Source organism: Mesobacillus sp. LC4, assembly GCF_053543455.1.
Genome location: NZ_JBGCUB010000006.1, coordinates 57,672 through 171,791 on the forward strand (window position 1 = coordinate 57,672; position 114,120 = coordinate 171,791).

The 114,120-nt window shown below is 41.9% G+C and carries 128 protein-coding genes, 2 pseudogenes and 1 riboswitch (2 of these 131 running past the window's edge); of the genes and pseudogenes, 49 read left to right on the top strand and 81 right to left on the bottom strand.

From position 1 onward, the window contains the following. The 11 genes from AB5I83_RS17995 to AB5I83_RS18045 all read right to left on the bottom strand — a co-directional run. Positions 1-1,512 carry the 5' portion of a beta-glucoside-specific PTS transporter subunit IIABC gene (locus AB5I83_RS17995; protein WP_448977264.1) on the bottom strand. The gene continues 366 nt to the left of window position 1, outside the view, so only the first 1,512 of its 1,878 coding nucleotides appear in the window; the start codon lies at positions 1,510-1,512; the stop codon falls past the left edge of the window. Positions 1,513-1,654: 142 nt separating this feature from the next. Next, positions 1,655-2,482 carry a BglG family transcription antiterminator LicT gene (gene licT, locus AB5I83_RS18000; protein ID WP_448977266.1) on the bottom strand — a complete coding sequence of 276 codons (828 nt, stop codon included), beginning with the start codon at positions 2,480-2,482 and terminating at the stop codon, positions 1,655-1,657. A gap of 325 nt (positions 2,483-2,807) precedes the next feature. Then, complete coding sequence (locus tag AB5I83_RS18005; protein ID WP_448977268.1) at positions 2,808-3,266, bottom strand: PH domain-containing protein; 459 nt, start codon at positions 3,264-3,266, stop codon at positions 2,808-2,810. Positions 3,267-3,457: 191 nt separating this feature from the next. Beyond that, positions 3,458-4,015 (bottom strand): thioredoxin family protein, encoded by a 558-nt coding sequence (locus AB5I83_RS18010; protein ID WP_448977270.1) that lies wholly within the window; start codon positions 4,013-4,015, stop codon positions 3,458-3,460. Between the two features lie 120 nt (positions 4,016-4,135). Beyond that, a complete protein-coding gene (locus AB5I83_RS18015; RefSeq protein ID WP_448977272.1) occupies positions 4,136-4,612 on the bottom strand; it encodes a GNAT family N-acetyltransferase in 477 nt (158 codons plus the stop codon). Between the two features lie 33 nt (positions 4,613-4,645). Beyond that, complete coding sequence (locus AB5I83_RS18020) at positions 4,646-5,017, bottom strand: hypothetical protein (protein WP_448977274.1); 372 nt, start codon at positions 5,015-5,017, stop codon at positions 4,646-4,648. Between the two features lie 392 nt (positions 5,018-5,409). Next, positions 5,410-5,892, bottom strand: a complete 483-nt coding sequence (locus tag AB5I83_RS18025; protein WP_448977276.1) for an NUDIX hydrolase — start codon at positions 5,890-5,892, stop codon at positions 5,410-5,412. 89 nt (positions 5,893-5,981) lie between these two features. Beyond that, on the bottom strand, positions 5,982-6,464 hold the full coding sequence (locus AB5I83_RS18030; RefSeq protein ID WP_448977278.1) for an AraC family transcriptional regulator: 483 nt from the start codon (positions 6,462-6,464) through the stop codon (positions 5,982-5,984). Between the two features lie 63 nt (positions 6,465-6,527). Next, positions 6,528-7,307, bottom strand: a complete 780-nt coding sequence (locus AB5I83_RS18035) for a nitroreductase family protein (protein WP_448977280.1) — start codon at positions 7,305-7,307, stop codon at positions 6,528-6,530. 74 nt (positions 7,308-7,381) lie between these two features. Further along, positions 7,382-8,035: an NAD(P)H-dependent oxidoreductase gene (locus AB5I83_RS18040; RefSeq protein ID WP_448977282.1), complete on the bottom strand. Its 654-nt coding sequence runs from the start codon at positions 8,033-8,035 to the stop codon at positions 7,382-7,384. A gap of 87 nt (positions 8,036-8,122) precedes the next feature. Beyond that, entirely contained in the window at positions 8,123-8,677 is a 555-nt protein-coding gene (locus AB5I83_RS18045; protein ID WP_448977284.1) for an acyl-CoA thioesterase, read from the bottom strand. A 122-nt stretch (positions 8,678-8,799) separates the two neighbouring features. Here AB5I83_RS18045 and AB5I83_RS18050 point away from each other — a divergent pair, with 122 nt between their 5' ends. The 5 genes from AB5I83_RS18050 (at position 8,800) to AB5I83_RS18070 (ending at position 11,953) form a co-directional block, all read left to right on the top strand. After that, a complete protein-coding gene (locus AB5I83_RS18050; protein ID WP_448977286.1) occupies positions 8,800-9,117 on the top strand; it encodes a PadR family transcriptional regulator in 318 nt (105 codons plus the stop codon). Beyond that, a complete protein-coding gene (locus tag AB5I83_RS18055) occupies positions 9,104-9,673 on the top strand; it encodes a DUF2812 domain-containing protein (RefSeq protein WP_448977288.1) in 570 nt (189 codons plus the stop codon). Before AB5I83_RS18050 ends, AB5I83_RS18055 begins: the two co-directional genes overlap by 14 nt. Positions 9,674-9,928: 255 nt before the next feature. After that, positions 9,929-10,471 (top strand): hypothetical protein, encoded by a 543-nt coding sequence (locus AB5I83_RS18060; protein ID WP_448977290.1) that lies wholly within the window; start codon positions 9,929-9,931, stop codon positions 10,469-10,471. Between the two features lie 152 nt (positions 10,472-10,623). After that, positions 10,624-11,301, top strand: coding sequence for an HAD family hydrolase (locus AB5I83_RS18065; RefSeq protein WP_448977292.1), 678 nt, complete (start codon positions 10,624-10,626; stop codon positions 11,299-11,301). Positions 11,302-11,503: 202 nt separating this feature from the next. Then, a complete protein-coding gene (locus AB5I83_RS18070) occupies positions 11,504-11,953 on the top strand; it encodes a hypothetical protein (RefSeq protein ID WP_448977294.1) in 450 nt (149 codons plus the stop codon). Between the two features lie 238 nt (positions 11,954-12,191). Here AB5I83_RS18070 and AB5I83_RS18075 read toward each other — a convergent pair whose 3' ends face one another. The 3 genes from AB5I83_RS18075 to AB5I83_RS18085 all read right to left on the bottom strand — a co-directional run bounded on the left by AB5I83_RS18075 (position 12,192) and on the right by AB5I83_RS18085 (position 15,102). Next, positions 12,192-13,463 (bottom strand): FtsW/RodA/SpoVE family cell cycle protein, encoded by a 1,272-nt coding sequence (locus AB5I83_RS18075; RefSeq protein WP_448977296.1) that lies wholly within the window; start codon positions 13,461-13,463, stop codon positions 12,192-12,194. Continuing rightward, positions 13,454-13,798, bottom strand: a complete 345-nt coding sequence (locus AB5I83_RS18080) for a PadR family transcriptional regulator (protein WP_448977298.1) — start codon at positions 13,796-13,798, stop codon at positions 13,454-13,456. The genes AB5I83_RS18075 and AB5I83_RS18080 overlap by 10 nt, the downstream gene beginning before the upstream one ends. A 329-nt stretch (positions 13,799-14,127) precedes the next feature. Then, complete coding sequence (locus AB5I83_RS18085; RefSeq protein WP_448977634.1) at positions 14,128-15,102, bottom strand: aromatic ring-hydroxylating dioxygenase subunit alpha; 975 nt, start codon at positions 15,100-15,102, stop codon at positions 14,128-14,130. Between the two features lie 190 nt (positions 15,103-15,292). Here AB5I83_RS18085 and AB5I83_RS18090 point away from each other — a divergent pair, with 190 nt between their 5' ends. Then, positions 15,293-16,645 (top strand): uracil-xanthine permease family protein, encoded by a 1,353-nt coding sequence (locus tag AB5I83_RS18090; protein ID WP_448977300.1) that lies wholly within the window; start codon positions 15,293-15,295, stop codon positions 16,643-16,645. Positions 16,646-16,830: 185 nt separating this feature from the next. Here the strand turns inward: AB5I83_RS18090 and AB5I83_RS18095 are convergent, their stop codons facing one another. Next, positions 16,831-17,553: an MOSC domain-containing protein gene (locus AB5I83_RS18095; protein WP_448977302.1), complete on the bottom strand. Its 723-nt coding sequence runs from the start codon at positions 17,551-17,553 to the stop codon at positions 16,831-16,833. Between the two features lie 245 nt (positions 17,554-17,798). Here AB5I83_RS18095 and AB5I83_RS18100 point away from each other — a divergent pair, with 245 nt between their 5' ends. Beyond that, entirely contained in the window at positions 17,799-18,596 is a 798-nt protein-coding gene (locus AB5I83_RS18100; RefSeq protein WP_448977304.1) for a hypothetical protein, read from the top strand. A gap of 135 nt (positions 18,597-18,731) precedes the next feature. Here AB5I83_RS18100 and AB5I83_RS18105 read toward each other — a convergent pair whose 3' ends face one another. After that, entirely contained in the window at positions 18,732-19,715 is a 984-nt protein-coding gene (locus AB5I83_RS18105) for a DUF4003 family protein (protein ID WP_448977306.1), read from the bottom strand. Positions 19,716-19,896: 181 nt separating this feature from the next. Between AB5I83_RS18105 and AB5I83_RS18110 the strand changes: the two genes are divergently transcribed. Then, complete coding sequence (locus AB5I83_RS18110; protein ID WP_448977308.1) at positions 19,897-20,793, top strand: carbohydrate kinase family protein; 897 nt, start codon at positions 19,897-19,899, stop codon at positions 20,791-20,793. Positions 20,794-21,853: 1,060 nt separating this feature from the next. Here AB5I83_RS18110 and AB5I83_RS18115 read toward each other — a convergent pair. The 7 genes and pseudogenes from AB5I83_RS18115 to AB5I83_RS18145 all read right to left on the bottom strand — a co-directional run bounded on the left by AB5I83_RS18115 (position 21,854) and on the right by AB5I83_RS18145 (position 26,280). Beyond that, positions 21,854-22,459, bottom strand: a complete 606-nt coding sequence (locus tag AB5I83_RS18115) for an alpha/beta hydrolase (RefSeq protein ID WP_448977310.1) — start codon at positions 22,457-22,459, stop codon at positions 21,854-21,856. Between the two features lie 3 nt (positions 22,460-22,462). Further along, entirely contained in the window at positions 22,463-23,404 is a 942-nt protein-coding gene (locus AB5I83_RS18120; RefSeq protein ID WP_448977312.1) for a ring-cleaving dioxygenase, read from the bottom strand. Positions 23,405-23,445: 41 nt separating this feature from the next. Beyond that, positions 23,446-24,384, bottom strand: a complete 939-nt coding sequence (locus AB5I83_RS18125; protein WP_448977314.1) for a ring-cleaving dioxygenase — start codon at positions 24,382-24,384, stop codon at positions 23,446-23,448. Positions 24,385-24,425: 41 nt separating this feature from the next. Next, positions 24,426-24,821, bottom strand: a pseudogene (locus AB5I83_RS18130) (DoxX family protein). A gap of 54 nt (positions 24,822-24,875) precedes the next feature. Continuing rightward, on the bottom strand, positions 24,876-25,310 hold the full coding sequence (locus AB5I83_RS18135; protein ID WP_448977316.1) for a MarR family winged helix-turn-helix transcriptional regulator: 435 nt from the start codon (positions 25,308-25,310) through the stop codon (positions 24,876-24,878). A gap of 71 nt (positions 25,311-25,381) precedes the next feature. Beyond that, positions 25,382-25,909 carry a YceI family protein gene (locus AB5I83_RS18140; RefSeq protein ID WP_448977317.1) on the bottom strand — a complete coding sequence of 176 codons (528 nt, stop codon included), beginning with the start codon at positions 25,907-25,909 and terminating at the stop codon, positions 25,382-25,384. 128 nt (positions 25,910-26,037) lie between these two features. Beyond that, positions 26,038-26,280 (bottom strand): DUF896 domain-containing protein, encoded by a 243-nt coding sequence (locus AB5I83_RS18145; protein ID WP_448977319.1) that lies wholly within the window; start codon positions 26,278-26,280, stop codon positions 26,038-26,040. A gap of 825 nt (positions 26,281-27,105) precedes the next feature. On the opposite strand from AB5I83_RS18145, the gene AB5I83_RS18150 reads away from it, so the two are divergent. Genes AB5I83_RS18150 through AB5I83_RS18160 form a run of 3 tightly spaced genes read left to right on the top strand, consistent with a single transcriptional unit; the run spans position 27,106 to position 28,352 of the window. Then, positions 27,106-27,405, top strand: coding sequence for a DUF2089 family protein (locus AB5I83_RS18150; protein WP_448977321.1), 300 nt, complete (start codon positions 27,106-27,108; stop codon positions 27,403-27,405). Further along, on the top strand, positions 27,405-27,689 hold the full coding sequence (locus AB5I83_RS18155) for a hypothetical protein (RefSeq protein WP_448977323.1): 285 nt from the start codon (positions 27,405-27,407) through the stop codon (positions 27,687-27,689). Before AB5I83_RS18150 ends, AB5I83_RS18155 begins: the two co-directional genes overlap by 1 nt. An 18-nt stretch (positions 27,690-27,707) precedes the next feature. Further along, complete coding sequence (locus AB5I83_RS18160) at positions 27,708-28,352, top strand: stage II sporulation protein M (RefSeq protein ID WP_448977325.1); 645 nt, start codon at positions 27,708-27,710, stop codon at positions 28,350-28,352. A 79-nt stretch (positions 28,353-28,431) separates the two neighbouring features. Here the strand turns inward: AB5I83_RS18160 and AB5I83_RS18165 are convergent, their stop codons facing one another. Next, on the bottom strand, positions 28,432-29,448 hold the full coding sequence (locus AB5I83_RS18165) for a DUF3231 family protein (RefSeq protein ID WP_448977327.1): 1,017 nt from the start codon (positions 29,446-29,448) through the stop codon (positions 28,432-28,434). Positions 29,449-29,651: 203 nt separating this feature from the next. Between AB5I83_RS18165 and AB5I83_RS18170 the strand changes: the two genes are divergently transcribed. Then, the gene (locus tag AB5I83_RS18170; RefSeq protein WP_448977328.1) at positions 29,652-30,161 is read left to right on the top strand and encodes a ferritin; all 510 of its coding nucleotides are present in this window, start codon (positions 29,652-29,654) and stop codon (positions 30,159-30,161) included. Positions 30,162-30,730: 569 nt separating this feature from the next. Here the strand turns inward: AB5I83_RS18170 and AB5I83_RS18175 are convergent. After that, the gene (locus AB5I83_RS18175; RefSeq protein WP_448977330.1) at positions 30,731-31,219 is read right to left on the bottom strand and encodes a hypothetical protein; all 489 of its coding nucleotides are present in this window, start codon (positions 31,217-31,219) and stop codon (positions 30,731-30,733) included. A 678-nt stretch (positions 31,220-31,897) separates the two neighbouring features. Between AB5I83_RS18175 and AB5I83_RS18180 the strand changes: the two genes are divergently transcribed. Then, positions 31,898-32,530 carry a flavodoxin family protein gene (locus AB5I83_RS18180; protein ID WP_448977332.1) on the top strand — a complete coding sequence of 211 codons (633 nt, stop codon included), beginning with the start codon at positions 31,898-31,900 and terminating at the stop codon, positions 32,528-32,530. A 231-nt stretch (positions 32,531-32,761) separates the two neighbouring features. Here the strand turns inward: AB5I83_RS18180 and AB5I83_RS18185 are convergent, their stop codons facing one another. Continuing rightward, entirely contained in the window at positions 32,762-33,088 is a 327-nt protein-coding gene (locus AB5I83_RS18185) for a hypothetical protein (protein WP_448977334.1), read from the bottom strand. A 67-nt stretch (positions 33,089-33,155) separates the two neighbouring features. Continuing rightward, positions 33,156-33,503, bottom strand: coding sequence for a hypothetical protein (locus AB5I83_RS18190; RefSeq protein ID WP_448977336.1), 348 nt, complete (start codon positions 33,501-33,503; stop codon positions 33,156-33,158). Between the two features lie 289 nt (positions 33,504-33,792). On the opposite strand from AB5I83_RS18190, the gene AB5I83_RS18195 reads away from it, so the two are divergent. The 3 genes from AB5I83_RS18195 to AB5I83_RS18205 all read left to right on the top strand — a co-directional run bounded on the left by AB5I83_RS18195 (position 33,793) and on the right by AB5I83_RS18205 (position 35,802). Then, positions 33,793-34,341 carry a CBO0543 family protein gene (locus AB5I83_RS18195; RefSeq protein WP_448977338.1) on the top strand — a complete coding sequence of 183 codons (549 nt, stop codon included), beginning with the start codon at positions 33,793-33,795 and terminating at the stop codon, positions 34,339-34,341. 345 nt (positions 34,342-34,686) lie between these two features. Then, positions 34,687-35,454, top strand: coding sequence for an SDR family NAD(P)-dependent oxidoreductase (locus AB5I83_RS18200; RefSeq protein ID WP_448977340.1), 768 nt, complete (start codon positions 34,687-34,689; stop codon positions 35,452-35,454). Between the two features lie 48 nt (positions 35,455-35,502). Then, a complete protein-coding gene (locus AB5I83_RS18205; protein ID WP_226086598.1) occupies positions 35,503-35,802 on the top strand; it encodes an ArsR/SmtB family transcription factor in 300 nt (99 codons plus the stop codon). Positions 35,803-35,844: 42 nt separating this feature from the next. Here AB5I83_RS18205 and AB5I83_RS18210 read toward each other — a convergent pair whose 3' ends face one another. Further along, the gene (locus AB5I83_RS18210; RefSeq protein ID WP_448977342.1) at positions 35,845-36,654 is read right to left on the bottom strand and encodes a cupin domain-containing protein; all 810 of its coding nucleotides are present in this window, start codon (positions 36,652-36,654) and stop codon (positions 35,845-35,847) included. 178 nt (positions 36,655-36,832) lie between these two features. Between AB5I83_RS18210 and AB5I83_RS18215 the strand changes: the two genes are divergently transcribed. The 4 genes from AB5I83_RS18215 (at position 36,833) to AB5I83_RS18230 (ending at position 42,450) form a co-directional block, all read left to right on the top strand. Continuing rightward, the gene (locus tag AB5I83_RS18215; RefSeq protein ID WP_448977344.1) at positions 36,833-37,444 is read left to right on the top strand and encodes a DUF421 domain-containing protein; all 612 of its coding nucleotides are present in this window, start codon (positions 36,833-36,835) and stop codon (positions 37,442-37,444) included. A 13-nt stretch (positions 37,445-37,457) separates the two neighbouring features. Then, on the top strand, positions 37,458-38,753 hold the full coding sequence (locus AB5I83_RS18220) for a chloride channel protein (protein ID WP_448977346.1): 1,296 nt from the start codon (positions 37,458-37,460) through the stop codon (positions 38,751-38,753). Positions 38,754-38,986: 233 nt separating this feature from the next. Continuing rightward, positions 38,987-40,870 carry a M48 family metallopeptidase gene (locus AB5I83_RS18225; protein WP_448977348.1) on the top strand — a complete coding sequence of 628 codons (1,884 nt, stop codon included), beginning with the start codon at positions 38,987-38,989 and terminating at the stop codon, positions 40,868-40,870. 347 nt (positions 40,871-41,217) lie between these two features. Continuing rightward, positions 41,218-42,450: an MFS transporter gene (locus AB5I83_RS18230; protein ID WP_448977350.1), complete on the top strand. Its 1,233-nt coding sequence runs from the start codon at positions 41,218-41,220 to the stop codon at positions 42,448-42,450. Positions 42,451-42,452: 2 nt separating this feature from the next. On the opposite strand, the gene AB5I83_RS18235 is transcribed toward AB5I83_RS18230, so the two are convergent. Both AB5I83_RS18235 and AB5I83_RS18240 read right to left on the bottom strand, forming a co-directional pair. Beyond that, positions 42,453-43,358: an AraC family transcriptional regulator gene (locus tag AB5I83_RS18235; protein WP_448977352.1), complete on the bottom strand. Its 906-nt coding sequence runs from the start codon at positions 43,356-43,358 to the stop codon at positions 42,453-42,455. A 620-nt stretch (positions 43,359-43,978) separates the two neighbouring features. After that, the gene (locus AB5I83_RS18240; protein ID WP_448977354.1) at positions 43,979-44,815 is read right to left on the bottom strand and encodes an STAS domain-containing protein; all 837 of its coding nucleotides are present in this window, start codon (positions 44,813-44,815) and stop codon (positions 43,979-43,981) included. Positions 44,816-45,160: 345 nt separating this feature from the next. On the opposite strand from AB5I83_RS18240, the gene AB5I83_RS18245 reads away from it, so the two are divergent. Continuing rightward, on the top strand, positions 45,161-45,616 hold the full coding sequence (locus tag AB5I83_RS18245) for a GNAT family N-acetyltransferase (RefSeq protein ID WP_448977356.1): 456 nt from the start codon (positions 45,161-45,163) through the stop codon (positions 45,614-45,616). Positions 45,617-45,915: 299 nt separating this feature from the next. Here the strand turns inward: AB5I83_RS18245 and AB5I83_RS18250 are convergent, their stop codons facing one another. Continuing rightward, a complete protein-coding gene (locus AB5I83_RS18250; RefSeq protein WP_226647297.1) occupies positions 45,916-46,218 on the bottom strand; it encodes an EthD family reductase in 303 nt (100 codons plus the stop codon). A 201-nt stretch (positions 46,219-46,419) separates the two neighbouring features. Between AB5I83_RS18250 and AB5I83_RS18255 the strand changes: the two genes are divergently transcribed. The 3 genes from AB5I83_RS18255 to AB5I83_RS18265 all read left to right on the top strand — a co-directional run bounded on the left by AB5I83_RS18255 (position 46,420) and on the right by AB5I83_RS18265 (position 48,339). Further along, entirely contained in the window at positions 46,420-47,031 is a 612-nt protein-coding gene (locus AB5I83_RS18255) for a TetR/AcrR family transcriptional regulator (protein WP_448977358.1), read from the top strand. Positions 47,032-47,068: 37 nt separating this feature from the next. Then, complete coding sequence (locus AB5I83_RS18260) at positions 47,069-47,479, top strand: Spx/MgsR family RNA polymerase-binding regulatory protein (protein ID WP_448977360.1); 411 nt, start codon at positions 47,069-47,071, stop codon at positions 47,477-47,479. 95 nt (positions 47,480-47,574) lie between these two features. Further along, positions 47,575-48,339 carry a GTP pyrophosphokinase gene (locus AB5I83_RS18265; RefSeq protein ID WP_448977361.1) on the top strand — a complete coding sequence of 255 codons (765 nt, stop codon included), beginning with the start codon at positions 47,575-47,577 and terminating at the stop codon, positions 48,337-48,339. A gap of 174 nt (positions 48,340-48,513) precedes the next feature. On the opposite strand, the gene AB5I83_RS18270 is transcribed toward AB5I83_RS18265, so the two are convergent. From AB5I83_RS18270 to proB, 3 genes and pseudogenes are all read right to left on the bottom strand, one after another. Continuing rightward, a complete protein-coding gene (locus tag AB5I83_RS18270; protein ID WP_448977363.1) occupies positions 48,514-49,218 on the bottom strand; it encodes a hypothetical protein in 705 nt (234 codons plus the stop codon). 582 nt (positions 49,219-49,800) lie between these two features. After that, positions 49,801-51,072: pseudogene (locus AB5I83_RS18275) on the bottom strand (glutamate-5-semialdehyde dehydrogenase); the annotation flags it as partial. 15 nt (positions 51,073-51,087) lie between these two features. Further along, positions 51,088-52,212, bottom strand: a complete 1,125-nt coding sequence (gene proB / locus AB5I83_RS18280) for a glutamate 5-kinase (RefSeq protein WP_448977365.1) — start codon at positions 52,210-52,212, stop codon at positions 51,088-51,090. A gap of 482 nt (positions 52,213-52,694) precedes the next feature. Here proB and AB5I83_RS18285 point away from each other — a divergent pair, with 482 nt between their 5' ends. Together AB5I83_RS18285 and AB5I83_RS18290 are read left to right on the top strand one after the other, a co-directional pair. Next, positions 52,695-54,389 (top strand): methyl-accepting chemotaxis protein, encoded by a 1,695-nt coding sequence (locus AB5I83_RS18285; protein ID WP_448977367.1) that lies wholly within the window; start codon positions 52,695-52,697, stop codon positions 54,387-54,389. 153 nt (positions 54,390-54,542) lie between these two features. Next, positions 54,543-54,722, top strand: a complete 180-nt coding sequence (locus AB5I83_RS18290; protein ID WP_448977369.1) for a hypothetical protein — start codon at positions 54,543-54,545, stop codon at positions 54,720-54,722. Between the two features lie 129 nt (positions 54,723-54,851). On the opposite strand, the gene AB5I83_RS18295 is transcribed toward AB5I83_RS18290, so the two are convergent. The 8 genes from AB5I83_RS18295 to AB5I83_RS18330 all read right to left on the bottom strand — a co-directional run bounded on the left by AB5I83_RS18295 (position 54,852) and on the right by AB5I83_RS18330 (position 60,471). Beyond that, positions 54,852-55,010, bottom strand: coding sequence for a hypothetical protein (locus AB5I83_RS18295; protein ID WP_448977371.1), 159 nt, complete (start codon positions 55,008-55,010; stop codon positions 54,852-54,854). 248 nt (positions 55,011-55,258) lie between these two features. Continuing rightward, positions 55,259-55,957, bottom strand: a complete 699-nt coding sequence (locus AB5I83_RS18300; RefSeq protein ID WP_448977373.1) for a SurA N-terminal domain-containing protein — start codon at positions 55,955-55,957, stop codon at positions 55,259-55,261. Between the two features lie 108 nt (positions 55,958-56,065). Continuing rightward, positions 56,066-56,569 carry an N-acetyltransferase family protein gene (locus AB5I83_RS18305; RefSeq protein ID WP_448977374.1) on the bottom strand — a complete coding sequence of 168 codons (504 nt, stop codon included), beginning with the start codon at positions 56,567-56,569 and terminating at the stop codon, positions 56,066-56,068. A 570-nt stretch (positions 56,570-57,139) separates the two neighbouring features. Next, positions 57,140-57,445: a hypothetical protein gene (locus AB5I83_RS18310; protein ID WP_448977376.1), complete on the bottom strand. Its 306-nt coding sequence runs from the start codon at positions 57,443-57,445 to the stop codon at positions 57,140-57,142. Between the two features lie 88 nt (positions 57,446-57,533). Further along, positions 57,534-58,490, bottom strand: coding sequence for an SDR family NAD(P)-dependent oxidoreductase (locus AB5I83_RS18315; protein WP_448977378.1), 957 nt, complete (start codon positions 58,488-58,490; stop codon positions 57,534-57,536). Between the two features lie 129 nt (positions 58,491-58,619). Continuing rightward, entirely contained in the window at positions 58,620-59,627 is a 1,008-nt protein-coding gene (locus tag AB5I83_RS18320; protein WP_448977380.1) for an HAAS signaling domain-containing protein, read from the bottom strand. Then, positions 59,614-59,973, bottom strand: coding sequence for a PadR family transcriptional regulator (locus AB5I83_RS18325; RefSeq protein ID WP_448977382.1), 360 nt, complete (start codon positions 59,971-59,973; stop codon positions 59,614-59,616). The genes AB5I83_RS18320 and AB5I83_RS18325 overlap by 14 nt, the downstream gene beginning before the upstream one ends. A gap of 219 nt (positions 59,974-60,192) precedes the next feature. Continuing rightward, complete coding sequence (locus AB5I83_RS18330) at positions 60,193-60,471, bottom strand: hypothetical protein (RefSeq protein WP_448977384.1); 279 nt, start codon at positions 60,469-60,471, stop codon at positions 60,193-60,195. 192 nt (positions 60,472-60,663) lie between these two features. Between AB5I83_RS18330 and AB5I83_RS18335 the strand changes: the two genes are divergently transcribed. Next, a complete protein-coding gene (locus AB5I83_RS18335; RefSeq protein WP_448977386.1) occupies positions 60,664-61,386 on the top strand; it encodes a TspO/MBR family protein in 723 nt (240 codons plus the stop codon). Positions 61,387-61,527: 141 nt separating this feature from the next. On the opposite strand, the gene AB5I83_RS18340 is transcribed toward AB5I83_RS18335, so the two are convergent. Continuing rightward, on the bottom strand, positions 61,528-61,779 hold the full coding sequence (locus AB5I83_RS18340) for a hypothetical protein (protein WP_448977388.1): 252 nt from the start codon (positions 61,777-61,779) through the stop codon (positions 61,528-61,530). A gap of 121 nt (positions 61,780-61,900) precedes the next feature. Beyond that, complete coding sequence (locus AB5I83_RS18345; RefSeq protein ID WP_448977390.1) at positions 61,901-62,146, bottom strand: YuzF family protein; 246 nt, start codon at positions 62,144-62,146, stop codon at positions 61,901-61,903. Between the two features lie 143 nt (positions 62,147-62,289). Here AB5I83_RS18345 and AB5I83_RS18350 point away from each other — a divergent pair, with 143 nt between their 5' ends. After that, positions 62,290-62,514: a hypothetical protein gene (locus AB5I83_RS18350; protein ID WP_448977392.1), complete on the top strand. Its 225-nt coding sequence runs from the start codon at positions 62,290-62,292 to the stop codon at positions 62,512-62,514. Between the two features lie 61 nt (positions 62,515-62,575). Here the strand turns inward: AB5I83_RS18350 and AB5I83_RS18355 are convergent, their stop codons facing one another. The 5 genes from AB5I83_RS18355 to AB5I83_RS18375 all read right to left on the bottom strand — a co-directional run bounded on the left by AB5I83_RS18355 (position 62,576) and on the right by AB5I83_RS18375 (position 65,096). Next, positions 62,576-62,779 (bottom strand): hypothetical protein, encoded by a 204-nt coding sequence (locus AB5I83_RS18355; RefSeq protein WP_448977394.1) that lies wholly within the window; start codon positions 62,777-62,779, stop codon positions 62,576-62,578. A 49-nt stretch (positions 62,780-62,828) separates the two neighbouring features. Then, complete coding sequence (locus AB5I83_RS18360; protein WP_448977396.1) at positions 62,829-63,683, bottom strand: hypothetical protein; 855 nt, start codon at positions 63,681-63,683, stop codon at positions 62,829-62,831. Positions 63,684-63,720: 37 nt separating this feature from the next. Further along, on the bottom strand, positions 63,721-64,008 hold the full coding sequence (locus AB5I83_RS18365) for a transporter suffix domain-containing protein (protein WP_448977398.1): 288 nt from the start codon (positions 64,006-64,008) through the stop codon (positions 63,721-63,723). A 572-nt stretch (positions 64,009-64,580) separates the two neighbouring features. Then, positions 64,581-64,706: a hypothetical protein gene (locus tag AB5I83_RS18370; protein WP_448977400.1), complete on the bottom strand. Its 126-nt coding sequence runs from the start codon at positions 64,704-64,706 to the stop codon at positions 64,581-64,583. A gap of 171 nt (positions 64,707-64,877) precedes the next feature. Next, positions 64,878-65,096 (bottom strand): hypothetical protein, encoded by a 219-nt coding sequence (locus tag AB5I83_RS18375; protein WP_167832277.1) that lies wholly within the window; start codon positions 65,094-65,096, stop codon positions 64,878-64,880. Positions 65,097-65,255: 159 nt separating this feature from the next. Here AB5I83_RS18375 and AB5I83_RS18380 point away from each other — a divergent pair, with 159 nt between their 5' ends. Then, complete coding sequence (locus tag AB5I83_RS18380; protein ID WP_448977402.1) at positions 65,256-65,786, top strand: GNAT family N-acetyltransferase; 531 nt, start codon at positions 65,256-65,258, stop codon at positions 65,784-65,786. Positions 65,787-65,884: 98 nt separating this feature from the next. On the opposite strand, the gene AB5I83_RS18385 is transcribed toward AB5I83_RS18380, so the two are convergent. Beyond that, a complete protein-coding gene (locus AB5I83_RS18385; protein WP_448977403.1) occupies positions 65,885-66,598 on the bottom strand; it encodes a toast rack family protein in 714 nt (237 codons plus the stop codon). 550 nt (positions 66,599-67,148) lie between these two features. Between AB5I83_RS18385 and AB5I83_RS18390 the strand changes: the two genes are divergently transcribed. Together AB5I83_RS18390 and AB5I83_RS18395 are read left to right on the top strand one after the other, a co-directional pair. Next, positions 67,149-67,544 (top strand): VOC family protein, encoded by a 396-nt coding sequence (locus AB5I83_RS18390; protein ID WP_448977405.1) that lies wholly within the window; start codon positions 67,149-67,151, stop codon positions 67,542-67,544. Between the two features lie 130 nt (positions 67,545-67,674). Continuing rightward, the gene (locus AB5I83_RS18395) at positions 67,675-68,160 is read left to right on the top strand and encodes a CBO0543 family protein (RefSeq protein WP_448977407.1); all 486 of its coding nucleotides are present in this window, start codon (positions 67,675-67,677) and stop codon (positions 68,158-68,160) included. A gap of 105 nt (positions 68,161-68,265) precedes the next feature. Here the strand turns inward: AB5I83_RS18395 and AB5I83_RS18400 are convergent, their stop codons facing one another. The 3 genes from AB5I83_RS18400 to AB5I83_RS18410 form a co-directional block, all read right to left on the bottom strand. After that, positions 68,266-68,817, bottom strand: a complete 552-nt coding sequence (locus tag AB5I83_RS18400; RefSeq protein ID WP_448977409.1) for a hypothetical protein — start codon at positions 68,815-68,817, stop codon at positions 68,266-68,268. 79 nt (positions 68,818-68,896) lie between these two features. Continuing rightward, positions 68,897-69,247, bottom strand: coding sequence for a hypothetical protein (locus tag AB5I83_RS18405; RefSeq protein ID WP_448977410.1), 351 nt, complete (start codon positions 69,245-69,247; stop codon positions 68,897-68,899). A 179-nt stretch (positions 69,248-69,426) separates the two neighbouring features. Beyond that, positions 69,427-71,493 carry a DUF4179 domain-containing protein gene (locus AB5I83_RS18410; protein ID WP_448977412.1) on the bottom strand — a complete coding sequence of 689 codons (2,067 nt, stop codon included), beginning with the start codon at positions 71,491-71,493 and terminating at the stop codon, positions 69,427-69,429. 789 nt (positions 71,494-72,282) lie between these two features. Between AB5I83_RS18410 and AB5I83_RS18415 the strand changes: the two genes are divergently transcribed. Together AB5I83_RS18415 and AB5I83_RS18420 are read left to right on the top strand one after the other, a co-directional pair. Continuing rightward, a complete protein-coding gene (locus tag AB5I83_RS18415; protein WP_448977414.1) occupies positions 72,283-72,627 on the top strand; it encodes a PadR family transcriptional regulator in 345 nt (114 codons plus the stop codon). A 55-nt stretch (positions 72,628-72,682) separates the two neighbouring features. Beyond that, the gene (locus AB5I83_RS18420; RefSeq protein WP_448977416.1) at positions 72,683-73,453 is read left to right on the top strand and encodes a DUF1129 family protein; all 771 of its coding nucleotides are present in this window, start codon (positions 72,683-72,685) and stop codon (positions 73,451-73,453) included. A 43-nt stretch (positions 73,454-73,496) separates the two neighbouring features. Here AB5I83_RS18420 and AB5I83_RS18425 read toward each other — a convergent pair whose 3' ends face one another. Continuing rightward, positions 73,497-73,763 (bottom strand): hypothetical protein, encoded by a 267-nt coding sequence (locus tag AB5I83_RS18425; RefSeq protein ID WP_448977418.1) that lies wholly within the window; start codon positions 73,761-73,763, stop codon positions 73,497-73,499. Positions 73,764-74,175: 412 nt separating this feature from the next. On the opposite strand from AB5I83_RS18425, the gene AB5I83_RS18430 reads away from it, so the two are divergent. Further along, the gene (locus AB5I83_RS18430) at positions 74,176-75,402 is read left to right on the top strand and encodes an NAD(P)/FAD-dependent oxidoreductase (protein WP_448977420.1); all 1,227 of its coding nucleotides are present in this window, start codon (positions 74,176-74,178) and stop codon (positions 75,400-75,402) included. A 54-nt stretch (positions 75,403-75,456) separates the two neighbouring features. Here the strand turns inward: AB5I83_RS18430 and AB5I83_RS18435 are convergent, their stop codons facing one another. From AB5I83_RS18435 to AB5I83_RS18450, 4 genes are all read right to left on the bottom strand, one after another. Next, on the bottom strand, positions 75,457-76,218 hold the full coding sequence (locus AB5I83_RS18435) for an SDR family oxidoreductase (protein ID WP_448977422.1): 762 nt from the start codon (positions 76,216-76,218) through the stop codon (positions 75,457-75,459). Between the two features lie 160 nt (positions 76,219-76,378). Then, a complete protein-coding gene (locus AB5I83_RS18440) occupies positions 76,379-77,728 on the bottom strand; it encodes a TrkH family potassium uptake protein (protein WP_167832286.1) in 1,350 nt (449 codons plus the stop codon). Between the two features lie 86 nt (positions 77,729-77,814). After that, positions 77,815-77,963: riboswitch (cyclic di-AMP (ydaO/yuaA leader) on the bottom strand. A gap of 348 nt (positions 77,964-78,311) precedes the next feature. Continuing rightward, positions 78,312-79,583 (bottom strand): DUF4179 domain-containing protein, encoded by a 1,272-nt coding sequence (locus AB5I83_RS18445; RefSeq protein ID WP_448977424.1) that lies wholly within the window; start codon positions 79,581-79,583, stop codon positions 78,312-78,314. Next, entirely contained in the window at positions 79,555-80,103 is a 549-nt protein-coding gene (locus AB5I83_RS18450; protein WP_448977426.1) for an RNA polymerase sigma factor, read from the bottom strand. Before AB5I83_RS18450 ends, AB5I83_RS18445 begins: the two co-directional genes overlap by 29 nt. Positions 80,104-80,266: 163 nt before the next feature. Between AB5I83_RS18450 and AB5I83_RS18455 the strand changes: the two genes are divergently transcribed. Then, entirely contained in the window at positions 80,267-81,271 is a 1,005-nt protein-coding gene (locus tag AB5I83_RS18455) for a DUF3231 family protein (protein WP_448977428.1), read from the top strand. Here the strand turns inward: AB5I83_RS18455 and AB5I83_RS18460 are convergent. The 9 genes from AB5I83_RS18460 to AB5I83_RS18500 all read right to left on the bottom strand — a co-directional run bounded on the left by AB5I83_RS18460 (position 81,268) and on the right by AB5I83_RS18500 (position 88,338). Then, positions 81,268-81,531: a hypothetical protein gene (locus tag AB5I83_RS18460; protein ID WP_448977430.1), complete on the bottom strand. Its 264-nt coding sequence runs from the start codon at positions 81,529-81,531 to the stop codon at positions 81,268-81,270. The two genes, AB5I83_RS18455 and AB5I83_RS18460, sit on opposite strands and share 4 nt — an antisense overlap. A gap of 148 nt (positions 81,532-81,679) precedes the next feature. Then, the gene (locus AB5I83_RS18465) at positions 81,680-81,814 is read right to left on the bottom strand and encodes a hypothetical protein (protein ID WP_448977432.1); all 135 of its coding nucleotides are present in this window, start codon (positions 81,812-81,814) and stop codon (positions 81,680-81,682) included. A 132-nt stretch (positions 81,815-81,946) separates the two neighbouring features. Next, positions 81,947-82,294 carry a hypothetical protein gene (locus AB5I83_RS18470; protein ID WP_448977434.1) on the bottom strand — a complete coding sequence of 116 codons (348 nt, stop codon included), beginning with the start codon at positions 82,292-82,294 and terminating at the stop codon, positions 81,947-81,949. Between the two features lie 102 nt (positions 82,295-82,396). Then, positions 82,397-83,500 (bottom strand): AI-2E family transporter, encoded by a 1,104-nt coding sequence (locus tag AB5I83_RS18475; RefSeq protein ID WP_448977435.1) that lies wholly within the window; start codon positions 83,498-83,500, stop codon positions 82,397-82,399. Between the two features lie 54 nt (positions 83,501-83,554). Continuing rightward, positions 83,555-84,754: an MFS transporter gene (locus AB5I83_RS18480; protein ID WP_448977436.1), complete on the bottom strand. Its 1,200-nt coding sequence runs from the start codon at positions 84,752-84,754 to the stop codon at positions 83,555-83,557. 717 nt (positions 84,755-85,471) lie between these two features. Beyond that, positions 85,472-85,999: a YceI family protein gene (locus tag AB5I83_RS18485; RefSeq protein WP_226086537.1), complete on the bottom strand. Its 528-nt coding sequence runs from the start codon at positions 85,997-85,999 to the stop codon at positions 85,472-85,474. A 144-nt stretch (positions 86,000-86,143) separates the two neighbouring features. Continuing rightward, entirely contained in the window at positions 86,144-86,515 is a 372-nt protein-coding gene (locus AB5I83_RS18490) for a hypothetical protein (RefSeq protein ID WP_448977437.1), read from the bottom strand. A gap of 56 nt (positions 86,516-86,571) precedes the next feature. Further along, a complete protein-coding gene (locus AB5I83_RS18495; protein ID WP_448977438.1) occupies positions 86,572-87,207 on the bottom strand; it encodes a hypothetical protein in 636 nt (211 codons plus the stop codon). A 114-nt stretch (positions 87,208-87,321) separates the two neighbouring features. Beyond that, positions 87,322-88,338 carry a GNAT family N-acetyltransferase gene (locus tag AB5I83_RS18500; RefSeq protein ID WP_448977440.1) on the bottom strand — a complete coding sequence of 339 codons (1,017 nt, stop codon included), beginning with the start codon at positions 88,336-88,338 and terminating at the stop codon, positions 87,322-87,324. A gap of 349 nt (positions 88,339-88,687) precedes the next feature. Here AB5I83_RS18500 and AB5I83_RS18505 point away from each other — a divergent pair, with 349 nt between their 5' ends. From AB5I83_RS18505 to AB5I83_RS18530, 6 genes are all read left to right on the top strand, one after another. Next, positions 88,688-89,341: an ABC transporter permease gene (locus AB5I83_RS18505; RefSeq protein WP_448977442.1), complete on the top strand. Its 654-nt coding sequence runs from the start codon at positions 88,688-88,690 to the stop codon at positions 89,339-89,341. 56 nt (positions 89,342-89,397) lie between these two features. After that, entirely contained in the window at positions 89,398-90,363 is a 966-nt protein-coding gene (locus AB5I83_RS18510) for an ABC transporter ATP-binding protein (RefSeq protein WP_448977444.1), read from the top strand. Positions 90,364-90,379: 16 nt separating this feature from the next. Further along, positions 90,380-91,123 (top strand): ABC transporter permease, encoded by a 744-nt coding sequence (locus AB5I83_RS18515; protein ID WP_226086531.1) that lies wholly within the window; start codon positions 90,380-90,382, stop codon positions 91,121-91,123. A 32-nt stretch (positions 91,124-91,155) separates the two neighbouring features. Beyond that, a complete protein-coding gene (locus AB5I83_RS18520) occupies positions 91,156-92,076 on the top strand; it encodes an ABC transporter substrate-binding protein (protein ID WP_448977446.1) in 921 nt (306 codons plus the stop codon). Between the two features lie 260 nt (positions 92,077-92,336). Further along, entirely contained in the window at positions 92,337-94,490 is a 2,154-nt protein-coding gene (locus AB5I83_RS18525) for an ATP-binding protein (protein ID WP_448977448.1), read from the top strand. After that, positions 94,465-95,859, top strand: coding sequence for a sigma-54-dependent transcriptional regulator (locus AB5I83_RS18530; RefSeq protein ID WP_448977450.1), 1,395 nt, complete (start codon positions 94,465-94,467; stop codon positions 95,857-95,859). The genes AB5I83_RS18525 and AB5I83_RS18530 overlap by 26 nt, the downstream gene beginning before the upstream one ends. A 57-nt stretch (positions 95,860-95,916) precedes the next feature. Here AB5I83_RS18530 and AB5I83_RS18535 read toward each other — a convergent pair whose 3' ends face one another. After that, positions 95,917-96,432: a DoxX family membrane protein gene (locus AB5I83_RS18535; RefSeq protein ID WP_448977452.1), complete on the bottom strand. Its 516-nt coding sequence runs from the start codon at positions 96,430-96,432 to the stop codon at positions 95,917-95,919. 256 nt (positions 96,433-96,688) lie between these two features. Between AB5I83_RS18535 and AB5I83_RS18540 the strand changes: the two genes are divergently transcribed. Then, a complete protein-coding gene (locus tag AB5I83_RS18540; protein WP_448977454.1) occupies positions 96,689-97,429 on the top strand; it encodes a YhcN/YlaJ family sporulation lipoprotein in 741 nt (246 codons plus the stop codon). Positions 97,430-97,558: 129 nt separating this feature from the next. Here the strand turns inward: AB5I83_RS18540 and AB5I83_RS18545 are convergent, their stop codons facing one another. Next, a complete protein-coding gene (locus AB5I83_RS18545; RefSeq protein ID WP_448977456.1) occupies positions 97,559-98,071 on the bottom strand; it encodes a DoxX family membrane protein in 513 nt (170 codons plus the stop codon). A gap of 238 nt (positions 98,072-98,309) precedes the next feature. Between AB5I83_RS18545 and AB5I83_RS18550 the strand changes: the two genes are divergently transcribed. The 4 genes from AB5I83_RS18550 to AB5I83_RS18565 all read left to right on the top strand — a co-directional run bounded on the left by AB5I83_RS18550 (position 98,310) and on the right by AB5I83_RS18565 (position 100,052). Next, positions 98,310-98,681 (top strand): VOC family protein, encoded by a 372-nt coding sequence (locus tag AB5I83_RS18550; protein WP_226647197.1) that lies wholly within the window; start codon positions 98,310-98,312, stop codon positions 98,679-98,681. Between the two features lie 29 nt (positions 98,682-98,710). Continuing rightward, entirely contained in the window at positions 98,711-99,133 is a 423-nt protein-coding gene (locus AB5I83_RS18555) for a DUF1801 domain-containing protein (RefSeq protein ID WP_448977458.1), read from the top strand. 12 nt (positions 99,134-99,145) lie between these two features. Beyond that, complete coding sequence (locus AB5I83_RS18560) at positions 99,146-99,610, top strand: SRPBCC family protein (RefSeq protein ID WP_448977460.1); 465 nt, start codon at positions 99,146-99,148, stop codon at positions 99,608-99,610. A gap of 118 nt (positions 99,611-99,728) precedes the next feature. Then, entirely contained in the window at positions 99,729-100,052 is a 324-nt protein-coding gene (locus AB5I83_RS18565) for a hypothetical protein (RefSeq protein WP_448977462.1), read from the top strand. Between the two features lie 506 nt (positions 100,053-100,558). On the opposite strand, the gene AB5I83_RS18570 is transcribed toward AB5I83_RS18565, so the two are convergent. Both AB5I83_RS18570 and AB5I83_RS18575 read right to left on the bottom strand, forming a co-directional pair. Then, positions 100,559-101,743 carry an MFS transporter gene (locus AB5I83_RS18570; protein WP_448977464.1) on the bottom strand — a complete coding sequence of 395 codons (1,185 nt, stop codon included), beginning with the start codon at positions 101,741-101,743 and terminating at the stop codon, positions 100,559-100,561. Between the two features lie 135 nt (positions 101,744-101,878). Continuing rightward, the gene (locus tag AB5I83_RS18575; protein WP_448977466.1) at positions 101,879-102,373 is read right to left on the bottom strand and encodes a fasciclin domain-containing protein; all 495 of its coding nucleotides are present in this window, start codon (positions 102,371-102,373) and stop codon (positions 101,879-101,881) included. 412 nt (positions 102,374-102,785) lie between these two features. On the opposite strand from AB5I83_RS18575, the gene AB5I83_RS18580 reads away from it, so the two are divergent. After that, entirely contained in the window at positions 102,786-102,974 is a 189-nt protein-coding gene (locus AB5I83_RS18580; RefSeq protein ID WP_448977468.1) for a transcription initiation factor TFIIIB, read from the top strand. A 43-nt stretch (positions 102,975-103,017) separates the two neighbouring features. Here the strand turns inward: AB5I83_RS18580 and putP are convergent, their stop codons facing one another. Both putP and AB5I83_RS18590 read right to left on the bottom strand, forming a co-directional pair. Further along, positions 103,018-104,487 (bottom strand): sodium/proline symporter PutP, encoded by a 1,470-nt coding sequence (gene putP / locus AB5I83_RS18585; protein ID WP_448977470.1) that lies wholly within the window; start codon positions 104,485-104,487, stop codon positions 103,018-103,020. 759 nt (positions 104,488-105,246) lie between these two features. Next, the gene (locus tag AB5I83_RS18590) at positions 105,247-105,564 is read right to left on the bottom strand and encodes a hypothetical protein (RefSeq protein ID WP_448977472.1); all 318 of its coding nucleotides are present in this window, start codon (positions 105,562-105,564) and stop codon (positions 105,247-105,249) included. Between the two features lie 156 nt (positions 105,565-105,720). Between AB5I83_RS18590 and AB5I83_RS18595 the strand changes: the two genes are divergently transcribed. Further along, positions 105,721-106,533, top strand: a complete 813-nt coding sequence (locus AB5I83_RS18595; RefSeq protein ID WP_448977474.1) for an N-acetylmuramoyl-L-alanine amidase — start codon at positions 105,721-105,723, stop codon at positions 106,531-106,533. 54 nt (positions 106,534-106,587) lie between these two features. Here the strand turns inward: AB5I83_RS18595 and pepF are convergent, their stop codons facing one another. Together pepF and AB5I83_RS18605 are read right to left on the bottom strand one after the other, a co-directional pair. Then, on the bottom strand, positions 106,588-108,405 hold the full coding sequence (gene pepF / locus AB5I83_RS18600; protein WP_448977476.1) for an oligoendopeptidase F: 1,818 nt from the start codon (positions 108,403-108,405) through the stop codon (positions 106,588-106,590). Positions 108,406-108,536: 131 nt separating this feature from the next. Beyond that, positions 108,537-109,322 carry an SDR family oxidoreductase gene (locus AB5I83_RS18605; RefSeq protein WP_448977478.1) on the bottom strand — a complete coding sequence of 262 codons (786 nt, stop codon included), beginning with the start codon at positions 109,320-109,322 and terminating at the stop codon, positions 108,537-108,539. A 238-nt stretch (positions 109,323-109,560) separates the two neighbouring features. Here AB5I83_RS18605 and AB5I83_RS18610 point away from each other — a divergent pair, with 238 nt between their 5' ends. Beyond that, positions 109,561-110,568, top strand: a complete 1,008-nt coding sequence (locus tag AB5I83_RS18610; RefSeq protein WP_448977636.1) for an NADP-dependent oxidoreductase — start codon at positions 109,561-109,563, stop codon at positions 110,566-110,568. 85 nt (positions 110,569-110,653) lie between these two features. On the opposite strand, the gene AB5I83_RS18615 is transcribed toward AB5I83_RS18610, so the two are convergent. From AB5I83_RS18615 to AB5I83_RS18640, 6 genes are all read right to left on the bottom strand, one after another. Beyond that, on the bottom strand, positions 110,654-111,220 hold the full coding sequence (locus AB5I83_RS18615) for a DUF4256 domain-containing protein (RefSeq protein WP_448977480.1): 567 nt from the start codon (positions 111,218-111,220) through the stop codon (positions 110,654-110,656). A 23-nt stretch (positions 111,221-111,243) separates the two neighbouring features. Then, a complete protein-coding gene (locus AB5I83_RS18620; protein WP_448977482.1) occupies positions 111,244-112,032 on the bottom strand; it encodes a nucleotidyltransferase domain-containing protein in 789 nt (262 codons plus the stop codon). A 15-nt stretch (positions 112,033-112,047) separates the two neighbouring features. Further along, entirely contained in the window at positions 112,048-112,404 is a 357-nt protein-coding gene (locus AB5I83_RS18625) for a hypothetical protein (RefSeq protein ID WP_448977484.1), read from the bottom strand. Then, on the bottom strand, positions 112,404-112,676 hold the full coding sequence (locus AB5I83_RS18630) for a hypothetical protein (protein WP_448977486.1): 273 nt from the start codon (positions 112,674-112,676) through the stop codon (positions 112,404-112,406). Before AB5I83_RS18630 ends, AB5I83_RS18625 begins: the two co-directional genes overlap by 1 nt. Positions 112,677-112,688: 12 nt before the next feature. After that, positions 112,689-112,868 (bottom strand): hypothetical protein, encoded by a 180-nt coding sequence (locus AB5I83_RS18635; RefSeq protein WP_448977488.1) that lies wholly within the window; start codon positions 112,866-112,868, stop codon positions 112,689-112,691. Positions 112,869-113,913: 1,045 nt separating this feature from the next. Beyond that, positions 113,914-114,120: the 3' portion of a hypothetical protein gene (locus AB5I83_RS18640; protein ID WP_448977490.1), read on the bottom strand. The gene runs 3 nt beyond the window's last position; the window shows 207 of its 210 coding nt (coding positions 4-210); its start codon lies off the right edge, out of view; its stop codon occupies positions 113,914-113,916.

Here is a 114,120-nt window from a genome sequence, read left to right on the forward strand (position 1 = left end):
AAGCGGTCTAATCGCAATTCCATCACCCATTACTTCTGACGAGAAGGTTGGATCACTCACATCTGAAAGTTTTACAACTTCTCCTTTGATCGGGCTTATTAGAACGGAATCACCTTCTGCTACTGAAAGTTCTGCGCCTGCATCTGTATTCGTCTCTTCCTTGTTTTCTTCAGGAATATCTTCAAAGCCTAACAGGTATGAAATGATGGTTGCCGCAAAGAATGCAACGGCAAGACCGATTAATGCGTGTACAAAAGTTGGTCCAATAAATGATGTCACTCCCGGCAAACCAGCGCTTCCGCCCAGGATATAGGCAGCTACTCCTGTGATTGCATAGTACACACCACCTACCGCTGCCCCTAATAACGCACCAGCAAACGGCCTTTTAAGCCTTACGTTCACTCCATACATCGCAGGCTCTGTAATACCCATAAGTGCAGTGATCGAGACTGTTAATGATAGAGATTTAAACTTTTTGTTTTTTGATTTTAAGAAAACAGCGAATGCAGCACCCGCTTGCCCCATATTTGCCAGGAACATTGCTGGCATTAAATAATCAATCCCTTTTACTGTCAGGTTGTTAATCATAATTGGTACTAAAGCATAATGCATACCCGTCATTATGATCAGTGAGAAAGTTCCAGCCAGTAAAACCATTGCAATGAATCCATAATCACTAAATAAGAAACTTAAACCACTAGATAAATAATCACCTAAAATGACACCAAGAGGTCCGACTGTCATTAATGTTACCGGCACAACAAACAAAATGGTTAAAGTCGGTACAACGATCAGTTTCAAAGAGTTATGAGTAAATTTATCCACAAACTTTTCAACATGTGAAGCAATCCAAATGGCCAGGATGATCGGAATAACAGTTGATGAATAAACGGCTGCTATGACTGGCAGTCCCATGAACTTGACCGGTTCACCTGCACTTAACAAAGCTGTTAGCGTCGGATGCAAAATCGCTGCGGCTATGGTTGCAGCTATATAAGGGTTGCTTCCAAACTTACGAGCTGAACTGACGGCTAACAGAATTGGCAAGAAGTAAAACGCTCCATCGCCAATGGCATTTAAAATGATATAGGTCTGAGATGCTGGATCAAGCCAGCCGAATGTCGACAAGATCGCCAGGATCCCTTTGATCATACCTGCTCCTGCAATGGCCGGAAGAATCGGTGTAAAAACACCAGAGATGACATCAAAGATTGAACTTATTACATTAGTACGTCCTGAATTTCCACCATTGTTACTGTCTTCTTTAAGGTGACTGTTATTAAGGATTTCTTTATACACTTTCGGTACATCATTTCCGATAATGATCTGGAACTGTGAACCGCTTATATTCGTGCCCATGACACCATCCAAACTTTCTAACTCGCTCCGTTTTACCTTGCTGTTATCACGAAGGTTAAACCTGAGTCTGGTCATACAGTGGATCACACTTTGAACATTTTCTTCCCCGCCGACCAGCTCTAAAATTTTTATACCTAGCTCCTGATGGTTCATCACCATGCACCCCCAATTATTTTCAAAGCATTTTTGATAAAAGAAAAAACCTAAACTACGTGAAGTCCGGACATAAATAGCCCGTCATTCCCGTAATTTAGGTTTTGCCTCACAGAGTAACAATCCTAAATGGAAAGAATATTTATCTTTTCACTACACGTTCGATATGGATCGTCAGATAAAGAATCTCTTGTTCTGTCAACTCATATCGGTACTGCTTTTCCACAAACTTCTTAATCTTCATTGAGCACTGATAAGCATCTGGATACTTGTCAATAATGACATTCAAAAGGTCGTCTTTCCCATCTTTATAATGCTCCCCTTTGACCAGTCGATGAGCAAAGAACTTCAGATGAGTGATAAAACGATGATAGTTCAACGAATTCTCATCAAACTCAATTTTAAAACTGTATTTCACAATGGTTAAAATATCTTGAATCACCTTGGTCATATCAACCGTATTGGACATGTCCTCATTCAACTGAGCATTAACTAGGTGCAGCGCGATAAAACCCGCTTCATCTTCTGGCAAAATAACATTGAAAGAGTCACATATTATATTCAAGGCTTCAAGACCTATTTCGAATTCCTTTTTATAGAGGTTCTTCGTTTCCCATAGTAATCCGTTTTTGATTGGAAGATTATTATGATATCGCTCAATCGCAAAATGAATATGGTCAGTAAGCGAAATATAAATACTATCATTCAGCTTTTTACCAAGCTTTTCCTTAGCATATTGAATGATCTCTTCCGACATCTCCATGTATTCCATCGGGATATCAGCAATTAAGGTCTTGAACTTCTTTGTAAGATCCTTGTCTTCAGAAGTGAAGATCTTTTCTACCTTTTCTTGGTCGATTTCTTCTCCAACTCGTTTATTGAAGGCAATCCCTCGCCCCATAACAATTACTTCTTGCTGATCCTTTGTAGAGACAATTACATTGTTGTTCAGTATTTTATTGATCTTCACCTCATCCACCTCCGACAAGAAAAGCGTAAGCGCCTTGGTCAGTCCCGACAAGCGCTGGAGGGCCGACCAGTGAAGTCGTTCTTTGACTTCACCGGGCGGACCGAAGCGACTCGAGGGACTAGGCGCTGGAGCTAGACACTAATCTAAGTGAAAAATGTCTATACTTATTCATTAACAAAAAAGGCAAAACCATCCCCTGTTAAAAGGAATCGGTTTTGCCTGATTTAACAGTAACAACCCGTTCTGTATGCGCTTACCTACATAATACATGGTCATTAAACTGTATGCAACCATTTTTTATTTTTCCTTATTTACCCAGTATGATTCACCTAGTCTCTTCTACACAACCTTCTATTTTTACATTGGGACATCTTTTTACCAATTCAGTCATAAACTCTCTCTTCTCTTTTGGTGAAATCTTTATGCTTCCGAAAAGTGTTGTTTTATTGAAGATTTCGAGTGCATCTCTCGAAGACAATATTCTATAACCTGTAAAGATATCATTAGTAGATGTTACCTCGATTATATTTTCGTAGAGAACTTTACTTCTAAAAGGCCCGCCTTTTATGAGCAAATAATCACCATAGAAAATATACTTAATTGAAAAAGCAGTCCATAGTATAAAACTTATCACAATAAGGAAGGTTGAACTGAGAGTCAGAACGACTGGTAATTGAGTGCCGCCTTCAATGAATAATGGAAAGAATGATGCTAAAGCAATAACGAGCACCACAACCAATATAAAGTTTCTAAAAAAGGAATCTACTTTTGAATGAAAGACCATGAAGAAATAGCACCTCCAAAATAAATCAGATCTTACAAGTGAATACGTTTCAAAAAAATCAAGGTTTCATCTTGTTCCACTAAACTGCACTTTCAGTACAATAAAAAATGTCACCGCTGATTGGTGACATTTCCTCAATTCATGATATTCTCTTTTTAATTGGCATCTATAAATCATCACTGCAGCAAACCCTACTTCAAAATGGTTAATACTGTTTCCTTAAAATGATCATAAACCTCTGCCCATAGAGCTTGGTCCTCTGTATACCTTTTTCTTAAAGAACCAAAGGCTTCTTTTTGTTTCTCTGCAAAGGTAGGATCATCTTTTGGTGGCAATGCCGCACGAACTTCATCTACTATTTGCTGAGCTTTTGGAGCACGTGGTCCCCACTTTCCAAGTAAATGTCCTTGATTATTGAAGAATAATATCATGGGAATAGCACGTCCACCATTTGTTAAGTGACGATCAATCAAATCTGTATCTGCATCTCGTAATGCGACGCGCATTTCAGTATCTGCAGCTTCAGCCAATTTGCGAATGACGGGATTGATCATCATGGCATCTCCACACCAATCTTCGGTAATCGTTAGGAAATGCAGTTCATTTTGTTTTAAATGTTCAGCAAATCCATCTGCCGGGAGTTGAAACTGTTCATAAACAGCAAAACTTTCTTCTTTTAACGTGCCCATTTCATCCATATACGTTTGAATCGATTTTCCCTCTTCAAAATACTGTTGTTCTGTTTTCATTAACTTTTCTCCTCTTTCTATATAAAATCCGTTAGCTAATGTAACAAAGGCATCCAGACCGCAACTTGTGCATTCAATTTATTCCGGATTATCTTCCCTAGTCGAACCATTAGCCCTATTTTATAACATTTTTCTAAATGAATAGCACCATTTATCATAATCTAATTTCTCTTCATAAAATCGGTGAGCTTTGTCTCGCTGAATACCAGATTCTAATGCCACAAATTCAGCTCCATTTTCTTTTGCCCAGTTATGTATATAGCTTAATAATTTCTCTCCATACCCGGATGAGCGGTAGGCAGGATCTGTTACCAGATCATAGATAAAAACGTGACGTTTATTATAGAAGTTCACTCTCCAGCTTAAACCGGCTAAAGATACGATCCGATTATCTTTATATAAAGCATACAAAGAATATCCATCTTTCCTCATTTCTTCTAGTAACTCAAGGTATGTCCTTTGAGTCAAATCCGTACGTAACTGATTCATAATGGGAAAGGCTTCTAACCATTGTTCTTTTTCCGTTAATTCCTGTATTGTTTCTGCTGTAGAGTTCACATTTACACCCCTGAAAAGTTTTATAAAATTTAATTCCATAGATCCTTCCTGCTTCGTACCGGAAGTGGAATATTAATTGGGACTGCTATTTCTTAAAAATTTTATCAATTCTTCTTCACTGTAAGTTTTATAAACCATATCTTTCGTATCGAATACAACGAATGCTGGAGATTTTTTTAATTCTAGAAATTTATATTCTTCATTTGTGTCTTCTAGAGAAGTTTTTCCATTGATCACTTTGACATTATCAATCTTTTTTTCATCCAGCCATTCACGATAATAATCAGCACTCTTCTCATCAACCACTAATAAAGCATACTTATCTTTCTCGGCGGAAACCAAAGGACGGCCGGATGCTGGCTCTACATTTGTTGCATTAGAGCAGCCGATTAAAAATGCTCCAATAATGAACATCAATAGGGATATCTTTTTAATCCTTACCAAATTGTATCTCCCCTCCGCAAAAAACTTTTTTACCTAAATACCATCTTTAAGTTAAATGTATGTGAATGGTTAGTGAAAATAACAATCTTCTTTAGTAAAAGGTTGGTCTGTTAGATCTGTAAGTGAAAAATAGACGGAAAAATTCCGCTTAAATTTGCAAATGACCCTTTTTCCCTTAAAAATAAGGGTCATTTTTCCGGTTATTTAATCTAAATCATTAGATTTTGGCTTTATTATTCAAGTTAACCGGAATTCCTCCGCTTATTTCTGCTTAACAAGCGTCCTTTATTTACAATAGCCGGAATTCCTCGCTTACGAATGTTATAGCTACACGAACATCAACAATGGATGATATTAGCGCTTCCTGAATACACTGCTACTCCCTCATGGAATTACCTTACTACTGCTAATACGGTATGTTCAATAGTACTGCTGTCCTCCAACTTTCGTAACTGGGGAACCACAAATTCAGGTACTATTTTATACTGATCAAGTTCATCAAACTCAATCCATCTGTGAACATATCCATCTTCCATTCCTGTGAACTCGCCTTGATGGTGAACTAATGGATGATCTTCAGGAATGTCCACAAGGTAATGCATCCCTAATTCCTGAATTTTTTTATTCTCAGTCTCTAAAAAATACTCCACTACCCAACAGAGCTTCAGATGGGTTGCTTCTAAGTTGAATTCTTCCATTAATTCTCTCTTTAATGTCTCTTCTGTCGATTCAAAGTGCTCAACTCGTCCTCCTGGCAAAAACCAATTTTCACTATCAACCGGCCTTTGAAATAGGACCCTGCCATTATGTTGGATAATAGCTGCAGATCTTAAATGAAAGCTTCTATCCTTATCTATTGAAAACTTGATCATCATTTTGGTTCCACCCTTATTTTTAACATTGTCACGATCCGGCACCCTCAGTACAATTATAAAATGCCACCGTTGACTGGTGACATTTTGCCCTAAGATTTTCTCTTTTTAACGGGTATGTATAGATCAACTCTGCATTTCCCTTCAGGATCTTCGGAAGGGTTATTCATGTTGTATTCGAGGTTATATCTCTCATAGTCGGCTGCATAATCGCTATTTGGCAGCCATTCGCCAAACATGTATTGATAAGCAGAATGGAGTTTATCAGGTTTTTCGTAAAAATTATACAGGGCGTACTGCCCTCCATCCAACTTCCTGAATGCCATATCTTTATGGTTTTCTTTTTCAAATCCCTCTGGCAATGTTACGCAGGCATCGTGACGGCAATCCTTGCTTTCCACTTGATCCGGATTATCTAATGAAATACCGATAAACGACTGCTGCGGAGGGTATAGACCATTGCCAATCGCCCAATTGATCAGCTTTCCCCAGTGTTCCTGGGGCTCAAAATAACTCCCCGTCCGTCTAATATACGCTATCTCTGTTTCAGGTAAATTCTTAATCATGATATTCATTTTAAGATCCCTCTTTGAAAAAATTTCATCAAACTGCGAGACACAATGGAGTTGCTGCCCCTCCTATTCATTATTCATGAAATTCTGTCTTTCCAGATACTTCAGCACGGTTTGTGAAAATTCCTGATGCGATTGCTTTGTATACTTGGCGATCGTATAAATTTGGGCAAGATTCTTCAATCCCAATTCTTCCGTCATTTCTTTAAGTTTTGGGACGGCCATGTAGCGGTTCCACCCTTTTTCGTTGCGATCTTTATAAATTTCCGTAATATCTTCATCCGAATAATCCTGATACTGATCATAGTGAACAAGTCCATGCATTGGCAGCCGATCACGCGGGGCAGGGTTTTCTGCTGGGTACCCTAATGAATAGCCAACCACAGGGACAACGTTTGGCGGCAAGTTCAGCAGTTCACCAATTTGGTCACAATTCGCAAGCGTAGAGCCCATATAGCAAATGCCCAGTCCCTCGTTTTCCGCTGCTAAAGCGCAGTTTTGTGAAGCCAATGCTGCATCAATGGCCCCGATCATAAAGCTCATATAATTATCAAAGTGTACAGGGGCATCGTTCAGTGTAAGCCATTTCCTCATTCGATTAAAATCTGCACAAAATGTTAAAAGGATCGGCGCATCCACCACCATCGATTGCTCCATATGAGCACTGTATAATTTTTTCTTAAGTTCTTTATCTTTCGTGACAATGATCGAATACGTTTGCATATTTCCGCTTGAAGAGGCACGAATACCCGCCTCTAAAATCCTGTCTAGCAGCTCTTGGCTGACTTCCCTATCTTCATATTCACGAATCGATCGGTGCCCGTGGATTACATCATTCAATTCCAACACAATCACTCCTAAGTGCAGGTCTGAGGAAAAAGCGACGGCTTTCGATTTCTCACTTATTCATCGAGACCTAATTATATATCTACAAATATTTCGTCCTTTAAGCCCGCTAGCCGTTCCTCCCAAGCTTGTATATGTTGCAGTCTCGTCTCCTCATCTGCACCTGCCGGGAATAGGAACGGTTCTAAGACAGTCATCCCACAAAAGTAAAGCTTCTCGTGCTGAATGTTGAACAAACGCTCTTCGACTTTGCCTTTTATTCCATTTTCTCCATACTCCGATAGATCCTCTGCGCCATGGGTCACAGATACAATGGCCGCTTTCCCCTTTAAGTTCCCTTCTTCATAACGTCCTGGACCGTAAGCAAAGCTGTACGAGAACACTCGATCAAACCATCCTTTCAAGATTGCAGGGGCATCTGTCCACCACATCGGATACTGAAAAATGATTAAATCCGCCCAGGTTACTAATCTTTGCTCTTCGACAATGTCAGCTGCAAAGGTATTATTTTTCAGTGCATGATACTGTTCAGAAATATAATTAAAACGCATTGGATTTTTTAGTACAAGGAAATCATCTTGATCTGCAATGGCTTTAAATTTCTTTTTATATAGGTCTGATACCTCTACCTGATGGCCATTCTGTTCCAGGATTCCAACCGTTATGTCTTTCAGGGCCCCATTCAATGATTGTCCGTCCGGATGGGCGAATACAATGAGAATATTCATCTACTAATCCCCTTACCCATTTTCTCTACACCTCTGTTCCGCTGTCTAGAACACTGACACCGTCCTCGGTTTCGATCATGGATTACTTTATTGAATTTCAAGTAAATATTGTCTTAATCGCTCCTTTGTTTCAGAGGAAAGCGGCGCCGATTTTCTAGTGTCTTCATCCATTTGCACAATGACGGTTTCCGCCACAGCAGCAAGCTTGCCATTTTGATAGATTCCTTGAAATAAAGATAAGGAACTGTTGCCGACTCTTGTAATGGCACTGCCAATTTCCACTGTCCCAGGCCATCGTATTTCAGAAAGCAAGTCCAGCTTCAGACTCGCTATGACAAACGACGCGTTTTCAGCATGCAGCGGCTCCTTTGCATAGAGAAGCTCCGTTCTTCCCGTTTCCAGGAAGGTTGAAAACAGTGCGTTATTTACATGTCCCTGACGATCGGTATCTGCATACCTGATCTTGTCATATGCCTTTAATGGGAAATCTTCATATTCCGGTTTCATTTGCTTCACCATCATTCCTCCTGCCTTCATGCTTTTAGAGTCAATTATGATAGATACATTCTTCAACACCTTAGCCAATAATTCCTTCTTCAACAAACCTTTACTATTCCTAAAGCGTTCAGTTTTGAGGCTCATAATTGAATTTTCTCTTTAAGCTCCTTTAACAAATTTCAATAATATTGTTGACTATTCAGTTGAACTGTATTATCCTTCTTATTAAGTTGAACTATATAGTCGAACTGAATAGAGGTGGAGTTATGAAACACAAATTATTACCATTGTCTGAAACCATGCATTATATTTTATTAGCTTTGCGTGAGCCACTCCACGGCTATGCCGTCATGCAAAAGATCGAAAAGATTAGTAACGGTACGGTTGTTTTAGCAGCTGGTACTTTATACGGTGCGATTGAAAACTTGAATAAGCACGGTTGGATTGAACCTGTTGGAGAGTCAGGGCGAAGAAAGGTTTATATGGTCACTGCGGAAGGAAATGCGATTTTGAAAATGGAACAAGACAGATTATTGCATATTTTATCCCTATATGAAGGAAGTGAATGCAATGAAGAAATTTAGGATGTTTGTTGATATTGAAAAAGAGGAGCAATGGCTGAACGAGCAATTGCAAAATGGCTATCGCTGCACAAAAATTAGCGGATTAGGAATATACACTTTCGAAAAGACTGACAAGAGATATGTGATGCGACTGGATTTTCAAGAATATTTATCAAAGGAAAAATTGAATGAATATAAAGGGATATATCAAGACTTTGGTTGGAATTATTTAAAAGGCACATGGCTTGGTGGAATTCAATATTGGCAAAAGGAAGATGACGGACAAACACAAATCTTCTCCGATCGCCAATCGAGGAGTAATTATTATAGAAGATTGATGGGTTATTCATCTAGTTTAGCGATAGTGTTTTTGCTTTTCTCTTATACGATTTACAGAGATTCAGGATTATATTTAACCGAAGGCCTTTGGAGCATGAACGGTTCATTATTTTGGAAAGCATTCTTATTTGAAACTCCATTTGCCCTTTTAAGGTCATTCCCCGCCTTAATGGTTGCTTTTTATACTATCAGTTACTATAAAGCTTATCGAAAGTATTCTATGTTAAAAGAAAAATAATTAATGAAATATCTCAGAGTTAAAAAGACTACTTAATTCCTAGGTTGTAGAAGGAAATGACAATTATTAAAGGTTTAAGTGAAGTTCAAGAGGAACAAAACATATGACTAAACCACTCTCAAAGGGAATGCCTTTTTTGAATCCCTTATTAATCACACGGAGCAGGATAAACGGGGCTGGCTGAAATTGACGGATAAATAAACTTCAAGGAATAGGGAAGTTTATGTTCTAAAAGAATAAAGGTGTGAAAGTTAAATGCTAAAAAGAATTTATTTTTGGTTTTCAATAATCTGTCTAGCATTTTTATCCGTCTATAATAATGTTTCCGCAAATACAAACGATAGACCAATGACTCTTGAAGAAGCTCATGAACAAATGGGATATAAATCAGTTGAAGATGCAGTGGAGGAATTTAAAAAACATTTTAAACAAGATGTAGAACTGCCCTCCATCAAACCTTCTATTCCTTTTAGCCATCAATATGGAAGATTTAATGAAGACAAACAATATGATGTAAATGATACTTTAGAGATAAGTTTTCTGGATGAAAAGTCGCCTGAAAATCATTATAAAATTGAAATTCGTCCAATTATAAATAAAATAACTTTAAATCCCAGACCTAATCATAAATACTATACACTTAAGAACGGACAAAAGGCTTTATACTTTGAGGATACGTCATTTAATTTCCTTTTTTATGACAAAGGAAATTGGCAATATATTTTTGGGATTGACAAAAGAATCTCGAACAAAGTCACCTCTGAGGAATTGGTTCGTATAGCGAATTCTATTAAGTGAAAATAATTCCAGTTAACAGCATTCGGTCTCTTTGAAACTAATAGTCAATTGTTGAAGGAAAAGATCGCTGCGTCGGTCTTTTTTTTACTTGTTATGCTAAAAGGGTCAGGATAGGCGAAGAAGGAAAATTATTACATAGCGTAGAAAAGGTAATGTATACGGATGAGAAAGAGGATGTGTTTGTTATTAAAGCGGTTATTTTTGACTTTGATGGAACACTTGCTGATACATTACCAGTGTGTTTCTTGGCATTTGAGTCTGTGTTTAAAAAATTTGATAATAGGGAGGTTACATCCGAAGAAATTATGGCAATGTTTGGTCCCTCAGAGACTGGCATTATCCGTGAAAACCTTAAGAACAACAATTATGAAGAAGCTATTGAATTATATTATGAGATATACAGAGACCGGCATGAAAATATCGTTCAGAATAATGATGATATAAACACTTTACTTACAATGTTAAAAACAAACGGTTATAAACTAGGGGTAGTGACCGGGAAAGCAAGAAGAAGTCTCGACATATCTTTAGACTGTCTAGGGCTAAACCACTTTTTTGATGTAATCATTACCGGCGATGACGTTGAATTTCCAAAACCTCATCCTGAGGGGATTTACAAAGCGTTGGGATATCTAGACGTGTTACCCAATGAGGCTGTTTTCCTTGGAGATAGCGACGCTGATATTATGGCTGGTAAACAAGCAAATGTACTTACAATTGGAGTACATTGGCTGCCAAATTATCAGACAATCGATTTTAATGTCAAACCAGATGAAGTATATAGCAGTATAAATGAATTAATAGAATCCTTCTCAAAAAAAGTGTACTAAAGGTGCAGGTTAGCAGTTAAAGAAGGAAAAGGCATTACTTTATACAAGCGTGTGAATCTATTTCTCAAGGTGTTAGACATCAGAAATGAATGGTAATACACTTTCATATCGATCAAATTATATATCCAAATATATGTATATTCTCCTATCAAATGGATAAATTAAATTCCTAGGTAATTATACGACATTAGGAGGATTTAATTTGCTATTCGTTTGGGGAATGATCGTTGTTTTAATACTTTTGATAACAATACTGCCAAGACGATTATCACTTAAAGAAGTTATCATTTTGTTTCCAATTATCGGGTACTTTGCCTGGACTGCACATATAGTAGTTGGTATCATGCTAGATTTTGTTGATTTTGGTCCTACAAAGAAGGTGGAATTTACTGATTGGGCACTTGTTACGTTTATTCCGTCCCTGATGGGAATTTTATTCCTCAATTTTAAAATGAACAGGCTTATATTTTATATAGTAGTTTGGACAGTTATTTCTTTTTCCATTGAACTTTTCCTAGATGTAATTGGCTATATGAAGCATACAGAGTGGAGCATTTTATATTCCATCCCCACTTATTTATTGGCTTTTTACTTATTACATAGGTTTTACGAAAGTGTAATAAAAACCTTAAATTGCCCTTCCCCGAATTAGGTGAAGGGCTTTTTTAGTTTTACAACTCATGGAGGGTTAACCGCCTTTATTTTGAATTTCCTTATTGAGCTAAAGCTGCAGGTTCCTGGAATAGGTAATGAAAGACCGCATCGGCAAGAACGGTTTGAGTATAAAGGATCTGGCACTTTTTTATCACTAAAAAAAATCTCAGACTGGCGAATAGTCTGAGATTTTTCGTAATGGCTTCTTGCAGCATTGAATCCATTATGGGTTGCTTCTAATTACTTTGCGGACCGTGAGTCAAGGAAACTGTCTCCTTGGTTTTTCGTCTTCTATATACGCTTAGAATCAGTCCTGCGGATATCATCTCCAGCAATAAATGTGAACCTCCATAACTCATGAATGGTACGGGTACACCAGTCAGTGGAGATAAACCGAGATTCGTTAGTAGGCTTAGTATAAACTGAGCTGAGAAGACCGCTGCAAATCCTGTAATTAGCAATTTTCCATAAGGGGGATTCACACTCTTGGCGGTAATCGATATTCTACAAATAAAAAATATAACCAGAGCTAAAGCCGTGATTGCGGCTAGCCACCCAAACGAATAGATGATGTACGCCAAAATGAAATCCGTATGGACCTCAGAAATGAAACTTGGGGTCACCTGAAGGGTACTTCCTACAAAATAAGCCTCACCTATTTTAAGATCTGTATAGGAGCTTACCATGGAATATCTCTGAGAAAGAGACAGCAGATTCCAGATGGGCCATAAAGAAGCAACAACTGCGAAGGTTATAGTTTGCTTAAGGCTGGACCTCGACGTATGCATGATTACAGCGGATACAATGATGCTAATAATAGTAGCTGCGAAGGCTCCTGTAGTCGCCATTAATAAAATTGGTATTGAAATAATACCTAAACCAAACCAAGACTTTCGATTATCCTTCCAATCCCAGGAATGAAACATTCCAGAAAAGGCAATGACCAAAAGGAATGGAGTGATTTCGGTGAAATTAATAGTGGCAAAGCCTACATTTAAAAATGGCACATCATCGACTCTAACACCAATGAGAACGGTCAATAAAAGTATGAGGATTGTTGCCGCATAAAAGTGCTTGGAGTATTTCATCAATCTTCTGTAATCAAACATAAATAGGCTTAGCATGAGCACGACACCCACCGAGTAGAAGCTCAGACTCTTATTAAAAACTTTCAGTTCTTGAAGCTCTGTAAAAGCCGAATGGAATTGCAAATAATACATAACCAGTAGCCCAAATAGAGAAGCTGTAAGCACTGGCAGCAACATTTTCACATCCATAGGGGCTTTGTGTGTTTTGTTAAGCTGCTTTCCCAAAACTACTGCATCTCCCATACGTGCTAATGCTTGATCTATAGCCTCTTCTTCTGAAAGTCCTGTACTCATTGCCTCCTCTTTGAGCGTATGAAGGTGATCGTTAATTTCCAGTTTTATATGGGCATGTACATCCTTATTTTTTATCAGTTTACACAAGTCTCTAATATACATATCAAACTTATTATCTAATCCCATACGATTTTCTCCCCACTTAAAACTTCGTCAACAGCATTCTTGAAAACGGACCATTCTTCTTTTTTTTCTTGAATAAATTGTTTGCCCTGGTTATTAATCTTGTAATATTTCCTCTTTCTCTTTCCGGCCCCTTCGCCCCAGTATGATACAATTAATTCTTTTTCCTCAAGGCTGTGAAGAATGGGATAGATCGTGCCTTCCTTAAAACTAAAAATTCCATTAGACTTCGATTCCAGTTCTTTGATAATTTCATAGCCGTACATTGGTTTAGAATTAAGCAAACTCAAAATAAGAGTAGTGGTACTACCCTTTAGCAATTCTTTGCTTATCTTCATAAACAGTCCACCTCCCAAATGCATAGTAAATCTATGCATAGTTATTATATGTATAATTTATGATATAAATTAATTCCTGTCAATATGTCTATAAAGAAAAACGGCATGTTTTATATAACAAGGATTCATTAAGAGCACATTCATTTCATAGTTGCTTTTAATAGGTGTACCTAAATGTCCATTAAACAGGACGGTCTCATTAAGAACCGTCCCCATTCTTGTGGCAGATTATCTTATTTGCTCATACTGGAAGCAAAAAACCGTTCCCAAGCTCAGGGAACGGTTCTTCTGCTATATCACTAGCCTGCGAATATTTCTCCAGTACCCTCTTACGCCGTACCCAAGCTTACTCCAAGCTCTTTTAGATACTGTCTGTATGCAATGCTCATCCGGTCACATACCAGTGAAAGCTCGACTTGCAGATCAAGCGGCAGCTCTTCCGGTTTTTGGTTTTCAACTACCGGTTTATCCTGTGCGAAAATCTCATTTTGGAATTCGATGATTTCGGCATCTGAAAGGCCTGTCTCATAGCTAAAGGAGAGAATTCCATAGGCTACTGATGTGGTTTCACTTTCAGGACGCACTGTTAAAAGAATGGTCATTTCCGTGTTATTTTCACGATCTCTCTTTGTGAATTTAACCGTCAAAGGACGGACAATTTCATAGGTGTAATAGACATATTTCGGTTTTCCTGACCCATCAGGATCTGGCTGATAGATTGGGATTTCGTCTGAAAAAATTCTGTTATCGGTCCGATTCACTGCATAGTCTTCTATGATTCGATGGCTATCGGTTCCTAAGAAGCCCTCATGGACCACCGCCAGATGACCTACATCCAGGAAGTTCTCAATGATGCGCGGCGGCTTTGCCTCAACGGATTGCGGTCCCCAGATGACATTATGCCAGCTGTCCCCTTCCATTTCTTCATACCTGAAAAACTCTGGCAGATTATTGGCCAGATTCACCCAAATAAATCCGTACTTCTCGATGCATGAATAGGAAATGGCTTTGGCCTTCTTAGGAATCGCACGCCCTTCAGGTAGCTGCGGTATGTTCACACAATCTCCGTCCTGGTTATATTCCCAGGCATGGTAAGGGCATACAAGACAATCATTTTTCACTTCTCCTAAAGACAAAGCTGCTCCTCTATGTATGCATAAATCCTTGAATGCATGTACACCTTCACTATTCCTGAATATCGCTAACCGTTCCCCCATAATGATGACCTGGACAGGCTTTTCCTTTAAGTCTTCAGCTCTGCAGGCAACAATCCAGTCTTCGCGCAATACATGATCTTGCTGCATTTCCTTCTCCTCCGTATCCATTTTTATGACTTCATTGTAATGGGTATTCATTCACCGGTCAACCAAAATACGAACATTAAAATATATTAAAATAAAATTATTCGTTTTTTATATACAAATTTTATTCTCTTTTGTATAATCCAGTTGAAAAGGTAACAAAACACGAATTAATTTAAGGAGGAAGACTCGATTGGACAGGAAACAGGATCATAACATTATCATTGGTGTCGATGATAAAATCAGCTACAGCAAAGCATTTGTATTAGGCTTACAGCATGTACTGGCAATGGATTTATACATAGCACCAATCATTATTGCAGGGCTTTTAGCATTGAGCACCGAAAACACCTCTTTTTTCATTCAGATGTGCTTCTTAGCCACTGGGATTGCTACACTGATCCAAACTGGCGCGGGGATTAAATTACCTGTTGTACAAGGACCGTCTTATGTTCCAATCGGAGCCATCGCGGCCATTGGAGGAAAGCTGGGCCTCGGCGCCATAGCCGGAAGTCTGATACCAGGCGCGATTATCATTGCTCTTCTAGGCTACCCATTAAAGTGGTTCGCAAAAGCAGTCCGGAAGATCATCCCTCCACTTGTAGGCGGAACGGTGATCATCATTGTCGGGATTGCCTTAATGCCAATCGGCCTTAATAATATTTATCATTCTCCTGGTAACATAGGCGATAACATTCTTGTGGCTGCAATCTCTGCAGGAGTCCTCGTCATTTGCATGCTGCTTGGCCGCAAAAGACATGGGCTCGGAACATTTTTCCGTCTCGTTTCCGTCATTATTGCGATTATTGCCGGAACAGTTGCAGCGAGCTTCTTTGGCGGAGTTGACTTCTCGCCGGTTAAAAGTGCAAGCTGGTTCTCCTTTCCAACATTATTTCCATTCGGAAAACCTATTTTTGATGTAAGTGCCATCATTACCATTGTGTTTGTTTATTTAATTATCTTGATTGAAACAACAGGTACATGGTTCGTCGTTTCTACGGTTACAGGAAAAGAGCTTGACGAAAAGCGTCTTAACCGCGCTTCTGTCGGTGAAGGACTTGGATGCTTTGTCGGCGCCCTGTTCGGAAGCACTCCTATGACAGGCTACTCCTCAAACGCTGGATTGCTTGCAATCACCGGTGTTGCCAGCAGATTGGCCATTATGGCGAGCGGTGTAATCCTTGTATGTTTGGGACTTATACCTAAGCTTTCAACTGCAATCACATGCATACCTGAGCCTGTTATCAACGGAATTTTTGGCATCGTTTGTGTGGCAATCGTGACAAACGGCATGAAAGTGATCCAGCCGCTCCATATTGACGACCGCAACATGATGGTCATCGGCCTTCCAATCCTGTTAACCATTGCCGCTACCCTTTTGCCAAAAGAAGTCCTTTACAGCATGCCTGACTGGGCGAACTATATCTTATCTTCCGGAATTACTGTTGGTGCACTGGCAGCCGTGCTGCTGAACTTGGTCATACCAGCAGAGAAACCAGCCACACAAGCATTAGAAACGAACAAAGAAGAAGTATATAACGTCTAATACTTTTAGGATAAAAAAAGAAGCAAAGGTCGCTGAAACAGCATCCTTTGCTTCTTTTATTCACTCATCCATTCTTCACTATTCCTGCTTTCAAGATTGCTCGTCATGCATTTCATATTTATCACTGGAAACGGCTGCTTAAAAATTCTTTTCTTAAACAATCCATGCTAACCCCTGCTATTCAACTATTCAAGATGGACTTCATCTCCAACATTGATTTCACCTGTAGTTATGACAGCAGCATACACGCCGAAATGATTATTTCTTTCTTTCGCAACCGCTTTAAGCAATGATGGATCCCGTTTTGCATTTTCGGGATCAACGGTAATGATCATGCATCTTTCACAATGCCTTTTCACTTCCAGTGCCACTTCATTGCCAATTGTCAGTCGTCTCCCAAACCATTCTTCTTCGATAAAAGGTTTGTGATCTTTTAATGAAATGAATAAATTGGGGCGAAAACGCCTATAATCAACCTCTTTGCCCCAAATTTGTTCCAAACCCTGTAGTGAAGCGTCCGTAACCAGTTGAATATGCTCTTCTTCAATTGCACCTAGAGGGACGTATGAAGGTCGGTATGAAGCAAAAGCGATTTCCCGTCCGGATTTTGCTTGTATTTCTTTTTCCAATTCCTTATCGCGCCATTCAAGCACTTTCCCCTCAGGTGTCACGATTTCGACTTTAGGGTACTCTTCCATCTCTTCTTGTCCTATAAACCTTGCCTTGTATCGAGCCATCTCAGGGAACTGCGTAATCGTTAAAAATTTCCCTGGTCTTGTTTGGTCATGGATCGTATGACTGCGGTCTCCATACAATCCATAATCCATAACCTTTGTCTTCTCGACGCTTTCTCCATAAAAGGATTTAACAGGATGCCGAACTATTTCTCTGATATGACCAATTAGCACTGCATTGCCTCCTAGTTTTATCCCTATTTTATCCCCTCTGCTGATAAAATCACAACTCCTGACAGCCTCACCAAGATAAAAGGGCTAAGTCCCCATTCTTCTTTTTTCAAAAAGAAAGGATATCATGCCTTACTTAGCGAACAGTTATTAACCGAGAGAAGGATAAATATCAAAAATCGATGATGTGAATTTGGGTGCAAAACTTCGGTTTGTCCCGCTCACAGACCAACAAGAAGGAATGAATATTGATGAAATTATTAATGAGGCTCCATATTGTTTATCATATCAGTCTATTACTCTTCATCCTGTTAATCCCCAGCCACTCGACTGATGCCAATATCGGGAAAGTGATTTTATTTCTGGCGACGATTGCAGGACTGATATTCCTCGCTACTTTTTACGTGGTGATCTCGTTCAACAAGACCATACTGGCTGCCAAAAAGTATTCCTATGGAAATGTTGCGTTGATGGTGGCAGAGGTCATTTTCTTCCTGGCACTCGGCCATACCTTATATGATCATGGGCTTTCGATACGGATTTTTGTCTTCATCTTCAGCGGTTTATTCATTTTATCTCAGCTATTAAACTTCAAAATTATGAACATTGCAGCAAAAACCTCATTTAAATTAATGGAAGAAGTTAAATTGTTTATGCAGGTTGGAAAGGCCATAGAGGAAACACCGTTAAGCGGGGCCATTTCGAAGCTGGATTATCTGTTTTATGCCTTCTGTATTGCAGTGTTTATTGCAGAGGATATTTATATTTTTGCCGGAGCGGTCATTGTTATTCTGCTTTTATCGATGAAGTCCCTTAAGATCATCAAACAGGAATTTACCAGCCATGAACTGATTTCAGCAAACGAAATGCGTTTCGCCATCCTCGCCTATCACGGTTGCTATGTCGCGGCGATCCTCTGGGCGGTGATGATGCCGAATCTTTCTGTTCTATTAATTGGCAGTCTATCAATCTTACCGTTAAAAATATACGTCCGACGAATTGCCGAAAAAGTATATGAAGAGAAGAACATGAGTGTTAATAGCTAGTTTTTTCGCAAGAATGGTTGCGGGACACCGGTGTGAAAAGCAATTGCTGGATTGAGATGAACTCAAAATAGGAATGGACCATCCCTTCGCGACAAAAAAGAAGCACAGGAATGCGTCCCCGCACTTCCTATGCCTTTACTCGCCTCCATTTGAAGAAGCTGCGACTGCTGCACCTGAAATGGCTGCGATTGATGCTGCTTGCTGAGCCTGGATCAATGTTTCGATTGTCGTAGAAAGATTGGTCTGAAGCAGGGAGGATTGATCGATTTTATCACTGATGACGAAATTGACGGCCATCATGAAATTAATGTCTTTTTTCCATTTAAAGAGCTTTTCTGCATTCAATTGCTCCCATACCTCTCTTATTTCTAAAAGATTGTCGTACTCATTTTCCAAGAAGGTAAGCAGTGCAACCTGCGGATAGAACTTGGTTTTCACCTTGATTCCTTCCTTCCCCATCCTGTCATAGATTTCAGCGGATCGAGCAACCATGTCATCAGCATGGTTGTTTTCATTTAGAGATAATATATGGCTCATGCTTTGCAGCTCATTTCCTTTCCGGAAACCGTTTTGCGAAAGCTTGCTATACAGATCTTCAATATGAAAAATCATCTCATCTGTCTGACGGTCATTTAGAACCAGCATGACTGCTAGCGGATAATCGCTGTGGCCAGTCAAGAACAAATGCTCCTCCCTCATCTTCTTGTACACTACTCTTGCCCGTTCAGAAAGGGGCTTAAGGTTTTCTGTATTTGCTGTGACCAGCAGCATGGCGGAAATGTAAGTGAAAGTATTTTTGCTGAATCCCGCTGAGACCAATGCCTGGTATGCAGCGATAAAGGCCGGAAATTTTTCTTTCGGATGATCAAACTTTGTGTCGAGCATGGCGGCAAAGGTAAAACGAGACTCAGAACGCAAAGGCGAAAATAGCCCAGACTCGCTTTTTATATAATCTGCAAGCTCCGTAAATCGATCAATATCGAAGGACCGGTTGTTGGATATATATAAAGAAGCGACCATCATCAAAACCGACTGATCCGTCACCTTCCAACGGTATCTTTCCCTTAGCTGGGAATAAATTTGGATATAGCTCTCCACACTCCTGTTTGCATTTTCCATAAAAACCTCCATTGATACGTCATTACCTTTCATACGATTTAAAAAGGAAAAAGTTTTGAATTTTTTAGACAGGTGGGACGGTTCTCCTGTCCACCTGTCTAACCCGCTTCCCAAGCAGCTTCACTAACTGTTAAACTATAAATAAATTTTGAGATTTTTTATGGACGGAAGGTGCACCATATTGAAAAAGCATGGGATAACATCACTGGGCGAAGTAATCGTTGATTTGATTGCCACGGATACCTCCAACACAATGTTTCATCGTTTATTAGGTGGAGCCACTGTTAATGTGGCAGTCGGGGTTAGCAGACATGGCATTCCATCGTATTATTTATGCAAATTGGGAAGGGATGAAACCAGTAAATTTGTTGAGGGGAAATTAACGGAGGAAAAGGTTGATCTTTCTTTTTGTTCTTATAGTTTCAACAAAAAAATCTGTTCGGTGTATATCCACTTAGATGAGCTGGGAGAACGCTATTTCCATTCCTATGTAAACGAAGCGCCTGATGAGTGGATCACAGCGGAGGAACTTGATCGTGTACCTTTTCAAACAAGTAAGTTGTTTTACTTTGGGTCTGGTACTCTTTTTCACCCCATTTCAAGAAAGACAACGGAACAGGCTATCCACTATGCCAGAGAAGAGAATATGAAAATAGCATTCGATACCAATATCCGGCTGAAGCGTTGGGAAAGTGAGAAACAATGCAGAGAAAGTATTCTTGCCTTTGTTCAGAAGGCAGATATCGTAAAAATGACGGAAGATGAATTGCTATTTTTAACAGAAACCTCCACTCTTGAAGCTGGGTTAGAACACATTGCCAAATGGGAGATCCCTTTCCTATTTGTCACGAAAGGAAAAGATGGAGCATACGCCATTCATAAAGATAGAACCGTGCATGTCCCTGGAATTCCGGTTGAGGCGATTGACACAACTGGTGCCGGTGACGCGTTCATGGCTGCCCTACTATCCCGCTTCCACGATAATGGCAACCCAAACAACGAAGCTGAATTAAGGGAGTATACTGAGTTTGCCAATAAGGCTGGCGCGCTATCTGCCACTAAATTGGGGTCATTATAAAAAGCGAGACATGGGGACGGTTCTCGCGCCGCATCCAGGAACTGAAATAGTTAAGAGAAGTGACATTATTATTTGTTCAAATCCATGAACCTGTTTAACAGCACTAAACGATTATTACCCGCACTTTTTTGACAGCTTTGACTCCTAGAACCTGAAAGCTGTCACAATAACCACCTTTTCTTGACAGCTTCGAGCCCCGCTACCTGAAAGCTGTCACAATAATCATCTTTTCTTGACAGCTTTGACTCCTAGAACCTGAAAGCTGTCACAATAACCACCTTTTCTTGACAGCTTCGAGCTCTGCTACCTGAAAGCTGTCACAATAACCACCTTTTCTTGACAGCTTCGAGCCCCGCTACCTGAAAGCTGTCACAATAACCACCTTTTCTTGACAGCTTCGAGCCCCGCTACCTGAAAGCTGTCACAATAACCACCTTTTCTTGACAGCTTTGAGCCCCGCTACCTGAAAGCTGTCACAATAACCACCTTTTCTTGACAGCTTTAAGCCCCGCTACCTGAAAGCTGTCACAATAACCACCTTTTCTTGACAGCTTCGAGCCCCGCTACCTGAAAGCTGTCACAATAACCACCTTTTCTTGACAGCTTCGAGCCCTGCTACCTGAAAGCTGTCACAATAACCATCTTTTCTTGACAGCTTTGAGCCCCGCTACCTGAAAGCTGTCACAATAACCACCTTTTCTTGACAGCTTTGAACCCCGCTACCTGAAAGCTGTCACAATAACCACTTTTTCTTGACAGCTTCGAGCCCTGCTACCTGAAAGCTGTCACAATAACTACGTTTTCTTGACAGCTTTGAACCCTGCTACCTGAAAGCTGTCACAATAACTACGTTTTCTTGACAGCTTTGAACCCCGCTACCTGAAAGCTGTCACAATAACCACTTTTTCTTGACAGCTTCGAGCCCCGCTACCTGAAAGCTGTCACAATAACCACCTTTTCTTGACAGCTTCGAGCATCTTCCTATTATCGTACTTATAATGCCTCTATTCATAACAAAGGGACGGTCCCCATTAAGAAACCGTCCCCACCTTGCTTAATTTCAAAATCTCTCATGATACCACTTTGCCGCTGCTTCGACTTCCTCTCGGGTCAGCTGATGCCCTCTATTCTCCCAATGAAGTTCAACATCCGCACTTGCTTTTTCCAGTAAAGAATTTAGCTCTTCGGATTCCTGTGGCGAACAGATTGGATCGTTTGTTCCAGCAGCTATGAATACCGATGTTCCTGTCAGTTCTGGCAGGTCAATGCCTCTTCTCGGAACCATTGGGTGATGGAGAATGGCTCCCTTCAAGGCATTTTGATAGTGGAAAAGCAGGCTTGCTGCGATATTCGCTCCATTTGAATAGCCGACAGCAATCACATTATCGCGGTCAAAGCCGTACTTTTCTGCTGCTTCATCCAGGAACTCATTCAATTCCTTTGTTCGAAAAATCAAATCCTGCTCATCAAAAACACCTTCTGCCAATCTTCGGAAGAATCTAGGCATTCCGTTTTCCGATACGTTTCCGCGGACACTTAATACAGATGCTTCATCATCGATCATTCCCGCAAGAGGCAGCAGGTCTAATTCATTTCCTCCTGTGCCGTGAAGCAATAACAATGTTGGTTTTGTCGGGACCTTTCCCTTATTGAATATATGTTTCATTTTTTAATCCCCCTCCAAAATACGAGCTCCCACCTTTGGCAGCATGCCCTCTAATTCTTCTCGCTCTGGCTCCAGCCATGGTGGCAGCATCAATTTTCCACCTAGTGCATCCATTGATTCATCCACCGTAAAACCTGGTAGATCAGTCGCTATTTCAAACAGAATCCCTCCGCCTTCATGAAAGTACAAAGCTTTGAAGTAGTTACGGTCCAGGATCTCAGTTGGATAAAAGCCTTTCTCCACGAGAAGCTCTCTCCACCTTTTATGCTGCTCTTCATCCTTCGCTCTCCAGGCAAGATGGTGCACCGTGCCTGCTCCCATCAATCCACGGACGGATGGAGTGAGCTTGATATCAATGGTGTTGCCAATCTCAGCTGATGATTTGAATCGTAGAAAGCTTTCTTCCTGGCCAATGTTCTCTAGTCCGAGGACCTCCTCCAGGACTTCTGCCGTTCTATGAGGCTGTGCCGAGATCAATGTAGCCCCGCCAAACCCTTTGATAGCAACATCAGATGTAACTCCTCCGAAGCTCCAGGTATTGATCGGCCCCTCTTTTCGTTCGACCAGTTCCAGTTCAAGTCCGTCCGGGTCCTGGAATTGCAAATTGCTTTCTCCATACCTGACATTCTGAATGAATCTGACTCCAAACTTTGTCAATCGCTCTTTCCAAAAAGGAAGAGAACCAATTGGAATAACATAGCTGGTCACCCCAACCTGTCCCGTGCCGATTCGGCCTTTCATCTGGTTCGCCCATGGAAAAAAGGTGATGACAGTTCCAGGATCCCCGGATTCATTGGCAAAATAAAGATGGTACACTTCAGGGCGGTCATAGTTGATTGTTTTCTTCACAAGTCTTAACCCAAGTACGCCTGCATAAAAATCAATACTCCTTTGCGCATCGTTTACCATTGCCGTAATATGATGGATTCCTGAAGTTTTTTGCATATCACCCTTCACCTCTTCTCAAGGATTCTAGTTGGGCCAAATCAATCCAACTCTCTGACTTCAATCGGGATGAGTCCTCTTTCGATCTGTCTCCGATACTGCTCATATTGCTCCGGCAGCATCAATTTTCCACCCATTGTTTCCTCTGTTTCATCATGCGCAAATCCTGGAGGATCCGTTGCAATTTCAAACAGGATCTCCCCGTGCTCCCTGAAATAAATCGCGTTGAAGTAGTTTCTGTCCTTTACCGGAGTGACACCATAGCCATTGGCTGCCACGTATTTCTGCCAGTCCAGCTGGTCTTCGTCATCAACAGCTCTCCAGGCAATATGATGAACCGTTCCAACACCCATCACACCGTGTCCTATCGGTGTCAACTTCAGGTCGATAACATTCCCAATGTCACCTGAAGAACGGAAACGGATGAAATCTCCTTCTCTACTTACAAGCTCAAGGCCCATTACGTTTTCCAGCAGTTCAGCGGTTTTTTCCGGCTTGGTGGATAATAGAGTGGCTCCGCCGAATCCTTTTATCGCCACTTCAGGTGTAACCTCACCAAAGCTCCAATCATTGAGTTCTCCTTCTTCTCGCTCGACAATCTCCAGATGAAGACCATGGGGATCATCAAATTCGAGATATTGCTCTCCAAAACGTTCCATCGTTGTATAGGCAATATTGAATTTTTCCAGACGCTTTTTCCAAAAATCCATCGTACCCTTTGGCACGACATAGGATGTCACGCCGACCTGGCCGTCACCAACGACTCCCTGGCTTGCTCCTGCCCATGGAAAGAAAGTGACGATGGTTCCCGGCTTTCCGCCTTCATTCCCAAAATAAAGGTGATACGTTTGCGGATCATCAAAATTGACTGTTTGCTTGACCATGCGTAAACCCAATACACCAGCGTAGAAATCGACGTTTTCCTGAGGATGGCCAACAATTGCGGTAATATGGTGAATTCCCATTGTCTTTTTGCTCATTTTTTCACTCCTTTTTAAAATCTTGATTTCAAGATAAAGTATTATAAAATTGCATCTATAGCGGATTTACCAGGACCCATTAGCGCGAGTCTAATTGCTGCAGCTATTAATGTTAAGGTATATTCATATCCATTCGCAGTGGGCCACAAACCATTTGGCGCGTGCACCTTTATAACCGCCATCAGCATCGTTCCAGCAACCATCATTGCTGCAAGTGGTGTTAAAAATCCTGCACCTAGTAATATTCCCCCGATCAGTTCGGCTAATCCCGCAAAAAGTGCCATCGTCACACCCGGCTTCATGCCGATCGATTCAAGCCTGCCACCCGTTCCTTTTAATCCATACCCTCAGAACCAGCCATACAGCTTTTGTGCGCCATGTCCAATCAACAAAATCCCAATCACCAACCTTATGATGAACAAACCTAAATCCATTATAAATCCTTCTGTAATTATCTTGAATTCAAGATAATTAGTTAAAAAAATTTATGTTCAACAGTTTTTCGCCCGATAACCGATTCTTTTCAGCAGTGAAATGGTCTGATGAACTTCGCCGGCATCCAAGTCAGCAAAAACCTCTTTTATTTCTAATTCATGCTGCGGGAAAATTTCATCCATCAACGCTTTCCCCTCAGTCGTGATCACCGCATAGGTAACGCGCCTGTCCTCAGGGCATCCCCTGCGTTTCACAAAGTTTTTTTGCTCCAATTTATCGATCACATAAGTAATACTGCCGCTTGATATCAAAACCTTTTTTCCAATCGCCTGAATAGGCTGTTCTCCCCTATGGTATAAAAGCTCCAACACAGAGAATTCCGTTGGATTCAAGCCGAATTTCGCCGCATCTTTCCGAATCACTTCCTGAATGGCCTGAGCGGCACGAATGATCACTGTAACAGCTTTTAACTCATTTTTTTGCAGTTCCATTTCGATTCTCCTTGCCAAAAGTCCTGCTGGATCCATACGAATCCAGCAAAACCACTAAGGTTTGAACTCATTTATGCTGCTGGGTTCACTTCTAATTCCACTTTGATTTTAATATCTTTTCCTACAAGGACACCGCCGGTTTCTAATGCTGCATTCCAAGTAAGACCGAATTCTTCACGGTTGATCTTTGTTTCCGCTTCGAAACCGTAAACTTCTACACCCCATGGGTTCGTACCTTTACCGCCAAACTCAACATCAAAAGTTACTGGCTTTGTTACATCCTTGATTGTTAAATCACCAGTTACTTTATAGTCATCACCGTCTTTCGTGATGTTTGTGGATTTGAATTCGATCGTCGGGTTATTCTCGACATCGAAGAAGTCTGCTGATTTCAAGTGATTGTCACGGTCTTCATTGCGTGTGTCAATGCTAGCCACATCAATCTTGAATGCGATTGAAGCTGTTGTTAAATCTGTTAGATCTTCTGCTTCAACATCTGCTGTGTAAGATTCGAATTGCCCTTTCACCTTTGATACCATCATGTGTTTTACTTCAAACCCGATTGCTGAGTGTGCTTGGTCTACTGTCCATTTTGCCATTTTAAAACTCCTCCTTGTTTTTTATCTCGATATCGAGATATTTCTTTAAAAAAATTTACCTTTAAATCATTTATTTTTAATTCGAGATAAATTTAGCATGAAATCGCTTATTGTGTCAATAACTACTTTCAAGACATCCAAATTGCGTTCTTTCTATTCCTGGCTTGTTCTGTTCGTAATTTCTTGGGAGTGACATCTGTTCCTTCAGGATCTACCACCGTAGTGTTCAATAGCAATTTTTGCATCGATCCGCGAAAAATATCCAGGTACTTCTGCCGCAATGTGGTCAGTTCAGCGATTTCGCTCTCTGTTAATCCCTCATTCTTTTTCTTTTGTGCCAATTCATTGATCCTCTTTAAAATATCCTTCATTCTATCCCTCCTCTGCATTGGAAAAATATCTTGAATTTAAATATCTTGAATTAATAATAAATGAATTTAATATTTTTGTCAATGTCCTCTTATCATACATGGTTTTTCCCTTTCATAAGCGGATATTTTCCGGCTATTTTTCAAAGAGAGTGCTTAGGAAGGACAAATAAGGGGAGATATTCCGGTTAACCGTTAGAAATAGAGCAAAATCCGACGATTTGGATGAAATAAACGAAAAAACGACCCTTATTTCTAGGAAAATAAGAGCCATTTCCAATTTAAGCGAAATTCTTCCGTCTATTTTTCAGTTGGAAGAGGTGAAGTCCCATCCAGAAACTGAAATGTTTAAAAAAAGGATTCTGATTCTCTCCGGAACAACAATCTCTCCTCTTGTTTCCCTATTACACTTGGATCGCCCTAAGCTTCAGCTGCTATTTCCCCAAGTTTTCTATACTCCCCGATAAAGACAAAAAATGCTCCTATAACCAGAATTGCCGTGCCAAGCACAATGATACTTTGGGTAGAATAGCTCTCCATTCCGCACCTCCAAAAAGCATTCGCCCAATATCGTATTCTTTTCTAATTCAATGGTGCAGGTCTTCTCACGAGACAAAGACTAAGGGATTTGCACTCAACTGGATCAACTTTTTATTCCACCGCCGGTGACAGAATATGGTTCAATCGGACTTAACTGTTCTGCATCATTTTCGATACAAAAGAGACATTATATTCCGTACTGAACATTATTTTTTCATTTTTTTTAAAAATATATTGAATAATATTAAAGTTTTGTTTAATATTATTTATATAAAGGAGGATGAAGAATTGAAACGCGATGAGGTACCCGATTGGATTCTTGCATTGGATCAAGAATCACTCGAATTTATCAGGAAGTTCGTTTTGAATTCCGGCTCGTTAAAAGAAATCTCCACTATTTACGGAGTTTCCTATCCAACAGTCCGGACAAAGCTGGATAAACTTATTAAGAAAATCGAGCTGAATAGTAAAAAAGAGGATTTGGAGTTTGTCAGTATGATTAAAAATCTGGTGCTCGATGAACAAATCAGTTTAGATGTGGCAAAGTTGATTATTGAAAAATACAAGTCAGAAAGGGTTGATTCTTAATGCCTGCTATTTATGGATGGTTGATCGCGTTCGCAGTGATTGGAGTTCAATTTTATTTATCAAGAAGAAGCCATATTCTTTTGGGAGCCATCTTACCTGTTATGTATATTGCTTTTATATCGGTTTGGTTTTTCAAGAGATTTGGAGAAGAAGATACACTTTCCCTTATCTTAGCTGCTGTTGGCGGATTGGCCTTTTTGTTAAGTATCTGGATTAAAGGCCGAGATTTTCTGAAGAAGCAACGCCAAAAGGAGTTGGAAAAAATACAATTACAAGATATGTAACCCTGAAAGGAATAGCTTATGACAATTGTCGATTATGTAATAACAACAAGCAATAAACATTGGAAAAGCGCATGGCTTCATATAAAAAGATCTTTTTGGAAGTATTGGTTCTTTTATTTCATTATCTTTTTAATGGCTTACCTGATCACATCATACATTAATCCTGATATGAAAGAGCTCCTTTCAGGCTTAGATGGAAATTTTAAAGAAGGTGTCCCCAAAAAGGGGTATTGGGAAACTACCCTTTTTCTCTTCAAGAATAACTGGCTCGTTTGCCTGCAAATCTTGGTCCTTGCCTTCATCCCCATTCGGCATGTATACATACTGCCGCTCATTTCAACATGCGCTATGATCGGTATGACTTTGTATCTTGCACAGCAGGTTGATTTAAATGTCCTCCACACATTCGGATTCGGTTTTCTGCCACATGCGATTCTGGAACTGACTACCTTTATGCTTGCCGCCATTTATGGAAACAAGTTGAATAAAACGATTGTGACTAGACTGACCAATAGCTTTCGTAAGGTTAAAAAGAGCACAACATCATTCCGACTCCACCTCAAAGAAGCTTTTTCCGCTTTCATTCTCATTATCACACCTTGCATTTTCATCGCTGCTTTTATCGAAGGGTTTGTTTCTAAATTTTTATTAACTGCTTTTTAGCGCACATTACGCGTGTCTTCCGAAAGTGAAACAGAAAAAGGGAAGTGCCTATAATCAGACGCTTCCCTGGTCAACAACACTACTCTTCCCCTTTAATCAGCCTTTCCCGATCCGCAAACATCGGAGGCTGCTCAAGCCATCCCCTTTCAATGATCATCTGCGCTCCATCTTCGGAATAGGTTAACGCTCTTAGAATAAAACCGCTATACAAAGCTCCCACATCTCTTCTCATACTCAGGGACAATGCGAACCCGTAGGCAGCTATGCCTAATTGGGATAGGATTCCTACCACAAAAAGCATCAGCCGGTCAGCGTATGGCGGATCGTTCGAATCACTGACGGTCGAATCCCAAGTCATTGAATTGGGAACATTGCTTTCCATCAAAACATGATGGCTCTCCCTCAAGATTTTGCCGCACAGCTGGACACCCGAATAAAAATAAGTTTTCAAATCAGGATCCTGGGCGACTTGTGCAAAACCTAATAGTGTGGCTTTCCCTAACTCATTATGAAGGGATGTCAAATAGAGATGATTCACTTCATTCCCCAGAAGCGGCCGTTTTTTTCCGAACCAGCCTGTCAGGAAGTACTGTTGATCAACGAAATCCACTTTCTTTGGATAGTTCATGTATGGAGGACGGATATAGACCCCCTTCTTCTTCATCAATGTGGTAATCTCACGGTTAATTTCCGTTGCCTGGCTGTGGAATTTTTCAAATAGAGCACGGATATCATCCCGGGAAGAAGTGGCAATGGCACTGGAATGGCTCGTCAATCCAAACTTGCTCATATGCTGCATATACTCCATGTAAAAAATATCCGAAAAGAGCCGTGGAGCAGACAAATTCACATGCTTTTCGACCGGAAATCCTTCTGGCCTGGCAATGCCCTCCTGCTCATAAATCATGCTAATGTCCTTCAAATGTGATTCCGCTACTTCTATTGTAAATACAAGAAGCGGCTTTACTTCTGGATCTTCGACACTGTGAAGAAAGTGAGTCAATATACATATGACGACACTGTCGTTAATATAGGTATCCCATAAATTCGATATCTCCGCGCAAGTTAAATGAACCTTTTGATCAGATGCTTCCATACATACCCCTCCAGAAAAACAACATAATGTTAACAGTAGTTTTTCCTGTTTCATCCAAATAATGTATATTAATTTTTGAAGCGTGGAATCGTCCCTTTGTAAATAAACACCGAGGTTCGAATAAGGACGTGTAAACAAGTTTCACAAATTCCTATTTCCTATAAACTAAACTGAAGATTTATTGAAATTGGGGAGTGAGAAAAATGAATGATGAACTTCAAAGCTTGTTTAATGATTTGATTCAACTTGAGCATGTTTCTTCCACTTTATATCTCGCGATGTCTGCTTCTATGGCAAAAAAGAATTATACAGGGATCGCCCATTGGTTAAGGCTGCAATCAGAGGAAGAGCGAACTCATATGCTTACTTTAGTTGATTTTGTTGTGGACCGGGATGGCACTGTCCAAATCAATAGCATCCCTGCGCAGCCAAATGACTTTGGCACTCCGTTAGAGACCTTTCAAAAGGTATTGAGCCATGAACAGTATGTCACAAATACTTATCGTCAGGCCTATAACTATGTGAATGCAATTGACCCTCAGGCCGCTTTGATCATCCAGGACTTTTTAAGGGAACAAATCGATGAAGAAGCACAGGCCAAAACCATTATTGATCGCCTCAAACTTGCGGAAAATAATCCTTCAGCTCTTTTACTGATTGATCAGGAATTAGGCGCAAGAACAAATGCCGCAACCCCGCCGGCAGCGGGTTGAACCTGGCACCGAGTGAAGAATAAATATAACGAAAATTCGTGGTTTCAATCTAAATGTAAGGGGACGGTTTACATAAAAGGATCGTCCCTTTTTTAGTTGAGGAAACAGCGAAGTTGACGCAACGTACCCGCTCAATAGGCTAATTGCGGGTTTATTCAGGAAAAACTTGTTCAAGAGCAATTTTCTCTTCCCCGCCCAGCCATAAAAAATCGAACCTTCCAAGGCCCAGATGAGGAAATCAGCGACAGGTTTATAAATAAGCAGAAAAATTTCCCCTAATTTCAAAAAAGCTCTAAAAATAGCTCAAATAGATGGAGAAATTCCGCCTATCGACTCGAAAAACAGGAAAATAGCCAACTTTGCTCCGCTTAACCGGAAATTCTCCCCTTATTTACATCCATCCGAGATAATTACCCAGTATAAACGGAAAATCTCCGCTTATTTAAGTCTTGTCGGCACTCAAATAAGGATAAGACTTCCTATTTTTTTCAAAAACTACTAATTCACTATACTGCCTCGTTAGTACAATTACAGAACGCAAACCAATACGGAATATTATTTTATTGCTCCTATAAATCCTCTAACCAAGATTCCCAAAAGCTCATCTCAATATGGTCATTTTGCTGGGCTATACTTTTCAAAAATTGTTTTCGTTCCTCAGAAGTTATTGGATTCTTTTCTAATTCCACAGGGTTTTCACGACCAACTGATATTTTTTTTATAAAACTCAAAGCCTTATCGAACTTTTTAAGCGATGCAGCAATTTTGTATACCTCCCAATTCCCTTGTCCATGAAAAGCGCTGTAAACAGGGAAATGCTCCTCTTCAGTATCGATAAAAATAGGATCACCTGTTTCATCCTCATTACCAATAACTAGCCATGAAGAAAGCCAGCCCCCTTCTCCCATACCTGAAAGAAGTTGTCCGTCATAGTCAATGCTGTATCCAATTTGTGCCTCATCTAAATCCTGGGAAGGGAATATTGTAACCGTTCGATAGCCAAGGGAAACCTCTTTAAATTGAATAGAATTAATAGTGTCTAGTAGATTTTCATCCATATAACCAACTCTTTCTGTTTATTCGTTATTCAACTATCTTGCTCCTTATGTTAAATAAGGATAATCTAAAAACAGGCGTTAACACCTTCTTGGATTGAGGGACCCCATAGTTCAAATGCAATCGAATGATTATTCAAGAATCTTGGTAGTAATCAAATGTGATGATATTAGAGAAAGTAGTATACATACTGGTTCAAATTCATCAAATATTCCTTTAAATGAGATAAAATCAACAATAAAGTATATTGCAATTGTCAGAAACACCAAGGTAAAAAGATAAATTAAATTCCGCTTAATTCTTGAATTAATTAGTTGTTCTTTATTAAATCTTTCATTCAAACTGCACCACTCCTTTTCAACAAGCCTCTTTAACTTCCTCGTTTATTTAATAAGGAATTCTATAAAAAGCGGGTATAACCCTTCCTGGATCACCATACCCGGTGGCTGAAATATAAGCATTGCAAATACACTTCTATTCTAGTGGTTTTAGCAAGTCCACAATTAATTCGTTTGAAGTGTTTAATGCTTCGTTTCTCACTTTTTGCTGGTATTTGGTACTCTCATAGTTTGTTGGCAGGCATTAACATATGCAGTGGCAGCGGGCAAATCGTATCCCTGTTTTTTAAAAAGACCTTAGGGTAAAGAAATACTATTAACCTGACATAAGGAGATGTAGTAATGAGCATTAAAGCGCTAGTTTTAAATTGCAGTTTGAAAGACAGCACCCAGCAATCCAATACACGTGCGCTGATCGACGAAATTGTAAAGATATTTAATGAAAACAAAGCAGAGACGGAAGTGCTCAGGATGGCTGATTATAATATCGGTTATGGAATTACCCATGAGGCAGTTAATGATAAGGATCAATGGCCAGAGATCTTTGAAAAAGTGAAGCAGGCGGATATCCTTTTGCTCGGCTCACCGGTTTGGCTTGGCGAACAGAGCAGCCTGGCCACTTTGGTTGTAGAAAGATTGTATGGCGGCAGCAGCATTACGAACGCAAAAGGCCAGTACATTTACTATAACAAAGTGGGCGGAGCGGTTGTGACCGGGAATGAAGACGGTGCGAAAAACGTCTCAAGCTACCTAATTTACGCATTGTCGCATATTGGTTTTACGATTCCTCCAAATGTGGATACCTATTGGGTAGGTGAAGCGGGCCCTGGTCCATCCTTTATTGAGGCAAACGGAAGAGAGAACGATTTTACGATGAAACACGCAAAAACAACTGCATACAATTTACTGCATTTTGCCCGGTTGCTGAAAGAGTATCCGATTCCTGCAGAAGGAAATGTGAATGATAATCAATAGTAAGCTTGAAAAATTCGAATGTAAAACTCAAATAATATGCTAACTTGCAGTCCGCTTCCAATAGAAGTGGATTGCTTTTTTAAAACAAATTTAATATAAAAACTTATATATAAAATCCCCTACATATATTCTAAATTAATCATAAGAAGTTCTTAAATTTGTTCAAAAATAAATCCAACCAAAAAAGGCCGCTAATCACCCGGGATCAACGCCCTCAACTTAATAAAAAGTTTATTGGTTGTCTTCTAACCAATCCTTTGCCTCTTCCATATCATATGTTTTTAATTCCAACTTCTTTAATTCCCCTCCGTTATTTTTAAATATCAAAATTGCCGGCGCTTTCTCTATATCGTATTTTGGATATTTTTCTAGTGCTGCCTTGAGACTAGTAATATGCTCATATTCAATTACATTATTGCCAATATATTTTGTGAACTTTCCACTTATATTCTCTTCATCAGAAACCAATATCATTGAATAGGTTTCCGGTTGCTCTTCAGAAGAACAAGCTGCCAAGAACATGACCAATACCAGAAAAACAACGTTTAGATACCTCATAAATTTCTCCTTTATAGATAATAAGAAAAAAAGAGTGCTACCTATTATTGATCGCACTGTAGTTACACTACAAACGTTTATTATTTGCATAACTTCTTCCCATTGAAGAAGGTGAAAACTTTATTTTGTATTCACCGCTGAACTGTAATTTCACTTTTTCTGTTAAATCTGCACCTTGCCTATTATGTTCTTCCTCTAATTCAACACCATTTTCAATCAACTGATCTGAATCCCAATCAATCCATTCACCATACTTCAATGCCCACTCGCTCAATTCCCTTTTTAATTCTTTTGAGATTGGAATATCCTCTAAATCAAAATTACAGCCGCAATGATCACACCAAATTGGATCTGCTCCAATATCACCTTCGACCTTTAACTGGTATGTTTCTTGTTGTTCACAAAAACACTTCATTTTTGTCTCCTCCGATATCATTTTTCTATTATTAGTACATATTCAAGGTGCTTGGTTGCCTTTTCTATTAAGTACTTATTCAAGTTGCATGGTTGCTTATCCTTCTACATAAACCACCCTTAATAAAGGAAAACCTCTATAGCAATCAAGTCCTCTGAAAACTCCATAACAACAAGAAAAATCATTGTGGTTGTATAAAATGCAACTTAGAAATGCGACATAGCTTTAAACAGTGTTTAATTCTTCCATTTGAAACCAATAATTTAAATAACATTTAGAGGTGATAAAAATGACTACAATTGAACTAATGGATAAATACGCAAAAGAAACTCATGAGATAGTAAAACAAGTGATAGAGCTATGGCAACAAGAGGTAGTTTTCTCCTGGCGATGGTGGTTCGGAGTTATTGTAACAATAATCACTTGGTTTCTATGGATTAAATTCCATAAAAAAGAGAGTAGATATAGATTATTGACAGCCGGATTTTTTGTGATGACTATTTCTGTTGCACTAGATGCGATCGGCGTCCAAATGGGGTTATGGTCTTATCGTTACGAAGTCTTCCCTTTCATACCCGCTTATCTACCTTATGATTTAGCACTAATGCCTGTCATAATAATGAGTTTAATACAATATAAGCCCCACTTTTCACCCATTAAGAAAGCAGTAATATTCGGTTTATTAACAGCGTTCATTGGTGAACCACTAATTGTCGTAACAGATATATACAAGCCCATCAATTGGAAGTTCTATTATTCAATACCGATTTATATCGTGATTTATTTAATTGCTGATTGGCTTACCAGAAGAGAAAATTTTGAAAAACTAGATTGTTAGCACATATCTTATCGTTGGCTTTACTTTAATAAGAAAATCGTAAACCGGCAGGCATCCGAACCGTTATGGTTAGGATGCCAACTTGATTTCGCATATTTAGTACAACCCTCTTTTCTTCGTTCTTAATCAAACGTTTGATTAACTTCAAGCGCCCCCTTGAAAGCCGTGGTTTTTGGGATCTCTCCACCCCTTTGCTCCCTAGTCTTGAGATTTTGATATTTCCTCCACTAACCCACCCACTCTATTCAATTTAAAATAAACACTTGAAGTTTGTATAAAAACATATTATCATTTGTTTAAACGTTTAAACTTTTAAACACTTAAACATTAATAGGAGGAATTAACATGAATAAGACAGCTTTAATTACCGGAGCAACGAGCGGTTTAGGATATGATTTTGCAGGCATGTTTGCACAAGATGGGTTTGATTTGGTTCTGGTGGCGCGAAATCAGGCAAAGATGGAGGAAATTAAGAGTCAATATCCTCACTTGAACGTCACCATCATCACCAAAGATTTGAGCAGGCCTAATGCGGCCAAAGAGGTTTATGAGGAAGTTCAATCTGCAGGTATCACGATCGATACTTTAGTCAACAATGCTGGATTTGGTTTGATGGGTAATTTTGATGATCTTGATATTCAAAAGCAATCTGAAATGATTCAATTGAATAACACCGCACTGACAGAATTAACGTATTACTTTTTGCCGGAGATGAAAGGAAGCTCTCATAAGGCGAGAATCCTTAATGTTGCCAGTACTGCAGCCTTCCAGCCAGGACCGATGATGGCCGTTTACTATGCAACAAAAGCGTATGTGTTGTCCTTTTCGGAAGCGCTGGCTGAAGAACTGGCGGGCACGAATGTGACTGTCACCACTCTATGCCCAGGAGCGACAAAGACGAACTTCGCTTCTGTTGCGAATGTGGCAAAAACCAAGATGTTCAGCGGTGCCATGTCTTCACATGAGGTGGCGAAACAGGGCTATCAAGCATTGATGGCAGGCAAGCGTGTTGTCATTACCGGGGGTACGAATAAAGTCGGTGCCTATGCAGCCAAATTCCTGCCAAGGTCCCTTGCCGCCAAAATCGCTAAATATGTTGCGCAAGAAGCATAACTGCGATTTAATAAAAGGTAACGACTCAACAAAGGAGAGCATTCAAAGGTGGAAAAAGCAATTGAAGTTTTCCGTTCATGCATCCCGCTTTTTACAGCCTTAAGTGACCCTGCAAGGCAGGATATCATCTTATTATTAGCTGAGCATGAACGCTTAAGCGTGAATGAAATCACCGAGCACGCAACCTTGTCACGGCCGGCCATTTCCCATCATTTAAAAATACTCCGTGAGCATAATTTGGTCGAAATGAACCAGCAGGGCACACAGCGGTACTATTCCCTCTCCCTGGATCATTCGGTTGAATTATTAAAAAAGCTCATTAACACCGTGGAGAATGAATGCCTATAATACGCAGAAGCAAAGGGATCTCCCTTTGCTTCTTTCGTGTCCCTACATATTTTTACTCTGCTGAAGAAGTTTGGATTTTCCGGAACGCTCCCACTCTTCTACTGTTTCATATGCTTTTTCAGGAGTGTATCCCTTTCCTACCAGGACGCCCATTAGAATGAATTCTTGAAGAATATGCGTGGCATTGATCCCTCTTTTCACATCCTCTAATCCTTCCTGCACCAAATATTCCGTGTACTGCACCCATTCATCTGGAGTCTTGCCGAAAACAACTGTATTCCCATTGTTGTTCGCACTGCCTTCACTTGCCATGGCATCGGCTTTGGTCACGTGGACAGTCCCGAATGGATGGTTAGGTGGCGCGTAGATGGAGTAAAGCTTTAACGGCGTATTGCCTGTATTGGTCACATTATGCCATGTTCCGGCAGGAATCATGATGGCAGAATCGTCAACCACCGGACGCTGGAAGGTTAAGTTCTCTTTGCTCTGGCCCATCTGAACCATCCCCTGCCCTTGCTCGATCCGCAAGAATTGATCCACATCAGGATGAATTTCCAGACCAATATCATCACCAACATCAATGCTCATCAACGTGACTTGCAAATGTGTTCCTGTCCATAAAGCCGTTCGATACGTGTTGTTCTGTATTGTAGCTTCATTGATATTGACTACATATGGATTAGGCCCATAATCCGCTAAAGGAATCATTCCATTCCCGTTGGGATAGCGGAAACCATGGTAACCGTTCACATAATGCATTCCATAAGGGTAAACCCACTGACCAGACTGTCTTCCATCGTAATAATTCGGTCCATAATATTGATTAGAATAACCATTTGGTACATAGTACATTTTTGTCCATCCCTCCCCAGTTCATCAACATATCCTATGCAATGTATATAGGTAATGTACTTAGGAAGCAAAAGGGACGGGTTCCATTCATCCAAGCCTCAAAAACTGCCACCATACATGCATACTTTTTACACTTTTTAACAACATACATATTAATTGGTAAAAAGGAGGGCTGCTCTTGGATTTACATTTCATATGGAAATCTGTCGTTATTGTCATCGGCGGAATTCTGATCCTCCGCCTGGCAGGAAGAAAATCAGTATCCCAACTGACGGTTGCCCAGACGGTCATGATGGTCGCGGTTGGTTCATTGATCATCCAGCCAGTGAGCGAGAGGAATATATGGATCACTTTGGTCATTACCTTGTTGATGGTCATCACCCTTCTTGCGATTGAATATATCACCTTGAAAAACAATGTACTGGAAACTTTTATCTATGGGAAATCCCGCCTCGTAGTAGAGAACGGCGAATTGAATGTAGCTAACTTGAAAAAATTACGCTTGACCGTTGATATGCTTGAGGTTCGGCTCCGGCAGCAGAACATTCAAAATTTCAGTGATCTGCAATGGGCAACGATTGAATCGAACGGTCAACTAGGATATATGATGAAGCCGGAAAAACAATATGCCACTAAAGAGGATATCCAAATGCTTAAGTCGCTGATTGAGGCCAGCCAACCCACAGCGCAGCCTAATCAAATTTCCACATCAGCAAGCAATTCGGACAATATTTTTACAGAAATAAAGAATCAAGGCCATAGCAAAGGCCACCCTGAAGAGTTGGAATGAGGGGATGTATTCGATGCTGAAGTATAAGAAATTCATTTGGATCCTTAGTCAATGGATATTTTTTGGAGTCCTAATCGGTTTAGTAGTTGGCTCGATCACAACACTCCTCCTGGAGACGAACGATTATCTCGGCACCATCAGAGAAAGAAATGGCTGGCTTATTGCACTCCTCCCAGTCGGCGGCATTATCATAGGCTATATCTATATGAAGTTTGGCAAGGTCTTCATAAATGATACATTGAACGATGCTGCTGAACTAAACAACTTGGTAATCGATGCAGTTCATGGGAAGAAGAAGATCCTGCGGAGGATGGGACCGATCGTCTATTTGGGTACCTTTATTACAGTCTTTTTCGGTGGCTCCACTGGGAGGGAAGGAGCTGCAGTACAAATGGGCGCAAGTGTAGCGGAATCCGTCAACAAACTCTTCAAGGTAAACGCCATGGATAAAAAAACGATCATCATGAGCGGTATAAGTGCCGGTTTCGGTGCAGCATTCGGAACCCCAATCACTGGGGCTGTGTTCGGGATGGAAATGGCCATATTGGGGAGATTGAAACTCGAAGCGCTTGTGCCCTGTCTTGTCGCCAGCTTTGTTGGCCACTACACTACCACAGCGGTATGGGGGCATAAACATGAGGAATTTATCATCACAAGCGTGCCGGATATTTCGGTCATCACCTTTTTAAAAGTCCTCTTGATGAGCCTTATATTCAGCTTATTAAGCATCTGTTACTGTCAATTAAGGCACTGGATAGAAAATACCACTAATAGGATTTTCAAGAAGAACCATATGAAAAGAGCTTTTTTCGGCGGAATTCTCATTGTGATTTTCACTTTAGTTGTCGGCTCACAGGATTATAATGGCCGCAGCCTGCCCTTATTAGAACAGGCTTTTACAGAAGACGTTTTTCCCTTTGCCTTTCTGGCCAAACTGATTTTCACTGCGATTACTTTAGGGACAGGCTTCGTTGGCGGAGAGGCCATTCCAATTTTCATCATGGGAGCGACATTAGGCAATGCTTTGCACTCGTATATAGACTTGCCCATGTCCTTCCTCGCCGCTTTAGGATTGGCCGCTGCCTTCAGCGCCGCAGCCAACACCCCCTTAGCCGCGTTCCTGCTAGCCCTGGAAATGTTTGATGGCAAGGGAGTGGAGTACTTTTTCATCGCCTGCCTGGTCAGTTATCTCTTTTCAGGCCACCATGGATTATGGCCATCCCAGCAAATCCAAGAGCCCAAAAGCAGACTATACAGCATCTCTAATGGAGAAACCATCAAGAATGCTGAAAAGAATAAAAAGCCTTGAATATAGTAATAACAGACGGGAACAGGTCAGCTGCAGACTTGTTCCCTTTTTGATGTGGATCTCCAGTGATTGTGATTGTTTTTGAAAAGCACATATCATTTGAATTTCGCGGATGAAAAGGAGAGATTTGTGAAATGACTTACTTTTTTGATTTTTTCCAATAAAAAACAGCTATTAGCAATAACTTCCTCCCTGCTATAATACTATCGATAACATATTAAAGGGGAATGAGAATGACAAATCAAGAGTTTGAAACACTGGTGAACAAGCTGGAAAAACAGGCTTCTGCCAACCCGAAGCTTTACAGATTCAAGGTCATCATGCTTACTGGACTTGGTTTTGGTTATGTTGCATTATTTTTGTCGTTGTTTTTGTTTTTGATGGCTATTTCCGTATCGATGATTGCTGACGGTGATTTTACTTTTGGAAATGTGAAAGTTCTGCTCTTGACCGGAACTCTGTCATTCTTCATTATTAAAGCCCTGATCGTGAAGATGGAAATGCCTGACGGGTATTATCTCCAACGGGAAGAAGCTCCTAAACTTTATGAGATGATTGATACTTTACGCCATAAAATGAACACGCCGCCTATCGATGAGATTGTCCTTGATAGTGAATTCAATGCCTCAGTCGCACAAATTTCGGCATATGGCATGTTCGGGAAAAAGCGCAACGTCCTTGTCATCGGGATCCCGCTTCTCACAACACTTTCTCAGCAGCAATTTACAGCTGTTCTGGCCCACGAGCTGGCCCATATCTCAAACTCGGATACTGCGCTTGGAGCGAAGATCTACAGGCTGAGAATGAGCTGGGGACGTTTATTGCATTCATTGGAGGAAAACGAACAATTCGGCACGTTTATTTTTAAAAAGTTCTTCCAGTGGTTTTATCCACGTTTTGACGCTTATACATTTGCCATGGCAAGACAAGAAGAATATGATGCTGACCGCTCGGCAGCTGGGGTGACCTCTCCGCAGGCAATGGGAGAAGCCTTGGCAGCTACTTCTGTGGCAGCACCATACTACTACCGTGATTTTTACAGTGAACTGTTCGAGGAGTGCGCCAAGACAAACAGTGTTCCTCAGCCATATTCGAATTTTACCGAAAAGCTCCAGTCACTCAATGACCAAAAGGCAACTCAATACTTCCAGGAACAACTGACGGAAGAAAGCTATATGACAGATACCCATCCATGCCTGAAAGACAGACTTTCTGCCCTGGGTGTTGAAGCTTTATTGCCGAAAAAACAACATGAATCCGCGCTGGACTATTACTTCGCCTATCCAGGTCGAATCGTAAGTGACTTCAATAAAATGTGGGTCGATCACAATGAGGATACGTGGAAAGAAGAAATCGAAACCTTCAATGATTCAAAGCAGCGATTCGATGAATTATCGAAAAAACAGGTTACCTCTCTTGATGAACTGCTGGAAAAAGCTTATTTAACAGTTGAATTCAATAGCCTGGAAGCGGCGATTCCTCTGTACGAAGAAATTGCTGAAAAGCATCATCACGAGCAAAGAACCGCAGGAGCACTATTGACTCTAGGAGAACATTACCTGGAATCCAGTGACACTGTGGATAAAGGGATCCAACTGATTAACCTCGCGATGTCATATGATTGGGAATTGCGTCTGCCCGCTCTTGATTTGTTATGCGGATACTATTATGACACAGAGCAAAGCGAGTTATTTGAGCAAACGAGAGAAGAATTGGAGAAATGGGCAGAACTTGTGGAAGCTTCCAATGAAGAATGCGACTTTATCCAGCCAACAGACAACTTTACGGCCCATGACAAAAATCCGGAAGAAATCCTCGCCGGATTGGAGCAGCTTGCCCAGTACAGGGAGATTGCCCATGCATACCTTGTACGCAAACAAATCAAAGCTATTCCTGAGCGTAAGCAGTATGTCCTCGGCCTTGAGCTGAACCTACCGAAAGGAACAGATCTCGACGAAGCAGAAGAAGCATTATACGAAAAGTATATGAATGGCCTTGGCGAATTCGAGGATACTTGCGTCATCATCCTCAATGACAAGAAGGATTTGCGCAAGAGCCTGCTGAGCGTAGAAAGTTCCCGGATTTACTCTTTGGAGGATAAGGAACAAGCCTCTTGACCGAAAAGCGGAAGCGGCTTGGTCAGGCCCGACAAGCGTTGGAGGGCCTGACAGTGAAGTCGCCCTTTGACTTCATCGGCAGGACCGAAACGTCTCGAGGGGCTAGGCGCTGGAGCTAGACACTAATTTAAGTGAGAAATCTATACTTTCTTATCCAGCAAGAAAAGCGGAAGCGGCTTGGATAGCTCCGACAAGTACGGGAACAGGACCATTCTCGCAATAAAATTCATAATGCAGCGAAGCCCTCGTGACTTCGCTGTTTTTTATAGGCATCTCCCGAAAAACCGCAAATTTGGAAAAGAAATCATCTTTCTCCCTCTCTATAATCTGGTTAGGGGGAGATGAAATTGACATTTATCAACAAAATGGATTCGTATCGAATATATCTATACACACGTTTTTGGTCTCAGTTCTTTTTTACGTTTATCTTCACAGTTAACTTGCTGTATCATGTGAAGGTCGTTGGGCTTGATCCGTTGCAGCTCGTTCTCGTTGGGAGTGTTCTGGAGGCGGTTGTGTTCCTGTTTGAGATTCCGACTGGGTTTGTCGCCGATTTAAAAAGTCGCAGGCTTTCTGTGATCATCGGATTTTTTTTGATTGGGGCCGGGTTCCTCATCGAGGGCTCGTTTCCGTATTTCATGGCTGTATTAGTGTCCCAGGTGCTTTGGGGGATTGGCTACACGTTCACAAGCGGAGCGCATCAAGCCTGGATTGCCGATGAAATCGGCGAAGACCGTGCTTCCGAGGCGTTTGTGAATGGCGCTAAAGCTGGCACACTTGGAGAAGTGATCGCGATTCCTTTGAGTATGTTAATCGGTTATTTTTTCATGATCAATCTGCCGATCATCATTGGCGGATTATCCATGATGGGATTAGCTGTTTTCCTGCTCCTTTTTATGAAAGAAGAGAATTTCAAACCTGTCCAACATGAAAATACATCCACTTGGAAGACGCTGAAGACGAATATGAAAGAGATGGTGCATTATACAAAGGCCAGTTACCTGATGCGGATTCTATTCCTTATTGCCTTGTTTTTCGGGTTATATAGTGAAGGTTTCGACCGGCTATGGATTTCTCACTTTCTTGAAGAAACGCAGCTTGCTTATATGACAGAAGGAAATTTGGTCATCCTGATCGGCAGCATCCAATTTGTCGTGATGCTCCTTTCATATGCCGGCCTTCATTTTATCAGCCGGAGTTCTCTCCATCAGCAGTTAAACACCATCTATGCATCCTTGCTGATCGGCTGTGTTCTGATTATCGCCTCGCTAGCCGGTTTTGCTCTTTCGACTGAAATCATCGGCTTGCTGATCTTTTATCTGATCATCCAAGGAACAAGGTCTGTCATGGCACCGCTTGAGGATACATGGCTGAATAAAATCATTCCTGATTCCTCAACACGTGCGACCTTCTTTTCGGTAAAAGGACAGGTTGATGCGATTGGCCAGATTAGCGGGGGCCCAGCCATTGGATTGATGGCCGCTAATTTTTCGATTAAAATCGCCATGCTCACAAGTGCTATTCTTTTAACACCAGTGATTTATTTCTATCAATTAGTCATAAAAAAATCTCGAGGATGATTTCATTCTCGAGATTTTTCTTTGATTGGAATATAGATTTCCATATACACTTTTTTAAAATCCCAGTAATGGCAATGCTCATCATAATATTCAAAATCAAAGCCCTCTTCATCCACTTCATAAGCAGAGTGCGGAAGCCAATCCTCGAGTATGTATCTCCACGTCCCTTTGATCGCCGCAGCGAATTGGTCAACCTCAACCAAAGGCGTCCGGAATATCGCATAGACAGCCGCAGGAATTTGGGTAGATGTTATTTCCGCCGGTAAGCCTTTTTCATCGTCATGGTCTACAGCAAACATGTATCGGCACCTGTCCTCATCAAGACTACGGCTCAAATTGATGCAATACTCTCCATGCTTTTTCGGCGTCAGCTCTTTGTACAGATACCTTTCAATCGACCCGTCCGTCAACCCTTCCTGGTCCCAAAAGGCCGGCACATTGCGGTCAGCAGGAAAGTTCTCGATACTGAAGAGTTTTCCGGCAACAGAAAAAGCACTGCGGCGGACAATCTGGGGCTGCATGACAATGCCACCCGTATTCTTTTCATGAAGGCTCATCAGATCCAGTTTTTGAGGCAGTGATGTCGGACCATGCTCCTTATAAAGACTCGGAGGACTTCCAAAACACTTCTTGAACGCCCGCGTAAAACCAGAGTGCGTTTCAAACCCGTAATCCATGGCAATTCCGATGATCTTTTTTCCTTTCACCAATTCATAAAGCGCAAACTGGAGCTTCCTTTTGACCACATAATCCATCAAGGTATAACCCGTTTGCTTCTGGAAAATTCGCGAAAAATGATAAGGAGAATACCCCACCATCCTCGCCATTTCCTCACCACTCAGTTCCTCTTTAATATGGTCTTCTATATAATCAATGACCCTTTGAAGTAAAACTAACTGTTGAATCATCCTCACCACTTTACGGTTGGTCTTTGTCTTCTTTACAAACTTAGGGTTGTTCCACTTTTGAAGTGTAAGCCTACTTAATTAATATATGTAATATGAAACTAGTTGTCTTCCTTTTTATGCAGGTTATGATAATTCTAAATTACCAAATACTACTTTTGCTTCCCATAAGGATAACTTTCTGCACTTATTGTACCCTTATACGGGCTCTGGTCTCCCCATAAGGGCACATTTCCGCTCTGATTGTACCCTTATACGGGCTCTGGTCTCCTCATAAGGGCACATTTCTGCTCTGATTGTACCCTAATGCAGGCTCTGCACTCCTCATAAGGGCACATTTCCGCTCTGATTGTACCCTTTTGCGGGCTCTGGACTCCCCATAAGGGCACATTTCCGTTCTGATTGTACCCTTATAAGGGCTCTGGACTCCTCATAAGGTCACATTTCTGCTCTGATTGTACCCTTATACGGGCTCTGGACTCCCCATAAGGGTACATTTCCTATCTCTTTCACGACTTGTCAGCGAAAAAACAGGGCCGGAGATCGTGTTTCATTACGAAACTTGATCACCGCCCCTGTTTTTTTTACTAACCTCTACACCTTTTAGACTGAATTTACTTAAGTTAAGCAATCTTCACTTTAAGTAACCTTTCCATAGCCATATGCAAATTCGAGGTTACAGGGATGTCCGAAACATCAACGCCTAAATTCACCATTGTTTGAGCGATTTCCGGGCGTATTCCAGAGAGGGTAGCCTTAATTCCTAAGAGTGACAACGCCCTTACTACCTTAATTAACCGGTCAGCAACCATGGTATCAATGATTGGAACACCCGAGAGGTCAATAACTATATGTTCCAAAGATAACTCACTGCCTTTGAGCAGGGCTTTGTTCATTAATTCCTGAGCTCTTTGTGTATCTATATCACCTATTATAGGAAGTACGCCAATCTTATCTGAAATTTTAATCACAGGAATGGACAATTCCATCGCTGAGGCTTCAGCTACATGGATTCGAGTATAAAACACTCGTGTGTAAGAGATGCTTAACCAATGTACTGCCCGGTCCACTACGGCATCAAAGTTGGATATTAATTCGTAAAAATCAGCTATCGGCAAATTTAGCTCTATCGCTTCGTCCTTGATCATGTGTCCTATAAGATTTCTATAGTCTCTGACTTCATCAAGAGCTAGTTCAAGAGGTAGGTTATAGTTTACTAAAGTGTCTACTGCTTCCCGCCCCCATTCCTTCAATACACTGAAAGAAGTTTCTAAATCACTTGCAACAGAAAGCGCATAGATGTTAATGATATTTTCACGCCACTCTTGCAGCAGGGAATCAAGTTTGATAGACGTTTGGTGGGAATCTAGCTGAGTTTTATGTTTAATGAGACTTTGTTTTTTTGAAAGAATCTTATCAGATATATCCTGAAGATAATTAACTTGTATTTGTTCGCTCATGATTTTTCACTCCCTAAAAAGGTATAGTCTATTTTAGGGTAACATATCACCTAGACAGGATAAACGTTTGGAATTTTGTACCATTTGATAGTTGTATGAGTGTTACAAGGACGTTTATCCTATTCGAAAAATAGTTTGGACATTTTCTGGGCGGCCAAATCAAGGAATGACTTCGTTCCAAAGCGAAATGTTAAATGCAAGGGCACTTCACCGCTGTTTACAGTTGATAAAACTCAGGAATCGTTCTCGAGACTTATATAATAAGAAACTAGTTGTCTTTCTTTTTAACGGCAGGTTATGATATTCCTAATTTACCAGATTCTACATTATTGGAGGAGTTTTTTCATGGAAATTAAAGCCGATGATTTAACAGGTTCTGAGATTATTTCGTTAATTGGGGAGCATTTGCATGGAATGACACTTCACTCCCCACCGGAGAGCATTCATGCCTTGGGTCTGGAGGGATTGAAAAAACCGGAGATTTCCTTTTGGACTGTCTGGGATGGCGATCAATTGATGGGCTGTGGGGCACTGAAGGAGCTAGATCGTCAGCACGGTGAACTCAAATCGATGAGGACCGCTTCTGCCCATCTTCGTAAAGGGGTAGCGCGGGCTGTGCTTCAATACATCATTGACGAGGCCAGAAAACGAGGCTATAAAAGACTAAGCCTCGAAACAGGATCGATGGAGGCATTCCTCCCCGCACGGAAACTTTATGAAAAAAACGGTTTTCACTACTGTCTGCCATTTGCGGATTATGTGGAAGACCACAATAGTGTGTTCATGACGAAGGAATTGTAAGCAGGACACACGGGAGATTCCGCCTTCCCTCCACGATAATAGTACCCTTATGTGAGCCCTGCCTTCCTCATAAGGGTACCTTTCCGGCCTTATCGTACCCTTATGCGAGCTTTGCCTTCCCCATAAGGGTACCTTTCCGGCCTTATCGTACCCTTATGCGAGCTTTGCCTTCCCCATAAGGGTACCTTTCCGGCCTTATCGTATCCTTATGTGAGCTTCGTCTTCTTCATAAGGGTACCTTTCCGGCCTTATCGTTAAAAGATAAAAGGGACACCCACGTGTCCCTTTACTGCTAAAATCTAATCCACAATCGCCACTACTGGCGGCTTATTAAGATAAGTTACCAGATTTTTCACATCACCCTGCACTTCTTGGAATTCCGGAGTCGCCAGCGCCTGTGCCAGGACTTCTGGATTTTCAAACTGCAGTTCAGCAATCAAGTATAATTTTTCATCTGTATACATGGACTGCAGCACACGGTGAACCTCAGCACCTTTTAAGTTTGGAACCTTTTGAACAAGCGGAATATGAACCTCAAAATAATGCTTTTCAAATCCTGCTTGGTCCTTCGGCTGATCGTAAATAACAATAACCTTCGCCATTTCCTTCCCCCTTTAAAAAAAGAATCACAGTTTCATTATAAGCAACTAAATGTTCTTAATAAAGAATTATTCTTCGACAAAAACCCAGCGCCTTACCGATATGACGATGTGTCACATTCAACATTGACAAGTGACACAGTGTCATATATTATTTAATCATAATATGACACCGTGTCACATCACTGAATCGAGGTGATCATCATGCCAAAGCAAACATTCTTTAATTTGTCAGAGTCTAAAAGGAAAAAGCTGATTGAATCAGCAGAAATCGAATTCGCCAGGGCTCCATTTTTCGAAGCTTCAATAGCCAATATTATCAAAATCGCCGGCGTATCCAGAGGAAGTTTTTATCAATATTTTGAAGACAAAGAAGATTTATATTTCTTTTTGTTAGAAGATAAAGTAAAAAAGGCCAATTTCTATTTCAGCGGTTTACTGGAAAAGCACCAGGGTGATCTGATTGAAGCCGTGATCGAACTTCAGAGTTACTTCTTGCATGCCTTATCAGATGAGGAGGAGAAGCTATTTTTAAAAAATGCCCTGCTCTACACAACACATCGAGTAGAGAGTTCCTTTACAAGTATTTGGGATACACAGCTTGATAACGAGGAGTTCAAGAAGGTCGGGGAATTGATAAATCGGGAATACCTGAGTCCAACTGCAGAAAAAGAGCTATTACATATCTTCAAAATGGTTTCTGCACTGGCATTCAACAACCTGATTGAAAAAACCGTAAAGGGCTTGTCCGATGATGAGGCAATGGAATCCTTTAAACTTAGTATGCGTTTACTGAAACAAGGAATATACAAGTAAAACCAAAATAATCGATACGTATTGAGGTGCAGGTTAAATGACAGTTACGATTTATGGATTAGGATGCAGATCAACAAAGAAAGCCAAACAATGGATGATAAATAACCAAATACCATTCGTAGAAAGGAATATGGCGGAGGAGCCTTTGACGGTGGCTGAACTTCAAGAGCTTTTACGAATGACAACCGATGGTACCGACGACATCATCTCTAAGAGATCCCTTCCTTATAGAACCTTGGATATTGATTTTGAAAAACTTTCTTTATTTGAATTACTGGAACTTGTCCATGAACACCCTCGGCTGCTTAAAAGCCCTCTTATCGTTGAAAAAAAGAAACTTCAAGTTGGATATAACGAGGAGGAAATCCGGCAATTCCTTCCGAGAAAGGTACGCAATTTTCAGTGGCTGCAATGGAAAATGAAACACTTACAGCCTCTAGAGAGTTAAAATAGACAGCTATTTATTCAGAAGTGGTATCTTCCCCTTTTACCGTTTCACCACTAGGGGATTTATTAACTATAACCACAAGGAGAAGCATACAAATGGAAGAATTGGCTCAGCAATATAGAATACATCCTAAACAAATGATGAACGAACTTAAAAGGTTTTCTTTGATCTATAAATTTGCTTTAGATGAAATGAATACAAAGATCAATATTTTAAAAGAAGAGTTCATTCATATCCACGACTACAATCCAATAGAACATTGCAATTCAAGGATTAAATCTCCCGAGAGTATCATCAAAAAACTGAGCAGGAAAAACCTTAGCTTTTCGATAGATTCCATCAGGGAAAACATCAAAGACATTGCCGGAATCCGAATCATTTGCCCATTTATCACTGATGTTTATAAAATAAGCCAGATGATTGAAAAACAAAGGGATATAGAGTTGGTTGAACGAAAGGATTACATTAAACAGCCAAAACCCAACGGTTATCAGAGCCTCCATCTTATTATTAAAATTCCGGTTTTCATGTCTGACCGAGTAGAGATGGTATTTGTGGAATTGCAGATCCGAACAATTGCCATGGATTTTTGGGCCAGCTTGGAACATAAAATCTATTATAAATATGATAAAGAAGTACCTGAAAGAATCAAAAAAGATTTAAAGGACGCAGCCGTTTCAGCTGCTGAGCTGGATAAAAAAATGGAGAGCATCAATAATGAAGTCGCGAATTTGAAAGTGAAAGAAACTCAGGATACAGACCTTCTAATTATCAATGAGGCTCTGAATGGTCCGAAGAGTAATTTTCAATCAATCATTAACGGGTTTTTTGTGGATGTTCCTAAAGAGATGAAAAAGTAGGGATATCTATAAGCAGAGACACTGGAGAGTTCTTCAATCCTGTGTCTCTGCGGGGTAAAATCATAAAATCAAACCGTCGAAAAAGCAAGACACAGGGTCTCAACGGGAACCGAAAGAGCCAAATAAAGAAGTATTTTACCTGCGTGAGTCCCTGGACCTTAATTTTGTCTGTATTTATTTACTTTTGAAAAAATAGGAATGAAGGATCAGCGCGACAAGGTATTCCGGTTTTTCTTCTTGTACTTCTAATACTTGTACATTGCTGATGATATGGTTCCGTTTCATGGTGCCGAGCAGCACTTTGTCTTGGTTAAGTGAAATGGTTGATGTGATCGTCATTGCTGAAGACACAATAGTCGTGTCAAAGAAGCTGAGCTTGATTACTTCATTTAGTTTCAGTGCATTCCTCAGATTCACCTGTGTTTGGGCTTTGCCAATGAGTTTTCCATTTTGATAGATCTTCCATTGATCCTGTTGGGTGAACCATTTTTCTCGATACCACTGTACATCGTATATATCATTATCGATTTCAATTTCTAAAGATAGATACCAGTTAAAACCGAAAAGATCGCCAAAGATATATTTCCAGTTCTGCTGAAAGTACCGTTTAATGTATCCTCTTCGAACTGTTCCTTTAAAAAGAGGTTTCTGAATGGGTAATGATTTTTGGATATTGTAAAATGACCAGCCTTCGATACTTTTCGGCTGATAGGCACGCTCTTTCTCTGCGAACCTTTTACTGATTATATAAATTACAAGTGACCCTACAGGAAGCAGCAATATCACCGTAAACATCAACGGATCAAATGCATCAAATACAATATATCGAGCAAGTGTTGTAAGCAATAACAGAACAAAGAGAAATAATAGTTCAATCACCAAAGTCACCTCTAATGATTTACGATAAACTTCTATAAAAGTTTCAACTTTTTGTTTTCTTAAACTTAAAGGGCCTTCCTTCCCGTACAGCCACAAAGCAAGTCCAGTTAGAGGAAATTCCTAATATGATGTCATGTCTTCATCAAGAAATAAATAAGAGGAGATTTTCCGGTTAAATACAGAATCAAGCTGTTTTTGGTGTATTTAAGCGGAGACTTTCCGGTTATGCAACGCAAAACCTTCCATTTTTGACTTTTTAAAGTCAATAGTCGGAATCTCTCCGGCTATTTAGGCTATTTTCAGAGCTATTTACTAAATAAGGGAAATTTCTCCGCCTATTCAAGCTGCTTTCCAAGCTATTTTCTAATTAAGATAAATTTCTCCGGCTATTTACATTCTTATTTTAAATAAGCGGGGTCCCCTCGATTCTCGATGCAGGAATCAACCTCTTTTTATCCATCCAATAACTGAACCTAAACTTTCATCTAGGTAAAGGATTTTTAATTTTTAATTAAGCCAAAAAACAAGAAATGACGTATGGCAATCCATACGTCATTTCTTGGGTCTCTTATAAGAATTTGTTTACCTAACTAGCCCATCCCCAACCATAACATACTTCCGGGTAGTCAATGCCGGCAAGCCCATTGGTCCTCTGGCATGCAGCTTCTGTGTTGAGATTCCAATTTCTGCACCAAATCCTAATGCTCCTCCATCTGTGAACCTAGTGGATGCGTTATGATAGAGCGCTGCTGCATCAACTAACTGAAGGAACTTCTTTGCGTTCACTGCATTTTCAGTAATGATCGCTTCTGAGTGTTTCGTGCCGTACTGGTCGATGTGCTCGATGGCTTCATCAATATTATTAACAACCTTGAGTGCGATGTCGAGGCTCAGGTATTCGTCTGCCCAGTCACTCTCGTTTGCAGGCACAACATTCGGCAGAACCGAAGCTGCTGCTTCATCACCATGTACAGTGATTCCATTCTCCTGGAATGCAGCGGCAAGCTTCTCTTTGTTCTTCTCAAGCCACGCTTGATGAACAACGAGTGTCTCTGCCGCGTTGCACACTGCCGGGCGGTCTGTTTTGGCGTTGATCATGATGTTCAATGCTTTTTCCGAATCCGCTTCTTCGTCTACATAGAGATGGCAGTTCCCTACCCCGGTTTCTAACACAGGAACCGTTGCGTTTTCAACGACTGCCTTGATCAATGCTCCGCCTCCGCGTGGGATCAAGACATCAATATGTTCTTTCATCGTGAATAGCTGCTGTGTTGCTTCACGGTCCGCTGTGGCAATGAACTGGATGGCTTCTTTTGGGACCTTCGTGTTTTCAAGTGCCTGGTGCATGATGTCGACGATGGCTTTGTTAGAGGAGAGCGCAGAAGATCCGCCTTTTAAAATGATGGCATTTCCTGATTTGAGCGCCAGTCCTGCTGCATCGACGGTTACGTTCGGGCGTGCTTCGTAAATCATGCCGATGACACCGAGCGGGACGCGGATTTCTTTTACATTGAGTCCATTTTCCAGCGTCCAGTCTGATAGGACGTCGCCGACTGGATCAGCATGCTCTGCCACCTGGCGAAGGCCTTCAGCAAAGTCTGCGATTCGTTCGCGTGAAAGTGCCAGGCGATCCATGAATGCTTCCTCGAAGCCTTTTTCCCTTCCGTTCTGCAGATCTTTTTCGTTCTCCGCTAAAATCGCTTCATAATGATGATCCAGTGCGTCAGCGAGAATCAGCAGTGCCTCGTTTTTTTCCTCAGTGGAAAGGATGCTCAGCTGCTTCGCTGCCTTTTTCGCTGCAATCGCTTGTTCCTCTACTGTCGTTGTTTGAGTCATTGTCAATGTCATCAAAACGCCTCCTGTATATTTTTAAACTGATACTGGCAATGCAAAATCCCGTGAACAGACAAAGGTGTCCTGTTCAATTGCTTCTTTTCGTTCACATTCTTCTTCAATAAGTGCCTCTTCCAATTTTCCGCTAGAATATTTGATTCTTCCGAGTCCTATCTCATCTCCGTTTTCATCCATCACTCTAACAACGTCTCCTTCGCCAAACCTTCCTTTTACCTGAAGGATGTCAGATGGAAGGATGTTTTTCCGGTCTTCGATGATTGCCGTTCTTGACTCCGGACGGATGATGACTTCTCCCTCAGGTCCTGAATGGAAGGCGATCCATTGCTGGTTGTTGTCGAGGTTGAAGCCTTCGGGGTCCTGGTTGAAATATGTTCCTTTAGCTGTTCCACTCACTGCTTTTACCAAGATGTCCTTGCTGTCGGCCTTCCCTAAAAACGAATCGATCCCGGATGCCATCGCAATTTTTACCGCGGAGATTTTCGACTTCATCCCGCCTGTACCGACCGCGCTTCCGGAACCTCCTGCTGCCGCTTCGATTTCAGGAGTGATTTCATGGACCTTATCAAGCAACTTAGCGTCTGGGTTGTTGTTCGGGTTATCATCGTACAAGCCGTCGATGTCGGAAAGGATAATCAGCTGGTCGGCCTCAATCAATGCTGCGACCTTTGCTGACAATGTATCATTGTCACCAAAACGCAGGCGATCAACCGTGACCGTGTCATTTTCATTGATGATTGGGATGATTCCTCTCTCCAACAAGACGTTCAACGTATTTTTCATGTTGTTGTAGCGATTCTCATTCGCGAAATCGCTTCTCGTGATCAAGATCTGCGAAGCGACATACCCATGAGATAAAAAGAGTTCTGAGTAAGATTCCATTAACAAGCCCTGGCCGATTGAGGCGGCTGCCTGCTTTTCCGGCAATGAAGTCGGCCGCTGAATACAGCCAAGCTTGCGGTACCCTGCCGCTACAGCCCCAGATGAAACAACGGCTGTTTCATAGCCAGCATCCTTCAAGGCCACAATCTGGTTCGCCAGCTTCTCCAGCTTCCTGCGGCTGATCTCACCGTGCATGCTCGTAAGCGAACTGCTGCCAATCTTAATTACAACTCTTTTTATCTTCCTGTCTTGCTCTAACATCCAATACCTCCTTGTAAATCCGTCGGTCTGCAACAGATGGAACAATCACTTTTTAAAAAAGCTTTTTATACCGTTCGTCTTTTGCCAACGTTATTAATGGTAACATCCTCAGGAACACATTCAAGGGATATGGGGGCATTCGTGAGCATATGGCCGAGATAGTGAATGGAAGCGGTAACATTTTAAAGATATAGGCTATTATATGAGGCTAATCATGGATAGAGCTCTCTAAGGGGGATATATGGAGGTATATCGGAAGTGTTGAGACAAGCCCAGGAATTTCTTTATTCGATATCAAGGTCTTGGCAACAAAAATCCAAGCAAATGAAGCTCTTGGAACTGTCAGCATCATCAAACCACTTCATTAAACCATCTTCCCTTTTCCAAAAATAGAAAAAGTATCCTTACAAAACCTTAACATTCACTTTACAATCGCTCGGTATACTGAATGTAATAGGTCGATAGTATCATAATTGGAGGTAATGATTTTGAAGTTCACATCCAGGTTTTCCTCTTTCACGCTAGGCACACGCTTGCTGCTCTTATTCTCCACCCTTCTGATGATTTCGGTTGTCACTGTCGGAGTCAGCTCCTACATGAAAGCGAAGAATATGGCTGTCGAAACGGTCGAACATCGCCTTCTAAGGGAAGCACAATTAATAGGATTCATAGCCGAGAATCTGAAATTTGTCTATATTAGTGATGATGATTATTTCAGGCAGCAGTTGGAAGCGAATGTCCGCTCACAGCAGAAAAAGCTAAAAGATGACGGAATTGCTTCTGATTTCTTCTATATTAGTGAAGGAGATGCTGCTCCCTTCAATGTAAGCAAGAAGTCAGAGTATACCTTTTCCGACAGCCAAATTAAGTCCATCCAAAAATCCAGGAACGGGGTGTTCCATTCCTCATTCAATGGACAAGACTATACAATTGCTTTTAATGAAATGAAAGAAATCAATGGGATTTATGTCATCGTGATCCCTACCAGTACATATATGGAACCCGTTAATGAAATGGCTTTTTTTACAATCATCGTCATCTTGATCAGTCTATTAGCTTCAACGATTTTGATCAGCCTGTTTGTCAAAAAACTGACGAAGCCATTGAACGAGCTCAGAAACACTATGAAGAAGGCCCGCGATGGCCATCTGCAAAGTGCTGCTGATATAGATACCTCTATTCCCGAAATCAACTCACTGCAAAAAAGCTACAACAGCATGATTGAGCAGATGATGAAAATGGTGACTGAACTGACAGCCACGACAAAAGAGTTAGGAAATACCGGCAATGAGCTCAAGGATTCTTCTCAAAGTTCACTGGCGAGCAGCCAGCAGCTTGTCGCAGCCATCCATCTTGTCAAAACCGGTGCACAACAAACTACCGCAAGCTCAGAGACAAGCGTTCGAAGTTTTACAGAAATGAAAGATATGATTGAAGACATGGTAATGAATATGGACAGTGTATTCAGCAGCTCAGAAGCAATGAATGTCTCCGCTCTGCATGGTGAAAAAACACTGAGCGAACTAATCTCAATGATTCACTCATTCGAAACAGATTTCAAACAATTAGCCAAAACAGTCCATCAGGTGAAAGACTATTCGTTATCGATTACCAAACTTGTTAGCATGGTAAAAGCGATTGCCGACCAGACAAAATTGCTCGCACTCAATGCCTCGATTGAAGCAGCCCGCGCAGGTGAAGCCGGCAAAGGTTTTGCGGTTGTCGCTAATGAAGTGGGCAGCCTTGCCGAACAATCAGCAAAAACCGCTGAGGAAATCACTCAGGCTATCGGTAAAATGGAGAAAATTACGGTTGGAGCAACAGCAGAATTTGATGAGATGCATACGAAAATCATAACCAATCTATCAATGGCAGGCAGTTCACAATCGTCCTTCGACGAACTGATGGACGGGATTTCTGCCGTGAGCACCAAACTTCACTCTGTGCAAGGCGAACTAAAAAACCTTAAGAACACCCTGCCGCAGTTAGCAGAGGGAGCCGATAGCTTCCTGTCCGTCTCACAGGAAACCCTGGCAAGCGCAGAAGAAATGCTTTTGGCAAGTGAGACTCAGGTTGACCAGATGGAAACCACCGATCAAATCGGCATGAAGCTAAATAGCCTTGCCGGATCATTAGCCGAGATTACCAACCAGTTCAGTCTTGGAAGAAAAGCCTGATCACATTGTGATCAGGCTTTTCTTTATGTTAGTTCATATTAAGTGTGGTAATCTGCAGACTTAAAAAAGTCTTAATAAAACACCTGCATTCCCTTAATATCCTCCAGTTACTCTATTAGTGATATTTCCTATTAATCTTGAGGAGGATTCATAATGAAGCGCAATCTTTCTACAGAAGAAGAAGTGAAATTAAAGGAATTGAAATTACAATTAATGAATGCCCTTAACCAAAACGAGCGCCACACCATTCTAAAGAACATTGAACAATTGCTCAACAAAGCAAAGTATCGCCATAGATTCATGTCGACATTAAAGGATAATGAGACTTTGTAAGTGTGATCACCTTTAGGGTTGGCCGCAATCAGAAAAATGAATCACAAATACATCACCATCTGAGAGTTTGCCTTATTATTTTGCAACCATTTCAGGGACATGAGAACCCTCCCCATGTCCCCCTGAAATTCATTCACCATCCGCTGAAGGCTCTTTATAATAGTAATTTTTTATGTTATTGCCAGAATTATTGCCCATCCCATTCTTAACAGGTGAAATGAAGAAACCCACAACAACACCCATGGAAAACGCCAATGCCGATAAAGTAAAAATCTCTCTTTTCTCCATTGTTCAACTCCCTCTACTATTATTCACTTTTTTAAAATGCACGCAAATAATAGTGTCATAGTATTAATAGAATTATTCTGCAAAGGGAGAAAAAATTCCTACTAAATGAAAGTAAACTACCGCGTTTTCTATAAACCAGCTGCTTATCCAACAGTGCGCACTCTCATATATACTAAAGTCCAACTAAACCTACCTAAAAAAGAGGACAGACAAATGTCTATCCCCTCTTCACAAGCATTCAACTTTCTTTATGCCTTAGTGATTTTAATCTTGTCTTCATTCTCTTTACGAAGATCTTCTACCAGCTTGCTGATTTTCGCATTTTCTTTTTCAGAGATAACCTGCTGCTCGAGCTGTGGTTTGATTTTCTCTAATTCTTCAGGCTCTTGCTCTTGGGCTTTTGCTAACTCTTTATATTGGTCATATCTTGTCTGGATTTCTTCGTCCGTTACTTCTACCTTGCCAATCTTGCTGTCCAGGTATTTGTTAACGGTCATTTGCTTTTTCAGCTGGCTCTTAAGCTCTTTTTCTGTCATTTCATTCTTTTTCAGCGCTTCTTCAAACTTTTTGTCGTCCTCGAAGTTGCCTTTGATCTTTTCCAGTTCTGCATCGATTTCTTTATCTTCAATCGAGATGCCATCCTTCTCTGCTGTCTGGAGAAGCAGCTCTGCATTAATCATTTGGTCAAGAACCGACTTTTCTAGTTCTTCCTTCTGCTTGTCATCCATCTGATCAACCGGCATGCCCTGTTGTTCGTAAGTTGCTTTTGTAGCCTCAAGCTCTTTCTCGTATTGCTGCTTTGAAATACCTTGTCCATCTACAGTCGCAACCACATCTTCTTTATCTTTTTTCTCAGTATTCCCTTTTGAGCTATCATTGCTGCATGCGCCAAGCACAAGAACGGCAATGCTCAATAAGAAAATGCCTGTTAAAATACGTTTCATCATTAAAATCTCCCCTTTTCACCCAACATGTCCGTCATACTACCATATTACCTGAATGAATGGGGAATTTGTAAGGAAATGTTATCATAATGTAATATTTTTAAGAGAGTATTAACCCTCTCCTGCTATAATGCTCCTTCTTTCCAGTAAAATCGTATCCCGCCATACACCATCCATTTTACCAATACGCTCCCGCCTCCCTACCTCGCGAAAACCATGGTTTATATGTAATTTAAGACTGCCTATGTTTTCAGGGAATATACTAGACTGCAAAGTCCAAAACCCACTCTGCTCACTTTTTTCGATCAATGACCTTAATAGCAGGCTGCCTATCCCTTTGCCATTATATCTCTGACTAACATACACACTGACTTCCCCAACACCTGCGTAAACAGTCCTGCTGGATACCGAGCTTACCGCTGCCCATCCCACAACAGCTCCATCTAAACGCGCAACAATCCGACATTCCGCATTATGGCCGAGATCCCATTCTTCCCATGAAGGAGCTTCCTTTTGGAAAGTTGCATGTCCAGTAGCAATCCCCTCAAGGTAAATAGCCCTCACTTCTTCCCAATCATCTGCGCACATTTTTTCAATTTTAATAGTATCTTCCATATTGTCCACCTTGTCTTTCGTACTTCATTGTATCGTTGCCAGTCGGTATCCTTATAGAGATGAAATCATTCACATAAGGGCACCGTTCAACTCGTTCCGTATCCTTATAGAGGTGAAATCCCTCGCATAAGGGTACCGTTCAACTCGTTCCGTATCCTTATAGAGATGAAATCCCTCGCATAAGGGTACCGTTCATCTTTTTCCGTATCCTTATAGAGATAAAATCCCTCGCATAAGGGTACCGTTTGCCTTGTTCCGTACCCTTATAGAGATAAAATTCCTCGCATAAGGGTACCGTTCACCTCGTTCCGTACCCTTATAGACATAAAATCATTCGCATAAGGCCACCGTTCAACTCGTTCCGTACCCTTATAGAGTTAAATTCACTCGCATAAGGGCACCGTTCAACTCGTTCCGTACCCTTATAGAGATAAAATCATTCGCATAAGGGCACCGTTCACCTTGTTCGGTACCCTGTTATTATTTGTCTCAACTATCCAGTTGATGGGGACGGCACCCCTTTTAAATACAACAAAAAAGGCGCAAATCCTCCTGGATTACGCCGTTCTACTAATCTTTATCATTAGTGAAAATTTTAAGAGCTCCAAATATCATCACAATCGGAATCACCACTAATACTAATCTAAGAACATAGATTTCAAGGATGATGCTTGCGACTGCAAAAGGGATTGCAATCATCGAAGCCATGGCTATGAACTTAGTATACCTAATGGCTTTCCTCGATATCTCCGGCTCCTCTCTATACATCCATCGACTGCCGAACAAGATGCTTTCTTCAGGACAATAATAGGTCCAAATCAACAAGCCATAGATCGGAATCAACATAACCACTGTGAAAAAAATCGTTGTAACCATTACCTGCCTCCCCAGGAATCAGCGTTGGGACCCTATCTAATGGTACGCATATTTTCTGAAAAGGTTTCATTTAAATAGAGATGCCGGCCTACGACAAGCTTACAGGATCTCTCGTCAGGCTGACACACAGATCCCAGACTCTCCCGATATTCTCCTGGTCATCTGCGTATTTCGGGTAAACATTTTGGTCCATCAGCTGCTTGATATCCTGTGTAAGTCCTGCAGAATAATGTGAGGACTCCATCACCTTTCTTTTATCATTGATCAGCTTGCCTGTCACAGTCTTGAACTCATCGGATGTGCATATGTGGTAATAAGTGTCGGCCATCGCTTCACGAGGTGCGCTGAACACATTCTGGATCCTGGCCGCGAATCTCCAGCCTGACTGTAATTTATTTATGGTTTCTTTTGAAAGTTTAATAGCTGGAATTTGCACGGCATTGACGCTGATCCCATGGCCCCTCAATTCTTCAGCCATTTTGAAAGTCATCAGCAACAACGCCATTTTAGTATCGCCGTAAAATTTATACGTGCTGTATGGTCTTTCGTCCTTGAACTCTCCCTGAAGATTATCGAACTCAATCTTCCTTTTCGGATCGAAAAAATGCCTGATATTCGTCGTACAGGAGTGAAGGACCCGTGCATCCTCCGATTTTTCAAGCATACCAATCAATTTTCTTGTGAGCAGGAACGGGCCGACTGTATTCGTGGCAAAAGAAAGCTCGATTCCGTCCCGGCTAAGCAAGTATTGTTTCTCTCCATGATTTAAATAGGCTGCATTGTGAATCAGAATGTCTAGTTTAGGATATTTGTCTTTAAGCATTGTGGAAAATTGACGGATGGATTTGAATGAAGGAATATCTAGCTGCAGTAGGTCGACATGTGGATTCTTAGATGATTCTATTATTTCCTGTTTTGCACACTTGCCCTTCTCAAGGTTGCGGCAAGCCATTACGACGGTGTACCCCTCACTTGCAAACTTGATAGCCGCCGCCTTGCCAATACCAGAGTTAGCTCCTGTAATGACCACGATTTTATCGTCCATAAGAACCTCCTATGTAAAAAGGATCACTCTCTTTATCTTAACTTATATTCAAACTATTGAAATTTAATGGCATAAAAATTACCCAAACTGCCATAAAGAGAGAAAAAAGAAGCACCGTGTCCCGGTACTTCATTTCAAATATGCTTTATAAAATCCGGATATTGTATCAATAATCAAAACGATTGTAAACCCAATCACGACCCATGTTTTGGATTGCGTCCAGATGGTTTTGATTAGCTCGTACGTATCCTGGTTTAAATCGGTTCTGCTTACTTCGTTTAATTCCTGCATAAAGTCGGGGTTCCAGATCGCTTGGTCCTTAAACAAGAAGGAAAATAGGATTAAAGTGATTGCATTCAGAATGAAATTATACACTGCTAGCTTTTTCGTCCATTTTCCGATGATCAGCTTTAGTCCTTCTTTTACAATCCCAATCACTGCGATGATATAGATGATGTTGATGAATTGTTCTATGCGGACACTGTTTAAAAACGGAATAACGTCTACTAGTTCCCCATCTTCAAACATCATGACTCCAAATACGTGGTTGGAAGAATGAAGGAAAACAAGGAATAAGATTGAAAAAACGATTCCTGTGATTGCTTCGCCTCGCTTGATCCGCTTTTTCTGATCAGGAACTGGCGGAAGGTCTGACGGAGACCACTTGTCACTCTTTTCGGCAATTCCAACATTTGGGGCTACCCCTTTATATTGAGCAATTGCAAATCCAATCGTTACCCAGACGAACGCCTGCATGCTGGCGCTGATCACTGACGTAACATAACCGAAAAGATGTTCAATCACCGAACGTGGTTCAATTATTGATTCAATGATGAACACGACACTCATGGCGACCAGCAAAGCAAAAAAGACTATTTTCAGTACAGATATATATGAATGGTAGAGCTCAGGTCCAATCAAGTATCTTTTCGACCCACGGTACTTGTCAGCTAAATCCTTCGGGTGGCCCAGCTCAATCAGTACACTTTCCACATCCTCTTGGTCAACAGGATGGCCATTTGTCCTTTCCGCGAGCATGTCTTCAATCAAGCCCCTCAATTCCTGCGCAATATCTGCTCTCTGAGACTGCGGAAGCCTGTGGGTTACAGCATAAATATACTTATCAATCATCTCCATGTTCCGTTCCTCCCCCTTTGATCAGCGCATCCATACTAGAGGCCATCTTCTTCCATTCATCGAGCAACTTTATATAAATGTCTTTTCCAAACGCACTAAGCAAGTAAAACTTCCGGGGCCTCGCTTCATTCGTATCCCACTCACTAATCAGCAATCCCTGCTTTTCCAACCTTCTAAGCAATGGATATAAGGTACCTGCCTCCACCTGTACTCCTTTATCGGCAAGTATTGTGACGAGGGAATATCCATACTGAGGTTTTTCAAGTTGGCTCAATACAGCAATCGTTATCGTGCCCCGGCGCAATTCCTGAAGTAATTTATCGACCATTTCATTCACATTGCTCATTGTATCAACTCCTATCCTCATTATAGTGTATGACACACAGTATTGTAAATGATACAATATTAAGTAATTTATCCTGTTAAAAAAGAGAAAACAGTTTACTGTATTCTTCTTAATCAAACGTTTGATTAAAAAGGGATGAGACCTTACCAACCCTGATGTCCACCTAAAAAAACGCTCAGAGCAAAAAGCCCTGAACGTGAAACATTCTATCATTACTATTCAAATAAAAAAGCCACTAATAACAGTGTAAGTAATAGTCCCCAGGAAAAGTAATGGAGGCAATGCACTAATGACCAACCCAAATTTCGCACCTTTTTTGGTAAAAGAAAGAACGGCACCAACTAACCAGATCAAAATAAACACTAAGAAGCCAGGCTCGACAAAATAGCTGTCTGTGTAGTTCTCACCAATTGCCCCTGCCGCCATAAAAATACTGATTGGTATAGTAATAGCACCCATCAAGACTAGATGCAGAATTCTAAATATCTTAAATCTCAACACAATCCCTCCTCCCATATACCTTACCATAAATATCCAACATTAAGCAGAAAATAAACTTTTATAAAAACAGCTTCCCACCATAAACACACCCAAATGTTTATCCCCTGCCCAAAAGGCTAAATGTAGTTATGCACTTGTCTTAAGTGGAATAATATAAACAAACTACTAAAATGAAGGCTGGGGATGGAAATGGGACGTTTTATCTTGAATCTGATTGCCACAATGCTCGTGGTACTGGTCAATGCGCTTGCGAATATTCTTCCAATCAACGGGCAGACGACCGGGGAAATTTCGGATAAGCTGGATGTGCTATTCACTCCGGCGGGATATGTTTTTGGCATCTGGGGATTGATTTACATCTTATTGTTCATCTGGACAATCAGGCAGTTCCCTGCTTCCAGGAGGGATTTGCCGGTTTACGAAAAGGCCACACCGCTTTATCTGCTGAGCTCCGTCCTTAATATCGCCTGGATCCTATTATGGCACTACGAGTTTTTCCTGTTGACGGTTTTCGTGATGATCGGATTGCTGTTGACTCTCATCAGGCTTTACCATGTCATCAAAAATGAAGACCATTCTGTGTGGGATCTCCTTCCCTTTTCTGTCTACCTAGGCTGGATCAGCGTCGCCACTATCGCCAATATCAGCTATTTCTTAAAGGATATCGGCTGGAATGGATTCGGTCTTTCGGATGTCGCCTGGACACTGATCATGCTCGTGGTTGCTACAACCTTGGCCATTTATTTTCAACATAAACATGACGACCGTATCTATCCGCTCGTTTTCGTCTGGGCCTTTATTGGAATTGGTGTGAAAAATGCTGCCTCCTACCCGACAGTCAGCACCGCTTCTTATGTGCTGTCCGGTGTCATTTTGGTCGTGACCATTTTCAGCCTGTTTCGGAAGCACTGATTTCGGGACACTATGAAAATTTGAGCAACTGGGTCCAACTCCACACCTATTATAAATATAAAAAAATCGCACCTGCGAATGCTAGCTCTATCTAGCAATCGCAGGTGCGTTTCACGTCTTAAAAAAGACTACAAATAAAACCTAAGGAATAATCGTAATATGCGGCTTGCTAAAGTGGCTTGTTCCTCCGCTGCCCACAAGCACGTACCCATTCTTGGGGAACAAAGCAATCCTATCTGAACCATCAGAAAGGATCAGGTCCACTCTTGCTTTATTTTTCAAGGCTGTATATTTCACATAGCCGCTTTTCGTCACAGTGGTCTTCCAGAAATCATCAAACTCGGCTCGCAGCACCCTGTTTGAGTATGTCTGATTGGTTTTTCCTGGCTTCATTCTTGTCTAACCTCCTTGCATGAAGACACTCTCATTATTCTATTCATGATGAGAGATTTCTGTATAGACAAGAATCCACAAACGGAAAGAAGCAAAGGGACGTCATTCCCTTTGCTTCCCTTTAATTCTCTGGCATGATCCAGACAATTTCACGTATCCGCACAAAAAAGGTGGAATCATGCTCCTGGACCACCACATGGTCAGGCTTGGCATCCCTCACGATTCCACTGACAGATCCGCGCTTTGTATCCAGGACGACTCTTTTTCCAATAAGATTGCGAAGTGCAGCATAGACGAACGGTTCAACGACAACCACGTTCATTGGCCCATTTTGCGCTCCTTGTGAATACATTCCATTAGGCATCATAATACTTCTTCCCTCCAGGCAGGTCACATTTCACCTGATTATACTATGAGGACTTCGCCTGGTTTGTTCCCTGCTGAGGGTGAACTGAATTCACTGTTAATATATGGTACAATAATAAATATCAAATCATATGAGGTGATATCTTGGCTTGGATTCTGTTTTTCATCACAGCTATTACAGCTCTATGGGCTGTCCTTAATGTAAAAACAAAGCCCAAACTCAGCTTGATCGTGACTGCACTCGTATCTTTTACAATGTTCTACTTTATCGGAAAGATTGGAAACGAGGAAGTATTCATTCTCGCCTCCATCCTCTTTTTCATCATTGGTAATGTCCTGTTTTTCCAAAACAAGTGGAGACAAGCATAAAGGGACGGTTCGCCCGTCCCTAACGTTTCCTAAAACACCAATACCGTTCCTGTGTCCCCGTTCACTTCATCTTTTCCACTCTTTGTCGATGATTCACATCTATCACAATATCTCCTACACCCATGGCAATCAAACCATTTAGCAAAGCGAATAATGGAATGACTAGATCTCCGCCGCCATTTGAAAAAAAAGACATAATGATTACAACGATACTAAAGAAAACGAAGGCCATCCCCAATAAATATAATATTCGACCAACAAACAACAAGACCCACTCCCTTTATAATCTACCTAGCTTCTTTATAGGCTTAACATCACGAGCTCTCCAGCGGAAACAAAGGATATTCCCAACGATGGGTACATTCCTCCAGCATATAATAACCACGCTCTTCATCTGGTACGATGCGGGTACACTGCTGCCGCGGTATCGACCCCTGTTCTCCTTCACTCGTTACCTCAATCCAGCTCTCATCTGCTGCTTCATCATAGCGTGTGACCAGCCGGTTTCCATTCACATAGATTGTGTGGCCGTCTTCTTGATTCTCGACTTTTTCAATGAAAACTTCGATCTCCTCTAAAATTTCTTTTTCAGTTCCTTCTATATTCTTTTTCTCACCCCTGGCTGATTCGGAACCACCAAGATGCACTTCCTTCATCTCCTGCCAGGCAGGAAAACGTATCGTGTTTTCGGTGACCCACTCAGCTCGGTCAACGCCAAGGATTTCTTCGGCCTCCAGCCCTGGATGTTCAGTACCTTGTATGACCATTGTGATCGATTGTTCATCAAGGAGCTTGCCCACTATCCCAAACCTTGTTTTGTAAAAATGGTACTGGTAAGTCGATTCGCCTAATGAGAAAAGTCTGTATTCAATCGTGATAGATTGCTTGTTCCATGGAGAATCAATCTTCGTATAGCTATAATCCCATAGCATGACCATAAAACTATGGAACAGTAACACCGGTAAAATGACGATCATACCAACAATCGACAACCTTTTTCTAAGTTGCGTTGAACGATAGGCGACTGCTGCTAACACCAAAAAATTCACTGTTAATGGAATGATATATCCCGTTGGCTTTAAGAATAAAAAGAAGTAATCCGTCAAATGCATGATGAAAAGCAATAAGTCCATTGCACCCAGAAGATACAATGCCTTTTTTGTATTCATTGTTTCTCCTCACTTCCCTGCAACAATCCTAACCCGCTTACTCACCATCCTCTTGCCTGCCTCCATTCCTTCTTTTCTTCCAGTTCTTCGGGTTAATAGCTGTCCTAATTTTTCTCGCTGCTTCTTTGCCCACCATTAAAGCCCCGACCCAGAATAAAACCTCTGCCATGACGAGAGCACTTGTGATACTGATTGCTTTTATTTTTCCCGAAATGGGCAAAAAGGGAATTCCAAGAGGCATCACCCAAACGATAAAAGATGCGATGATCAAGATCATTCCTATTCTATATACCAAGGGTTTCGTTGCTTTTGATTTCGTCTCCATCAGTTCCTCCATCGCTTTACTTCATAACATCTAAGTCCTTACCCAATATTTTAACAAAATCAACGGCACCACACCCATACAACCACAAAAAAACGCTCATCCTCCTGGATCAACGCTGTTCCGGCTTTTCTTTATAAATACAGCTCTGTTGTTCCTCCAACTTGTTACCGGAATCCCTGCCTTCTCCTCTTTTCGGGCACATGATTCTCCAACTTGTGACCGAAATCTCGGGCTCCTCCTCCTTTCGGGCACATGTTCCTTCAACTTGTGACCGAAATCCCTGCCTTCTCCTCTTTTCGGGCACATGTTCCTCCAACTTGTGACCGAAATCCCGAGCTTCTTCTCTTTTCGGGCACATGTTCCTTCAACTTGTTACCGAGATCCATGGCTTCTCCTCTTTTCGGGCACATGTTCCTTCAACTTGTTACCGAAATCTCGGGCTCCTCCTCCTTTCGGGCACATGTTCCTTCAACTTGTGACCGAAATCCACGGTTCCTACTCTTTTCGGGCACATGTTCCTCCCACTTGTTACCGACATCCCTGCCTTCTCCTCTTATCGGGCACATGTTCTTTCAACTTGTTACCGAAATCCACGGTTCCCACTCTTCTCGGGCACATGTTCCTTCAACTTGTGACCGAAATCCACGGTTCCCACTCTTCTCGGGCACATGTTCCTTCAACTTGTTACCGAAATCCATGGCTTCTCCTCTTTTCGAGCACATGTTCCTCCAACTTGTGACCGAAATCCACGGTTCCCGCTCTTTTCGGGTACATATTCAAAATACCCCATATAAATTCTGTAGGTTCTGCAGTGCCCATAATTTCATGTTTGAAATCCTTAAAAAATAAAAAGCATCCATAAAGGATACTTAGTTATAAACTTTCAATGGCTGAATATTGACTTTCAGCACGATGGTTGCAGGATCGTGAACCATATTTATTTTATCTACCATGTATTCCTTTTTATTGATCGTGACCGTATTGCAGGCCCGCAAGGCAGAAATATATTGCTCCCACTGCTTTACGCTGGCACTTAAGAGACATTTGTCTTTAAGATAATAATCCACTCTGTTGGAAACACGGTTCAACTCTACACCCCCTTTTGATAGAGTTTATGAACCATGTGACCTAATCATGACAAGCTATCTCTAAGAAAAATTAATAGGCTGTCTATTACCTTTTGGTTATCAAGAAATCGATGTTTCGCGGTATAATCCGATTAAGGATTCTGAAAGAAAGGAAGTTGGATGATGGCAATTACTTATGAGCTTGTACCTGAAGAGCAGATTAGCACTGTGAAAGATCTCTGCAACGAGTTGATGGTCTACCAGAAATCATTAGCGACGATTCGTCCTGAGCTCTTCGATGGCATGAGCTTTGAAACGAGACTGGTCCCATCGGTTAAAAACGCGAAAGCCAATCAAATCATAGCCGCGATTGATGGCGATGAAGTTGTCGGTTACGTGTATATCAATGTATCCCCAAAGGAAGTGTATTCAAATGAGTTTGCTACTTTCTTTGACATGGACTCGGTGAAAGGCAATGATGTCGGCTGCCTTTCGCAGTTCTATATCAAAGACGGGTACCGCAGCATGGGCATTGGATCCGTCCTTTATGAAAAATCAAAGGAATGGCTCGACTCCCAGCACGATGTTCATGACCAGTTCATCTATGTGTCCAACGGGAATGATGCTGCCCTCCATTTTTACAAAAGCAAAGGGTTTAAAATAAGCCATCAGATTTTGGATGGATTCATCACCGTTCTTAGAAATACATAGTGGAAAGCTCCCTTCAAACTCCCTGCCCAGTCCAAGAAAAAGCGAACGGCTCCGCTGTCTCACATTTCGTGAAACCCGTAGCTGTTCGCTTGCTTTCATTATCTCTCCGTTTTAAACGTTACTTCACCAACGCCAATGTCGGCGTCCAAATCGATTTTTATTTTTGCATCTTCGTAAGCTTCATTTACATAAGTTCCATTACCTTTTGAAATCAAATCTTCAAATGACGCTGAGCCAATTCCTTTATCTACGCTGACTCTTACTCCGATATCCTTAGGAAGAATAACGGTCATATGCCCTACTCCAGATGAAATCCGCCCATCAAAACTTTCTTTCCAATCTCCTCCGAGATCAACGGTTATTTCACCAACCCCTGCGTTCACTTCAAGGTTTGAAAGCTGCAATCCCTTCAGGTCAAGATTGGTGTCTGATGCCCCGGCATTTACGACAAGGTCTAGTGGAACATCCTCATTCAGCTTCAGATCCCATTCATTTTTCATCTTGCCAATTTTAAAATAGTCCGGCTGAGAAATCTCCACCTTGCCAACCTTCCCGTCAAGGTCATAGGAAACTTCAGGTTTCATTTTTTCTGGCTCATAGATTGCGTTCCCGTTAACCCATTCACCCGCACCGTCCGCCACATCCATTTTACCGGCTCCAAAATTCAGAACAACCTCAAGCTCCTTGGCACTGTCCTTCTCGACAACGACTTCATTATCACTAGCGCTATTCGCAAAAATCATGTTATTGCAACCTGACAACAATAAAACCGCAGACACTGCCGCTACACCAAAACCCATCACTTTTTTCATATTATTTCGCCTCCAACTGATTATAGGTTAATCATAAGCCTTAACCTACGATCAATTAACAGGCTGCAGCTTTAATATGGAGTCAGCCTTAAGACCTATAATTGGAACATTTCACCAATAGTCTTACCCATTGAAATAGAGGAAGACAATGAGGAAGATAATCAGACCCATCATGAAGACCGAACCAAGACTAGCGCTGAAAACCACATAAACCTTGGTGTGAAGTATCACATGCACAAATAGAACTATAAGCAAACAGAAAAGCGCAAAAATGACTACATTCAAATTTTTATTCCTATTCAAAAAATCAGCACCTTATAGTTCCAATTTCGTATGGCAGTATTTGTCCGAATCCATTTATTCATTATATATTTTTGCGATACAAGTTTTATTCATGATTCCTTCAACACCTTCCCTGCGAAAAAAGCTTAGTCTAGCACCTGGCATAAAAGTATAATTCATCAATTTAATACCATAATGGAGAAGGAGTGCCCAACAGCTTTATAGAAAAATACATTCTAGAGATTGTTTTTATAATTAGGAGGTAATCATGGGAAGATTAGTACATTTCGAAATACATGTAGATAACATGGATCGTGCAAAAAAGTTTTATGGTGAAGTATTTGGATGGACATTTGAAGATTACAGCGAATACGCTGGCATGCCCTATTTTGGGGCGGTGACTGGTGGTGAGGATGAGCCTGGAATTAATGGAGCTTTAATGCAACGTCAAGGTCCCCCTCCAGAAGCAAACCAGCCTTTAAATGGATATGCCTGTACAATGGGCGTAGAAGATTACGATGTGACGGAAACAAAGATCCTTAATAATGGCGGCGTAGTGGCATTGCCTAAATATGCTCTGCCTGGCATGGCGTGGCAGGGGTACTATAAAGATACAGAAGGAAATATCTTTGGCATTCATCAACCAGATTCAAATGCAAAATAGGGTACTGCCACAATAAGAAAAGGGACGGTTCTCTCGTCGCAAAAAGAACTGTCCCTTGCCATAAGACTCGAAACTATTTTCATAATACGCTTAGAAAAAGGACACCTTATTCAAAGGAGGTGTCTGTAAGATGAAGGACAGGACAATATTGAACATATTGACCATAATTGGATTAGTTGGAAGCCTATTTTTTTTATCACGCAAGAAGAGAAATATAAAGGACTGGTTCCTTATCTTTTTTATAAAAACGTTTGTTTCTACAATATTTGATGGACCGCTGATCAAAACTAAATATATGCAATATCCACATCGCTATCTTCCTAAATTATTCGATTCAAACATCGTGTTTCTTTACATATTATTTCCTTTATCATGTGTCATGTACAATCAATTCACCGATAAAATGAAACCATTGAAAGCTGCTTTGAGCGTGTTTCTTTTTAGCGCACCAATGACGCTTGTTGAGAACTGGCTTGAAAAAAATACAAAGTTAGTGAAATATAGTAAAGGCTGGAATGGATATATAACATTCAGTGTTCTTTCGTTTACATTTTTACTTGTTAAAGGATGTATCGAGGGGATTAGATTTTTAGAAAAAGAAGCTCGTAATCCCTAATGTATGGGCATGCTTTTTCAATTCGTCACTCATGATAATGTTCCTGGTTAACATGGCAAATTCGCATATCGTCACTATTCCAGGGACACCATCATCCCCATTTCATCACACAGCTTTTGTAGCTTTGTCCTTTCTCGGCCAAATGAAGTAGCTCGCTGTTATCGCGGTATCAATGACCAGAATAAATCCCCAAGTTTTTAGGACAGCGAAAAGGCTCTCCGTCCTTGCCGAGTCTTGGATCAGGAATACAATTAAACCGAGCATACTGCCTCCAATCAGGAACGCAGCATAATGGCGGAACAGGTTTTTCCTTTCGTTCCGGGAAAACTCACTGCCCTTCAACCGTTGAGGTTTTTCACCCTTTCGCAGTATATAATATCGGAAACGCGAATCCGCCCAGTTGATCATGCTTTTTCCATAGGCAACCGAAACACCAATATAAATGGCCGCGATCCCATGGGCAATGGTAGCCGTTGCCCCACGGTACATGTCATAACTAGTAAGGGTCAGCAACAACAGATCAATTAACGGTGTCAAAGCAAAGAAAATGATACTGAGCTTGTTTTTCTTAAAAACATACCGAATCGTCAGCCCCAGAATGATCACGATCCAAAACGCAATTTCACAGGCGACAATCATCCATGCAACGAAACCCACAGAAAATCCTCCTTCATTTCACGAGACAGAGGGACGGTTCTCCAGTCCCTAAATTCCGTACCACTATCTATTAATTAATCTAAGTAACAACAAATAAAGATATAATGATTAATACCATTCCTGAATAGCCAAGAGAATCAATGACTGTGTTTGTTTTGCGTTCCCCTTTATTTCGTTCTTCTTGCTCTATTTGTCTGTTTAACTTATTTTGTAAATGTTCATCAGGAAACATTACCGTTTGGTCAGCACGACTTCCGAAGAATAGCAGTCGATGGATTTTTACAGATGGCAAAATTAAAATGAATCCTACAGCCAATCCTCCCATCCCCACTACATCTCTGTTGATGCCGGAAGTGAAAATTATCGATACTAGGACCAAAAGTGACAAGACAATTAAACTAATCACTAATGTTAACTTTATTTTTTTCAAATGGACCCTCCACTCATTTGCTTTTCATGTAAAAACAGACAGCTCATTCTCGAGAGATGAATAACAGGACATGGAAGAAAAACACTATTCTCCAGGACAACAGAACCGTCCCCATGTCGCACATCCCTAAGTTTTTCCGATTAAACAGAGGGACAGTTTCCCGTCCCTCAAAATACATGTTACTTATTATCCTCGGACACCAGAACCGTCCCCAGGTCCCAAGATTCATCCATGTACTTCAAGCTGTTATAACCGGTAATTAGGAGTTTCATGGATTTCTCTTCAACATTATCTACCTTCATGGTCATTTCTGTGACGAAATAGCGTGGCTCCTCTAATTTTTCAAAATCGACTCGTTCGGTTTGCATATCATATTCGACGCCGTCTTTATCAACAATTACTGATTTGGATTCCATATGGGTTACATTGAATTGCTGATTTTTGTCATTCACTAAATCCATGTGAAGGGATTCAAATACCCGATTTTCCAGATCATCACTCCGTACGGTCACTTCGATAGACTGACCAACTTTGGTCTTATCAATAGAGATGGTACTGCCTGCATATTCAATCTCCTGCGGGAATGTCCCGCTCAGCTCGATGCTCTTATGATCTACAATCGATAGATAGATCGAGTCTAAATTGGCTCTGATGTCTTTGACTTTCTCACCATAGAGCGGGTCGAAATATGCCTGGAAAGCAGTCCAGTCACTGTCCAGCTGGTAATCCAAAAAGTGGCTGCCATACCGGTCGGACTTCACTTTTTTTTCATTCACCTCTAGCGATTTGAAATTGAGGAAATCAAGCCTCTTCTCTTCGTTTTCAGTATTAATGCCAAACTGTAATAGAGTGCTAGTTGGGGCTACAATCAACTTATCCAGTCTGATGGCGACACCCTCGAGTTCTTTTTGTTCATTGATTTCGTATTCAGTGGCAGCCTGTTTCGTTACAGGGAATTTGAAGCTCCAATCCCCTGCCTTATAATCACCGGAAGTAAAGCCGAATGACAATGAAGCATCGTTAGCCAGTCTTTGAAGCCTGGTGATCCTTAACTCGATTTCCCCCTGATCCTCTTTTAGCGGCCTTAGGGCTACCTTTCCATAGAAGACATTCCTCTCTTTTTTGTTCATCTCGGCCTCGACATCTGGAAAAGAGTAGCGTGGATAGGATTCACGATTCATGATGTCAAATTCGTTCACGACTGCCAATCCATCCTCAAAAGTCATGAAATACTGCTTGTCTTCCTTCAGGTCATGAATTTCATAGAATACAAGCGTCTGGATATCATCCGCAACCACGCCCTTAATCTTCACCTTCACCCCGCCACTTTCAGCTTCCAGATTCAGCCTCTGGCCAAAACCCTCCTGGAGGAAGGCGCGTAACTGCGCATCATCTTCCGTCCAGGCATAATAGGCCTTTGGAAACGCACCGGTAATGAAGCCAATCGCAATAATAATAGCTAATGCACTTGCAAAGCCAAGGGACCATCTTTTAAGCTTTTTATTCTTTTTCTGTCTATGTTCCTTCTGATCTGCGAATCTCTTTTTGACATTCTCCATTAGTTGAGGATTTACTTCCAGGTCATTGACTCCTTCAACATGGTTCAATCTCGTCATCGCGACTTCCTGGAAGCTGGCCAAATCTTCCTGACAAACACTGCAATTGTAAAGATGAATCTCGAACTCTATCTTTTCCGGACGTTCCATGCATTTTTCCAGGTAATCGATATAATGCTTCTGGTACTGCTCACAGCCATGATAGTCGATTCCATCTACTTGTTTTCTTACCGTCTGAATCCCCAAGAACAATGATTGCTTTATTTTTTCATCCTTAACACCAAGGATTTGAGCCGTTTCCTCAAGGGTAAGGCCTGTTACATATGTAAGAACAAACGCATCCTTTTCAACGCCCGCCAGTTGATGTATGGCAGCAATTACATCCGAGGCTGGTTCCGTACCCTCCGAATCTTGCACATTTCGATCAGCAGAAAGCCCTCGGATGTTTTGAATAAAATTCGACGTGACCCACATCTTGAATGTTGAATTTCCCTTATACCGCGGCCATTCCTTATGCACCTTCAGAATACTCTGGTAAAAAAGTTCCTCCAACTGCTGCGAGTTGTGAGTATAACACCAGCCAAGACGATAGAAATATTCACTATGCCTTTCAAACCAATCCACGACAGATTCAATGCCCATCTCTTGAATCGCTGCAATCGAAATCGGCTCCATTTTTTCCAGCATCATTATTAACTTCCCCCCTTTGGACAAAGCCCGTCCACCCATCGCCCAGACTTACAATCATAGACATTCCACATCTTAACTATTAGAATAATCAGTTATTTATAAAAAGACAGATTCCCTAAGAGCAACACGCCACTGCTTTTTTCAAATCCTTATCTCGGACCCAGATCTCGCCTTCTCTGATTTCATATTTTATCCCCGCATCATCCAGACGCTGGATTTGGTTATCCGTACTATCTGTCCAGTGGGTATACGAGTCCTCCGTGTTGCAAGCTGCTAAAAGAACCAGCACGCTAAAGCTTAAAATTAGTTTCTTCTTCAAAATACTCATCCCTAACTGCTTATCGTTACTTCCACGATACCACAAAATGGCAGGCATAGACATAGTTTGGACGACCGGTTAGAACATTAATTGGAAAACATCTACTATATAACCCTTGCATTGCAAGATACCTTCATGTATAGTAAAAATATATCTTGCAATACAAGGTACTGATTTACACAATGGTCTTGCAATACATAGGAAAATTTTTTCACCTAATTATCTTTTAATACAAGATCTTGTTTTTTTTATACAAATGTCTTGTAAAATAAGATCCTTTTTTTTATACAAATGTCTTGTAAAATAAGATCCTTTTTTTTACACAAATGTCTTGTAAAATAAGATCCTGTTTTTTTTTACACAAATGTCTTGTAATACAAGGTAGCATATTTCACTTACCCGCTTCAGCTACCATGCAAAATAAGTACCTAAATACTTCGCAATTCAAGTTACTGAAAGGAGCCCGTCAGATGGCTGATACGACGCAAATGCTTAAAGGGATTCTCGATGGATGCCTTTTGTCCATCATCAAAGAGGGCGAAATTTATGGGTATGAACTGGCTGCCAAATTAGAGTCCTATGGCTTTCATTCTTTTAGCGAAGGAACGATCTATCCCCTTCTGCTGCGGATGCAGAAAGAGGGTCTCGTAAGCACAACATTAAGGAAATCGACTGCTGGGCCGAAACGGAAATATTATTCATTGACGGAAAAAGGCGAGCAGGAATTGGAGCAATTCATCCTTCGGTGGGCGCAACTGAGCTCCTCGGTGAACAATGTATTGAACAAAGGCTATTTTCGTCATGATAGTTGTTAAAATCCTAAAGCCGATTTCAACGTGAAAAAGAGCCTATATAAAAGGGGGAAATAAAGTGAGTGTTTCGAAACAAGCAGAGCAATTTTTAGTGGAACTGCGAATGTATTTAATTTCAAAAGGGAAAAACGACCAGGAAATCAATGAGATCACCGAAGAACTTGAGGTCCATTTGATGGAGGCGGAAGCAGCCGGCAAGGATGTCAGCCATATCATCGGGGACAGTCCGAAGAATTATATGAAGAGCATTGGCGAATCCATGAAAACCGATTATCGACAGCTTGCTGGCTTGGTTCCCTTGATGATCTTGCTGCTGGCAGCTTACATGAGTATCGGCCCTGCCATTGAAGGAACTTTTTCCGTATCGCAAGGGACCATCTGGTTCGCGCTGGTCATCAGCTCCATCAGCATCCTGGTTTACGGCGCATTCTTATTCAAAATTATGCCGAAATTCTTTCATTCTAAATGGGGTTACGTGATATTTATCGGAATCTCCTTCATCGTAACCGGAATCATGGTCGCATTGATGTTATGGTACAAAACACAGGAATTCGAAGAGGTCTTCGTCGCAACGCCAGCGCAAAACATCCTGATCATTGTCCTGTGCGCCGCCATTTTCATTGGTGCCGCTCTCTATACTAAAACCTGGTTCACGGTATTGATTCCTTTATTCCTCTCCATGGGACCTATTGCAACAAGATTCGTACCAGAAGATTCAAACAATGACCCGCTTTACATCACGATTACCATCATCGCCTTCGTACTCGCATCTGCTGTGGCCATAGCCATCTTTATTTTCCAGAGTAAGAAAGATCGAAAAAAGGTTTAAATACGACAAAGGAGCTCAACTAAGTTAAGCTCCTTTCTGTTTTTTACTGAATCTCATGATCAGGATAAATCAATACATGGTCGACAAAAATCCGGCACTCTACCGTGATCGCACCGCCAAGGCTGACCTTTATATACTGGTTTTCACCTTGATTATTTTTAATGACCCCGTTCAACGTCGCCCGATCAAACGCAAACCCCAAATTCTGATCCTGCAATTTGCCGTCTACATAAAGCTTTTCCCCGTTAAACCACGTATTCTCCACTTGTATATGATGACCTTCGTATGTAACTTCAAATACTTTTTTCATATCCATCCCCCTATCCCTTTCTCTATATACGGATAGGAAGACTAGAGGTTCCATGAAAAGTGGCTGCACGAGTCTTCAACTGGAAAAAATCAGCGGAAATTCCCAAGTCGCCAATAAAAATCATTTTTCGCCAATAAACCGCTCATTATCGCCAATAAAATTAAATTTCCGCCAATAAACCTTGAGAAATCGCCAATAAAATTAGATTTTCGCCAATAAACAAAACAGGCAGGTGATTGTTGAGATGTGTAAACGATTTTATCAGTACTTTCTGATCCATTTTTTAAAAATCACTATAAACTTCGGATTTAAAAAACCATTTTCATCATAATGAGCAGCATCCCTATTTCTCATGAATGCCACGCCACCACATGGAAATACTATGAACATCATTTTTATCAGGAGGAAACACATGAATGTAATGTCGGGTACTTATTATTGGCCTGCCACTTTCCCAGATCCTCCTTCTTATCCGCAGTTAGAAGGAGATCTTGAATGTGATGTCCTGATTGTCGGGGGAGGCAGCTCTGCTTCTCAATGTGCCTATTACCTGGCAGACTCTGGCCTGAAAGTGGCTGTCATTGAGAAAGGAAATGTTGGAGGCGGCAGTACAAGTTCGAATACTGCGCTCATCCAGTATTCAGGAGAAAAAATGTTCACAAATCTGGCCAACTCTTTCGGAAAAAAGTATATTACGAGGCATTTAACACTGCTTCAGGAAGCGATCTATGAAATGGAGTCGGCAGCTTCAGCGACTGAGATTGATTGTGAATTTACCCGAAGAGATTCGCTTTATTCAGCCAGCTGCAGTGAGGATGTCAATACACTGAGGAAAGAATACGAATTTTTAAAAGAGCAAGGATTGACCGTAGATTTTCTCAAGAAAGAAGAAATCGAACAGAAATACCCTTTCAGCAGGGAGGCTGCCATCTACTCCTATGGTGATGGTGAGCTGAATCCATTTAAATTTACTCATGCGTTAATGGACCATGCTGCACGTAAAGGTATAAAAGTGTTTGAAAACACCGAGATGAACGGCCATCATCATGACCCTAAATCGAACAGAATGATTGTTTCCACTAAAAATGGCCACTCCATCTCTGCAGGTAAAGTCATTTTTGCCGCAGGGTATGAAGGAATTGACTTAAAAAAGGAAAAACTCGTTTCCTTTGTCAGTACATATACTGTCACTTCAAAACCTGTCAGCGAGCTATCCTCCTGGTATAACCGCACGCTTTTATGGGAAACAGCGCGGCCCTATATCTACTTGCGGACAACGGCAGATAATCGCATCATTGTTGGCGGTCTTGATGACAATACGAATAAACCCTCAGACCGGGACAGCAAGCTGATCCATAAAAGAGACAAGCTGGTGGATGAGTTTAACAAGATGTTCCCGGAGATCCAATTTGAACCTGAGTATTATTTAGCGGCATTTTATGGGGGGACAGCGGACGGACTTCCGATTATCGGAGTGTATGATGAGTTTCCGAACAGCTATTTCCTCCTGGCGTTCGGCGACAACGGAACCGTATACAGCCAGATGCTCGCGAAAATTATTGCCGAAGACATCGTAAAAGGAAGCAGCCCAGACCTCGAGCTGTATTTACAGAACAGGCCTCATGCAGGCAAAAACTAGAGGGAATCAACAGAAGATGGCTCCTCTTATCACCTAGAGGAGCCATCTTTATGTTTAAAATGCAGATGTCCAACCGCCATCAACTGTAAGAACGGTCCCGTTCACGAAGCTGGACTCGTCGCTTGCCAGGAACAAAGCTGCTTGTGCGATTTCTTCCGGCTTGCCGGCTCGAGGTGATAAAGAGTGGGTCATTCCTGCACGTGACATGCCGAATTCATTGATGTTCGTCATGCTTGAACCAATATTGGTCTCAACTGCTCCCGGTGCGATGGCATTGCAGCGAATCCCTTTTTGCGCATACATGAAGCCGGTATTCTTTGTTAATCCAATCACCGCATGTTTGGATGCACCGTATGCTGCTCCGGCATGCGCACCGCTGAACCCGCCGGTGGAAGCAATATTAATGATGATCCCCTTTTCCTTCTCCAGGAAAATCGGAATCGCTTTTCGCATCGCGCGCATAACGCCTTTCGTATTCACATCGAAAACTTTGTCCCATTTTTCATCCAGAATGTCACCAACCGGCTCAAAGCCATCCATGATGCCGGCATTGTTCACGAGGATGTCCAGCGTGCCAAACTCCTGAACCGCTGTATCGATCATATTCTCCACATCAGCCAATTCCGCCACATTCACTTTCAAAGCCTTAGCAGTTCCACCATTTTCGGTAATCCCCTGTGCAACGGCCTCAGCACCATCACTATTAAAATCAGCGAGAAGAACCTTTGCCCCTTCGCGAGCATAAAGTTCCGCAATCGCCTTTCCCATGCCAGATGCCGCGCCCGTTACAACCGCCACTTTTCCATCCAATTTCATACCGATTACCTCCTTTGTCATATAACAGCATTACCTAATCACTCCCTATTATAAATTGCCTCTTTGCATTTTCTATAACCATATTGTGAATAATTAGTTAATTCTAAGAAAATAAAAAAAGAAGCATCGGGCATCTTCCACCCAATACTTCCCGGCATCCCTATCCGACAATCAATCTTTCTTTCGGATAATGGCATTTTGGTTCTAGCTTTCCACGGTTGAACAGGAAGATAAATGATAGAATTCCTATTCTTCCTATGAACATCAAAGAAATAATGACAATCTTCCCTGCTGTGCTAAGTTCAGGAGTGATTCCCATCGACAAGCCGGTTGTCCCGAAGGCCGAACTGACTTCGAACATGATTTCCATCATCGTGAAGTTTTCCGTCGCGTTCAATATCACCACTGCCGCAAAACAGAGCAGCATAGCCAAAAAACTAACCACTACCGATTTCCGGATATCTTCCTCATGAAGTTCACGTCCAAATACCTTAATCGCATTATGTCCTTTTGCAAAGTTGATGATCAGCAATATGACCACTGCAAAAGTAGTCGTCCTGATGCCGCCGCCAACAGAACTTGGGGAAGCACCGATGAACATTAAAAAGCAAAGCAGCAATAAAGTTGGATTAGAAAAATCACTCACATTCATCGTCGCAAGCCCGCCATTCCTTGTTGAGGACGACTGGAACCAGGCATAAAAAAATGATTCATGCCAGTTGTAGTCCTTGAAGAAATGATTATATTCAAAAAGCAGGATCGCAAATGCACCAAAAAACATAAGCGCAAAGAAGGTTAATGTCGTCAACTTCGTATACAACGAAAAATGAGATCGATGGTGCTTTTTACGGTTCAAAAAGTATTCCTTCACTTCCACTAATACCGGGAATCCTATCGCCCCTAAGGTGAGTAGAATGATGTTGATGGTTTGCACGAAATAATCATGCGCAAAAGGAATCAGTGAACTTCCTGTAATATCAAAACCAGCATTCGTCGTTGCACTGACCGCCGCAAATAAGCCTTGGAGATAGGCTTCTTGCCATGTCGGGAAGTAACCAAGAAAATAGGTTCCTAATATAAGGGCCCCTACGGCCTCGATCAAGAGGATGATGGCCAAAATTTGCCTCATGAGTTTAACGAGACCCGACATCTGCGATTGATTCTGGTCGGTCATGATTAACTGGCGATCTTTAAGACCGATCTTCCTTCGCAATATCATCCAGAAAAACGTACCAAGCGTCATGATTCCAATCCCGCCAAACTGGAGGATGAACATCAATATGAAAACACCAGGCGTACTAAAGGTGTCCGTAGTAGATACAACCGCCAGGCCCGTTACACTAACGGCACTGACTGCTGTAAATAATACATCAATGAACGTCCAATGCACTCCCGGCTTGAGAGCAATCGGGAGACTAAGGAGCGCCGCTGAGATCAACACAGCAAATACATAAAACAATACAATGATTTGCGCAGGCTTCAACCAGTTCCTTTTAAGAATTTTCGCCAAGAATACCCCTTCTAACTATTTCAGATTGTTTTCATTAAAACACAAAAAGACCACCCTAAACAAGAATGGTCAATGCCTATCATTAACCCTTCTCTCTTCACGGCTTACGGAGTTAGCTGTCGGATTAGGGATTGAGAGTATCCCTTTTTAGCTGCATTCGCTAAAATTCACCCCAAGATAAAGTCTCTTTATCAAATATGGTTCCCCCGCTCAAAAGATTCAGCATAAAGGCCTTTTATTAAAATGAATAAGTATAAAATACTCCTATCGCATAAGAGTGTCAATCTCTTTTTAGAAATCGAAGGGGACATTTCATCTAAATGCCAAAGGCACTGTTCCATGAATGAACAATGCCCTCGCATTATTAAGAGCGAACTGGAAAAAAACGCTCGAAATTTCCAAGTCGCCAATAAAATGAAATTTCCGCCAGAAAAATTATGAAAATCGCCAATAAAATCATTTTTTCGCCAATAAAGTTGTGAAAACCGCCAATAAAATCATTTTTCCGCCAATAAAGTTTATAACTGCACAGCAGATGCCACAAAGTCTACCCACATATGCCTCTTTTATTCACCAACACCAATTAATCAACCGGAATCTCAATCTTTTGATTGTATTTTTTCACATAATGGATTCCTTTGACCAGCAAATACTCTGGCATGGACTTCGTTTCAAAGACCATCGTCCGTTCGCTGGTGATTCTATCTCCCTTTTTGTCCAATGTCTGGTCGATGGTTGTTTTTATAGGAGTCACCTTGTCACCACTTTGAACTGAGACACCGTCAAGCAATAGATTCTCGTCTGTCTCAATCGTGATTTCGATTCCACGCTCAGTAGCAGCAACCTTCTTAATCCAAAGGTCGTTCCCATGAAGATCATGCTGTGAACTTTCTGTTACCAGAATCTGTTCCTCTAATTTTTGGTAGCCGACAAACTCATTAAATACCAACTCCAGAGAATGCAACTCTTCTGGCAGACCATCGAAACGCAAATCGAACTTGCTTCCGTTAAAAGCGCTCCTTACACCATACCCTGCATTGTCGATGGTTTTACCATTTGCAATCAACTTGACTCCTTCGAAGCCGAACCTGATCCGGTCAAAATTATCCACGTCCATTTTTCCTTCGATAACGGTCGATGTGGGTGTTGCTGTAATCGTCTTGAACGAAACCGTCCCTTTATCAACCTTTACTGTTTCCTTAATCGACTGTTTTATCTGTGTCTGCATGGCTTTATTCGGATCATAAGGAAACGTGATGCTCCCCTCTTGGTACTCTTGCCCCTGCCAAAAATGCAAAGTCAATTTTTTCGCAAATGGACTGACTGGATCAAAATACATCGTCCCTTTTATTTCCGTACCTTCATCATTCAGCAGCTCCATGCTGCCTCCTCCATGGGCATTGGTGAGGAAGCCGGTAATTTTATCAGAAATAAAGACATAGTCCAGTGAATCCGCAATACCCTGTGGGTTTGATAAGGTATAGTACATAACCAATTGGTTTGCATCCGTCATGATTCCGTCAATGATCAGCTCTGTTCCATCAAACAATGTCGTCTTTTTATCAATGATTTGCCCCATGCCCTTATCATTCAAATCCTTCATTGTTCCTGTCATGATCTCCTCATAACCGAAGATCTTTTTCCCATAGAAGGCAAAGGCATTGTAATTATAGCTGATCAGCATAAAGCACAGAACACCTGCAGCAGCCATCATAATATATGGATTATTGCGTTTAGGCTTCCTTGAAGGCTTTGCATCAAGAGCGCTGCGCATCCTCGCTTCGAAATCCTGCGGAGGTGTCATGTCAGCTATGCGCCTCTTCTCCTCACTCAACACTTCCTCTATCTCTTTCAATGCCTTCACCCCCAAAATGATCCTTCATTTTCCTTAACCCCTGAAAGACCCTCGATTTCACTGTTCCAATTGGAACATCTGTCAGATCAGCAATACTCTGATAATCCAGATCGAGAATATACTTCATTTGAATCGCTTCTTTTTGATCCTCACTCAAAATCGCTAACATCTCGGCGATCTCTAAAGGCTGCACATTCGATCCGAAAGAAGGCTGTTCCTCCTCTTTGGAAGACTGCCAGTTTTCCATCAGTACAACCTTCTTTTGGTTGCGAAGTGTTGTTTTGCAGAGGTTCACAAGAATGGTCTTGCTCCAGCTGTAAAAAGCCTCTTCCTTCTTCAGCTGGCCGATATTTTCATACAGCCGGACAATCATCTCCTCCAGCACATCCATCGCATCATGCTCATTCCGCATATATGTAAAAGCAAGCCGGTACATGGCGTCCTTCTCAGCCATAATCAACTCCAGCAACGCATCCTTACTGCCCTTTTTGGCCTTTTTCACCAGCCGAACAATATTCATCCCCTCACCCCGCTCCTATGTAAGAGTCGTAACTATGTAGAAAAGTTCATTTCTTTTTAAAAATTTTATTTTGGATAGTGTGCTTCTAGACGATAACAAAATCTTGAACATGGTATATTCATATTTCATTTAAACGAGGAAATAATACCAGCGAGGTGAAAACATGGATAAAGATAAAATACAGCTTACATCTTCCGAGATTGGAAGCTTATGGGGCGAATATGTAAACGGAACAATGATCGACGCAGTAAATAAATATATGTTCACCATTATTGAAGATGAAGCGATCAAGGCAATATTCGAGGATGCCATTTCGAAATTCGCTCGTCAAAAGAAACAACTGGTAACTTTTTTGCAGAATGAAGGATTTCCAGTACCCGTAGGATTTGGAGAAGCAGATATCAATTTAGAGGCAAAAAGGTTGTTCTCTGACATCTTTTGCTTGAATTACTTACATATCATGACACTCCACGGGATGCTTGGCCATATCACCGCTTTAGGCGTTTCTGTCAGAAAGGACTTACGCGATTTTTACGATTCATGCGATAACGATGGAAAAGAAATGTACCACAAGACAATCGAACTATTACTAGAAAGAGGCAGTTTCCAAAGAGATCCTTTATTTTACCCTGCTAAAAATCCTGAATTTATTGTCAGCCCCGATTTTACAGATGGCATTTTCGGAAAAGGCAGAAGTTTATCTGCCACAGAAATTATCAGTATCTCTTTCAACATAAAAAAGAATATCATGGCGAAAACTCTGTCGATTGCTTTCAGCCAAGTTGCCCACTCTAAAGAAGTGAGGAAGTTCTTAGCTGATTCTGAGAAAACAGCTGACCAACAAATACAGGCCTTTGCCAAAATCATGCACGAAGATAACCTGCCAGTTCCCCGTTCTTGGGAAACAGAAGTCACCACATCAACAGAAGCTCCTTTTTCAGATAAGCTGATGATGTATCATACCGGCTTCTTATACCAGGCTGCGCAAGTATATCATGGCACAGGTTTGGCTTCCGCTATGCGTACTGACCTGATCACAACCTATGAAAGCATCGTTCTCAAAAACCTCATGGTGACAAAAAAATGGTTCGATATCATGGAAAAAAATAAATGGCTGGAACAGCCCCCGCTTGCTCCCAATCGAAAAGAACTAACAAATGGAAACTAAGAACGTTCATGTCCTTCTATATATGGAGGGACTTTTTGCTTTCGTTTATGTATAAATTGAAAATAAATCGATAAAAAAGCAATGGCAACCATGGCATAAAACGATATCGAACGATACCAAACATTCTTCAATTCTTTCCAGAAACTCATTCCACCCTGGTCTGCAGGCAATAAAGAATAGACCGATACTTCAACATAGAACATTCCAAGGAAAAACAAAAATGAAAGAACAGATATCATCCATATTAGACGGTGCCGCAATTCGTGGCCCCCTTTATTTTCGACATTTCAAATCAACTTATCTTGAATTATTCCCGTCCTTATTGAATTCACCAAAAATGGATATATTCCTCCAGGATGTAAAAAAGAAGCCGCCTATTTCGCAGCTTCCTCATTGGTACGGTCATCATCATTTCATTTTAGCCAGCTTATTGGTGATCTCCGCGATTTCCTTCTCGACCTCATAAAGATTCTTCTGCATCCGGTCCCTGCGAGCTGTTAGCACGTTAAGCTGTTCTTTCAGTTCCTCTTTAGAGCCGCTCATTCCATCGTCCTCCATGGTCTGTTTTTAAGATAGGAAAAAAGGACTTCCCCAGAATATTATGTACAGTTGGAAGAGCTCTAGTATGGAAATGAACATTTGGAAAAAAATCTAAGAGGAGCTAAAAAGTAACACTTACCTCTTATGCATGCCTCGCATCGTTTCTTTTTCAATCCTTATATTCTCCAGGAAACCTGATGCTTTCAGCTCTAAATGATAGGAAGGATCAGCTTGATTACGATAGGTTTTATGCATTCTTGCCACAAAAATTCCGGGTGAAAAGCCGCCTTGCACTGATTGCATGACGATCTGTTCGTTGCCTGTTTCAATTTGACATACGTCACAAACTTCATCAAGGCACTGCACCTCATAAGTATCTTCCATCCAACTCGCAAAATCAGCTTCATTCGGCTTATTTACAAGCGCGATTACTACAGCAATTATAACAACCATCAATAACAGCAGCCACTTCCGCTTCCTCATACCATCCCTCCGCTCACTTTTGCATCACTCTTAATAAAAAAGCGATAGAAGCTTAAATAAAGCTCTATCGCCCAAAGACTGATGACAGGATTCTCATGTTTGTTATGTTGCCTCTGTGGTAATCGTTGCCCTTTTCCTGGCTCTTAAAAAACGGACCAGATTCAAGACGATTGTTTTAGAAACGGCATAGGTCGGAACAGCTAACACCATTCCCAGTACACCAGCCAGATTTCCAGCCGCCAATAAAATAATAATGATCGTTGCCGGATGAGTATCCAGGGTTTTACCAAGGATAAGCGGCGAAAGCAAGTTACCTTCGATCTGCTGGGCCGCCAGGATGACGATGACGACTAGCAAAGCTTTTGTTGGTGAATCAAAAAGACCAACCAGCACAGCAGGCGCTCCGCCAATAATCGGTCCCACATACGGGATAATATTTGTGAAGGCGACGATTAACGCCAGAATCAATGCATAGCGTAGATCAATGATCAAATAGCCGATAAAAGCCAAAATCCCAACCGCTGAGGCGACTGTCACCTGACCCTGGATATAGGCCGAAAGTGTTTCACCCGTTTCCTTCAGGATTTTAAGCCCCTCTTCCCGGTAATCTTTCGGAATGAACTTGGAAACAGCATGCGGGAACCGGTGTCCATCCTTGAACATGTAAAACAATAAAAACGGAACTGTCACTAGAATGATTGCGATATTGGTGACGATACCGAGCAATCCCTTTAAACCATTGGTTAGCTTATTCGGCAAGGTATTTGCATACTCAATAACGCGCTCCTGAACCGTATCAATCATTTCCCGCTGCTCATCCCTGAAGCTTTTAAACTCCGAAGACTGAACAACATCGTAAAAATACTCCGTCGTCTTATCCGCGAAAACAGGAAGATCATTTGCAAGCTCTGTTGCCTGCTTGGAAACCGCAGGAACCAGATTCCCAATCGCGAGAACCAGAAGCGCACCAAACACTACATAAATGATCAAGATTGCGACAACGCGCGGCACTTTCTTCCGCTGCAGAAAATCAACCACAGGATTCAGCAGGAAATAGAGGAAGCCCGTAATCAGAATCGGAAAGAACACCGTGGAGATAAAGATCCCAATCGGTTCAAACATAAAGGAAATCTTTGTTGAAACATAAATAATCGTCGTGATAAGCAAAATTTGAATCAGCCAAAACTGCAATTTCGATTTTTTCAACGTATGTACCTCTTGCTTTAGGTTATTTTGGTAAAATTATACCAAGTTTTTAAGCTAAAGTATATCGGTGTTTCGAATATCAACTTCACTCAACCGCTTCTTTAAAAATGAAATACAAATTGGCGTAATGATTGTCATCGCGCCAATGGTCGTAAATGCGACACCCCAATGAAAATAATCGAGCAGAATACCAAAAATCATGGGGGAAAAAATCGTTGCGCTGAACCCCAGCACCGATTGGATTCCCAAAGCGATTCCTGTTATTTCCGGATCAGAGATCTCCGTGATCATTGTATTGTAGATGGGGGAATCCGCAATAATCGTAAACCCATATATGAATACAATTGGGAGCAAAATCCACATGCTCGCAGGTGTCAGCCAGCCAATCGCCAGCGAACAGGCAATACTGATGTAAATAAACAACTTGATCGATTTTAGCCTGCCGAAAGAATCGGACATCCTGCCGCCAATGAAACTGGCAATCCCGCCAATCATGACAACAAACGCTCCGATAAAATTGCCAACTGAAATCGCATTCGAAACATCATGAGTCTGAAAGTAATACACCATAAAAGGGCCAATCCATGCCCACATCGCATAAAGCTCCCAGCAATGCCCCGTGTAACTGATGTTCACCAGCAGATTCTGCCTGGTAAGAACACGCTTTAATAGCGCCATGCTTAAACGTTGATTGTGGATATGGATATTTTCCGGAATCCTCGAAAAATAAATGAACGAAGCAGCCAGAATTGCAGAACACGAGGTGATGAAAATAACACCCTTCCAGCCCACCAGATTAATGAACAGGCCAGAAATCAGCAAGGAAAACCCCGAACCAACGACAAGCGAGCCAACAAATAGTCCCATGGCCGTCCCCCGTGCCCGATCGCTCGATGTTTGTGCGACAATCTTCATTCCCGGCACATAAATCCCTGCAATCCCGACACCCGAAATAAACCTCAACAATAACGCAGACCAAAACCCTTGCGCCAAAAGACTAAAAAGAATACCAGAAACCCCAGCAATTAGCGCACCATACATAAACGAGTATTTTGGATTATAACGATCACTCAAAAAACTGTAAAAAAACACCGCCGCCACATAGCCAATATGAAAAAACGCCACGATAATCCCAGATTCCGTCGAGGATAGATCCCACTCCCTCTCCACAACCGGCATAACAGCAGAAAAATTAAACCACACCTGCATCGCCAGAAATTGAGCTATTGATAAAGTCCATAAAAGACGAGTCACCCAATCACCCTCTTAACTTCATTTATCATTAAAATACCGAATTTTCCGAACTTAAACAAGATGAGTTTTTTTGCTCTATGAAGAGTGCTGATGACCTGGGTCAGTTGGATTAGATGAACCTCTTTCTTTCATCCTTCTGACAGCTTTACTGCATTTGGTTCCAAACCTGTCCGAAGTTGGGTTTTCTTTTGACAGCTTTGCTTCATTTGACGCCAAACCTGTCTTAAGTTGCGCTTTCTTTTGACAGCTTTGCTTCATTTGACGCCAAACCTGTCTTAAGTTGTGCTTTCTTTTGACAGCTTTTCTTCGTTTGGTATCAAACCTGTCTTAAGTGTTTTCTTTTGACAGCTTCTCACCCTCAGCACCCAAACCTGTCACAATTACCTCTTTTTCTTGACAGCTTTTCACTCTCAGCACCCAAACCTGTCACGATTACCTCTTTTTCTTGACAGCTTCTCACCCTCAGCACCTAAACCTGTCACGATTCCTTCTCTTTCTTGACAGCTTCTCTCCCTCAGCACCTAAACCTGTCACGATTACCTCTTTTTCTTGACAGCTTTTCTCCCTCAGTACCCAAACCTGTCACGATTCCTTCTCTTTGTTGACAGCTCCCCCCTCGGCACCCGAACCTGTCATATTCCCAACTACCTATCCACCTGCCCATAAAAAATTAACCGCCCTGAGGGTTCCCCCTTGAGCGGTTACACGAATCAAATGTTATGCAACTGGATTTACTTCTAGTTCTACTTTGATCTTGATGTCTTTTCCGACGAGTACGCCGCCTGTTTCAAGTGGGGCATTCCATGTCAGGCCGAATTCTTCACGGTTTACTTTTGCTGCTGCTTCGAATCCGTAAACTTCTACGCCCCATGGGTTTGTGCCTTTGCCGCCATATTCCACATCAAATGTGACTGGCTTTGTTACGTCCTTGATTGTCAGATCGCCAGTTACTTTGTAATCATCTCCATCGCGAGTGATGCTAGTGGATTTGAAATCGATTGTTGGATAGTTTTCCACATCGAAGAAGTCTGCTGATTTCAAGTGGTTTTCGCGGTCCTCGTTACGTGTGTCGATGCTTGCTACATCAATTTTGAATGCGATTGAAGCTGTTGTTAAATCTGTCAGGTCTGCTGCCTCAACGTCAGCTGTATAAGAGCCGAATTGTCCCTTTACCTTTGAAACCATCATGTGTTTCACTTCAAATCCTACTGCTGAGTGCGCCTGATCTACTGCAAATTTAGCCATTCCTAATTCCCCCTGTTTTGTTTTTATCTCGAATTCGAGATATAACTTCAAAAAAATAAAAATCTCGAAACAATTTATTTTTAATTCGAGATAAATTTATCATGAAATCGACTGCACTGTCAATACAATTTTCAGATATTTTTTTCAGGATAAAAGTGTTTTGACAATCTCCTCTGCAATGTCCTGATGAACCGCAACGTCCCAAAGAATGAAGCACACAAGGAAGATCAGATATAATACTACATACCATCTAAAATGTTTCTTCGGTTTTAAAGGAGTAAAGAATAGCGTAATAAAAACGGCAGCAAAAAGAGCAATGAGATAAATATTCACTTCCCATAACCGCTTCGCCTCATTAATCGGCACCATTATTTCAAGCGCTTCATGAGCAGTAACCTGCCTTTCGACCACATCCTTATCCCAAAATCCTTCTTCAATTAGCATCATCATCTTTTCCTGATCGAACTGATAATGAACACCCGAAAGATTGAAGTTCGTTTGTTCCGTAAAAAGCAAAAGCAAGCCTGCCACTAGAAAATAAACCACTAATGGGAGAAACCGTTTATCGAATTTTATAATGGGGACCCCTCCTTTTCGATAAGCCTAATCTCTTCTATCCTCCATTTTTCAGTTCTATCGTAAAAGCCATCGCTCTTAGTCAATACAAATTGATAATTATCTTCCAGGTCCTCCACTGTAAGATATGTAAGAACGATTCTTCCTTTTTCAATTTTAAATCCACTTAGGTCTAAAACTACACCGGGGATCCATTCAAGATTGCTATATTTGAAGTTAATAGTGCAAGGGCAATTGTCATCTTGATCAAGGGTGCCAAAACTTGTAAAATTTCCAAGAGCAATTAAGTCAATTACTTCTTTAAACTCTCCGGCAGCTTTATAGGTCTCAACAACACTGATCGCATCCATAAAGTCCTCATATTGAACAGAGGATTGTGCTGCCGCCAGCTCCTCTTCCAGGGTTGAAAGGTTGACGGCCAAAGCATCATTTTCATACTTTATGTCTTCTGTCATCCGCGATTGCTCTTCGATTTCTTTTTCTAAACTAGTCACTTTCTTTTCAAGACGATTTTTATCCTCCTCAAGCTTCGCTGCAGAATCTGCTGTTCTTGCATTATCCAAAAGAGCAATCGCCGTGATGACTAATAAAATGATAAGAGCCGAAGTTTTAAAATCTTTCTTCCAATTCATTGCTAACCCTCCCATTCAAAAATAATGATAATAATATAATTACGAATTAACCATCCGTTAGTTTCAAAATAATCCAAAAATATCCACCTCGTTTCTATACGAGGTGGATATCGTTTACTTCAGCTCAAAATAATCCATCGTAGATGTCTCTTCAAAACCGCAAGACTTATAAAGGTTAAGCGCATTCGAGTTTTCCGCCGCTACCTGAAGCATGATCTCCTGGGCATTTGCCTCCCGCAGCTTTTCAATTGCCAGCAAAAGAAGCGCCCTGCCGTAGCCTTTACGGCGGTGCTCCGGCAGCACACCGAGACCAAAGATGGCACCGAGCTTCGATGTCAGCTGCAGATTCACTTTCCCGATGATTTGCCCTTCTTTTTCAACAAGATAAGAAGTCATCCCGCGCTTTTCTTCTTCCTCTGGCAGAATCATGTCTTCCGCACTGATTTCCTCTTCCTCTGACAAAGTGATGCCATCCGAACTGATTTCCTCTTCCTCTGACAAAACCATGTCATCTGATCTGATTTCCTCTTCTTCTGGCAAAATCATGCCATCCGAACTGGCATCCTCTTCATCGTTAAAATAAATCGCATTCTGCCTGGCGATTTCTTTCGCATCTGCATTCGTAGCTTTCCTGAAAGCAATGCCTGCCAACTTATCTGAAGCAACGGCAGGATTCTCTTTTTTCAAAAACATCTCATACTCCGAATGCTTGTACTGAGCACCAACTGCAGCAATGAATTTTTGCCCCGCTTCCGAGTTCCGGTCGCTCAACAGCAGCATGCTGCCAGAACCTCTGCGCTTCCATTCTGCCATTACAAGCTCGAATAATTTCCTAAAAACACCCTGGCGCCGGTAATCAGGATCCACCATACCGTTCACTTCCCACGGACCGCCGAAACTCGAAATCCCCATATAGCCAATCAGCACATCGCCATTGTAGTACATGAACTCATTTATATCCTGAACACCTTTGCTGCTGTCAACACTAACCCCGAGCTTGTAATCAAGCTCCAGCTTCAATGCAGTCTGATCATGTTGAATGCAGAGCTCCTCAAGCTTATTCATTGTTTCATAATCTCCCGCATCGATATTTCCCTTCAGTTTAATCCATGGTTTATGTATTTTTTTCACTCTCCGCACTCTCCAAATCCCTGATTCTCATATTGATAGTACTTTATTCGATGAAACACCCTTTCACTCCTTTTTCTTACTATTTCATAAACTCAGGTTTATCCCCTTTTTACTTCGGGTAGTTAGTAGAATTGAAGATAATCCCCCTTTTTGTAAAAAAATTTTGACAACCCTGTAAAAATCCTTTGCTCTTGTAAAAATTCTATTTAAGACCGCAATAATTTATAAAAGCGCCTGAATCCAAGAAATCATATGGGTTCAGGCGCTTTTTTATGTCCTTTTTCAACATTTGGCACGCTTCTTGCAACTATTAAATTTGTACTAGTTATTTAGAAGGAGGTGCAGAAAAATGAGTGATTTATTGAACTACATAATAGAAAACCAGGCTTCGATTTGGACGTATAGTGCCGAGCATTTGCAGCTTGTAGGTTTGTCCATATTGATTGCGATAGCCATCGGACTTCCCCTTGGGATTTATCTTACAACGAACGAAGAACTGGCTGAGACCGTTCTCCAGGTGGCGAATATCATCATGACGATTCCGAGTATCGCGCTTTTTGGAATCATGATTCCGATTCTGTCGATCATCAATCAGGGAATTGGCTTTGTTCCAGCAGTAATCGCGCTAATTTTATATTCGCAGCTGCCGATCATCCGTAATACATATGTAGCCATCAATAATGTCGATCCCAATATTCGTGATGCCGCCATCGGGCTGGGAATGAGTACGACGCAGCGTCTTCTGCGAGTGGAAATTCCAAATGCCCTTCCTATCATCATGGCAGGAGTCAGGCAGGCCGTTGTCATGAATATCGGAATCGGCGCAATTGCAGCGTTTATCGGAGCTGGCGGTCTTGGTGTATTGATTAACCAGGGGATTTCAAGATCGAACACAACCATGGTACTGGCAGGAGCCATAGCCATTTCCATCCTGGCCATTGTGACAGACGGACTATTGGGGATTCTCCAAAAGCGCATGACTCCAAAAGGTTTTCAACAATAAGGCTCTTTTCAATGCCAAAACAGCCACAATAAAAAGAAGTAAGATGGGGTGAAAGTATGATTAAGTTTGACCAAGTCACCAAAGTGTACGGCGATAAGGTGAAAGCTGTTGATAATGTAAGCTTTGATGTACCTGAGGGCAATATCGTCGTTTTCCTGGGGCCATCTGGCTGCGGAAAGACGACAACACTAAGAATGGTAAACAGGTTAGAATCGATTACCGATGGCAAAATTTTCGTCAATGAAACAGATGTGAATTCCTTGAATGACATCGAGCTGAGACGGAATATCGGCTATGTTATCCAGCATAACGGCCTGTTTCCTAATATGACGATTGAAGATAATGTGATGGCTGTCCCAAATTTATTAGGCTGGGACCGAAAAAAGAAAACAGACAGGTATAAATACTTAATGGATCTGGTCGGCCTGAATCCAGATGAATACCGGAAGCGTTACCCGCATGAACTTTCAGGAGGACAGCAGCAAAGGATCGGCATCGCCCGGGCGATGGCTGCAGACCCTCCAGTCATGTTGATGGATGAGCCGTTCGGGGCACTCGATCCCGTCATCCGCACACGAATTCAAAATGAATTTTTGCAAATTCAGAAGGAAGTAAAAAAGACGATTCTTTTTGTCAGCCATGATATTGATGAAGCCATCAAAATGGGTGACGGAATTGCGATTTTCAAAGAAGGAAAACTGATGCAATATGATTCTCCAAGCGAACTGCTTGCTCATCCAAAGAATGAGTTTGTCCGTGAATTCGTCGGCAAGGACCGCGCATTGAAAAGTCTGAGTCTTCATACCGTGAAGGATTTGATTTCAGAGCGAATGCTGCGAAAACTGGACGGGCCGGAGAAGTCCAACAAAAAGACGATCTCAGTTGAAACCAATTTAAGGGATGCCTTATCCATCCTGCTCAACCAGGAAGCCGATCAGCTTGTCGTCCAGTCAAACAACAGGCTTGTGGGTGCGATGCAGATTGATGATGTAGAGGCGTATTTGCATCAGCATATTAAGTAACGGGGGGAGAAAAAGCATGAAGAATAAACGTTTTGTATCTTTTGTCATCAAGCTAATCCTCTTCACCCTTGTCGGGAGCTTTTTCGCCTGGTCGTTCAAGTCAGGTTATTATCAGCTGATCATGGACGACGCGGAAGGATTTATCTTTCTATTGAAGCAGCATATCAACATGGTGCTCCTGTCCTCACTGCTGGCAATACTGCTTGCGATTCCGATGGGAATACTGGTTACGAGACCTAAATTCCAAAAGCTCCAATGGCTATTTATGAATACTGCCAATCTTGGGCAGACGATACCGAGCCTTGCGATTCTGGCATTGGCGATGACCTGGATGGGGATCGGTTTTAAGCCGGCAGTCTTTGCTCTGTTTCTTTATTCCTTGCTGCCGATTTTACGGAATACTGTAGCTGGAATCAAATCGATTGATCCGGACTTGCTGGATGCAGCAAAAGGAATCGGCTATACGCCAGCTCAAATTCTTCTGAAAATTGAGCTGCCTAACGCTGCCTACCCTATTATGGCAGGCATCCGCACAGCAGTGGTCATCAACATCGGAACGGCTGCTTTAGCCTATCTGGTAGGCGGCGGCGGATTAGGTGACTGGATTTTCACTGGAATCATGATGAGGGATAACTCTTATCTCCTATCCGGGGCAATCCCGGTTACTTTGCTCGCTCTATTGGCAGATCAATTAATCAGGTTCATTGAAAAGCTCGTTATTTCTAAAGGGTTAAGACAAACAGTGACAGTTTCAGATTAAGATAGAACAAATTTTTTAGGGGGAAAATAAAAATGAAAAAGATTTTATCATTTACCGTATTAATCGCTTTAATGGTTTCACTGCTCTCCGCTTGCAGCAGTGAAGATGACACATCCGCTTCTGCTTCAGACAAAAAGGTTGTCGTCGGTGCAAAAAACTTCACTGAACAATTCGTCCTCTCGAAAATCCTGGCCATCTATTTAAAGGAGAATGGCTTTGAGGTTGAGGAGAAAAACAATATGGCAAGCCAGGTTGTCAGACAGGCATTGGAGAATAAGCAGGTAGACCTTTACTGGGAATATACAGGAACAAGTCTTGTAAACTACAACAAGCTTGATCCTCTTTCCGATTCAGTGAAAGCTTACGAAAAAGTAAAGGAAGTTGACAAAGAAAACGGCCTTGTGTGGCTGGAACAAGCACCATTAAACAATACGTACACATTGATGATGAGAGAAGAAAAAGCAAAAGAACTCGGCATTGAATCAATCAGCGATCTAGCAGCTTACATGAATGATGGCAACAAATTGTCTTTAGGTGCAGACGCTGAGTTCGCGACACGTCCGGATGGAATCAAGGGTGTAGAGAAAGCTTATGGATTCAAGTTTGGTTCTTCCAACATTAAAAAAATGGATGTTGGCCTATTTTATCAAGCGCTAAGAGACGGACAAGTTGATGTAGCTACAGGCTTCTCAACCGACAGCCGCATCAAAGCTTTCAATCTCGTAAACCTTGTAGATGACAAGAACTTCTTCCCTGCCTACAACGCGGGAATCACCGTTCATGAAAAAACGCTTGAAAAGTATCCTGAATTAGAAGAACTTCTCAAGCCTTTAGCTGAAAAAATCAACACAGAAACAATGACGGACCTAAACTATCAAGTCGATATTGAAGAAAAAAGTGAAACAGAAGTTGCCAGAACATGGCTGACAGAAAACGGCTTAATTGAAGAGTAATATGTTTTTGGGGAGGAAATCAGCAATGGTTTCCTCCTTTTTAAAACCTTCATGAGCTAGACCACTTTCTGGTTTTTACATCTTTATGCTCCTATCACGTTATACTCAATAGTAAAAATGGTTCTCTAAAATACTAACTTCTTCCTTTGTCCTGGATACCTCCCATCGCAATGAAATAATATGGTATAAAGGTAATAGATTATAAGCTTCCCCGCCTCATTTTTAACTATGAAGGCATGCTGTCAGAAAGGTGAAATCGAATGAAAAGACTTTATCCATCACGATTAACCAAAAGGTTTTTATATCTTACTACCATCATCATTTTTATTCCTCTCCTGATCATATTCATTCTCGCTGCCACTTCTTCAAGAGATATCATAAAAAATCAGACTGAGAATCAGGCGATCCAGGTGACAAGAGTCATGTCTGACAAGACGAGTGACCTATTCAACCTGAAAATCCAGCTGCTTGAGAATATCGTTGAAAATCAGGCTGGAGAGACGGGTAAGTTGGAAGGCGTACTGACCAACCTCGTCGTAAATGATCCTTTCTTTAAAAGAATCCAGATTGTCAATGATGAGAAGGAAAGAATCGTCTATAAAGCTCCTTTTATCGAAAGTGATTCCAAGCTGAATTCTGCTGAAGCCAGCTTGTATGCTGAGCTGAAATGGCGTCGAAGCTCTTTTGTCGCTGACTCAATCGCAAAAATGAACGGAGAGCCAACACTTTTAATTATCGTTCCATTCCAGGCTGATGAAGAAGCAGAAGTTGATGGCGGGCTGATTGCTTATGTAAGCCTTGTATATTTACAGAAATACTTCAAACAAAATGTCATCGGTGATCACGGCCACAGCTTTCTTTTTAACAATGAAGGTAAGGTGTTGTTTGATACGAATGATTTCAGCAAGTCCGGAAGCTTGCTTGGTGAGTATCCATTTGCACGGGAGGCCTTCCTGGACCGGACTGGGGTCTACAGGGGCGAACTCTGGAGTGAAGATTCCCTCGTAGCCTATAATCCCGTGGATCGTTTGCCATTTTATACAGCTACCTCCATCCCGCTGACAGAAGCAAATGCTGTCATTGATTCTTTGAAGGATATTTTATGGAAGGGCTTCATCCTGATATTTTTAGCGGCACTCACCTTGCTTATTTTCGGTATCCGCTGGATCATCAAGCCGATCAAAGCCCTCACCCAGCAGGCAGCGAGTTATGCAAAAGGCGGAGACTGGTTTGTTCCTGTACTGGAAAAAGAGGATGAGATCCAAACCTTGTCCAGTACCATGAAGTATATGGCTGAAAGCTTAGTTTCACATGAGCGACAATTGCAGTTAATTCTGGAATCCTTCCCTTTCGGCGTCTTTGCGATCAATCCTGAAGGCTTCATCAGTTCAATGAATACAACTGCCGGTGATTTATTGAATATCCAAAAAGAAAAAGTCGTTGGAAAATCGGTCTCTGTCCTGCCGCTGTCTTTTCGAAATCATTTTGAGCAGTGCAAGCATGTATCAAGGAAATTTGACGGTCTTGAAGAGGACTTTACCTTTGAAAATAAAGGCGGCAAGAAAATCATCAAGCAATCCAGTTCCCCACTATTAGATGAAAATGATCAAGTCATCGGGGTACTGATCACCTTTTGGGATGTTACAAAGGTCCGCCAGCTGGAAACTCATATTCAACGTTCAGAACAACTGGTTGCAATCGGCCAGATGACTGCCGGGCTGGCCCACGAGGTAAAGAATCCACTTGGAACTGTCCAACTTGCGAGTGATCTAATCGCAAGCGAAATAGAGGAAATGACAGCTGCCAGCGAGAATGAGGCTGCTTCCGTTAAAATCATTTCTGAAGCGGCATCGGATATTCAGGATGAAATACAGCGCCTGGACCATCTCGTTAGAAGGTTCCTTCAATTCAGCAGGGAAAACAAAAAGGACGAATCTGTTTTTAACATGAAAACAGTGGCTTCCGAAACCCTTCAGCTTTTATCCCATCAGTTCAGGAAAAAGCAGATTCACGCCACTCTTGAGGCTGATGGTGAGGATTACTTTGTTAAAGGGGACAGAAACCAGATGATTCAGGCTCTCATCAATCTTTTTATCAATAGTATTGAGGCGGTTTCCCATCATGGCCAAATCACCGTTTCCATGGAAAAGCCGAATAGTGATACTATTGAAATACAGATAAAAGATGATGGAATCGGAATTCCCCAGCAGAAGATCAAACGTATCTTCAATCCTTTCTTTTCTACCAAACAAGAAGGTACTGGACTGGGGTTATGGATTACCCATGATATTATTTCTTCCCATAACGGCCATATCGAAGTAGAAAGTGAAATGGGTGAAGGAACGTCCTTCCTGATTTCATTGAAAAAGCACGAGAAAGGCGATCACTATGAAAAAAACAATCTTGTTAGTTGAAGATAATGAAAAATTCCGCCGCCTGACAAAGCTGACCTTACAGAAGGAAGGGTATGCTGTCATCGAAGCCGAAACAGGCAAAATCGCTCAAAGGCTTATGGAAAGCGAGAACATTGACCTTGTTTTACTGGATTTCCTTCTGCCGGATACGACTGGGCTAAAGCTGCTGGAAAAGTGGGCGCCTGCTTTCCCTGATGCTGTTTTCATTCCTTGTACTGCTTACGGAGATATCGAGGATGCTGTCAAAGCGATGAAAATGGGGGCTTATGACTATTTAACAAAGCCAATCAAGGCGGATGAACTAAAGGTCGTCATCAAACGGGCATTTGAAATGAAGCATTTGAAACAAGAAAACAAAGAGTTAAAGCAGGCTGTCCAGCAAAAATATGACCTTCATGGAATGATCGGCAAAAGCCCAAAAATGCAGGAGGTCTACTCGTTAATCGAAAGAGTCGCCAAGCAGGACATCACCATACTGCTAGAAGGAGAAAGCGGGACCGGGAAATCTCGCGGGGCACACGCTGTGCATCTCGAGAGCACCCGGAGGTTAGGTCCATTCATTAAAGTCAATTGCGCCGCCATCCCCTCGAACCTGTTGGAAAGCGAATTATTCGGCTACGAGAAAGGTGCTTTTACCGGCGCTGTCCGGTCCCAGGAAGGCAAGTGCGCTGCTGCCGACAAAGGCACTCTATTTCTGGATGAAATCGGTGAGATCTCACTGGATGTGCAGGCAAAGCTCCTGCAATTCACCCAGGACAAGACCTTTACACCGCTCGGCACTTCCAGGGAGGTTTTTTCAGACGTTCGGATCATCGCGGCCACCAACCGTAATTTATGGGAGATGGTCCAGAATGGTGAGTTTCGTGAAGACTTGTACTACCGATTGAATATCATTGGCATCAAATTGCCTCCATTACGGGAGCGCATAGAAGACATTCCCTTGCTCGTCGAACAATTTCTGGAACAGTTTGAAGAAGAACATAGCGGCAGCTATTCAATTTCAAAAAATCTTTTAACAAAACTCACTTCCTATCCATGGCCAGGCAATATCCGTGAATTGCAAAATGCCTTATCCAGGGCAACCGTCCTCTCCCGGTCAGGACAATTGATTCTCGAGGATTTTCCTGAGGAGATCCAGAATCATTTTTCTGCAAAAGAGGCTGAAATATCTGATGCTCCTATCGAACTGACTGACGATTTTTCTTTACCAGAACATCTGGAAAAGGTTGAAAAAGAAGTGATCGAAACCGCTTTGACAAGCGAAAATGGAAACCAGGCACGTGCTGCCGAAGCACTCGGCATCACAAGGCAAGGTCTTCTGTACAAGATAAGGAAATACAAAATTCTCAGAAATAACAATGACCTATAAAAAAGCTGCCGGGAATTCCCGGCAGCTAATATATTTTAAAGGGGGAGTTAAATCTAGTTAAGCAGCGTTGCGTGTTATGTCTTCTTCCCGCTTGAAAACTGTTTTGCGGATGAATGGAACAACCCAGCGGTCTAAACCGTATTTACCTGCGTTGAATCCAGCGGCAAGGATGATGAATCCGAAGAAGATGTCTGTTGGGTTATGAGATACTGTTCCGGCAAGGAAGAAACTGAAGTTCATCACCAGACCGAAGAACATCGCAGCAGTTGTCAATGTACCAAGAATCAGACCAAGACCTACTAAGAATTCTCCTAACGGCACGATTGTATTGAACAGATCGACGTTCGGGATTGCAAAGCTTTCAAGGAAGTTCACGTACCAGCCGTACACCATGCTTCCATCTGGGCCTTTAACAGGATTCGCCACTGCGTTCTTCAAGTATCCAGATGCGTCGAAGCCTTCCCCAGTCAATTTACCCCAACCAGCTGTCATCCAGTTGTATCCTAGCCATACCCTAATGACAGTCAATATACCAGCAGCAACATTGTTTTCTCTTAGCCATTTTGCTAACATGTTCCTCACTCCAATAAGTTAATTAGTATTAGTACACTTATAAGATATCAAATTAATCTCGAAAATAGGGTTATTTGTGAATGATTTCACATTTCTGTTGAAATGTTTTGAACGAATCGTGACCACGCCCTTTAAACAGAATCTTTTTTTATAAAGTCTTCATTCCGCATCTTTTAAAAAAATTGCCTTCTCCCCTGCATATCCCTCCAGATTCTAGCCATCATAAAGACGACAATACCAACTAGGAGTGATCAGAATGAAAAAATCGATCATTATCGCAGGCTGTGCTGTTTTCACAATGGGCTTGGCCGGATGCGGTGCCAATAACAACGCAGCTGACAATAACCGTGATCAGCAGGTCGAAATCTCGCAGGTCAGACGCGGACCAGCTACAGAAAACAACAAGCTTCAGCTGGCAGATCGTGCAGAGCGTCAGGTTGAACAGATGCCAGAAGTAGACGACGCACGCGTCATTATCTCGGAAAACAACGCATATGTCGCTGTTCGCCTAGCGGACAATAATTTGGAGAACGACGGTAATGCAGAAATCAATGATGCTCTGGATGGAAACGGCAGGACTTTTGCCGAGAATGGACGAGTAGACCAGGATGACAGCCGTGATGGAAATGATGGAATCATTGACGGCAAAGGTGATGCCGGAAATGGAGATCGTCAAAATGCTGGCAACACAAATCGCAACAATGTTTTTGACAATGATAATAATAACGGCATGGGCAACATGAATGGAATTGGCAATACAGACATGAATGGAAACGCAGCTGGTAACACTATGAACGGCAAAAATGGGCAGCTGGAACAGCAAATCGAACAAAGAGTACGCCAGGCAAATAACAGAATCGACAATGTATACGTTTCGGTCGACCGTAACGCATACGACAGAATGGGTACATTCGCCGACGACATCCGCACCGACAGAAACAGGGACGGCATGTTCGAAGACTTCCGTGAGGCCATGGACGGCTTCTTCGGAAGGTGACACTTGAAAGCATAGGATTGGATTCCTATGCTTTTTGTAATTACTCAGTCAGTTCTGGAGGAACTATGTATAAAAAAGGCTGCCGGGTTTCCGGCAGCCAAATTATATAAAAGGGGGATTTAAATCAAGTTATACAGCGTTTCGTTTCACTTCTTCTCCGCGTCTGAATACTGTTTTGCGGATGTAAGGTACAACCCAGCGATCTAAACCGTATTTACCAGCGTTATAGCCTGCGAACAGAATGATGAAGCCGAAGAAGATGTCTGTTGGGTTGTGAGATACGGTTCCAGCCAGGAAGAAGCTGAAGTTCATCACCAGACCGAAGAACATCGCAGCAGTTGTCAGAGTTCCAAGGAGCAAACCAAGACCAACTAAGAATTCACCTAGCGGAACGATTGTGTTGAACAAGTCGACGTTCGGTAGTGCAAAGCTTTCAAGGAAGTTCACGTACCAGCCGTACACCATGCTTCCATCTGGACCTTTAACAGGATTCGCTACCGCGTTTTTCAAGTATCCAGATGCGTCGAATCCTCCAGTCAATTTACCCCACCCAGCAGTCATCCAGTTATATCCAAGCCATATTCTAATAACAGCCAATAGACCAGTAGCAACATTGTTTTCTCTTAACCATTTAGCAAACATGTTCCTCACTCCAATAATTTATTTTATTATTATTACACTATTAAGATATCAAATTCTGCTCAAAAAGAGACTGCGTTGTGACATAAGTCACAATTCTGTTGAAAAGCTATGAACGAATTATGACAAAGGTGTTTTTTGGATTTAATGGAGGCTTGATTGTAAATTCCAAAATGCTTGTCTATACTAGAACTGAGAAATATTTCAGAAGATTCAATACAATAAAAGGACGGTAGTGGATATGAAACTCGGTGCATTTTCTGTAAGCTTGACTGTTAAAGACATTGCAGCTTCAAAAACGTTTTACGAAAACCTTGGATTTCAAGCCTTTGGAGGAGACATCAGTCAAAACTGGCTGATTCTTAAGAATGAAAATTGCATTATTGGTTTGTTCCAGGGGATGTTTGAAAAGAATATCCTTACCTTTAATCCCGGCTGGAATGAGAATGCCGAAAATCTGGAAAGCTTCACGGATGTTCGCGAACTGCAAAAGCAGCTGAAAGGAAAAGGGATTAAGTTTTTGACTGAGGCAGAGGAATCCGGAGAAGGTCCGGCTCATTTTACGATTGAAGATCCTGACGGCAATCAGATACTAGTTGACCAACATAGATAATATTCAAGCGAAAGGAGAACTTTTGATCCATGTATGAACTAAAAACAAAGGAAAATGACAATAGTGTCATCGAGTTCATCGAAAACGTCGACAGCCCCAAAAAGCGTGAGGATGCTTACAGGTTATTGGATATCTTCACAGAAACGACAGGTTACCAAGCAAAAATGTGGGGACCTAGTATCATCGGGTTTGGATCCTACCATTACAAGTATGATTCTGGTCACGAAGGCGACGCGCCACTCGTGGGTTTCTCGCCTCGGAAAGCGAAAATCAGTTTGTATTTTGCCACCGGCGACACAGATAGAGAGGCATTGCTGGAGAAGTTCGGCAAGCATACTTCAGGAAAAGCATGTGTGTACATAAACAAAATAGCTGATATCGATGTAGAAGTTTTAAAAGCATTAATCAATCAATCTGTTGCATTTTTAAAAGAAAGATATCCCACTACATAAGGAGACATGATAATGGATCCAATCACAGTTCCCAATCTTTCAGCCAGACCGTTTGGCTTCACAGTAGAGCGCAGCATGTCCTCTTCACCTGATGTTCTTTTTGCGGCATGGACAGAGAAGTTCGACGAATGGTTTGCCGCCCCTGGAACGCTGATCATGAAGGCTGAAGTCAATTCTGTATTTTTTTTCGAAACAGTCTTTAAAACAGAAGAAGATTCTGTTGAGCAGCGCCATCCGCATTATGGCAGATTTCTTCGGTTGATCCAGGATCGACTCATTGAATTCACCTGGATAACAGGTGCTGGAGGAACCGAGGGTGCTGAAACCGTGGTGACCATCGAACTTGAACCAAGGGAGAATGGCACTTACCTAAGCCTGACTCACAAAGGATTTCCTCATGAAAAATCCAAGAGCCGCCACGATTCAGCCTGGGGAATGATCCTCGAACACCTAGATCAGAAGATGATGGAAAAATAAATAGCAATCCATGCTTCCCTTCTGAAACAAAAACGTAAATAACTGGACTCTTTTAAGTCACAAAAAACGGGAATATAGACTTTTAAGAGGAGTTATTTTTGTATGGAGGGAAACGAAAATGAAGAATTCGACCAAAAACTTTGTACTGGCTTCTTTGCTTTCAGCTGGCGGTGCCGTATTGCTGACAGCTGCTTATCGCAAGAGCCAACGGGACGCGATTCGTTTTCTTGAGGATATAGACATGAGAAACAGCGAGAAAATCGACCAAATGGAGAGTGTCGATGCGGGCATAGACCCAGCAGAAAGAGGCCTCACCCAGCTTGACTCCGCCATGCGCGCAGAATGGCAGGCCAACGGTTTCCCGCAAACACATATGGAAATGGAAGAACTAGCAGAGAAAACCGATGCTGAACAAAATACAAACTACGCACCAACTTTGTAAACAGAAACCCCACCTAGATCCTGCGCCACTCAGACTGTGGACAAACTCATTGAACATGAGCTTGTTTGCAGTCTATTTGTTTTTGGTGAAGTAAAAATGGAGACACTTTTTTGCGTGTGTTCTCAAGAAAGCGACATCCATCAACCTTATGGAGACACTTTTTCACTTGTGTTCTGAAGAAAGCGGCACCCATTAGCCTTATGGAGACACTTTTTCGCGTGGGTTTTGAAGAAAGCGACATCCATCGGCCTTATGGAGACACTTTTTCACTTGTGTTCTGAAGAAAGCAGCACCCATCACCCTTATGGAGACACTTTTTCACTTGTGTTCTGAAGAAAGCGGCACCCATTAGCCTTATGGAGACACATAATCACGCATGACCTAAAAAAAGCGACATCCATCAATCTTATGGAGACACATAATCACGCATGACCTGAAAAATGTGGCTATGCCCCGTCCTTTCAACCATAAACAAAAACCTCGCCAATTCCCGGCGAGGTTTTTGTTTACACACTCTGCGTAAGCCTTTTTTCTTTTTTTCCATGAAGAGTGTAGTAGATAAACACTCCGGCGATGATCAACGGCACCATTGCCAGATACAGTCCGCGATAACCGTAGTCCGGCACCATGTATCCAAGCAGGAATGGGCCGACGCCTATTCCGATATCCATCATGATGAAAAAGGTCGAGGTGGCAAGCCCCATGCGATGCGGCGGCGTCATTTTGATGGCGACCGTCTGGGCGACAGATTGAAAGTTTCCGTACCCTAACCCGATGAGCGCGGCAGCCAGGAGGAAGACAGCACCTGAATTCGCCTGACTCAAGGTAAACATCCCTAACGCAAAAGCCATCATGGCGGGATAAGCAACGAAATTCGCTCCTTTTGCGTCCATCAGCTTCCCTGTGAACGGACGTGAAAACAAGACGGCCATTGCGTAAACAAAGAAGTACATGCTCCCCGCCTCTGTCAGATCCGCTTCCTTCGCGAATGACGCGATGAACGAAAGCGTCCCAGAGTATGCAAGCGCAATGACGAACATAACGATTGATACTGGCAAAGCATTGGGTTCCAGGTATTTCGCCAAATTGAATCCCCTGCTGCGGGCATCTGCGGCACTACTATCCACAACTGGTTCTTTTACCATAAGGGCTATCGGCAAACAAAACATACCGACTATGAGCGAAAAAATGAACATGCTTTCGTAGCCATATTGGCTGATCATCGGCAGGCCGATCAGTGGACCGATCGCTGTCGATAAAATCACGCTCAAGCTAAAATAGCTGATTCCTTCGCCTTTCCTGCTGGCTGGAACCACCTGTGCCACAATCGTTCCCGTGGCGGTGGACGCAAACCCAATGCCGATACCGTGGAGAAAACGGACAACCAGCAGGACATAAATATTGGAGGGAATGAGATAAAGAGCAGTAATCACAACGAAAAACAAAATCCCGCCAATCAGCATCCTTTTACTGCCGATTCTCGCAACCTCTTTGCCCCCATACAGCCTGGCAAAAAGAACGCCGATAATAAAAATACTCGAAGCAAGTCCGGCCATGCTCGTTGACGCATCATAAGCATCGGTCGCATAGGAAGCCATCGTCACAATCAATAGATACATAGAAAGCATCATCACGAAATTCACAAGTGAAACCGAAATGAAATCCTTCGTCCATAATTTTTCTTTCTGCATACATTCACCTTCTAAGTTGTACAACATATTTCGAAAACCGAATTAATTATACCGTTTTTACAAATGTATGTCTATGGAGGTGAACGTTGTGAACATGAAAAAGACTGAATCCTTACCGGATCCAGTCATGCACAATTATTTTGGCAGCAATACTTTATCAATAACATGGATGACACCGTTAGACGCTTCAACATCTGGAGTTACGACATTTGCATCATTTACTTGAACAGGGTCAAGTGAGATGGTTACATTTTTCTTCGCAAGTGTCTGTGCCTGCATGCCTTCCTTCAAGTCACCGGACATGACTTTGCCAGGAAGCACATGGTACAGCAGGATATCCTTAAGAGCCTTTCTTGCTAATAACTGATCTGCTGTAATTCCTAAATCCTTCAAAAGCTTATTGAACGCTTCATCTGTCGGCGCGAAAACGGTGAACGGCCCTTCCCCTTTCAACGTTTCAACCAGACCTGCTTTCTCGAGGGCAGCTGCGAGAATTTTAAAATTGCCTGCAGCTACTGCCGTATCGACAATATCCTTTTTGTTCCCCGAGTTGTCCGCAGCAAATCCAGGATTCGCTGCCGACATGACCATCAACACTGCAAAAAGCACAACCGCAAACTTCTTCAACATGAGAATCACTCCTTTTTCCAATAGAGGCATGTTTAACCTCTGTATTTTACAAAAGGTAGTATTCTCCAACATTTATGATTTATCCACAAATTATGATGACTGATTTGATAGGATTCTGTGCATTTACTACATTTCTTCTTTTTGATCTTTCGACAACCTTTTACAGGCTTACTCCTCTTTCAGCATATTGATGTGTTCTATATGAATGACCCTTCGTGTGGCAGTCACCGTATATGGGCTTATAGAATTTTTCTATATGTCCATTTTCAGAGAAATACCCCATTTCCGGCTTTTAACACCTCGCAAGCACCGTCTCACCTCATTTCAAACCCACCACATGAATAGATTCTTGAAACTTCCATCATACCCATACGTAGATTCACTATAAGCATTTACGAAAGGGATGATTACTATGAACTATGCAAAAGAATGTCCTAAATGCGGTGGTACAGAAATCGGTAAAGGTAAGCAGGCTGGATATGCAGTTATGTATCCCGAAAACAAGGTGATGAGCCTCGGCTCTGAAATTCTCCACATTATTTGCACGGACTGTGGATACATCATTGAAAGCTTTGTAAAAAAGCCGGAAAAATTCAAATAAAGGGCTGCCAGCAATATATACTGGCAGCCCTTTTCTTCTATATTTACTCAGACATAATGTTTTCCATTTCTTTAAACTCTTCTTTTACCGCTTTGCCTGGTCCAGTTGTGATTTTACTTACCACAATGACGGCAATCAAGCTTAAGAAGAATCCAGGGACCATTTCATACAAGAATGCTGACAATCCATCGATACTGATCCAGATGATGACGGTCAATGCACCGACGACGATACCGGCAAGCGCACCCCAACGGTTCATCTGCTTCCAGTACAGGCTCAGCAGCATGACTGGTCCGAATGCTGCACCAAATCCAGCCCATGCATTACCGACCAATGAAAGAATTGTATCATTAGGCGTATAAGAAAGTGCAATACCTACTAATGCGACAAGCAATACGGCTGCACGGCCGACAAATACCAATTCTTTGTCACTTGCTTCGCGGCGGAAGAACGCTTTGTAAAAGTCCTCCGTCAATGCACTTGAAGTAACGAGCAGCTGTGAAGAAATGGTACTCATGATCGCGGCCAAAATCGCAGCGAGCAGGAATCCAGTGATATAAGGATTGAACAGGATGTTCGCAAACATGATGAATACTGTCTCAGGATTTTCAAGCGTTACATTGTTCACTTGTACATAAGCGATTCCGACAAGACCAACAGCCAAAGCACCGATGATGGAAACGATCATCCAAGTCATCGCGATTCTGCGCGCAGGCTTCAGCTCATCCACTGATTTGATCGCCATAAAGCGCACGATGATATGAGGCTGGCCAAAGTAACCAAGACCCCATGCCAATAGAGAAACGATACCAAGGAATGTCGTACCTTTGAAAAGATCCATCAATGTAGGATCAATCGCTCCAACAGTGTCCATGACATTTCCAGGTCCTCCAAGCTCTGTAAAAGCAACCACAGGCACAAGGACAAGAGCAAGGAACATGATGACACCTTGAACAAAGTCAGTCAAACTAACAGCAAGGAAACCACCGAATAGTGTATAAACAATAACTACACCAGCTGTCACGAACAAGCCCATACGATAATCAAGCCCGAATGCCGACTCAAACAAAGTACCGCCTGAAACTAGACCCGCTGAAGTATACAGCGTGAAGAAAATGATAATAACGACTGCAGATACAGAACGCAGGATTTTCGTCCTATCTGAAAAGCGGTTTTCAAGGAAATCGGGGATTGTGATTGAATCATTTGCCAGCTCCGTATACGTTCGAAGTCTTGGAGCTAAGATGAGGTAGTTCAAATAGGCACCAATCGATAAACCAATTGCGATCCAGGCACTGGAAATACCTGATGTGTACATTGCGCCAGGCAAACCCATCAGCATCCATCCACTCATATCAGACGCACCAGCTGAAAGTGCCGTTACCGAAGGCCCAAGACCACGACCGCCAAGCATATAGTCTGATAGATCAGACGTTTTGCGGTATGCATACAATCCAATCAGGATCATTGCAATAAAATAAATTGCTAAAGAAACAAATACTTCAAAAGACACCAAATCTCTCCTTTTCGTTTTCCCTAAACGAAATAAGTAACATAGTGGTTAGAAAAGCGTAAGCGCCTCGATCAGCTCCGACAAGCGTTGGAGGGCCGACCGGTGAAGTCGCTCTTTGACTTCATTGGGCGGACCGAAACGTCTCGAGGAGCTAGGCGCTGGAGCTAGACAATAATTATCGGCTAATGTTGAAGAATAAAATCGAATTCTCAAATAGAAATGGCATGAAAGCGAACCAGCCGTACCACACAGAAAAAAATCTTATGTTAATTATGTCGTCCAAGTTTTTCCTGCCCTCATGGGGCTTACGGTTATTTAACCTAACAAACATCCAGAATTGTTTCAAGGATGTTACATGATTATGTGAACAGCCAAAAACCGCGTCCTGACTAGCCTCATGGTAATGGTAACGCTTTCAAAATTTATTGAAGTAAATATATTATGAATATTCAGAATTAGTTATTCAGCGATTAAACGAGCACTTTTTCACAAAAAAAAATCCCTTAGAACAGGGAGTTTTCTCTTGAATATAAATTGCACAGATAGTTGATATTGACACGAATTATTTAGATAAATGTACAATTGAACCTTATTTACACGTTCTTTTAGGTTAATTGCACGGTTAAACACAATATTTGCACACTCTATTTCGCGAATTGCACGGTAAAAACAATAATTGCACGCTCAACAGCCGGAATTGCGCACTAAATACGATTAATTGCACTTTCATCCATATTAGGAAAAACCCCTCTAATACCCCTAATGTGTTGAATAAATAAACAAGTAGATCGCCATCGACAGGCTGCAGATCCCAAGCACGGCCAGGGATCCATAAAACACTTTTCTCCATGTTTCCCCGATGAAATAGATGTTCAGCAAAAAGTAATAAATCAAGGCACTTCCTCCGATGAACAGCAAATATTCCTTGAGATATTTTGCTGGCATGGGGTTAGTGACACTGGTCAGCGCCAGTCCGGCAAAGATGAATACACCGATGATATTCAAGATCTTTTTGAAATCTACTTCCGGGGTCCCCTCTATTTCAACATTTTGCGATGTCTGCATTTTCGTTTCCATCCTACCACCTCAAATAAAAAGTCTTATTTCTTTTACGGTCCAAAACAAGAAATGTTCCGTCAAAATGAAGTTAACTTTTCCCAGCCGAGACATGCACCCTTACCAATACTTTTCTCCTACATATTATATAAAGACCAACTAAAAGGAGGAGGTTATATGAAACTTTATTTAGATCCAGGCCATGGCGGCTCGGATCCTGGAGCACAGGGAAATGATCTTCAGGAAAAAGATTTCACTCTCGATATTGCACTTAAAATTCGTTCCATTCTGGAAAACAACTATGAAAATATCGATGTAAGGATGAGCAGGACAAGTGATGTGACAAAAAGTCTGCAGCAGCGGACAGATGAGGCCAACGCATGGGGCGCTGACTTTTACCTATCAATCCACATCAATTCCTTCAACGGTTCTGCCAGCGGATATGAAGATTATATCTATATCGGGCTTTCGGATAATTCAGCAACCGCAAGATACCGGGACATCATCCACACGGAAGTGATGAAACTGAATCAACTCGGTGACCGAGGAAAGAAAAAAGCAGATTTCCATGTACTGCGCGAATCCACTATGGATGCCATGCTCTCTGAAAACGGCTTTATCGACAATGATCAGGACGCAGCTCTTATAAAACAGGAATCCTGGAGGCGTAATGTTGCCCAGGGGCATGCAAACGGCATTGCAAAAGCGTTCAACCTTTCAGAAAAAAATACGCCACCAGGCGGGGGATCATCTAATCCCGGAACACTTTATAAAGTGATTGCAGGCTCCTTCAAACAAAGAGCGAATGCCGAGAAACGAGCGGCAGACCTGGAATCAAAAGGATTCGAAAACTTCATTGCCACATCGGAGATTTCCGGCGAGACCTGGTACCGTGTACAAGCTGGTGCTTTTTCAAAACGAGAAAATGCCGAAGCTCGCGTCCGGGAGATCGAGAGCAAGGGGATCGATGCTTTTATCTCGACTGATTGATATGTAATCTGTGGCCGAATCCTAAATTAGGATCCGGCCTTTTATTATATAAAATTACTCTTCAAAGCTCTCTTCCAGCTCCGTAATCAGTTCACCAACATACGAGACTGCCTCGCGGATCGGCTCAGGCTTGGACATGTCGACTCCAGCCTTTTTGATCAATTCCAGTGGCTTCATCGTCCCGCCAGCTCTCAATACGTCTAGCCATTTTTCCACTGCCGGCTCGCCTTCCTCAAGAATTCGTTTTGAAACTAGAGTTGAGACCGTTAACCCGGCTGAATAAGTATATGGATACAAGCAAATATAGTAGTGCGGCTGGTGCATCCAGGTCAATCCGGCACCTTCATCCATTTCAACAGAATCTCCCCAGAAGTTTTCAAGGACTTCCAGCTTTAACTTGGACAATAGGTCGGCAGTCAGCGGTTCACCTTCTTCAGCCAGATTGTAAACCTTACGCTGAAGCTCTCCCTCAAGCAAATGGGTAACAAAATTATGATAATACGTCCCCAATAGCTGTAGGATGATCCAGCGTCTTTTCCGCTTGTCCTCCGTATTCGATAACAAGTGGTTTCCGAGCAGCATTTCATTCATCGTCGAAGGCGCTTCGATAAAATATCTAGATGGCCGGGTATTGACCATCCTTTGATTCTTTCCTGCCAGGTAAAAATGTCCGGCATGCCCTAATTCATGGGCAAGCGTGAAGGCACCGCGCATCGTATCCGGCCATGTCATCAGGACATATGGATGTGCACCGTAGGGACTCGAGCAAAAAGCACCCGTACTCTTGCCTACATTATCAGCGTAGTCCACCCATCTCTCCGATAAAGCCGTCTGGATCATTTCGCTGTACTCCTGCCCCATGATTTCGAGCGCTTCCTGAACCGTTTCAGCGGCCTCATCATAGCTGGTCTCTATTTTATATTCAGGATCCAGCGGCGCTTTTAGATCAGCATTCGTCATCTTATCAAGCCCTAAGACGCGTTTTTTCAGTTTAGCATAACGCCTCATATGCGGAGCGAGCTCTTCCTGGATGATGTCCAACTGGTTATCATACATCTCCCGGGTGACCTGCTGATCATGCAGCAGCATGTCGGTGACAGAATCATAGTTCCTTAACTTCGCCATCGCCACCTCCTGATTCACCTGGGTCGCGTAGGTTGCTGCGAATGTATGCTTATACTGATTCAAGGCTTTATTAAAAGATTTATATGAATTATGGCGTACGGTTGCTGACGGTGAAGAGGCATATTTGCCCGCGTACAATGCAAATGATAAAGGAATTTCATTTCCCTCATCATCGATAAAAGAATCAAACTGCATATCAGACAATTTCCCGCGGTTGTAGATATTATATGGGGAACTAAACAGTGACCCAAGAGCTGCAAGTGTTTGCTCTGTTTCCTCTCCGAGTGCATGAGGCTTGCGATCCTGTAAATCATTCAGATACTTCTTATAAGGATCCAATCCGGGCTCGTCTTTTAAAAATTGATCTAACTTACCCTCCGGAAGCTTGATGATTTCCGTCTCTACAAATGCCAGCTCCGAATTGACAGTTGACTGAGCATCACTTGCCTTAGCACCGTCCTTCTGTCTTTCCGGATCGGTATGGTCCACCGATTGCCGCAGATTGGCGTACATTGACACAAGGTTGAAACGTTCCAACAGCTTCTCCTTGGCCTCAAGGCATTCCAGCAGTTCACCTGCACTATCGCCAAGCTTCCCCTTATATTTAGTGACTTCCGGCAAGTCATCCTTGACCGCCTTCAGCTCCTTCTCCCAATCACTTTTCGTTTTAAAAAGAGCCCCTAAATCCCAGGTTTGCTTTTCATCTACATCCTGTCTCTTTATTCGCTCATTTGATTTTTTTGCCATGGTTTCCCCTCCTTGCGGTTATTTCGCCTATTAAGCTATACCACAACAAACATTCTCTACACGTTGAATTTGATGGGAGCTACACAAGAAGAAGCCTGGCACTCAACAAAAGCCAGGCTTCACCTCTCTAATTAAATATCCATGGTCCATCTTTCTTCCTGCGTTTTTTTCAGCTGCTTTTCCGTCTCCTCAGGATAAACATTCCGGAATTTATGGTGATCTGCAGGGATGATTTCTACCATTTTCGCAATCATATCCTCAGGATCGAATTGGTTCTTTAACCCTTCCTCCTGCTTTTCCATATCCTCTTTCCTGGTAAAATTCTTCTCCTCATCGTACCACTTCCACTTTTCCTCGGCCGCTCGCTTGTTGAAACCTGTTTCGAATGCTCCCGGGTTAATCGTCGCTACTTGTACATTGTGCTTTTCCAACTCCGACTTCATCGTTTGGGCGATTCCCTCGATCGCATGCTTCGTCGCCGTATACGGTCCGACATAAGGAGTGGCCGAAATTCCTGCCATTGAGCTCATGAAAATGATTTTTCCGCTTCCTTTCTCGACTAGCTTCTTAGCTGCCATTTGCACAGTTTCCAGCGTCGAGAAAACGTTCACCTCAAAAAGCGCCCGGATCCGGTCCATCGGCACCTCAGCCAGCGGCCCGCCTTCATTGATCGCCGCATTCGCAACAAACACATCAAAATCATACTCCTTGATTTGCTCACGATCCCGCTCATTGGTAATATCCAGCTTGAACACTTCCATATCAAGCCCCTGCTCCTCCGCCTCCCGCATCAGATCCGTCTTCTGGGAAGTCAGCTCAGTCGTCGCAATCACCCTGTGTCCTTTTTTCGCAAGTCCAAGTGAAGCCCCACGGCCAAGCCCGCTGCCAGCTCCTGTGATAAAAATCGTTTTAGCCATTTCCGATTCCTCCTAGCGATTTAAATTAATAGTTTCATCTTCCCGGGAGGAGCAAACGTAAAACATAGAATGAGGAGCAGGAAATCACGACAGATAATGCTAATAATTCATTTGCTCTCTATCTCTATGTATTCTTCATTCCTCATTTAATTTGAAACCACATAACAAATCAATTGAATTTGAATACATCCTTCTCTCCTGTATATTAAGGTAGAGAACAATAGGAAGGGTGATTACGATTCAAAAGCAAATACAGCTAAAAAAGAGACCAACTGGAGTCCCTACACATGAGCATTTTGAATTTGTAGAGAGACCTATAGAAAAACCAGGTAAAGGAGAAATACTTTTACAGACCATTTATATTTCGGTCGATCCTTATTTACGCGGACGCATGAATGACACCAAATCCTATATCCCGCCGTTCAAATTGAACGAGCCCATTTCAAGTGGCGTGATCGGAAAAGTGGTTGAATCCCAGTCAGATCTTTTTGAAGTGGGCGATTTCGTTATCGGCTCATTAAACTGGCAGGAATTCTCCATCGCAAAAGAAAATACAGTCCGTAAAATTGACCCGAACCTGGCACCGGTTTCGGCATACTTAAGTGTTTTAGGCATGACTGGCCTTACAGCATACTTTGGTTTATTGGACATCGGCAAGCCGAAAGCAGGAGAAACAGTCGTTGTTTCCGGTGCTGCTGGAGCTGTCGGTTCCATCGTGGGTCAGATTGCAAAAATCAAAGAGGCAAGAGTCGTTGGCATTGCTGGCTCCGATGAGAAGGTCCGTTATCTTCTGGAAGACCTTGGATTTGATGCAGCTATAAACTACAATACACAGGATGTAGGCAGCGCCCTGAAAGAGGCATGTCCTGATGGAATCGATGTCTATTTTGAGAACGTCGGAGGAGAGATCTCCGATGCGATCTTCCCTCTCTTGAACAACTTCGCAAGAATTCCTGTCTGCGGAGCGATTTCGGCGTATAACCAGTCAGAGCCAGATGTAGGGCCTCGAGTTCAAGGTTACTTAATCAAGACAAGTTCATTGATGCAAGGGTTCACAGTCGGAAACTATTCATCCCGCTTTGGAGAAGGTGCCAAAGAGTTGGCGAGCTGGCTTTTAGAAGGCAAATTGAAATATGAAGAAACGGTTACAGAAGGTTTTGAGAATACAATTGACGCATTTTTGGATCTGTTCAAAGGAGCGAATCTCGGAAAAGCGATCGTAAAAGTTGCAAATACTGATAAATAATAGAGAAAGCCGTTCCGGAGACATATTCCAGAACGGCTTTTCTTTTACCAGTAAACTTCACTGTTTTCTTTTCCATCTAAAACTACTATACCCTTAACGAGCCCCTAAACCCTCTTGCAGCATAATAGGAATCGGCACCATTATGGTAGACAAACACAGTGTCATAGCGGCGGTCACAAAATAGCGCTCCGCCAAGCTTTCGGATATTGTCAGGTGTTTGCACCCAGCTCGACGTCTTCAAGTCGAACTTTCCAAGTGTCTGCAGCTCCCGGTATTGTTCCTCCGTTAAAAGCTCAATGCCCATCGCATTTGCCATATCCATCACACTGTTTTCTGGCTTGTGCTTTTTCCTTGATTCCAATGCTTCACGGTCGTAACAAACACTTCTGCGGCCTTTAGGGCTTTCAGCTGTGCAATCATAAAAAATATATTCTCCCGTAGTTTGATCGAATCCTACCACATCCGGCTCACCCCCGGTAGCCTCCATTTCATTGAGCGACCATAATTTATCAGGGGTGCTTTCGAGCTTAGCTACCACGTCAGCCCAATCAAGTCCTTCATGTCTGCTCATATTTTTCTCAAAACGGGCTATCAAAGTTCCAAGTAGTTCTTGCTGCTGTTCCCTTGTCAGCTCTTTATTTTCATTTGCCATAGTGATGTTCCCCCTTGTCATATTCACTCATTCCAAACTTCCTCTAACGTACTCCTGAAAAGCTGGTCAAGCTGCGGTGTGAAATCCGGCAACTCCACATTCAGCGTTGTGGTATATTCTTTCAGGCGCTTGATTTCCCTGCTCAGGAATTGGTTGATGACGTCAATTTTCAGTTCGTAGTCTAGATCATCTCCGCTGATTTTCCGTTTTAACAAGGAATGAATTGCGTCCTTCAATTCACCTTCCGGCAGCAGGTCCTCCAATAGCCTCGGAAATTCAAGCGGCGGAAACTCATCGTACTTCTCAATCCATTGCGCACCCAAGACCGGTCTTAGCACATTGATATAGTTCTTTATCTTGACTGGTCCTTCCTGCAAGCACTTCTTGAAATTATTACTCGCCATATTCAAATAATGATGCAGACAGGAGTTTGGAGCGAAAACAAGTTTGCTGAGCTCCTTCATCTTGTCAATGGTCGAGAAAGCCTGATAATATACGATTCCAGAACTCAGCCATTCCATCAGCGGCGGATTCGATTTTCTGAATAACTTTAAAGCCTTGGTCAATTCCCAGCCGGTTATATCAAGCAAATCATTAATCGGCAAATCGATCACATCTCTTTTTTTGCCGATTCCCATCTGGTCGATACTCAGATAATCTTCTTTTTTATGTACATAGATGAACCGGACATCATAATCACTGTCCTTCGACGGAAACCCCCAGGCTCTGCTTCCGGATTCGACTGCATATAAGATTTTCACATCGAAATCTTCCTCTATTTTTGCCAGGGACTGTAAAATCATCTCCTTCACAATCACTCTCTCCAATCATTTAACCGATTTCACGGTCCACCGAACTGCCAAAATGATATACAAAAATGCGGCATACAAGACTACACTGATCATATAAAAGACAGAATCACCAGCTTTACTCCGCATTGCATGAAGCCTGGCATACTCTTCAGTTGATATAAAATATGACCAAATACTTAATAAAGTAAACATCAACAATAGGAAGGCCAAAATAGCTTTTTTGTGAAAAATCAACCTCTTGAAACTCACCTTCAATGCTTCGAAAAACGGATCATCTGCGCCGCTTTCCATTTTACCGTTAAAAGGAGTCAGGAAATAGACCATCAAGCCTCCCCAGACAATCGCAAAAACGACTAACGCAGAGAATGGCACTATAATTCCCTCTCTTTGCCTTCCAGATACTTTTTATACGCACCCGGACTTTTCAAATGCTCTGGAACGACTTTAACCACCTGCTCTTGAACTGCCTTCGACTCAGGCGAATGGACCGCCAGCCTTTTACGAATATCATTCAGCAAGTAAATCCCTCGGAATAAACAGCCTGCAATCACACCAAATGCAACGATCCCGCCAACAATCGGTCCTATAGCGAATAAAAAATAGCCAAGAACCATGCTTAACAGGATGGATAAAAACAAGTACATGCCCCTTCTCCCCTAATTCAATAGAATAAAATTCCCGCGCAGCTCGCTCTCGCTGATGGCTATCCTGGTGGACAAGTCCTTGGTTCGCAACACATACTCTTTGACACCGATGAATTCGGACTCCACTATCAAATAAAATTGTGTTCCTTTCTTTAAACCCCTGAAATTCTTTTTCAGCATATATCTCTTCATTCACGTTGCTCCTGTACTGGTTGTCTTCGTTTATTTCAACAAAAAGAAGCGTGAATCCTCCATGATCAACGCTTCTCTTGATGTTTTTCTATTGATAAGGCACAGTTAGACTCGGCTGTTGATTTAAAAACAACATTTTGTGATATCCAAGCCATTGGTAAAAAAGCCACTGTTTTTATGACAGCTTTCAATTGATAGAGCTCAAAGCTGTCAAGAAAGCGCTGTTTTTATGACAGGTTTCAGGTGATAAAGCCCTAAGCTGTCAAGAAAGTGCCTTTTTTATGACAGCTTTCAGGTGATAGAGCTCAATGCTGTCAAGAAAGCGCCTTTTTTATGACAGCTTTCAGCTGATAGAGCTCAAAGCTGTCAAGATAGCGCCGGTTTTATGACAGCTTTCAGATGATAGATCCCTAAGCTGTCAAGATAGCGCCGGTTTTATGACAGGTTTCAGGTATTAGAGCCCTAAGCTGTCAAGAAAAGGCCGGTTTTATGACAGGTTTCAGGTGTTAGAGCTCAAAGCTGTCAAGAAAGCGCTGTTTTTATGACAGGTTTCAGGTGTTAGAGCCCTAAGCTGTCAAGAAAGCGCCTTTTTTATGACAGCTTTCAGCTGATAGAGCTCAATTCTGTCAAGAAAGTGCCTTTTTTATGACAGGTTTCAGCTGATAGAGCTCAAAGCTGTCAAGATAGCGCCGGTTTTATGACAGCTTTCAGATGATAGATCCCTAAGCTGTCAAGAAGGCGCCGGTTTTATGACAGGTTTCAGGTGTTAGAGCTCAAAGCTGTCAAGAAAGCGCTGTTTTTATGACAGGTTTCAGGTGTTAGAGCCCTAAGCTGTCAAGAAAAGGCCGTTTTTATGACAGGTTTCAGCTATTAGAGCCCTAAGCTGTCAAGAAAAGGTCGTTTTTATGACAGGTTTCAGGTGTTAGAGCCCTAAGCTGTCAAGAAAAGGTCGTTTTTATGACAGGTTTCAGGTGTTAGAGCCCAAAGCTGTCAAGAAAGCAGCTTTATTATGACAGGTCTATTTTAGCCGTACAACTGGGCTCCTCTACCGCGAAGCTTTCGGCGGCTGGCACACTTCGCACTTGCGCTGATGATTGTCCTTGAATTTCTTGAAGGGTTTTTCAAAGTTGTTGCCACATTCGCATTTGAAAAGTAATTTTTGCGAAAAACCGTGGTACTCTGTCGTCAACAGCTTACTCTCTGAATTTTTCTCTACAAACTCTTTAATTTTTTCGATTGTCCATCGCTTATT

Excerpts from the sequence above, each read along its gene's own strand:
- AB5I83_RS18060 (WP_448977290.1), top strand. The coding sequence starts at position 9,929 with ATGCTAAAAAGAATTTATTTTTGGTTTTCAATAATCTGTCTAGCATTT.
- AB5I83_RS18210 (WP_448977342.1), bottom strand. The coding sequence starts at position 36,654 with ATGTACTATGTACCAAATGGTTATTCTAATCAATATTATGGACCGAAT.
- AB5I83_RS18565 (WP_448977462.1), top strand. The coding sequence starts at position 99,729 with ATGAAGAATTCGACCAAAAACTTTGTACTGGCTTCTTTGCTTTCAGCT.
- AB5I83_RS18360 (WP_448977396.1), bottom strand. The coding sequence starts at position 63,683 with ATGAATACAAAAAAGGCATTGTATCTTCTGGGTGCAATGGACTTATTG.
- AB5I83_RS18010 (WP_448977270.1), bottom strand. The coding sequence starts at position 4,015 with ATGAAAACAGAACAACAGTATTTTGAAGAGGGAAAATCGATTCAAACG.
- AB5I83_RS18530 (WP_448977450.1), top strand. The coding sequence starts at position 94,465 with ATGAAAAAAACAATCTTGTTAGTTGAAGATAATGAAAAATTCCGCCGC.
- AB5I83_RS18185 (WP_448977334.1), bottom strand. The coding sequence starts at position 33,088 with ATGAGGTATCTAAACGTTGTTTTTCTGGTATTGGTCATGTTCTTGGCA.
- pepF (WP_448977476.1), bottom strand. The coding sequence starts at position 108,405 with ATGGCAAAAAAATCAAATGAGCGAATAAAGAGACAGGATGTAGATGAA.
- AB5I83_RS18040 (WP_448977282.1), bottom strand. The coding sequence starts at position 8,035 with ATGAATATTCTCATTGTATTCGCCCATCCGGACGGACAATCATTGAAT.
- AB5I83_RS18545 (WP_448977456.1), bottom strand. The coding sequence starts at position 98,071 with ATGTTTGCTAAATGGTTAAGAGAAAACAATGTTGCTACTGGTCTATTG.
- AB5I83_RS18635 (WP_448977488.1), bottom strand. The coding sequence starts at position 112,868 with ATGAAGAGATATATGCTGAAAAAGAATTTCAGGGGTTTAAAGAAAGGA.
- AB5I83_RS18015 (WP_448977272.1), bottom strand. The coding sequence starts at position 4,612 with ATGGAATTAAATTTTATAAAACTTTTCAGGGGTGTAAATGTGAACTCT.
- AB5I83_RS18250 (WP_226647297.1), bottom strand. The coding sequence starts at position 46,218 with ATGGCGAAGGTTATTGTTATTTACGATCAGCCGAAGGACCAAGCAGGA.
- AB5I83_RS18170 (WP_448977328.1), top strand. The coding sequence starts at position 29,652 with ATGAATGATGAACTTCAAAGCTTGTTTAATGATTTGATTCAACTTGAG.
- AB5I83_RS18390 (WP_448977405.1), top strand. The coding sequence starts at position 67,149 with ATGGGAAGATTAGTACATTTCGAAATACATGTAGATAACATGGATCGT.
- AB5I83_RS18470 (WP_448977434.1), bottom strand. The coding sequence starts at position 82,294 with ATGAGGAAGCGGAAGTGGCTGCTGTTATTGATGGTTGTTATAATTGCT.
- AB5I83_RS18605 (WP_448977478.1), bottom strand. The coding sequence starts at position 109,322 with ATGGCTAAAACGATTTTTATCACAGGAGCTGGCAGCGGGCTTGGCCGT.
- AB5I83_RS18045 (WP_448977284.1), bottom strand. The coding sequence starts at position 8,677 with ATGAGCCTCAAAACTGAACGCTTTAGGAATAGTAAAGGTTTGTTGAAG.
- AB5I83_RS18005 (WP_448977268.1), bottom strand. The coding sequence starts at position 3,266 with ATGGTCTTTCATTCAAAAGTAGATTCCTTTTTTAGAAACTTTATATTG.
- AB5I83_RS18135 (WP_448977316.1), bottom strand. The coding sequence starts at position 25,310 with ATGGAACTGCAAAAAAATGAGTTAAAAGCTGTTACAGTGATCATTCGT.
- AB5I83_RS18240 (WP_448977354.1), bottom strand. The coding sequence starts at position 44,815 with ATGAGCGAACAAATACAAGTTAATTATCTTCAGGATATATCTGATAAG.
- AB5I83_RS18075 (WP_448977296.1), bottom strand. The coding sequence starts at position 13,463 with ATGGGATTAGATAATAAGTTTGATATGTATATTAGAGACTTGTGTAAA.
- AB5I83_RS18260 (WP_448977360.1), top strand. The coding sequence starts at position 47,069 with ATGACAGTTACGATTTATGGATTAGGATGCAGATCAACAAAGAAAGCC.
- AB5I83_RS18615 (WP_448977480.1), bottom strand. The coding sequence starts at position 111,220 with ATGGCAAATGAAAATAAAGAGCTGACAAGGGAACAGCAGCAAGAACTA.
- AB5I83_RS18495 (WP_448977438.1), bottom strand. The coding sequence starts at position 87,207 with ATGAATTGGAAGAAAGATTTTAAAACTTCGGCTCTTATCATTTTATTA.
- AB5I83_RS18525 (WP_448977448.1), top strand. The coding sequence starts at position 92,337 with ATGAAAAGACTTTATCCATCACGATTAACCAAAAGGTTTTTATATCTT.
- AB5I83_RS18325 (WP_448977382.1), bottom strand. The coding sequence starts at position 59,973 with ATGAGCAATGTGAATGAAATGGTCGATAAATTACTTCAGGAATTGCGC.
- AB5I83_RS18345 (WP_448977390.1), bottom strand. The coding sequence starts at position 62,146 with ATGATGCCTAATGGAATGTATTCACAAGGAGCGCAAAATGGGCCAATG.
- AB5I83_RS18430 (WP_448977420.1), top strand. The coding sequence starts at position 74,176 with ATGAATGTAATGTCGGGTACTTATTATTGGCCTGCCACTTTCCCAGAT.
- AB5I83_RS18165 (WP_448977327.1), bottom strand. The coding sequence starts at position 29,448 with ATGGAAGCATCTGATCAAAAGGTTCATTTAACTTGCGCGGAGATATCG.
- AB5I83_RS18290 (WP_448977369.1), top strand. The coding sequence starts at position 54,543 with ATGAAGCGCAATCTTTCTACAGAAGAAGAAGTGAAATTAAAGGAATTG.
- AB5I83_RS18580 (WP_448977468.1), top strand. The coding sequence starts at position 102,786 with ATGAACTATGCAAAAGAATGTCCTAAATGCGGTGGTACAGAAATCGGT.
- AB5I83_RS18335 (WP_448977386.1), top strand. The coding sequence starts at position 60,664 with ATGGGACGTTTTATCTTGAATCTGATTGCCACAATGCTCGTGGTACTG.
- AB5I83_RS18410 (WP_448977412.1), bottom strand. The coding sequence starts at position 71,493 with ATGATGCTGGAAAAAATGGAGCCGATTTCGATTGCAGCGATTCAAGAG.
- AB5I83_RS18310 (WP_448977376.1), bottom strand. The coding sequence starts at position 57,445 with ATGGTTACAACGATTTTTTTCACAGTGGTTATGTTGATTCCGATCTAT.
- AB5I83_RS18595 (WP_448977474.1), top strand. The coding sequence starts at position 105,721 with ATGAAACTTTATTTAGATCCAGGCCATGGCGGCTCGGATCCTGGAGCA.
- AB5I83_RS18520 (WP_448977446.1), top strand. The coding sequence starts at position 91,156 with ATGAAAAAGATTTTATCATTTACCGTATTAATCGCTTTAATGGTTTCA.
- AB5I83_RS18450 (WP_448977426.1), bottom strand. The coding sequence starts at position 80,103 with ATGAATATTGTTCGGCTGGTGAAAAAGGCCAAAAAGGGCAGTAAGGAT.
- AB5I83_RS18105 (WP_448977306.1), bottom strand. The coding sequence starts at position 19,715 with ATGGAAAATGCAAACAGGAGTGTGGAGAGCTATATCCAAATTTATTCC.
- AB5I83_RS18030 (WP_448977278.1), bottom strand. The coding sequence starts at position 6,464 with ATGAATATCATGATTAAGAATTTACCTGAAACAGAGATAGCGTATATT.
- AB5I83_RS18425 (WP_448977418.1), bottom strand. The coding sequence starts at position 73,763 with ATGAAAAAAGTATTTGAAGTTACATACGAAGGTCATCATATACAAGTG.
- AB5I83_RS18055 (WP_448977288.1), top strand. The coding sequence starts at position 9,104 with ATGAAGAAATTTAGGATGTTTGTTGATATTGAAAAAGAGGAGCAATGG.
- AB5I83_RS18140 (WP_448977317.1), bottom strand. The coding sequence starts at position 25,909 with ATGGCAAAATGGACAGTAGACCAAGCACACTCAGCAATCGGGTTTGAA.
- AB5I83_RS18510 (WP_448977444.1), top strand. The coding sequence starts at position 89,398 with ATGATTAAGTTTGACCAAGTCACCAAAGTGTACGGCGATAAGGTGAAA.
- AB5I83_RS18190 (WP_448977336.1), bottom strand. The coding sequence starts at position 33,503 with ATGAAGTGTTTTTGTGAACAACAAGAAACATACCAGTTAAAGGTCGAA.
- AB5I83_RS18085 (WP_448977634.1), bottom strand. The coding sequence starts at position 15,102 with ATGCAGCAAGATCATGTATTGCGCGAAGACTGGATTGTTGCCTGCAGA.
- AB5I83_RS18295 (WP_448977371.1), bottom strand. The coding sequence starts at position 55,010 with ATGGAGAAAAGAGAGATTTTTACTTTATCGGCATTGGCGTTTTCCATG.
- AB5I83_RS18485 (WP_226086537.1), bottom strand. The coding sequence starts at position 85,999 with ATGGCTAAATTTGCAGTAGATCAGGCGCACTCAGCAGTAGGATTTGAA.
- AB5I83_RS18550 (WP_226647197.1), top strand. The coding sequence starts at position 98,310 with ATGAAACTCGGTGCATTTTCTGTAAGCTTGACTGTTAAAGACATTGCA.
- AB5I83_RS18225 (WP_448977348.1), top strand. The coding sequence starts at position 38,987 with ATGACAAATCAAGAGTTTGAAACACTGGTGAACAAGCTGGAAAAACAG.
- AB5I83_RS18305 (WP_448977374.1), bottom strand. The coding sequence starts at position 56,569 with ATGGAAGATACTATTAAAATTGAAAAAATGTGCGCAGATGATTGGGAA.
- proB (WP_448977365.1), bottom strand. The coding sequence starts at position 52,212 with ATGTTAGAGCAAGACAGGAAGATAAAAAGAGTTGTAATTAAGATTGGC.
- AB5I83_RS18365 (WP_448977398.1), bottom strand. The coding sequence starts at position 64,008 with ATGGAGACGAAATCAAAAGCAACGAAACCCTTGGTATATAGAATAGGA.
- AB5I83_RS18560 (WP_448977460.1), top strand. The coding sequence starts at position 99,146 with ATGGATCCAATCACAGTTCCCAATCTTTCAGCCAGACCGTTTGGCTTC.
- AB5I83_RS18245 (WP_448977356.1), top strand. The coding sequence starts at position 45,161 with ATGGAAATTAAAGCCGATGATTTAACAGGTTCTGAGATTATTTCGTTA.
- AB5I83_RS18255 (WP_448977358.1), top strand. The coding sequence starts at position 46,420 with ATGCCAAAGCAAACATTCTTTAATTTGTCAGAGTCTAAAAGGAAAAAG.
- AB5I83_RS18455 (WP_448977428.1), top strand. The coding sequence starts at position 80,267 with ATGGATAAAGATAAAATACAGCTTACATCTTCCGAGATTGGAAGCTTA.
- AB5I83_RS18370 (WP_448977400.1), bottom strand. The coding sequence starts at position 64,706 with ATGGATTTCGGTAACAAGTTGAAGGAACATGTGCCCGAGAAGAGTGGG.
- AB5I83_RS18175 (WP_448977330.1), bottom strand. The coding sequence starts at position 31,219 with ATGGATGAAAATCTACTAGACACTATTAATTCTATTCAATTTAAAGAG.
- AB5I83_RS18395 (WP_448977407.1), top strand. The coding sequence starts at position 67,675 with ATGAAGGACAGGACAATATTGAACATATTGACCATAATTGGATTAGTT.
- AB5I83_RS18570 (WP_448977464.1), bottom strand. The coding sequence starts at position 101,743 with ATGCAGAAAGAAAAATTATGGACGAAGGATTTCATTTCGGTTTCACTT.
- AB5I83_RS18435 (WP_448977422.1), bottom strand. The coding sequence starts at position 76,218 with ATGAAATTGGATGGAAAAGTGGCGGTTGTAACGGGCGCGGCATCTGGC.
- AB5I83_RS18540 (WP_448977454.1), top strand. The coding sequence starts at position 96,689 with ATGAAAAAATCGATCATTATCGCAGGCTGTGCTGTTTTCACAATGGGC.
- AB5I83_RS18195 (WP_448977338.1), top strand. The coding sequence starts at position 33,793 with ATGACTACAATTGAACTAATGGATAAATACGCAAAAGAAACTCATGAG.
- AB5I83_RS18235 (WP_448977352.1), bottom strand. The coding sequence starts at position 43,358 with ATGATTCAACAGTTAGTTTTACTTCAAAGGGTCATTGATTATATAGAA.
- AB5I83_RS18120 (WP_448977312.1), bottom strand. The coding sequence starts at position 23,404 with ATGCAAAAAACTTCAGGAATCCATCATATTACGGCAATGGTAAACGAT.
- AB5I83_RS18555 (WP_448977458.1), top strand. The coding sequence starts at position 98,711 with ATGTATGAACTAAAAACAAAGGAAAATGACAATAGTGTCATCGAGTTC.
- AB5I83_RS18065 (WP_448977292.1), top strand. The coding sequence starts at position 10,624 with ATGTATACGGATGAGAAAGAGGATGTGTTTGTTATTAAAGCGGTTATT.
- AB5I83_RS18340 (WP_448977388.1), bottom strand. The coding sequence starts at position 61,779 with ATGAAGCCAGGAAAAACCAATCAGACATACTCAAACAGGGTGCTGCGA.
- AB5I83_RS18535 (WP_448977452.1), bottom strand. The coding sequence starts at position 96,432 with ATGTTAGCAAAATGGCTAAGAGAAAACAATGTTGCTGCTGGTATATTG.
- AB5I83_RS18180 (WP_448977332.1), top strand. The coding sequence starts at position 31,898 with ATGAGCATTAAAGCGCTAGTTTTAAATTGCAGTTTGAAAGACAGCACC.
- AB5I83_RS18415 (WP_448977414.1), top strand. The coding sequence starts at position 72,283 with ATGGCTGATACGACGCAAATGCTTAAAGGGATTCTCGATGGATGCCTT.
- AB5I83_RS18285 (WP_448977367.1), top strand. The coding sequence starts at position 52,695 with ATGATTTTGAAGTTCACATCCAGGTTTTCCTCTTTCACGCTAGGCACA.
- AB5I83_RS18320 (WP_448977380.1), bottom strand. The coding sequence starts at position 59,627 with ATGGAGATGATTGATAAGTATATTTATGCTGTAACCCACAGGCTTCCG.
- AB5I83_RS18300 (WP_448977373.1), bottom strand. The coding sequence starts at position 55,957 with ATGATGAAACGTATTTTAACAGGCATTTTCTTATTGAGCATTGCCGTT.
- AB5I83_RS18200 (WP_448977340.1), top strand. The coding sequence starts at position 34,687 with ATGAATAAGACAGCTTTAATTACCGGAGCAACGAGCGGTTTAGGATAT.
- AB5I83_RS18025 (WP_448977276.1), bottom strand. The coding sequence starts at position 5,892 with ATGATGATCAAGTTTTCAATAGATAAGGATAGAAGCTTTCATTTAAGA.
- AB5I83_RS18145 (WP_448977319.1), bottom strand. The coding sequence starts at position 26,280 with ATGAAGGATATTTTAAAGAGGATCAATGAATTGGCACAAAAGAAAAAG.
- AB5I83_RS18515 (WP_226086531.1), top strand. The coding sequence starts at position 90,380 with ATGAAGAATAAACGTTTTGTATCTTTTGTCATCAAGCTAATCCTCTTC.
- AB5I83_RS18575 (WP_448977466.1), bottom strand. The coding sequence starts at position 102,373 with ATGTTGAAGAAGTTTGCGGTTGTGCTTTTTGCAGTGTTGATGGTCATG.
- AB5I83_RS18265 (WP_448977361.1), top strand. The coding sequence starts at position 47,575 with ATGGAAGAATTGGCTCAGCAATATAGAATACATCCTAAACAAATGATG.
- AB5I83_RS18630 (WP_448977486.1), bottom strand. The coding sequence starts at position 112,676 with ATGTACTTGTTTTTATCCATCCTGTTAAGCATGGTTCTTGGCTATTTT.
- AB5I83_RS18220 (WP_448977346.1), top strand. The coding sequence starts at position 37,458 with ATGCTGAAGTATAAGAAATTCATTTGGATCCTTAGTCAATGGATATTT.
- AB5I83_RS18125 (WP_448977314.1), bottom strand. The coding sequence starts at position 24,384 with ATGAGCAAAAAGACAATGGGAATTCACCATATTACCGCAATTGTTGGC.
- AB5I83_RS18465 (WP_448977432.1), bottom strand. The coding sequence starts at position 81,814 with ATGAGCGGCTCTAAAGAGGAACTGAAAGAACAGCTTAACGTGCTAACA.
- AB5I83_RS18160 (WP_448977325.1), top strand. The coding sequence starts at position 27,708 with ATGACAATTGTCGATTATGTAATAACAACAAGCAATAAACATTGGAAA.
- AB5I83_RS18385 (WP_448977403.1), bottom strand. The coding sequence starts at position 66,598 with ATGAAAAAAGTGATGGGTTTTGGTGTAGCGGCAGTGTCTGCGGTTTTA.
- AB5I83_RS18380 (WP_448977402.1), top strand. The coding sequence starts at position 65,256 with ATGATGGCAATTACTTATGAGCTTGTACCTGAAGAGCAGATTAGCACT.
- AB5I83_RS18050 (WP_448977286.1), top strand. The coding sequence starts at position 8,800 with ATGAAACACAAATTATTACCATTGTCTGAAACCATGCATTATATTTTA.
- AB5I83_RS18505 (WP_448977442.1), top strand. The coding sequence starts at position 88,688 with ATGAGTGATTTATTGAACTACATAATAGAAAACCAGGCTTCGATTTGG.
- AB5I83_RS18155 (WP_448977323.1), top strand. The coding sequence starts at position 27,405 with ATGCCTGCTATTTATGGATGGTTGATCGCGTTCGCAGTGATTGGAGTT.
- AB5I83_RS18315 (WP_448977378.1), bottom strand. The coding sequence starts at position 58,490 with ATGGACGATAAAATCGTGGTCATTACAGGAGCTAACTCTGGTATTGGC.
- AB5I83_RS18590 (WP_448977472.1), bottom strand. The coding sequence starts at position 105,564 with ATGGAAACGAAAATGCAGACATCGCAAAATGTTGAAATAGAGGGGACC.
- AB5I83_RS18080 (WP_448977298.1), bottom strand. The coding sequence starts at position 13,798 with ATGAAGATAAGCAAAGAATTGCTAAAGGGTAGTACCACTACTCTTATT.
- AB5I83_RS18115 (WP_448977310.1), bottom strand. The coding sequence starts at position 22,459 with ATGAAACATATATTCAATAAGGGAAAGGTCCCGACAAAACCAACATTG.